We start from the raw sequence: 115343 nt of genomic DNA, 5'->3' as shown, positions 1-115343 counted from the left end.
CGAGGAAGACGGTAAGGAACCATCAGCAGACAGCCCCTTCCTCGTCCGCGACAAGGATGACTGGCGACCCAATCCCTGTATTATCCGCAAAGCCGATGGCGGATTCCTCTACGCCACAACCGACCTCGCCACTCTGGACTACCGCATCAAAACATGGCACGCGGATTCTATCTGGTATGTTGTAGGAGCCCCGCAGGAATTGCACTTCCGCCAAATCTTCGATGTCCAGCGCCGCCGCGGCATGACCGGCGATTTCCGTCACATCGCATTCGGTTCCATCCTTGGGGATGACCGCCGTCCGTTCAAGACGCGCTCCGGCGATACGGTGTCCCTCCAGGACGTTCTGGACGAAGCCATCGAACGAGCCGGCAAAGTCATTGAAGAAAAGAGCCCGGACATGGTCGCTGAAGAAAAATCCCGCGTCTCGACCATCGTCGGTATCGGTGCTGTAAAATTTGCCGAACTTTCCCAGAACCGCATGACGGACTATGTATTCAACTGGGACAAGATGCTGGCCCTGCAGGGCGACACGGCTCCCTACCTCCAGAACTCCTATGTTCGGGTCCGTTCCATCTTCCGTAAACTGGACGGAGAAACGCTCGATTGGTCGATTCCGATAACCTTGACGGAGCCTGCGGAAATCCACCTGTCACGCATGCTGGTCAGATATGCGGAAGTAGTGCCGATGGTTCTGGACGACTGCCGTCCGAACATTCTAGCCGCCTACCTCTTCGATTTGGCTCGCGCCTTCCATTCATTCTATGAAGCCTGTCCGGTCCTCAAATCCGAAGGCGTCACCCGGCACTCTCGCCTGGCTTTGTGCGAGCTGACGGCCCGTGTTCTCCAACATGGATTGGGACTCCTCGGCATTCAGGTACCGGATCGTATGTAACAAACGCCATGATCTCCTTCCTTCGCCCCTTGCTGCCATTGTTCTGCGCGGTGCTCCCCATCTGCCCGGGATGGGCGGAGCAGGAAACACCCCAGCCCCCGGGAGCGGCCAACCTCACAGGGGGCAACATGGGAGTTCCGGCTGCGCCCGCCCCGGGAGAATGGGCTACATATCCTTGCGGAGGGTTGACAATGCTCGTCGCAACCTCATCCTCGGAGGCACAGCGTCATGTTCTCAATGGCATTGCCTGTCTCCTGACATTCTGGGATGACGCCGCCTACCGGGAATTCAGGAAAGCCATCAAACTGGATCCTTCGTGCATGATGGCCCAATGGGGACTGGCGCTTAGTTGCATTACTCCCCATCACGAGCACGAAGCCCGGAAGGAACAGGCATTGCAGAACATCAGGCTTCAGCTGGAATTGGGACAATTGCCTTCCCGTGAATTGGAATACGGGAGAGCCCTCGTAACCTTGTTGAAAAACGGTTCTCCGGATGCCGCCAAGGTTTTTCTGGATATTGCAGACAATTGGAAACGCGACCCATGGGCGCCTCTCTTCGCCGCCATGATGTTGCGCGACGGTTTCACCGACAAAGGTTCCCCCAAGCCCGGGCAGGAACAGGCTCAAACCCTGCTGGATGCCTATCTGACCGCTCACCCATCCACTCCGGCGGCCTGGTTCATGAAAGCCCTTTTACAGGAAACAAACCCCACCATGGGAGAGGATGCCCTGCAGGCAGTACAAAAAGCTCTGGAACTAGTACCCGGCTATCCGCCAGCTCTTCACCTTCTGGGACATATCCAGTTTCGCCGGGGGGACTACAAAGCCTCTGAAGATTCTTTTGCCCGTGCGGCAGATGCTTATACCTTGTGGCAAAATGAAGAGAAACTTTCACCAGCGGACAATGAAGGACTGTTCCGTTCACTAGCCTACAAGGCAATGGCCCGCTTCTGCCGGGGAGATGAAAACGGAGCCATCCGGGAAGCAGCCAAACTCGCCTCCCGCCCCGTCGACACATCCCGTCCCCGTGCAACAGGGTCGCTCATGCAGCTTTGGGAAACCCGCACGCTGCCCATGCGCCTGGCTCTCTCACGATATCCCTGGAAGGGATCCCGGGAAATCGAATCCGTCACACCCCAAACCCTGGACATAAATCCACCTTCTCTCAGCGACGGCATCACAGCAGCCTGTATCCAGGTTGCCCAAGGAAAAACAGCTCTCGTCAACGGTAACAAAAAGGATCTTTCATCCAGATTGGCCAACTTGGAAAAAATTTGTACCACCCTTGTCCAAAGCGGCCCCAAAGCCGATGAAGAAGGCGCCGTTTCTCACTGGGTACGCAGTCTGGAATTAAATGACCGCCTCGGATTGGAATGCAAAGCCCTTCTCTACACGGATTCCGCCCCCATCTGGCTCCAATCCGACGTGGAACAGCAACGATTCTCCTCCCTCCTCATGCCCCCTGTCCTGCCCTATCCGGCCGAATTGCGGCTCGCCCAATGGCACGCCCGTAAACGGGACTGGGTCTCTTGCAAAAATTCCTGTAAGGAAGGCCTCCGGCGTTTTCCCAACCATGCCGCTTTATTGGCTCTCCTGCAAAAAGCAGAGCAAGCAGCAGTAAACCCTGAACAAGTTCTCCCCTCATCATCCTCCCGCCCCGGTAAAAAAACCGGAAAAACAAAATCCTCTTCATCCTCCAGACGAACGTCCACACCATCATCCAAATAGCCATGCAACAAGATCCCCATCCTTTCCTCAACCCGGATTTCCAAGTCCGGTGGTCGCAACTCAAGCCAGAATGCGTCAAACCGGACATCACTCTCGCCATGGAACAAGCCGCCCGGAACATTAAGTCCATTTGCAGCCAGCCCCTTGACCGTCTCACCTACGAATCCACCTTCGGCGCCTTGGAACAGGCCACAGATGCCCTCAATCTTGGCTGGGGACGCCTCATGCACCTGGACTCCGTCATGGATAACCCGGCGCAAAGAGAAGCCATAGCCGACATGTTGCCCGAAGTGTCACGCTTCTCCGCATCCATCCCCCTCAATCCCGCTCTCTGGAACGTCCTGAAAAAAGCAGCCGAATGCCCATGGGTCGAACAACTCTCCCCGACGAAAAAACGCTTCATCGAAGAAACTCTGGCCGACTTCCGTGAAAGCGGAGCCGATCTCCCCGAAGAAGACAAAAACCGCTTTGCCGAAATCCAGGCGGAACTCACCCAGCTCACCAAAAAATTCGCGGAAAACGTGCTGGACTCCACCAACGCCTGGGAACTCATCGTCACCGATGAGGCCGAACTTGCCGGACTTCCGGACTCTGCCCGCGAAGCCGCCCGGCTCGATGCCCTTTCCAAAGGACACGGTACGGAAGAGTCCCCGGCCTGGCGCTTCACCCAGCAATTCACCTCAATGAGCCCCGTCCTCCAATTCGCGGAATCCGATAAGCTGCGACGCCGGCTCTGGGAAGGCTCCACGACAATCGGTACCGGAGAATACGACAATTCCCGACTCATCGACCGCATCCTCCGCCTGCGTCAGGAAAAAGTCGCCATGCTCGGCTTCAACACTTTTGCCGACTACACCACCTCGCGCCGCATGGCCGGATCCGGAGACAATGCCCTCAACTTCATCAACCACCTGCACGATGAAGTCAAGCCCTGTTTCATCCAGGACATGAGCGAACTCCTCGCCTACAGAAACGCTAAAACCGGTGAACAGGCAGACAAACTCAGCCCTTGGGAAACATCGTACTGGGCGGAAAAACGCCGACAGGAACTCTACGCCTTCAACGAAGAAGATCTCCGTCCCTACTACTCTGTCGACAAAGTCATGCAGGGCATGTTTGCCATATACTCCCTCCTCTACGGTATCGAAGTCATCCAGAAACCCACCGTCTGCCTTGAGGGCCGTGAACGCACCCCCGAAGAACAAGACGCCGTGGAAGTATGGCACCCCGAAGTACTCTTCTACGAAATTCGCGACACCGAGACAGGAGAACACCTCGGTTCGTTCTATGCCGACTGGCATCCTCGCGACTCCAAACGCGGGGGCGCCTGGATGAACTGCCTCAGCTACGGGCTGCCCCCCATGGACGGCCAGCCCCGCATCCCTCACCTCGGCCTCATGATCGGTAACATGACCAAGCCCGTCGGCGACAAACCCGCCCTGCTGGCCCATCGGGAAGTAGAAACTATCTTTCACGAATTCGGGCACCTGCTCCATCAGCTCCTCAGCGATGTGGAAGTCAAATCCCTCTCCGGTACCAACGTCGCCTGGGATTTCGTCGAACTTCCCTCCCAAATCAACGAAAACTGGTGCTGGGAAAAAGAATCCGTCAACATGTACGCCTCCCACTACCAGAGCGGCGAAGACATCCCCGACGAACTTTTCGCAAAAATGCGCGCCGCCCGCAATTACATGAGCGCCACAGCTTTCATGCGCCAGCTTACCTTCGGCAAGCTCGACCTTGAACTCCACGTCCATACCGACCGTTACCTGGGCCGCAACATTGAAGAAGTAGACGATGAAATCCTCAGCGACTACCGCGTTCCCATGACAGCTAAAGGCAACTCCGTCGCCCGGCGCCTTACCCACATCTTTGCAGACCCAACCGGATACGCCGCCGGGTACTACTCCTACAAGTGGGCGGAAGTTCTAGAAGCCGATGCCTTCTCCCGCTTCCTCAAGGAAGGTGTCCTCAACAAGCAAACAGGCCGGGATTTCCGCCGCTGCATCCTTTCCAAAGGCAACAGCAAACCAGCCGCCGAACTCTACCGCGACTTCATGGGACGCGACCCCGACGCCGAAGCCCTCCTCATCAAAAGCGGCATCCATCAGGCTTGAACCCCCTTCAGCTTCATTTCAACACTTTAACAAACAATTACTCACTCCACACCATGACCTCTCCACACAGGCTCAGCCTTGCCGGCATCGGCTGCGGCGCACGTACCCGCACCTATACAAAACTGGCAATGGAAACCCCCGAACGCTACAAAATCAACGCAGCGGCCGACCCCGTCCGCGAACGCACCGAAGCCGTCCGCAGCTACGCCCCCGCGGACGAACAGGTTTCCGTCCGTCTCTTTGAAAACGCCGAAGCCCTCCTGGCCGAACCCAAACTCGCCGACGTCGCCATCATCGGCACCCAGGACAACTACCACTATATCCCTTGCCAAAAAGCCCTTCGCCTCGGTTACGACATCCTGCTCGAAAAACCCATCGCCCAAACCCTGAGGGAAGCCCTCCAGCTCCGCGATCTGGCAGAAGAACTCAACCGCCGCGTCCTCGTCTGTCACGTCCTGCGCTACACCCCGTTCTATAACACCATCCGCGACATCATCACCAGCGGAGAACTCGGCGACATCATCACATTCAACGCCAACGAAGGAGTCGGAGCCTGGCACTTCGCCCACTCCTTCACGCGCGGACACTGGGGTAACAGCAATACCTCCACTCCCATGATCGTCGCCAAATGCTGCCATGACATGGACATCCTCTACTGGCTCTTCGGCCGCAAATGCGAATCCATCGCCAGCTTCGGAGAACTCACCTTCTTCCGCAAGGAAACCCTCCGAAGCCCGCGTCCCGAACGCTGTGTCGATTGGACCACCCCCGTCGGCGAAGATCCCTGGGACGCCCGCAAATACGCCACCGACGCCGAAGCCCGCCGCTGGCTCCGGATGGTCTACGACCGAGCCGACGAAGCCACCGAAGAAGAAATCTACGAATGGCTCCGCACCAGTCCCTGGGGCCGCGACTACCTCCAGTGCGACAACAACCAACCGGACCACCAGGTCGGCATCATGCGCTTCGAAGGCGGCATGACCGGTACATTCACCATGACCGCTTTCGAACAAGGCCGCCACATTGAAATCTACGGCACCAAGGGCAAACTCCGCGCAGGTGTCTTTTACAAAAACAACGGACCTGGAGAAATCACCGTCCAGGATCACTTCGGAGGTCCCGTCCGCGTCATTGAAGTCCCGGAAGCCGACGGAGGTTACGCCGGCCACGGAGGTGGCGACTGGGGACTCGTCAACGAACTGTACGACGACATGGTCAATGTCCCCACCCCGGCCGACATGAAAACCTCCATCACCCAGTCCGCCCACTCCCACGTCATGGCCTTCGCCATGGAACACGCACGCCTAACCGGACAAGTCATCAATGTCGCAGATTTTGAACGGCTCGTCCTCGAAGGAACACTGCAATACTAACACAATCAACACCTTAAATAGAAAGCTCCACTCGCATCCCCGTACGTGGGGCTTTCTCGTTCATCCCGCATCCTCCATTCTCATCCATGATCGAAAAAAACGAAGGAAAATACTTGCCAAACATACTCCCTCGTGGTTAACTCCTCACGTCTTACCAACTAAAAGCGCACGTGGCGGAATGGTAGACGCGCTAGATTCAGGTTCTAGTGGGGGCAACCCTGTGAAGGTTCGAGTCCTTTCGTGCGTACCAAATAACCCTCTTTAAGTGAAATACTTGAAGAGGGTTTCTTGTTGTCGGGGATGAGAAGTCAAAAATCTTATTTTTTGACGAACTGGGGGACATTCAGGGGACATGCTTATTGTCGAAAAACATTGTAAAATAAGAAGAAACCGCTCGTTCTTCTAGATGGAAATCTACACTAATTTGTGTCTGTCTACAATGTAATGACGAAGAACCCGATTTCTTGGGTTACCGGGGGATATTCAATTACCTTTGCCCCATGTCCTCACATCGTACGTAGCCCTCTCATGGCGCACGATATCTGATTCAGCAGCAAACTGGTACTCCCCTTGCAGAACAGGATTGGCGGCCACTCCCATAATCAGGGAGACATCGGAATCATACAGCCTGACGATTCCCTGCTTGGTGCGTAAAAATGGATTACGCTTCCTGTCCCTGAAGTAAAGATTGCCGTCATACACTTCGAATATGCGGTGCATGAGCTCCACGTTAGTCGAAACAAAAACATCACCCTCGTAATAACCACCCTGATATTGATCCGTCGAGGGAATCTCAGGAGGGGCACTAGTGAAGGGAATGTCCGTTGCGACTGCGGATTCATTCCTGTGATTCTGCGCGACGCACACGCGCCCCATCAGAATAGCCTGGACAACGTACTCGTCGCCGGCATGCGGCTCCTTGAGGAGCTCGATAATTTGGTTTATTTTATCCATGTTCATTTGTACTTTGGAACCAGGTACGCACTCGTGCCGGGTATTATCCTCAATAAAGTGAGGGTTCAATCTTGTTACTTTAGGCATATTTTCTCCTAAATTTTTTGCTTTCGGCGATAGCCTCAGTCAGTTTTTTCTGAAACTCCCTGTCTACGGCGTCTGCTGCTGTTACCAGAGATTGCACCATCTTCCCGTCCGGGCGAAGAGCAGTCAGAGGTTTGTTTGGCCTTGGATACTCGAAAGTACTGTAAAGCCATGCTGCGTACATTGCCATCATGGGCGCATACTCAATCGGTCTGGATTCGCTGCGAATAATCAGATCCTCATTACGTGCCTTATACACACTGTTAATACGGACTGGAAATACGAGACGGACTTCCGGAGGAATGACAGAAACCACCTCCATCCCGGAAAACGTTTCCTCCCGGTACGTCACCTTGTAATCCTCGAACCAGTGTTGTTGATCCGTGATAATCTCCTTGAGTCGCCTCGCAGAAGGATAGAGTTCATCTTTTCCACTTATAGGGAAAGTCACTGTCTTCCTCTGCCTCCATACCTTCTTGCCCTTCGCGGTTCCCGGGAAAATCTGTACGAATTTTCCTGTATCCTCGACAGGCTTGCCGGTTCCTTTCATACACAGCACAGGTCCTCGCATAGTAAACCTCCACGCCAGCTTACCGATACCGCTTCTGATCTGGCTGCAATTCTCGTAGTAGGGAACCTTCCTTCCGATACTTGCCATAATCCTTTGAAGCGCATCGACGCTTCTGTCGCTGGCCGGGGCATAGGGGCAACACAGAATCTCGTCAGGAGACTCAGCAAAAAACCTCTCTACTTCTTCCAGCTTTCCCTGCATGGCCGGAGAGAATTTCGGCTGCCCCAGCATCACTTTGATGTACGCCTGGTCCCGTTGAATCCGGGAGCCAAGGATAGCTCTTGCGGTGTGCTCATCGCAGTTGTAGCGGTACTTGATTCGTGCCATTATTTGGTCAATTATATCCATAAGTCGTTGAGAAACATGAAGTTTGTGGCTTAGGGGCCATTTTTATGGGTATTTTATACCCTGAGTAACACCCTGCTAAACAGAAAACCATTGAGTATCAATGATCGCGCTTTTTCAAAGCGCAAAAAATCGTCTTCGTAACTCGTTCTTAATCATGGTGTTAGCGTTTGCTATTATTGTGAGACAAGGAGTTACAAAGAAATATTTAAGAAAAGTTAACTACCAGGTAAGGGTCAAATTTGACCCACATAATAAGTATGATTCGTTCCGAATCACCTACGGAAAGCTCCCTCGCGTGAGCTTTCCGTAGGGAAAATAGACGCGCTCCTTCGTCGCGCTATCACACCGTTTGGGCTGCCGCCGGCTGCGCTCCGCGCCGCGCCCCTTCGGGTCGCGCCTCGGAGCTGGCCCGGCGTCATCCAACTTTGCTCGGACTTCGTCCTCGCCCTCGTACGTTGCTAAGAGGATCGGCCCCTCACGCAAACCTCGCGGTCAGGGCTTCCACTCCCATACACCCGGTGCTCACCCATGCGACACGCATACGCGCACACGAGGGACAGAATCGGAAGCAATTCCGCAAACCCGGCGAGAATGGCCCCAGGATGCCCGAGAAAGGGCGTTCAGGGGCTGAGAGGTGTAATCTTGCGTCCCGGAAGGTAAACGGCCCTTGTAGGGCCATTCTGGGGCTAAAAAGAATCGAGGCTCCCGGAGACTGTTTCCCCGGGAGCCTCAATATGGCCGTTTGGTTGGCAGCATAAGAGCCAATACGTTTCAATCCACGTCCCCGGATTATCGAGGACGACAATGTTTCCTGCAGGATACCGGGCAAGACGCCACTCGGCGTCATGATGGACTATGCTAATAGACGAATTGGTATCCTGCAGAAAGCTGAACTGTACACCCGGAACCTAAAGGGCGGGAAGTAGTCGAGAACCATACCATGGGTCCCGGGCGTACAGAAATTATTTATCTCCTGCGAGGCAGAATCCGTTTCCGATCCACTCGAAGAAGTTAGGGCGGTAAAGGTTATTTTCCTTGGCGTATTCATCGTCCATACCCCAGGTCCAGGCAGTAGCCATTGTTGCTCCTATCAGAAGCAGTACGACCATGCGTTTATTCCTTTTCGTTATCAGCAACGCACTTCTTCTTCAGAAGAAGTGCGTGAGGAAAGTTTGCCTGTGCGGTTTTATTCCGGGAGGAATGTTTCGCACGCGTACTCTTTTGAAGACACTGCCGCACCCCGAAAAATCCCCGTAACTCACAAACAAACAACAGACTAATCATAAAGCATTCACGCAGAATGCCCCTCATTATCCTGTTGTGCTTTTGTGAAATCTTCGTTACGATTACCCCTGTTTTATCAAGGGATTTTACATCGAACCGTAACACAACCCGTAACGTGTGGCTATGACAACCTGGGAGGCTCATACAGCCCCGCTTTTCGAAACTGCTTGATCATCTCCTTGTCCTGGTACTCGCTGATCCATTCCAGAATAACATCCTTGATTGTCTCTGGCGAATACGCCTTATACTCGTACCTGTACTTGTCCAGGCTGGGAGAGAACATGTACTTGCAGAAGTAGCCCCAGACATATCCGGGCTCTACATTACCCTCAATACGTATTCATCATTTGGGGCTGGAAACTGGAATCTCCGTACAGCAGCTAAAAAACAGCTCAACTTTATGATGAAGGCGAGCTGCTGAATGGACAGGTTCATTTACATTTGCCTTCCAATGCCCTGACAATAGCCTGGGCTCCCCGTTTATACACGGTCACGGCCAACAGCTCTCCGTCGCGAAAGACGGCCCAGAAGCGAGAGCCTTTGTACTTCTCAATCGTCAGCATCAGGCAACTCCTCCTTTCCGGGATGATGGCGGGACTCGAGCAGATGTCTCAGTACGGCCCCGATATTGGCTTCGTACATGTCCCTTGTATATTTATTACGGGCGACGGCATACAGGCAACGGACATCAAGAATGTCGATGCCTTCACCGCAGAGCCGGATGCAGCTTTCGAGTGCATCCAGTTCCGTCTCCGGAATCGGCGAATCCAGCAGGATACTTTCGTCTTCGTCCAGAGACTTCTGCTGTCCTTCCGTCAGTTCAGGGAGATTCACCAGAACGGACCGTATGGAGAAATCCCAGTCTTCTACTGAGCTTCCGGTTTGAGTGCCTTTCCTGCATCCAGCCAAGTCCCCCAGTGCCACCATCCTTCCAGAACTCCGTAACGATGTCGCTCCAGCCACCAGCGGCAGAAGCATATCTGTCCGGCCATGGCAGCACAACCGATTGCAAAGCTGACCAGATATCCGCAATAAGGGGCCAGCCCTAACGCGTACGGGAAGAAAATCAGGGAGCCTATTATGGACTGGGAGACGTAGTTGGTGAGACTCATGCGCCCATAAGTCAGCAATGGAACCGTCACTTTCCTGAAATATTCCAGCCTGTACAGCAAAACGAACCCGGCTACCCATACTCCGGTAAAGCAGACATTGTGCCACATGGTGAAGACAGTGTGCACCGGAGCAGGTAAATCCGGAAGAGACATCACCACATAAAATGCCACGGTCCCAACCAGGGAAAAAAGCATTCCCCGGGTCCAGAACATGGCGTTTCGGTCATTCTGTAAAAAGAAATCCTGCCGTCCCAGTACGAATCCCAGAAGAAACAATCCCGGAGCCTGCATCAGACGTCCTGCCTCAATACCCCAGGCCAGGCTGGCCCATTGTCCCACCGTCAGGTTTTCCCAGGCCATCAACCAGAAATTGCCCGTATCCACGGCCGTTTTCAGGGAAGCGTATGACTCCGCAACAGCCAGGGAGGGGGGCGCCCAGCCCGGATTCATCCATTGCATCACCGCATAGGCCCACTCCAGAGGCTGGGCCAGGAAGAACACGGATAATACCACCAGCCTGGAAGTCTTCAACCGGCGACAAGGCACTAGGAGCAGCCCCGCGACGGCGAAGGTCAGCAGCACGTCACCGCCTGGAAAAAACACCGCATTCATACAGGCAAACACTGCCAGCAGGCACATGCGCCAGACAAACCTGCCCGCAAAATCCCGCCCCTTCCGGGCCTGATTGCGGTACTGAATGGCAAAAGTAAACCCGAACAGCAAGGCGAAAATTGTATAAGACTTTCCAGCAAACAGGAAGAAAAAGACCTCCTTGAACTGCTGGTTGGCCGCCTCCATTACTGAAGAGGAAGCCACGGGATAGGAATTATAGATGAAATGCTCCAAGAAGTGCAACAGCATAATTGCCATCACGGCAAAACCGCGCAGAGCATCCACCACATAAATACGTTTGCTGTCGGGAGAGAGTAAGGAATTCATTGCTGTAACCAGAGGTAGTACGATACGAGGAACACTTTTGTTTCAACAAAAAACCACGTATATACAACGAAAGAACTGTTCAAGTAAAGATTTTCACTTGCGAGTCATTGTCCAGTCCTGAAATAGTGTTACAAAAACAGAAGATGAATGAAGACTTTACCTATCCTACGGAATGAAACTGCCGGAATGAATGCATGAGCAACACCATATTACGAAACTATCGAATCAAAACCCTTGGCAAGCCGCAACTTGCCAAGGGTTGAAAGCGAAGTTAAATCTCACTCCTAACCTTGTAACGTTTTTTAGAAGGTCACATCTCCGCTCGTGGAGCGCAGTTGCGCGATGATGGGAATCGTCTTCATGTCTCGTTCCTTTCCTGTCAGAGTTACTTGCAGAAGAAGGCGATGACGCCCATGATCAACAGCACGGCGAGCAGATACGGAGCCACGGCCTCCATGGCCGACAGGATGCCGACGACAACCGGCCCCAGCAGACACAGCATAACGAGCGTCACCAGAGCAATGAGGAGGTCTTTCATGTTCATGGCTATGCTGATGCGTGAGCTCTTGTCCGGGATGATCGACGAGTCGGAACGGCAGAGGACACCCATTGTTTAAGTGCCTGCCGTCCGGCATAGGTAATCAGCCAGCAGTCGGACCGAAGCAGGAATTCTTCTTCCTTTGTGCGGATGATGAATTCCTTCCCTGCCAGACCACGGACGGCATGCCTGACGCTTTCTTGTTCGATTTCATGGCATTCCAGCATGATCTCCTCGTCACTGCGTTCAAAGTCGCCGTGAAGGTACAGGAGAATGGACAGTTCCAGCCCGGTCAGGGACAGAGTCCGTCCCATACGTTTCACCCTGAGATGATGTTTTCTTCTCATGATTGTCTCAGGTCAGTTGTTCAGGGTGTAGCTGTCGGCCAGATCCCAGAGTTCCCGGTTCAGGTGTGTATTGCCGTCAATGCCGTTGAGTGCCCGCAGGGAACGGCGGCGATAGACGCCGTCCTTCTGAGGCTTCAAGGGAACGCCTCCCCGAATCAGGTTTTCCTGAACCCGGTTGAAGCACTGCCAGACGGTAGCCGGACCTCCCGCCGTAAAGCCGATGTCGTTCCAGCGCCGGGGAGATAGAAGAGCTTCGGGACGTATCCTGTCTTCGTAGTCGTCTCCCATACGCAACTGTGCCGCTTCATGAACGAAGTCCACCTGACGCCTGTAGGGGAGTTCCACTCCCTGCATCCGGTGAATGTCATCCATGATCCGGGGCGTTTCAGAGGCCAACTGAAGACTGGCTGCAATCACATCCTCTCCGGTATGTCCCATGTGACGGATGTTGATAGCGGCAATACGCGCCCCGACAATCAGACCGTTGGTACACACCAGCCGGAAGATCCCGGCCATGAGCTGGTAGGAGCAGCTGCCGTTGTGGCTGTTGATCATGACCACTTCGATGCGCTGGTCACGGTGGTGTTCCAGCACATCCCGGTGGGCGAAGCGAATCAGGTGCTTGCGAGTGGGAGTGCCGTCCGGTTTCCGGGTACGTTGTTCCTGAGCACCGACGACGAGGAACCCGGCTTCTTCCATCTGGTCGAGCAGGGAGTCGGAGGAGACGAAACGGTACTTCTCCGAACGGCTGTCGTCCTCGCGGTCGGCGAAGACGGAGGGAGCGACACGCCGGATCTGGTTTTTGTCCAGCGGGCTGTTGTCGCGATTGCGATAGAGTTCGTGGGTGGATGTGTGAGTATTCATGTTCATTGATGATTGGTTTGTTGCAACAAAAAGCCCGCCTCCCGGAACAAAGCCGGGAGGCGGGCAAAGGCAGGAAGCAGAGAAACTGCTTCCTCAGGAATATATGACGTGAGAAGAGAGTGATTTTCAGGATGTCAGCAACTCTTTGTAAATATATGAATGCAATGATACATATTTTATATGTACAAGAGCATATCCGTGTGTATAATACTGTTATGAGTATGTGGGAACCTTGGCAAAAAATCTGGATCAGGCTGTTCCATGAGTCCCTTCAGATAGAACTTGTTGATGGAGCAAAGCTGCCTTTGTCCCTCATCAAGCGTTTCCAATATGCCTACGCTTCTTGCCGGGGTAATAGGTTTTTGGCCGCTATGGACATGGATGTTGCAACGCCCAATCTTTACAGGCAGTACCTTCAACAGTTGGAAACTCTTTTCAAGCTTCCTGTTGTTTTTTTCCTGACCCGGACCCCGTCTTACCAGCGTAGCCGTATGATCAAGGCTAATGTCCCGTTCATGACCATGGACGGGTACGCGTATATGCCGCAGTTTTACATTCACTTAAAGACATGGGAACAGCATAAGGGAATTGAAAAGGAGCCTCGTGAATTTCTCTCTCCCGTGGCTCAAGTTCTTGTGTTACGTCATATTCTTTTCCATGATATTCACGACCAGAATCTGCGACAAATAGGTTCCAGATTACCTTATTCGGCCATGTCGCTCAGTAATGCCAAAAATGAACTCGTTACCCATGGTCTGTGTCATTACGACGGGGTAGCCACCAGGGGGCGCTTCAATATGAATCTTCCTGTCAATGTCTTGTGGGAAAAGGTACTTCCCTTGCTGAGAAGCCCTGTTCAAAAACAACTTCACGTTCGTTTGCTTCCATTTCAGAGACGATTGCCTTTGGCGGGAGAGTCGGCGTTGAGCAGGCAGACTCTCCTTGTTGACGGAAACATCCCTACATATGCTGTAGGCAAACAGTCGATTCGGGAACTCTTTCTTCCCGGAGATCATCCGGAATCCGAACACGAGGAGGCTCAGGCCATCATCCAGCAATGGATGTATCCACCGGAAATACTCATGCAGCCGGGTAGCAAGTGGGTGGATCCTCTTTCGCTTTACCTTTCCCTTCGGGATTCATCGGACGATCGCGTCATTCAGGAACTCAATAAACTGCCCCTCTCATGCTTTGAAAAATAGAACATTTCTGCCACTACTTCGCCGAGTACAGTAATGCCTATGCGCTCATCGGAGGCACGGCATGTACAGCATGGTACTCCGATCATATTCCTTCCTTTCGAGGGACGGAGGATTTGGACATTGTCCTGATTCTTGAATGCATGGATATCCAGTTTACGGAAACGTTCCACGACTATATCAATCGGTCAGGATACAAAATACGTGAACGGATTGACCTCGAACAAGATGGAGTTTCCCGTAAAATCCTGTATCGTTTTTCCGAACCGGAAGATACGGGAGCCCCTGCTCAGTTGGAGCTTCTCAGCCGCAAGGGAGATGCGCTACATCTGGTTCCCGGGCAACGGATTGTACCAGTAAAAGCACAGGATCAGTATACGGGGCTCTCCTGCATCGTTCTGGATGATACATACTACCATTTCTTCAGAGAACACATCAGCCGGGACAAAGGCATTCCTCGTCCGACCATTCCGGTTCTCATGATTTTAAAAATAAAAGCCTGCCTGAACCTGCTTCTCCAGTGGCAACAAGGAGGAACTCATGGTTCCGCCAGTAGCCGGAACAACTTCAGAAAGCATCGCAACGATGTCTTCTTCATGCTTTTTGATGTCGTCCAGGAAACGGATTCATTGCATCTTCCGGAAGTAATTCAGGCCGATGTTCGAGAGTTCCTGAGAGAATATCAAGCCACCTCTCCCGAGTGGCAGGGTATCTTTGATCATTTACGTAAGCGACGAGGATCGGGAGCAACGACAGGGCTGACTCCGGAAGATCTTCTTAATGCCTTGATTGGCCTTTTCTATCTTTGACAAGTGGTACGAAATCCAACCATCCGAGAGTCAGGAAGAAGCCGACCTCACGGCAGGTTTCTGAATCGACAGCATCTTCTCCCTTTACCGTCTACACAATCCGGAGCATTCCCTCTTATACTGGCACCAGGAGCATTGCATCCCGGGCGGGGTATGGAAACGCACGTTGACGATGCCTTCGTAGACACCCCCTGTCAAAGCAACGATGCATGACCAGCATGGCTCGTCTATCAGTAAGAGAAGAATTCCACCTGCAAAACAAGATACCCCCAAAAAGCCGGAACTCCATTTCAGCCCGGATCTACTGAAAACCGCTCGTGAAAAATCTGCATCCGAAAAAAATAAACTATAGAAAAGGATAACATCTTATGGAACTGAAAAATAGCGGGGCTTTTGCCGCCTACATCCTCTTTTACTACCATATCTCTGCCTTTCAACAGTATCGGAGGGGCTCGCCATTTTCTCCGGCGCCCATCATTACAAGCATCCAGCCCCGGATGTAATACAAGAACATTTGGGCAAGGGGAGGCTACATTCACAAATTCGATGAAAAAGCGCAACGGAACAAATACTACATTAATTTGGATTCTTCTGCCAGCCTTCTCCTTTACCCCATCTTCCCACAGGGAACGCAAAATTGGCCTCTTTTTTCCCAAGTCCAAGGAATAATTGAGTATGTGGTCAATTCGCTCCACCTTCACGTCTGCCCTCTGTATCATTACAGGGGAGAATCCGGCGTAGTTCCCATATAGTTCCGGTGAGCAACCAAGTATTGATCTGCTTTTCTTGTCGACAATTTCGGGAACAGGTATTAATAGTGAAATAATCCTGTTTCCATTCGGAATCTGAACAATGAAATCCGGGAGAGCGGGGCACGAGAGGCATGGACAACCGAAAGCAAACGAATAACGAGACTATGAGCGAATATTATCTGGAAACCAGAGAGGGGACGAAACTGGGGCCTTTTTCCCATGAAGTGGCGCAAGGCATGATGGACTCCGGTGTTTTGGCCGAAGGTTGCCGTTTGATCGGTCCGGAAGAAACGAACCGGCAAGCCGGGCTTCCCGCCTTGCTGAAAAGTATCGACGAAGGCGATCACGACGTTTTTTTCCGTCTGGTGAATGAGGGAGCAGATGTTTACGAACGGGATGCCAACGGTCATGGCGCTCGCTGGCATGCCCGCCAACGGCAGGATCAGATGATATTGGAGAGCCTGGATTTATTGGAATCCGTTCATGGAAAGAAAATTTCGGAAGAAGATGACGAAAAAACCGTAGGACATGATCCTTCATCAGCTCCTCCCCGGACCGGGGAGGGCATAAATTGTCTGGAAGCTTGCGAGAAAGCAGTCAAAAAATTTTCGGTGAAAACGGATGAGGAGTATGAAGAGAAACAGCATCTTCTGCAACTGTTGCAGCTCGGTGACATGGATGGGGTTGATGATCGGGGGAGAACCCCGTTGATGGTCGCTATTGAGTTGGGCATCATTTCCGTAGCGAAGTGGCTAATCGAGAGTGAAGCGGACGTCAACATAAAAGACGAAGATGGAATGACGGCTCTTATGTATGCTTCAGGGAGAGGTCATGTTGAAACCGTGAAACTGTTGCTGGAATATGGAGCTGTCATTGATATGAAAGAAAAATATAAAAGGACGGCTCTTATGTTTGCTTCAGAGAACGATCATGTTGAAATCGTGAAACTGTTGCTGGAGCATGGCGCGGACATCGACAGAGAATGCTCCCTCGATCAGACGGCTCTTATGTGTGCTTCAATGTTCGGTTATGTTGAAGTCGTGAAGTTGTTGCTGGAATATGGAGCTTTCATTAATATGAAAGACAAAGAAGGAATGACGGCTCTTATGTATGCTTCAAAGCACGGTTATGTTGAAATCGTGAAACTGTTGCTGGAATATGGAGCTGTCATTGATATGAAAGACAAAGATGGAATGACGGCTCTTATGTATGCTTCAGAGAACGGTTATGTTGAAACCGTGAAACTGTTGAAAAGCTACGGTGCCCAATAAGAAGATATGGTGATAGCGGTGATGTACCGGTTTCATTGCGTGAACAAACAGTAGGATCCTATGGAAGAATTGAACCAGTTCCTGAACGCGAATCTGTCCCTGATTCTATTGAATGTCGTGCCTTTCCTGACGTTGATCGTGCTGTTGCTGCCCGTCAGAAACCAGGAATCAGGCCGGTTGAAGTGGCGTTTTTTTGTGTCGGCCGTGGCCGTATGCACCTGGGCCTATGTGTATTTCTCGATGCGGCAGGCGGTGGGAGGGCATTCCGGCGAGATTGAGGAGGCGGTCGTTCACGGAGTAGATGAGGATAATGTTTCCCTGCTGTTCGGCATGGCCGGGATGGCGGTTGTGTCCATGATCGTGGGAGGTGCCGCGACATTGGCGCTCCTGTGGACATTCCGATCGTTCCGCACATTGACCATTATTGCCATTGTGTTCTTTATCGTGGGTTTTCCCGTCGCTCTCGTCTTATCTCTTGCGGGTGCATTTCTGCTGTTGTTTCTGGGCTTTTTGTTGTCTTTGGCGATTTATATCATCACATTGCTGCAACTGCTCTCCGGGGTTCGTTTTCCGTCGTCTTGCGGCGCGTCGAAGGCAACAGGCAAGAAATCCGGCACGGACTCGGACAAAGGGCCTCAATTTATTTTGCCCGGGCCACGCAGCCCCGACATGCCGAAAGAAGAACCTGTCAGAAGGCAGCCGCCCGAAAAACGGGAAGAAGAACCGGTGCCGCCAGTCCCGCCCGCCCCATCCCCAAAGCCCGGGCGAGAGGAGCGTGAGAAGAAGGAGACTGAGAGTATTCTCGTATTGCGTCTCTCGGGGGATTTGGGGGACCAGCTTGTTTATCCGGATCAATCGCCGTACAAGGTTTCACGGGCATTGTATGTCAGGATAGCTTCCGATGGGGAGGGCTCCGATTTGTTCCAGTTTGATATTGTGACGACCAAACAGGGCCGGGGTGCCGTGTGGATGCTGGTCCCGTGCCCGGGGAGATCCAACCGGATCATGGTGGATGGACGCCCTGTGACCGGACAGTGCTTCCTGAAAACCGGGCAGGTAATAGCCCTGTGCAGGATGGAAAACGGCAATGAGCGGGAGAAAATGGAAGAAGAGTTGTTTGCTCACTTGTCCGTATCGTTCAAAATTCAGCAGCGGTCTCGTCCGGTGCAGGAAAACAACGCCAGACGGACGGGACGGGTTCAACAACATTTTCCTGCGTAAAAGATACGTCACCTACATGGTTGACCTCCCCGGACGGGACCGGTCAGCGAGAACGACGGCGGAAACCGCCATCAAGCCTCTTGCCGACGAACTGGTTCGACTCTTCCAGATCGGCGAAATAGCCCGAATTTGATAGCTTCGCCCGCTTTCCGCAGCCTTGTTTTTCAACCTTGCTAGAAGAGATGCTCCCGGATCAGACATTCAACATCACCTCCATCAATGCATTTAACTTTTTGAAGAGTCTCATTTCTTTGGCGTCTTGGACAAGATTGCCCAGATTTTTTTGTCGTCTGCAATATAGGCGCGAATGGCCTTGTTGAAGGTTTCATGATCCAGCTTCGTTCGATACTTGAAACAATCGCAAATCGTACGTTCTCTATCGTAGATGAGAAGTTGGAGGCCATTGATCTTTTCCGTTGTCCTTCCGATTTCATAATACGCTTTGGAAATATAGTAAAACTGAAAACGTACTGCTTCCGTTTTCAGTTTTACGCGAGAAATCGTGCGATGCACGGCAATCGTCCACATTCGAGGAGTAAAGTCACTGTACTCATAGTGGAAAAGGGTTGATCCCATACACACGATTCCTTTGGGAATCAGCGTGGCCAGAAGCAGTTCCTCTGATACAGACGGATCACCGGTCAATTGGTAATAGCCGTGACGAATACGCTCAAGAAACCCCTCGCGACAAAGAAGAGCCACATTCTTTTACTCAGGCCGGCAGAGAGAAAATCCGCCGTTTTCACAATGCCTCTTGATGATGCAAGCACTTGTTCTGCCAATTCCCGTTTTGTCATAGACTCTGTTCATTCCGGATTGGCAAAGAGAATCCGGCTCCCTACGATAATAGGAGGCAATCAAAGCCTGCTAGCAATACTTTCTGCATGCAATTTTGAAAATATGTGTGCAGAAAGTGTAAATTCGCGTCATCTCTAAGCTAAAAAGAAGCCTTACCAAAGTCAGGTTTCTGGATAGATATCATCCTCTCACTTGTTGTACCCTCCGGAGTATTCCTTCCTGTACTGGCACCAAGAGCATTGCATCCCGGGCTGGGGCTGGAAACGCTCGGTGGTGATGCCTTCATAGGCGATTTCGTACAGGTCGGCGACGCGTTGCTTACGCTGTTCGTCAGCAGGCGGAATCTTGACCCGGATCACCTGTGGCGTCTTCGTCTTGACCAGGTAGATCAGATCCAGCGACGGAGGCGTGTCTCCCGTCGCTTCTTCGATCATCATCTGGTAGGTAACCAGTTGAAGTTCGTGGTCAAAGGCTGCATGCCCGGTGTCCGGTTTGGCGGCAGAAGACTTGTAGTCCACTGCCGTCAGGTCGTGCTGGACGAGGTCGATGACGCCTTGCACAGGAACCGGCAGGTTGGGAATGGTGGCAGATAGACCGATTTCCACTCCCAAAGGCATCTGTGAAGCAACCTCGTCGGAGGTCATGTAGGCCTTGACCGTGTTCCAGGCACAGGAACGTACCTTCTGTCTCGTTTCTTCGTCGTCGTAGTCCACAGAACCTTCCGCCTTCTCCAACTTCAGAAAGTGGGCGGAGAAGGCTTTCTCCATGGCCACTTCACTACTATCCTGTCCTCGCCACCGGGCGAGGTTGAAGGATTGGAGTGTTGAGTAGATGGCCTTGCCGACATGCAGGGCAACCGTCGCCGGTTTTCGTATCTGCACTACCCTCTCGAAGAAGAAACGAAGGGAACACGACAGGTACGATTTGACCGAGGAGGGAGACAGGTAGTCCAGACGTATGGCAGAGGGAGAAGAAGCCTCCGAAGGAAACTTCTTCGTCAATGCGATAGCCGGGTTCAGGGAGTATGAGCGTATTGGCCGGGTTACAGGAGCGATCATGGTCAGTACGGATTGGACTTATCGACATAAATTGCAACGGGACGGCGGGTTTAGTTGTTCCTGTTTAATGCCAAGCGTTTGGATGCCAAGCCGGAACGGTTCATAGACATCGTTTCACTCTCCGGCTAAAAACAATACCTCGCCGATCTTCATACGGAACGACGAGGTATTACTAAACACTAATACATTATTACATCTGCCTCTATTGATCAGACGCACCAATATTGTGCTCAATCACCTATCCGTAGAAGCTATTTTACCGTTAATTGAGCCTGTTTCAAATCTTTATCACGAGATGATGAACCGATCATGATCTTAAACGTGCCCGGTTCGACTTCCCACGTTTTCCGTGCAGTATAACATTGAAGAACTTTTGGCGAAATATCAAATGTTACTGCACGCGTTTCACCGGGTTTCAGGGTAACGCGTTCAAATCCCCTAAGTTCCTTGACGGGTCTCGTCACGGAACCGTATTCGTCATTGATGTACAACTGGACGGTTTCCGTCCCTTCCCTCTCTCCCGTGTTCGTCACATTGCAGGAAGCGATAATCGTTTCATCCGGTTTGATGGTTGATTTCGACAATTTGACGTCCCCGTACTTCCAGGTCGTATAACTCAAGCCGTAACCGAAGGGATACAAAGCCCCCGTAGCGGGCGACATCGTAAAATGCCTTGAATACTGAGACTTTTTGTGATTGTAGATTGTAGGAATCTGCCCCACATGCCTGGGAATGCTAATCGGAAGCCTACCGCTGGGATTAACCTGTCCGGCAATGATTTCCGCAATTGCAAGGCCGCCGAACGAACCGGGTTCCCATGCCTCAATAATGGCAGATACCTTCCTGTCGGCCCAAGGCAGACCAATAGGGCGCCCATTGATCAGCACAAGAATGGTAGGCTTGCCCGATGCGTGGACTTTTTCCAGTAATTCCTGCTGAAGACCGGGTAATTCCAAATTGTCGCGATCCCGGTTTTCACCGCATGTCGGCGTGCGGAAGTAGCGTTGCGAGTTTTCGCCCACGACGACGATATTCAGATCGGCCTCCTTCGCCTTTTTTTCGGCGTCAGCGATATCCTTTTCCTTCATGGCAACGATTTGGGGTTCCAGGCAGGCCGTTTCGACCGTCGCGTCAGGAAACACTTTTCTGATCCCATCAACAACGGTGACGAAATTCTCCCTAGGTTGCTCAAATGCCCAGTCTCCCAGCATGCCCTGGCTGTCCGCATTAGGACCGACGACAAGAATGCGCTTGAACACCCCCGGTTTGACCGGTAGAAGATTATCGTTTTTGAGCAGCACGATGGATTGGCGGGCAGCCTCGAGAGCCGTGTCACGGTGTTCCTTGGAAAAAATATCCTTTTTCCCTTTTTCCACGTCGACAAAGGGATTGTCGAACAGGCCCAGAAGGAATTTCAATTCCAGAATTTTGCGGATGGCGGCATCAATCCGTGCTTCGCTAATCCGGCCCTTTTTCACTGAGTCAACGATGGCTTCCATGAAATTAGGGCCATGCATGTGCATATCTACTCCCGCCTCCACAGCCGTGCAAAATGCTTCGTTCTGGGTAGGAAGATAGGCATGCATGTCCTTCAACCGTTCAATATCAAGCCAGTCGCTGATGAAAAAGCCCTTGAACCCGAATTCCTTGCGGGCAACACCCAGCATCAGCTCCGCATTAGCATGGCAAGGAATACCGTTTACCTCATTGTGAGCAGGCATAATGGAGTAGACATGGGCCTCCCTGACCGCCGCTTCGAACGGCGGAAGATACACTTCCCGCATTTTCTGCTCCGACATATCTGCTGGAGCGGCGTTCAAACCTCCCGCCGGCTCGCCACCGCCAAGCATGTGCTTGGCGCAGGCGGCCACCCTGTCCTTTTCAACTCCGTTTTCCCCCTGCAACCCCTTAATCAGGGCCACGCCCATGCGCGTCACAAGGTACGTGTCTTCACCAAATGTTTCACCTGTCCTTCCCCAGCGGGGATCTCGCGTAATTTCGATATTGGGGTTGAAGGTCCAATGCATGCCGGCCGCCCTCATTTCACGGGCCGTCTGTTCCCCGGTCTTTCTGAGCAAATCGGGGTTGAAAGTCGAAGCCATCCCGATCGATGTCGGATAAATCGTCACTCCCTTGTGCAGTCCGTTGCCGTGGATGGCATCAATTCCGATCAGAACAGGTATTTTCAAGCGGCTGAGACGGGCATATTCCTGAATCTGATTCGCCTCTTCGGCGCTGGTCACGTGAAGACAGGACCCCACCTCTCCCAGGGCAAGTCTCTTGGGAAGCCCCTTCAACCCCAGATTATCAGCGGCAATGGCATCAATACCCCCCATCGTCCGAGATGCGTCAGGCATTTTTTTTGCCTTCACTGCGTGGCCGATCCCCACGTATTGACACATCTGGGCCACCTTTTCCTCAAGGGTCATTTTACTCATCAAATCCTTGACTCGTTCCTCGACGGGCAACGAAGCATCCTGATACCGTTCTTTCGCCTGGCAGGGGATGAAGCTCCATAAACCAACGCCAAGAAGAGAAAGAATAAAACGAAGCATAACTTTCATCACGGTAAAGTATACGTTCAGTCATCTGGATTCTTGCAGCAATAATGACTTAAGACGCATTCAAATCTCTGTCGGAGAAGCCAGTAAAGCGGAATTGACGTCTTATAGCCGAGTCAACTCATGGGTATTGCATTTGGTTACCAGTTATAGTAATTTAAAAACCTGTAAATTAGATTTTATTATCAAATTTTTAATTCTTATATCATCATGAACTCAGAACAAAACACAGGTTTTATCTCTTCCAGGAGAAGTTTCATGCAGCGTCTTGTGCTGATGTCCGGAGCTGTCGTTACCATGCCTTTAGGAACAGCCATCAGTTACGCTGCAGACAAGGAGGAAGAAAAACTCATTGGCTCGGGTAACTGGGCTACGCAATATGGTCCCTATCTGCAACAGCCCACGATTACTTCCATCAAAATTCTTTGGACTACGAAAAGTCCGGGTATTGCCTGGGTGGAATACTGGCCTGTGGAGAGCCCCAGGCACCGACAATTCAAGGAAGATTCCCAATTCGGCCTGCGCCGGGTAAGAACTACCAAACACATCGTTACTCTGGAAGACCTGAAGCCCGGCACCAAATATGCCTATAAGGTCTATACCCGTAAACCAACAGATCAATTTTTCGTCAACCCGAATCATAACGACGAGAAACCCGACGGAACCTTTACCACGCTTGATCCTAGGTGTGAAAAAAGCAGTTTCCTCATTATCAATGATCTTCACTGCCCTTTTGATGGTCAGAAGGGTAGAATAAGACACCTTATGGAAAAAGGCAAAGCCAGTGAAAGAACCTTGATTTTCCACAATGGTGATTTGCTGGACTATTTTCCCGGCTCCTACTTTATGCCTAAGCAGGACGACCCTATTTACGTCGGCGCCTTGCAGCCCGTCAAGGACATCGTGTCCAATGTCCCCTTCATATTGATTCGAGGTAACCATGAATACCGAGGACATGCCACTGTGGAGGTGGAAGAAACCTTTCCTCCTTTTGAAGAAACGAGAGCCTTCTACGGCATGATTCACCAGGGGCAAGTCTGTTTTATCCTGTTGGACAGCGGAGAAGACCGCAAAGACGAAGGAGGCGTGACGGACTGGGAAAAGTATTTTACCAAACAGGTTCTCTGGTTAAAAAAAGCCGTCAAGACACAGGAATTTAAAAAGGCTCCTTTCCGGGTTGCCATGATTCACATCCCCCCCATGAGAGATGCCATTCAGTCTGGCTGGTCCGATGAGGAAATTGAAAATCATCACTACTCTGAACGCAGAATCCTGAATGAGATTGTACCCGTGCTATCCGATGCCGGCATTAACATCATGCTCAGTGGACACACCCATTCGGATGAATTCCGCCCCATCAAATCTCAACCGGATCTTAACTTCCCCTTGCTGATCAACGGTCAGACGAGCTATATTACCATTGAGGTGGAACGTCAAAAAATGACGGTGGTTCAGACTAGAGACGAAAAGTCTCAAATCATCTGTACCTTAGAATTTTCCCCTAACAAATTCACTTCTTACATTCACAACGGGAAAATATTCTAATCGTTACATTACCATTCATACGAAATAAACACTGTCAATCCTCCCAATCCCTTCTTGCTATCTTCGGATGTATGCAGGGGGGTAACAAGAGCAGTGACTTTCCTTCTGTAACCTTGAATGATGCTTACTTCCCATACATACTGACAGTGGGGCAGAGTGTCACTGATGTACAGTGCATCTTCTTTCGTTGTTGATGGGTGGATACAGAAAAACCACCATGCTTTTTGGCCAGATGGGCTACCGATACATCCTGCAAGCTTACTTTCCATTCTTTCGCTTGCGCATTAAGAGCAGGAAGATCTGATGCATCAATGGATTCCAAAATCAATTTGTCAGCATCCACATAGGTTTGAAGCAAAGAAAACTGTTCCTCTTCCAGAATCTCCTGATAGACAAGGTGTGTCGTCCGGGTCTCAAACCCCAGCTGAAACCATAAATCAAGGAGATCGCCTTCTATCAAGTCCAGGAGCACGCAGGCGTCATGAATATAGATCCTATCCACGGATAACGGTTAGATAAGAGTTGCAACAAGTCTGCGCAGTTCGGAAAGAGAATGTCCCCATAAGCTCGCACCCTTGGACATGCTGATTTCACCGTCTATAACAGCAGTGGAAATTAATTGCTCAAAACGGCCGCTGCTTTCCGTTCCGCAATAATCTCCGGGTTCTTTTTTCTTGTACCCCATTTTATTATAATAGATGAAAAAGCGCTGTTTGAGATTATTGCCTATCAAATGCAATCGATGAGCCCTCATGACGATTGCCGGCAAAGAGACGCCAAAATACGATTTGATTGGAAGCAGGTTATGAATAAGGATCCTATCCCGTTTGCCGCCAAACATTTCAGAAAACGGAGCTTCAGGCATCAGAAACGTGCTCGCGAAGACATTAGCGCAATCTTCATGTTCCTTTTCCGACATGTCTTCCGGAAGGTCTAAAACCAGATGAGCCAACTCGTGGGCAAGGGTCATTCTCATTCTAGGCAAATTACCTTTTAACCATGAAGCGATGACGACCATGGCAATCTTGGAGTAGACAGCAGAGAATCCGTCAAAAGCTTCATTGTCCGTATTGTAAATGAAGATTTTGATACCCTTGTTCTCCATAAGTTGAAGAAGGTTGACCACGGGATCTTCTCCCATATTCCACATGTTGCGTAATCTGTATGCAGCCTGTTCCGCTTCATCGACAGTTGACGCCTGTATCCGGGTATCAAAGAAAATCGTATTGTTCGTAATATCTTCAATCTCCATGAACCTGGCAAAATAGTCCTTTGCTCGCTCTTCAATCGCTTCACGAGCGGATTTGGACAACTTGGAGCGTTTGCGAAAATGAATACCGTCCAGAGGCACGGAGGAGGTGCTGTAGAAAAAGTCAGGAGATACTTCCAATATATGGGCCAGACGAGCCAGCATTTCAGAATTGGGCGCTGCAATTCCTTTTTCATATCTCGCCAGAATGGTATGTGACGGAGTATTACCCAACTTTTCAGACAAGGCTCTCAATGAGAGCCCTGACATCTTACGTGCCTGGGTCAGGCGCTGGGGAATAAAGGCCATGGTTGCGGACATGTTTACAAAATAGTTCTTTACATTCCGGATGTAAACAGTAAAAGTCGTCTTAGCCAAAAAAAGGATGAGAGTCTGATTCACTCTCATCCTTTCAAACCCGATCACACACCACAGGGGAAGACAATCAGGACATTTGCATAGTTGCTAATGACCTTGTGAGGCAAGGGGCTTCTTTTGTCAAGGCGAAGTGGTGTTTATTCCAAATAGAATGAATAAAAAGAACATACATGTAGTGCCTTCTCCAAGTGGAGGATGGCAGGGCAAGAGAGAAGGAGCAACTCGTCCTTCTTTCACAACTTCGACGAAACAGGAAGCCATTGATAAAGGAAGAGGGTTATCCAAACGTGAAGGAGGAGAGCTCTTCAGTCACGGAAAAGATGGCAAAATCCAATGGAGAGACAGTCATGGAAACGATCCTTATCCACCCAAAGGTTAATTCGTGATTTCATCTCAATCCATCGCCCCTTTGCTTATTGGTGAAGGGGTGTTTTTTTGTCGGAAATTGTGGGAGATCTGTTATTCCAAGTCACTCGCGTTTGTCACAGACCCGGCGAATTTTGGATCATTCTCGATTTGCGGAGTGCGACCAATATATGTCCCGCTCGGATTAGGCGGCGTTACGGCCGCCGCAAGCTTTCTGAAATAATTCATGTCCATATTTTATGAGTGCTCACATGGACACTCAAGAGATAAAAAAAACATGGACGCTCTTATGAGCGCCCATGCTGGGAAGTATACATATCCATAGATCCATATATTAACTCGCGTTCCTCTGACCCATGCCCAGTGTAAAATAAGAAAGCATAGAACGCGGTAACCAGCCATAACCACACCAGAATGAGTACAGTTAGTCTGGCGTTCAGGGGCCAATGTTGTTTGGTTGATTTGTCTTTCATAGTAATCTAATTTCTAAGAGAAAATGAGACTACTCCCGGCCTCACGAAGAGGCCGGGAGCAGTGTTTACTTGTACGGCATGCGCTGAAAGCTGTAGCGCCAAGAACTTATTGTTGCTTCTTTATACCCTTGCAGGTACGCATCCAGAAGGTCGGCTCCGTTTTCTGTAAGGAGCCTTCCGTCGTACAGCATTTTCCCATTCTTGAGAATTTCGATGAACTCTCCGTTAGGCAAGTGTCGAAGACTTACCGGCCATGCTGTACTCGCGTACTCAGGTTTTTCTGCGAATATCTTTTTCTCAAGTTCAGGACTCATGCGGGGCAGGAACGCTACCGGGAATCCGGTAGTGTGCGGTGCTTCCGGCGCCTTCTCGACAGCATCTGCTGGCTTCGCTTCCTCGTTTGCCTCATGACAATCGTGCGGTACGACGATAAAAGCTACGAAAGATGCAACTAGCAGTACTGACAGGAAAATAATAAAACATTGGGCTCGGTTAATTGATTTGTCTTTCATAGTGGTCTCCTTTCTTTGAGTTGTTCAGAAAATCAACACCACAATACAGAAGAATGCACCGTGGTGTTGTACCTTATTCGTTCCAGTATTTCTCCAAGCCATACTGTATCAGGAGCGTTACATAAGCGTCGTCCGAGTAGGAGTTCTTGGACTCTGCTTCCTGTAACGATACAAAGTCCTCTGGGTGTTTGACTGCTTGCTCTCTTAGCTTCTTTGCCATCAGCTCGACTGACTTACGGTTTAAGCGATTCCTCCCTTGCCATGCTTCAGGGAAGTTCTCCTTATATATGTACCGATCATGTATTGGATCAATCGGTTGCAAACCAAAAACAATAGGTATCAATGCTGCACCAAATAAAATAATAATATTCTTTCTCATAATAGAGCTTTCCCCATTCAAGCTTTAGTGTATCAATACCAGAAATCCTCTAAGTCGCAATGAATCATGCGCCTTAGAGAAGCTTCGTCCGGATTCGCGTTGCTATTCTCTTTCATTGCCTCCTGTAACGATACAAAGTCCTCCGGGTGTTTGGCTGCTTGTTCTCTCAGCTTCAGTAAAAGACTCTTCCCAATCCGTCGATTTTCTCTACGCTTCATGTTCCACGGCATAGGGAGGTTCTCCATATCAATGTAACTTGACGAGTCGACATACCGCCGTACGTCCACAACAGGTGCCTCAGACTGTATTTGCCATATGAATGAAACAGCCAGCAGCACGCTAAGTATAACAATAGCGATATTCTTCTTCATAGTTTTCTTTCTGGTCTGGGTTAATTGTTAAAAGCAACACTACTTACAGAGGTTCTGCGCCGGAATGTTGTGACTAATTCATTTTTACTGGATATTTCTCCACCCAGATGCGTCGATAAGTATTTGCTAGGCTGAGTTTACGAGATAGAATCTCTTGCTGCCTGAAATATTCTTCTGTTGGAAATGGAGGATCGGTCAAATTCAGTTGTACCTCGATACCCAGATTACATATATCGTTCTCTTTTTTCAGTCCGACATTTGCGTTTGCCAATTCGTCTGTAATTTGTTCCAGCTTGATGTTACGATGAACCGTCTTTCCCGTGCCGGCAAAAACGGCGCAAAATGCCACCCACAGAACCCATACTGTAATCTTTGCACTGAGAGGCCATTTATTTTCTTTCATTGTATCCTTTCTACAGATTGGTTTCTAAGATCAACACCCCGACACAAAGGCTCTGTACAGGGGTGTTGGGACTAATTCATTTTTTGACTGGATACTTATCTGACCATATATGTTGGTAAGTATCTGCCAGTCCGAGTGTACGGAACCGATCCTCCTGCCTCCTGATATATTCTTCTGTCGGATGTGTAGGATCAGAGGTATTTAACTCTGGCTCGAAAACCCAATTGATTATATCGTTCTCTTTTTTTAGCTCGATATTTGCACTCAACAGTTCAGCTATTATTTGCTCCTGCTTGATATTGCGATGCGTCATCTCTCTCCAACAGGCGAAGCCAGTAATGAGTGAGATACCCAGCGCCCACACCGTGATCTTGGCACTCCGGGGCCACGGCTGTTTGATTGATTTGTTTTTCGTAACAAAGAATCTCCTTTCTTACATGATAATAGAATAGAAGTTATTCCAACGCTAATCTTTGGCCCCTGCTTCCCGTAGCAACTTTTTACAATTTGGCTTGTGAGTTCTCATAAGAGCCGTCCGCCCTTCATTGTCCTTCGCATTCACATTCGCCCCGGCAGTTATCAGTATCTTTACACTTTCAGAGTTCTCTCTGTCAGCAGCTTCCATGAGAGCTGTCACCCCATGCTCATTCTTTTCGTTCACATTCGCTCCTGCATCGAGCAATGCTTTCACACAGTCAGAATACCCGGCAGCCTCCATAAGAGCAGTCTTCCCATCCTCATCCTTCGCGTTAACGTCTGCTCCTGCAGCTATCAATGCTTTCACACGACTAGCATTCCCATCATCAGCAGCCTTCATAAGAACCGTCCATCCATACTTGGTCTTTGCGTTCACATTCGCTCCGGCAGTTATCAATGCTTCCACAATTTCAGAATCCTGGTCCCGGACGGCAATCCAAAGAGCAGTTTCTCCATCCTTATTTTTCGCGTTAACGTCTGCACCCGCATCGATCAATGCTTTCACTCTCTCAGAGTCCCCTTTGTTTGAAGCAAGCATAAGAGCAGTCCTCCCATCTTCATCCTTTGCATTAACGTCTGCACCCACATCAATCAATGCTTTCACTGCCTTTCTGCCAACGAAGTTCTTTCTGTCAACAGCCATCATAAGAGCAGTTCTACCTTCCTTATTTTTCGCGTTAACGTCTGCTCCTGCATCTATCAACGCTTTTATACAGTCGCCATCATTATCATTAATAACAGCTAACATAAGAGCTGTAGTACCGTACTCATTCTTTGCGTTCACTTCCGCTTTGGCTTGCAGCAATGTTTTCACACAGTCAGAATCTTTATTATAAGCAGCTTTCATAAGAGCTGTTTCCCCTTCCTTATATCGCACGTTGACGTCTGCTCCTGCTTCCAACAATGCCTTTACGCATTCCATATGGTCACCCCAATACACAGCATTCCAGAGAGCAGTTTTTCCATCCTTATCTTTCATGTTCACATATGCCCCTGCCTCCAGCAATGCTTTTACGATCTGGATATTCCCGTTAAGAGCTGCCTTCATGAGAGCTGTTTTCCCTTCCTTATCTTTTATGTTGACGTCTGCGCCAGCTTCCAGCAGTGCTTTCACGCAGCCAGCATCGTGTTTACCAACAGCTAACATAAGAGCTGTTTTCCCATCCTCTCCTACCGCATTTATACTCGCTCCTTTTTCGATCAATTCTGTCAGTTGCCAATCAAACCGTGCGATTTCTTTCAAAGCTTTTTCTTTCTTGGACTTTCCACATAAGAAGAAAAGTGCTGCGGAAATCAACACAAGAGCAACAACGAGGCTAATTCGATATATATTTTTTGTATTCATACTACTATGTATTAACTGTGTTTAACAGAAACAAACTACCACTTCATAGAAGAAGGAGACGTTTCGTTATACTTTCTATGATAGTAAACCGGGTTTGCCAGCCACCATATCCCTTGAATGAGAGCAAGGATGAATTCGGAAATCCATAAAATTCCAAGATTCGGATTAGGGTTAACCCACGCAGCAACAATGATCACAATATATATGATCCCCCACCCCCAGCTTCCATTGTAGAATTTATGAGCGCCAACAGGCCACAGGAAGATAGCCAGCAAACCTGCAATGATACTGCTTTTATGTCGCCCATGAGTATGGACGGAACGAACAGGCGTAGCTTTTGTTTTTTCTCCTTTCGCCATGGAATGCTTCCGGAAAGATCCAAAGCCTTTGAATATAAAAACAAATCCCATTATTGCTAAAGGCCCTAGTTTAATTTTAGGCCAAAAAGCAGCGATAGTAAAAATAAGAATAATTATCCCAAATCCTATTGCCATATATAACCATGCATCCTGAAGGAAGGGAGATATTTTCCTTCCCCGACCATTGTTCAGTGCACCGGGCAACGGTGGAGGAGGCGCATACCAGGAGAACGCATCTTCACAAGCTTTCCACGTAGCCCAGCCGGGTGTCCATACCAGAGATCCTTGCGGAAGCTTCCTGTCCCGGTAAAGTTCCTCCAGCTCTTCCTCCGAGAACGGACCTTCCTGGGTGCCGTCTGGTCGTGTTATATGATAATCGTTCATGATTCCTGTCTGATTTACCAGCCGCTTCCCTGATAAGTACCGTCATTGAAACGTCCGATATTCCGGGATCGTGGTACTTCGCCAGCTCCGCCACATTGCGGACAAGGCATGCGGTATTGATTTGATTCCGCTCGATTCCAGAGAGCCCTTCCACTACCCGGCGTCACGACCCCGCTTCCTCCGCATCTTTTGCAGATTTCCATGGCATTGTTTTCATAAAATTTATTGGCCGCATGAACCATTTGTTGCAACTGATAGTCCGAATTGTCGCCTCCGCCCGTATTGTTCTGTATCCACGCATTTGATTCATACTGGGGAACAGCGGTTTTCTCCGAACCAAACGAAAGGATGACGACCATCAGCATCAGGCCAATAACACAGACCGTATAATGGTTTATCCCGTATGTTTGTCCTTTCACCTGTAATGCCCGCAATCCCCACTGATGAATCTGATTCAGAATTTCCTGGTTCTGAATCCAATCTGACAAGGTTCTGTATTCCCTTGTTGTCGATGCCTTCATTTCATCTGAAGAAAAGGCTTTCTCGTGTCTTTCCGCATGAGCAGACGATGTGTCTGAATGGGATGTCGAACCTTCTGAACCGGTCCGTGGAGGAAGTGGCGGCAGCTTGGCACTGGAAATAAACCATTCAAACGTGTCTTCACAGGGGCTCCATTGATCCCATCCTTCTGTCCACACGTAAGATCCGGGAGGCAGAGACCGCTGATGATAGAGTCCTTTTAGTTCATCTTCGGAAAAAGGTCCTTCCTGTGTGCTGCCCGGTCGGACAAGGTAATAGGAAATCATAAGCATCAAAGGCGTAGATTCATGAAGCGAACGAGAGAAAACGCATCAGAAGAATAATGGCAACAGCCCTCCCAGAATGAGTATTGAAACAAGCATGAGGCCCAGAATAATAAAGGAACGTTTCCATGAGCATTGGAAGTTCCGGGCAACTACAAGGATAACCAGAATTTCAACGAAAAGAAAGAGCCATGATTGATTTACCCAGTTGCCAAGCATATCGAAGATGGCCAGGCCAACACACCACGGGATCAATGTTTTCCGATTTATTCTAGCATCCTTGGGAGAAAGCAGCACAATATACCCGTATAACAACAGACCGGATATGATGCTGATCAGGAATGGAAACGAACCCGCAGAAGAAGAGCCTTCCACGGTTTTCATGAATGCATAGTATTCATCCAGCTCTCTCTGTGCTCTTGTATCCCCGGCATTTGCTTTCTGCTGGGTCGAATTAACGTGAGATTGGTTTACATCGGCATAAAACGCATGCTGTTTTCTCAAATAATTTGCACGCGACATATCACCTTTTGCTTCTGCCTTAGCAATATCATTTTCCATTTGCGCAACTCCTACGGCGTATTGCCTAAGTGTACTTGCTCCTCCAAAATATTTACTTCTGGTTTGAGCATCATACTGCCTATCAGCATAATCTTCACTTTTTTTCCATTCTGCTTCCATAGCAGCTGATCTCTTCGGAGGAGCACTGGATTCTTCTTGAGAGAACGCCTCAGGGGTATAAAAAAGGCAGCAAAATCCCATCAACAGAGCAGTAAGAATGCTCCTTTTTATCCCAAGTCTTTGTCTATGGCGTACTGTATTCATTGTTATGTTTGTATTTATGTTAATTTCATCCGGGCAGAATTGTGCCTGCATGATAAGATGCGAAAAGAGTTAGAGCCAAAATACTGAAAAGAGTAACGTAAGAATGTTCCTATATCTCTACACCCAAAATTCCTGCTGCCAGAAGTCCTCCGACAAGAGAAATCCCCATACTGATGCCTAATACCCCGAATGATTTACCCAGTGTGAAATTCAGGACTTTGTGAGCTACCATGACAATTGCTGCCAATTCAAGCAAGACAAGGACATCGGAACCTGTTACGGCAAGGATGAGATCAACCACGGCGAATACAATGGCAATCGTCTTGAAGTCCTTGATTGCAGCCGGTTCTTTATGCTCGGACAACCAATAGAGGGCCAGGAAGATCGAATAACCAAACACTCCGGAGCAAATCAACGTAAACAGTATCTCCCTGCCGGGTTCTGTTTTGCTAAGTGCCCGAACACCCTTACTGACAAGGAAAGGGGCACAGGAGGACAACAGAGAAGTGGTCACAATAGCCAATCCCGTCGCTAAGCCGATTTTATGTATTTCATATCTCTTCATGTGATTACATGTCGTTGGTTATTGATTGCAGGACATGCCTTTTGACCCGCTTCCAGTTGCGGCAGGACAATGTCCGGATACCGGAATCCGACTGGCTGATCAGGATGCCATGCACTGCCTGCTCCCGTTTCAGAACAGTGCGGCGTTCCTTCTCGGTGAGAGTTCCGGGATGAACGACCTCGACGATCACAGGCGTCATCTTCCCGTCGGGGAAACAAATCATGCACCTGTGCTCTACCGTTTCCATCCCGTCCGGCCAGACAATACCCCCGGCGCTTTGCACCTCCTCCAGGGAATGCCATTGAAACCCTTCCGATGAATCATGACCATGGCAATCCGGATGACGGCAGTCCGCGCAGCGATACCCCAGCGGTTCCCCGCACAAATCATCCACCAGAACCTTGTGACCGACAGTCAATTCTCCCTGTCGGTCCGTTTCCAGAGTCTGGACGACATAACGATGCATGGCCCGTTCGACGAGCATCAGTTGATGGCCTCCGCATTGGGGACAGGTGAACTGGATGATACTTTTCATTGCCGGCATCTCGTTTACATTGCCTGTATATCTCCTTTTTACGATTTTAGTCAACATGAAAATCTCAGTTTAATCTCAAAAATAGGGATGTTATATAACCGTATTGCCATTCCTGAGCGATAGTGCTACATTCCGAAACATGGCAGGAGTGAACCAGGATGAGCTGAAAATGAATGTCAAGCTGTGGCTCAAGGCCAACAACTTCGACTACGCATGGCTTGCCGAACGATGTTTCGTGACGGAAGCGACCGTCCGCAACTGGATGGCGAAAAAGCCCATTCCCGCCGCCAAGGAACACATCATCCGGGAACTCATCAAGCAGCTCCCGATGACTCTCCCGAGCCGGGTGCAGGTGGAAGAGGAGACGTTGATTACCCTGAAGCTCGATCCGGACACCCGCAAGGTTCTTGAGAAAAAAGCCTTCGCCCAGGGCAAGACCCTGAAAGAGTTCCTGGCCGACGAAGTGCCGAGGCTCGGCAATCCCCCGCTTGCCTGATCTGATTGTATGGACGCCTCCGGCTTCGCATTGCCTCCGGGAACTCTGCTGGGCAATTACAAGTTGCTCAAGGTACTGGGACAGGGAGGCTTCGGCATCACCTACATCGCCTGGGACAGCCAGCTCAGGCGCAACATTGTTCTCAAGGAATGTTTTCCGCTGGGATTGTGCAGCCGGGACTCGGATACGGGAGAGATCATCCCTCTTCCGCACGCATCACAGCAGGTGTACCAGGCCGCGATGGATACTCTCCGCAAGGAGGCGCAGACGCTGGCTTCCCTGAACCATGAACGCATCGTCCGGGTCTACGACGTCTTCGAGTCCCATGGCAGCATCTTCTATGTGATGCCGTGGTTGGAAGGCGGTTCGCTGCGGGAACGCATGGACGAAGTAGCTTCCGGGGAGAGTACGATGACCACGGAACAAACCGTCGAGTGGCTCCTGCTCCTTCTGGATGGTTTGGACTATCTGCATGGCAAGGGGATCTACCATCGCGACATCAAGCCCGGCAACATCCTTTTTGACGAACGGGGATTACCGGTTCTGATCGACTTCGGGGCGGCGCTCAACAAACCGGAAGTGACCTGTACGATCACTCAGGGAGAGTTCTCGTACGCCTACGCCTCCCCGGAACAAATCACCGGGAAGGGGGAGATCGGTCCATGGACGGACTTCTATGCGTTGGCCGTTACCTGGTACGAGCTGATTACCGGAACACCCGCTGAACCGGCTGACAGGCGGTTGATGCAGGATGATGTCGTCCCACTCTCAGGCATGACATTTTCCCAACCATGGCCTCGGGAATTACTGGCATCTATTGACCGGAACCTGCGGCTCAGTCCTGAAGAGCGTTGCCAGACAGCGGGACAGTGGAAGGAATGGCTGGATCTGGGAAAGCCCAGGGGGCTACGGAAAACAGGAGTTTACAGAAAATCCGTTCCCTTCGCAGTCACTGTTGCTGTAATCATTTTTGTGCTTGCCGGAGTATGGATAGGGGTACAGCCGTTCCGGACTGATACTCCCCCTCCCTCATCCAATACGGACGGTCAATGGGCAACCAAACCATCTCAGGAATTCAAGGACGCTCTGTACAAGAAAATCCGAACCTACTACAAACTGGATGACTACCTTGGCAAAGCGAAGGAATACGAACGGAAGGTCGAGACAGCGCAACGCCAATGTCTCAAGGAGATGGATGAATTGAAACAGGAGCTGGAAAAGGAGATTCTCTCCCTTGCGACCTATAATGATGCCATTGATTACCCTCTCAACATCATCGGGAAGAGATATGATTCACTGATGAAAAAATGGAGGGCGACCTATGATGAACTGGACAAGGGGTATCTCAACGAAGTCCGCCTACCCCTGTCAAATATCACTGATAACGTCATTGCCACATACCCGGCTGCAACCAGAGAGGAGGAACTATTGCTCCCTGCCATGGAAGACAGAATTCAGAAAGAATGCAATGATGTGCAACTCGCAGAATTTTTCTGGAAATTGAATGATGTTATCAGTAAGGACTCCACGGATCAAATGAGCTTCCTGATGAACATGGCCCAGAAACGGGCACAGAAATTACCCGTTTCTCAAGAATGACGATGCGTCAACAATCTTGAAATAACTCCGACCGTTATTTTAGAAAATTGGATAAACTTGAAATAGACAAGTAGACTATTTTAGGTTAATCATAGCCGTATGAAGAGGGGGCATACGGGAGATTATGAAATCACGGCGGTAGCGGGAGAGCGGGTGAAAGCGTTTATTCCTTCTCCCTTGCCGCCCATCCCGGGAATAGACATCAGTCCAAAATTGCAGCAATCGCATGACCAGGCTCTAATTGCGATCGGCGAACTCAATTCCCTGACTTCTCTTTTGCCGGTCTACTATCTTTTGTTGTATTCCTACGTTCGCAAGGAAGCCGTCTTGTCGTCGAGAATCGAAGGAACACAGTCTTCGTTGTCGGACTTGCTGGCATCGGAAATGGACGGAGGTCTCGGCGTCCCCCTGGAAGATGTGCCGGAGATCAGCAATTACGTCGCCGCTTTGCAGTACGGCTTGGACAAACTCCGAGAGGGGCAGCCCCTGTCGTTGCGACTGATCAGGGAGATGCACGAAGTCTTACGAAGAAAGGAGCGAGGAGAAGGAAAGAATCCGGGAAAGTTTCGTATAAGCCAGAACTGGATCGGAGGGACAAGATTTACAGCTATGCCCAATGCATGGAAGAGCTAAACTGGGAGCTTGATTACGATACGGAATAGCAATAATTGTCCAAATCTGTGATACAAACAACCGTTGCTTATGGAAAAAAATTGATTTTTTAAATTTTTCCCGTATGAATATATAAATGATCAAATTGGATATTGAGCATTCCGTGGTTTCCTTTCCTGAATTTGAAGGGATGGAAAATGATTCCCATGCGGTAAAGAACGTCCTGTCGGAAACGGACCCCGAGCTATTCCGCCTCCTCGACTGTATTTCCTGCTCCGCCTTCACTTACGACAAGATGAGGCAAACAGTCGTCTGGGAAGGGCTTGTCAGCCTTGTTCAAGCCGTTCCGCGCATCCGTTTGAGCGTCGCCATCCGCGAGGAGCAGACAGGAAAAATCCTCTCCGTCACGCGTTGCCAGGACAGGGAAAATTCTCATGAGAGGAAAGATTCCATCACCTATCAGCTATCGAACGGCATTGATCCGGAAAAGCTCACCGCCCTGATCTGGGTTGATATCACGGACAGGGAAGGAAACACCCGCACCGTGCGTCTCAGTAGGGAATGCGGCGTCCACCCCCGTTCTCTGGGTCTTTCCTATGATCATATATATCCTAAAAAGGAATCCATCCCGGTCACCTTCCCGCGGAGCAATGCCATCCTCCCCGGCAGTGAGGACGCCGCGGCTCACAAGGAGAGTGCGCCCGACCCGAAAAATATTGTCATCTCCCTGTTCAGAAGTCCGCAGGCGGCATCCGATTGCGATTACATATGCCTTTACGGGAAAAAGCATGAACCTTTCCCCGTACTGGGAGTCCCGGGAAAAGGCACGTTCCATCTGGGTCAGGGCCTTCAATTTTCCTCAGTGGAAAGCGCGCTTTGCACGCTCCGTCTTATCTCCGCGACCGGAGGAGGAAGCATAGCCCTGGCCGCAGCCCGGTATGTTCAGGATTCCATCAAGTGCACCCTGCGGGGAGAAGCCCTTGACTACGAGATGACGACAAACTGGAATCAGGATTTCGATTTCCGCAACCCGTCCGAATTTACCCGCTATCCCTTCCACTACACGCTGCGGATTACGGCGCGTCTTGCCCACGGGGAAAAGGTGGATCTCATCGTCAGCAGCGATCCTGACTTGTCGGAATCAGTCGTCATGAAATCCATCCCGCCTCTCGTTATCATGTACGGCTGCCTGGGAGATAAAACACGGATCACTTTGGTCGATGGCTCCCAACGGCGCATTTCCGAAATCAGGATCGGAGACAGAGTACTGTCCCTGGGCAACAAAGGAATTCTCTGTTCCGCCCGTGTCCGGAATGTCTGGCGGGGCATGGAGGATAAAATGCAGGAGATCACGACCGCCAGCGGCGCCACCCTTCTGGCGACACGGGAACATCCCTTCAAGACGCAGGAGGGAATCAGGATTGCCGGAGAGTTGAACGAGGGGATTTCCCTTCTTTCCGGAGACGGCCGGGAGTGGACGGAAGTCCTCCGCCGGAAGGAAGTGAATTCTCCCACGGAAGTATACAATCTGGACCTGGAAAGAGAGGGCGATAGCTCCGGCCTGTTCCTTGCGGAAAATATCTGGGTGGGAGACAACATCATGCAAAACGGCGAGTTCTGACTCGCAGTTCCTCCACTATCATGCAACAGACAGCTTCCGGCATTTGCCTCACTCGGGTAGAAACCCTCCTTACCTCTTCCGAAAAATTCGATTGCGTTGTCCTCTGGGACGTCCAGCCGAAAAACTACGACGGAAAGGTGCGGCTTGTGCTTTTCCAGGATGGGAAAGAACTCAGGAAGGAGACGACGGAATCCTCCGGCGTCTTCAAAATCAAGGATATTCCCCTGGAAAAAGAATCCATCTATGAGGTTCAGGCCTTCATAGACGGAGATCCCGGTATCTACTCCTCCCTCATCCGTGTGATGACGTGGACCTGTCAAAATATCCAGGGCCGCTGGGATGGCGAGACGCTTTCCTTCTGCTGGGACTCCGCCGGAAGCGATATTCTCCGGGGACATATTCTTTTATCGGACGGAAAAACAGAGCAATCGCTCACGTTCGGCCAGTTTGAGACGGAGGCGGCCCTCTCCCGCAAAGATCTGCTCCTCTCCGCGGACACGCTCTGCACCGCCGTCTGGCATTTGAGTTACGATGACATCTCCTGCCTGACGGATAAAAGTTCCGCTCCTGTTTCCTTCATTCTTTCCGAACTGTCGGCAACCAGGCTTCTCACCCTTTCAGAAGAAACCCTCACGGCCGAAATCGTCACTCCCCTCTCCGCTCCGCCCCTGGTAAAAGCGTGGCTTTACTGGGGAGAGACGGAACTTGCCGTCATAACTCCTGAAACAACGGAAACAACCCCGGAAGGAGCGGCAACGCGCCTCTCGCTCTCCTGTCCCATTCCTTCGGAAATCCGGACGCCGGAACAGATGGAATCCTGTTCCATCCTCTTCGGAATCGGCACCCTGCAAGTGGAGGGACGCCCGAAGGACAGGCAAAAGAGAATCCCCCTGGCGATCCTGCGCCCGGCTCACATCACCACCCATCAGAAAACGGCGGAACTCACGTGGACGCATGATCCCAGCCATCCCCCCCTCTACTATGAAGCGACACTGGGAGAGGAAACGCTGCGCACCTGCGGACATTCCCTCCATCTCTCAAGAAATAACGGTTCCTTTCACAATCTTTCGGTGGACATCGCGCCTGTCTACCTCCATGGACGTGGCCTTCCCGCAAAAAATGTTCCCCTGTTTTCCCCGGGCTACTACATGGTGAAAAAGGACGGACAACTCCTGCTGGGCCTCCGCACCTCCCCGCAGGAGGAAACTCCCCCCGTACTCCTGTTTTCCGGGAAGATGTTTCAGGAGGATCTGAAAAACTCGATCAAATCAGGCGGCTTTTCCCTGGAGCAAAAGACAACCGCCCCCTCAGCCCCGGTAGAATACGTGCTGACGACGGCAGACGGAGCCAAGCCGTCCGACTATCTTGACCTGCTGGCCATCCTCTGCGACCGGGGAATCTCCCCGCAGGGCTTGTACCGGATCATGGACGCCTGCGGACGGGCCCTGCCCTCCGACGCGGAGTCCCTTCATACCTACGCCTGCGCGCTCGATTCCTCATCAGGCAGCGCCTCCCTGATTCCAGGACATATTCTCGAGCTGGAATCGGAGACATACCGCCTGCCTCTGGAGAGGGACAAGCCCTATATGGACGGGCATATTCCGGCGGGCGCCTCCCGGCACCCCCTTTACAGCCATGAGAAAGAAGGTTCCTATCTGCTTTGCTTCGATCCCTTTCTGATGCGCATGCTGGACTATATGACGGTTCCCGACATGGAGATGCAGGAAGGCAGCCGGATACAAAACGGCGCGGGCGGCCTGATAGACGCCCTCTCCAAAGACTTCCTCAACGCCTATTGCAGAATCAAAATGCCGGGAACGTTCCTCAAGTCCGACAGCCCGGGAGACAGCAACTATACAGCCCAGCCCTTCCTTGTGAGCGGCAGCTCGTGCCGGGAAGTGCTGCGCAGCTGCGGAGTACGCCTGACGCCCGCGGCAGCGGAAGAAGTCCGGGACGAAATCCAGGAAGGGGAACCTCTCGTCTCCCGCCTGTACATGAGGGGCAGAACCTCCCTGAGCATCCTGCTGCGCCTGTCTCTGAATGGAAAATCCGTCACGTTGCCGCTGGGTTCCTCTCTGTGGAATTTGATGGAGCGCTACTCGATCCCCTCTTCCGCGCCGGTATCTCTTTTCCGCAGTCCGGGCGAAGCCCGCCCCCTGTCGGACGGAAAGCCCGTCCTTTCTCCCGGCAAATACCTTCCCGTCCATCTGGACTGGGAGGACAACCCGGATTACAGAAACATCGTGCTCCTGCCGGGAGACCGGGTGGAGGTTCCGGCAGAGTAGGCAGACCATCGTTTATGTCGTATGTTTCTTCTCCTTTCAGAACAGGACGGAGCGGCACTGTACCGCTGGGAAAACGCCTGCCTCTACTGCCCGGCCGCGCCTCAAAAAAGCGCGCTGACTCTGGACGAAGCCTGGAATGTCCCGGGGAGTGTTTTCCTGTTCCTGAAAAAGATGCCGGAGGAGACGGAGGGACTTTGTTCTCTGGTGGGGAATTTTCTGTCCCGTCTGCCGAAAGGCCGCCTCTTCCTCTGGCTCCCGGCTCTGGAAAACACCCTGCGGGGCAATGTGCCGCATACCCTCCGTCTGTGGGACGCAAGCGGAAGGGAGAGAAGGGAAGTCGGCGACGGTTCCCTTGATTTGAAAGGCTGCCGCCTTCTGTTTCCCGCCGGAGGAAAAATGCTTCCCGGCACGGAGGAAAACAGCATCCGATTCACGGAAACAAGCGAAAGCGAGCCCTATCTCTTCTCCACGGGACAAAGGGATTTTCCCTTGAGTTCTCCCCCTGTTCTGCATTTTCCCTCGGGAGAACTCCGCTTCTCCTTCCGTATTGAGCAAAAACAAGGAACGGAAAAGTCCGTCCTTCAGGAAATGGGCATTTCCCTCTCCTACGCCTGCCGTGGAGGCAACGGCGTCCCGGGAAGCGGGAAGGGATTTGTCGAACGCCTTTCCTCACCTCTTTTCCGGATGCCGCCCGGTTCCATCCTGGATGTCCTTGCCCTCCTCCATCCCTGCGACCTGCTGGATACGGCTAAAACGAAGTTCACCTTTCAGCCGCATCCTTCGGGCGAGTCCCCTCCTGTTCTGGAGAGCAGCATCGCCACCATCCACGGCAGGAGGCTCCGCTTCCGCCCCGGTGCGGAAGCCGGATTCACCTTCGCCAGGGAAATCGAAGTACATTACCCCCTCGGAGAAGAAACGGATTCTTCCCTGCGGTACGGACTGACCTTTTCCGGCTGTTTTCTGCTACAGCCCGATGACGGCCTTCTCGAAAACGACGACGGACTTCTCCGTATAGCCTGCGGATATTCCGGCACGGAATACATCGGCGTTCTTCCGGAAAAGATACCTGAATTCGGACTCCGCCTTCAGCCCGGATTTCCGTCCTTCTTTCCGAGCTCCGCTCCAAAAGGAACATCCTTTTTCTCAGACCTGTGCACGACGGCCAGGGTGCAAGCCTTCCCGTCCGCATGGTACTACGCTCAGCCCGGAGAAACCTCTCTGTATCAGGCGGAAAATAGCGACCTCATGAGCCTTGTGGAAGCGCCCGTCTGCCCTCTGTCACCCGGAATGTTCATCCCCTTCTTCCCCTACGACGGATATGACGGACCCTCCCCGGGAGCTGTCATGATGGAAACGCAGGCCCTGGCCCCGGAAAGAAGAGCCCTCATTCGCACAGAGGCAATACGCCGGGGCCACCCTCCTTCCAATGAAAAAGCAGTCCGGGCCATGACGCCAGACGGAATCCTTGTCGAACTCGAGGAAAAAGAACCCTTCACCCCCCGCCGCTGGAACTGGATCGGACTCGCCAATACGGGCCCTCCGGAGCGACGCCCCAGCGCGGTCCTCACCTCCATAAGCCCGGCACTCCAATCCGCCTTTCAGGACAGGGGACTCTGGCTCATTCTTTCCGACCCTCGGCAAATATCGGAACATTTCAGCACGCCGTTCCTCATCACAGAACGTGCCTACCTCACCCTTTGCCAGTCGCTGGGAGAAGCAGCGGTTCTTCCTCTGAAGCAGCTAATCAATACGGATTTCGATTCTGAGAACAAGTTCCGGGAAACCGTCACCCGGCTTCTCCCCGGAGCGGGATCTCACCAGCTCGACCTCATCTGCCGCCTTTGCGCCCAGTGCGGGCTCAGCGTGGAGCAATGGCACTTCAACCTCTCGCCCCTGTCCTGGCGCACTCAAACAAACGACTCTACGGATACGGTTATCCTCTTCAAATACAGAACGGATTTCAGCATAACCGACCTCCTCCGGAAAGAGATCCCCGCCAGCCTTCCCCTTGAGGGAAAAGCGGCGGAGAACACCATCCGGAAAACCCTTGAAAGCTGTCTCAGCGAAGACGGAGACATTCGGGAGGAATACCGGGAACTTCACCATCTCGCCCGGAACCCCTTGTGGACCGGAGTCCTGTTTCTCAATGTCCCCGTGGAAGGGAGGGATATTCCCGAGGAACTTTCCTTCATCATGTCGGGCGTCGATCTGTCGCGTTTTTACGCCCACCATCTCGCCGTCCGTTCCAACAACTGCCGGGTGGAGCCCTCCAGCATCCTGATGGAAGACGCCTCTCTCAGCGGCCTTGTCGACTACCGGGCGGAAAGAGACAACACCCCGCTGGAAACCCTCCCCGATTACGACTTCAATACCGTGCGCATTTATTTCCGCGTCGACGGAACCTCCATCACCCATTTCCAGTGTACGGGAGAACTTCTTGTCAACCGGCTATTTCACAGCCCGGTTGCGCGGATCTCTCCGGACGCCGGGAATGCGCTCCTGCTCGAAGGCGTCTGCCAGAAAAATGAACAGGGGCTCAACTGCTACCTGTTTTCCCTCCGAAAAAGGGAAACATACGCCCTCTCCTGCGGAGAAATGGAAAAAGTGCTTGTGCAGGCGGTCGGGCTCTCCGTCTCGAAAGAAGCGGACAAGGGCGCGTTGAAAGGAATCTTTCAGCTTTCCGGCTCTCTGTTTTTCAAACCCATGCCTGCCTGCGACCTTCTCGCCTTCGGCGGCGGTGAAAACGCGGGACTCCGCTTCGGCCAGCTTTCCCTCTGCGTCTCCATCTCCAGGGACGGGGACAAAAAATGGACCGCTCCGGAGGACCGGATCGCCCTCTATCCCGGAGAGAGTGCACCGAGGCGCCACTCCATGGCAGACCGCTTTCCCATGAAGTTGAAACAATTCGACAGCAGCTCCGGCTCTCCCACCTCAAACGGTTTTCAGACCCTGTCCTGCCCCTTGAAACAGGGGAAAATAACGGATCGCTGGTGCGGCCTGGTCTGGGAAATATCACTGGGAGCTCTCGGCGCGCTCTCCTCTCAAAAAATTTCCCTGGAACTCCTGATCGCCTGGGAAAACATGCCCTCGGGAGAAGAATCCCCTCTCTTTGCCGGATACCGTTTTTCGGAGGAAAAAACCGCCAATGCCCTTCTGCCTCTGCAGGGGTTCCTCACGCTGGGCTTCAAGACAGTAGAGATCCTCGTCAACGGGCGGGACGAGCCGGAAGAAGAAACGGACTACCTTGTCCGGTTGAGGAACTTTGGAATCCACGCGTTCACTTTCTCCTTTCCTCCGGGAAACAACGACATATTCCTGTTCGCCAATCCGGAGTCTCCCGCCTCCGGAGAACCCGGCTGGTACGCCGCTTTCTGCCATGAAAAAATGGCAAGCAAGCTCCCGTACTCGCCGCAAAAGGGAGGACTGCGCTGATGGCTCTCTACAGTGCAACCGTTCACGCCCTCGCCGTAGGGCAGGGCATGGGCTACGTCCTTGAGGTAACAGAAGGCTGGGAAACCGTTTTTCTCGGTCTTTTCGACTTCGGCAGCATCAATACGGCAAAGGACGCTCAAGCCATAGAGCAATCCGCTCGTTATCTTGCCTCCCTGATCAGAGGAAACAAAAATCGCCTGAATAGCCTCGTCATTTCTCATCAGGACGAGGACCATCACAATCTACTCTCCTTAATTGACAATGAAGATATTATTATAGATCATTATTTTTACGGAGGAGCCAGCGGCGCCCCCCCTTACACATTTACGCAAGCCAACGTAAAAAAAGGGCCATATGGCCTGTGCAACTGGACGATACCGCTTCCGTTCGTTGGGTACCCGGACAAAGGCATTCGAATCGTCGAGCTCTTCAATATCATTTGCCTGTCCGTTGAAAAATATAACCAGTATTACGACGAGAAGCTGGCCGTTCCGGATCTGATCAATCAATCCTCGTCTGTTGTCCTGGCAAAAGTACTTGTACGCCGCGAGAAAGGAAAGAAGGACATTTACGCCTATTTCCTCTTTCCGGGAGACGCCACCGTCGAAACAATTTATTATATCGTAGATGAACTGCGGTGGTTTCCCTTTCTGAACTACGACAAATGCCATTTCCTCTCCGTTCCGCATCATGGAGCCAGTGCAACGCTTCTCGGCCATTTTACGGAAACAGCCCCCGCCTCGCAACGCGACTTTGAAGTCTTTGAGGCTTTTCTCCGAGATCTGCATCCTTTTTCCGCCCACGTCAGCGCCGGATACGACAACCAGTTTGGCCACCCGCGTTCGGAAATAAAAGACCTGGTCATCAAGCATCTCAACAGAACATCCGGACTTTTGAGAAGAACTCACTCTATTTACTACCAGAAGGGAAGCTCCTTCCAAACATCGGAAATAGACGCTCCTTTCTACACGAGCGTATCGCGCAACGAACATCAAGACGTCTGTTATTTCAACCAGACATATCACGTCGATTTTACTGGGAGAATTACCATATCATCGGAGCAGGCGTGCATCATGGAACCAGCCCTGCAACAAGGAAAAATAGCCGCAAGACGTGAAATCCCCCGTGAATGGAAAGATCGTCAGCTATGAACATTGACCAACTCTACCGCGATTTACAGTCCGCTCTGGAAAACGGTCATATCTGGATCGACTCCGACACCTTTGACAGCGTGTTCTCCTCCCTGCTGAACCGCCTTTGTCAAAATCAACTCGACGGAACCCAGTGCGTTCTGGAACGGGAGGGGGAAACTCTCATCCTGAACGGAATCGTCGCGCTGCGGGCCTCGGCGGACAATCTCCTGTTTTCCTTCTCGCTCGTCTGTTTCCCGGAGGAAGCTGGCATCCGTTCCAAACTCACCCTGCGGTGCCGGGATGACCTTGTCCCGCTGGCAGATCTGTTCGTCAACATCGCCCCTTCCGTCATTTTCACCGGGGGAATCAAAAAAAGCGTCCCTTCCATCTTCCGGGAAATCCTCCTCTCCCGCGCCTGCCTGACTCTGGATACGGAAGAAATCCCTCCCGGCGAGCGAAGCATTGATATGGAAAGCAACGTCTCCATTTCCACCGCTCCGGCACCCTCTCCTCCGGAAGCATCGTGGAGCCGCTATGCCTTCCTTCTGCAATCCCCCGGCGTCATGAAGGGGAAAGTCCGCTTTCTGCCTGCCGAGAAGGAAGACGGACCGCCCGCCGCCGATTTCCTCCTGAAGATACCCCTCGGTTCCCGCTTTGCTCTCCTGTCTCCCCTTTCCTCGAACGAATCCCGCCCCTTCGAGCACACCGGACTCTCCCTGATGCTGGAAAGCCGGGTGCCGGACACACAAAATCCTCCCGTCTATACGAGCCGCGCCTGCCTGAATCTCCGTCTGAACATGGAGGACTGGCATCAGGAATTCATCCTCATGACCGTTCTCTTCCAACACAGCGCCTACTGGAGTTTCATGGCGGAATTTGAACCGGGATTGACCGTCTCCTCCATGACCCGGATTCTCGGCCGCCTGCTCCTGCTCCCCTCCGGCGGTAAAATTCCTCTGCCGGACAATTTCCCCCTTCTCGATGCCTTTGGCCTGTACGGGATGAATATTGTCCTCAAAAACAAAAAAGAGGGCAGCCTGGACATGGAACTGGAAAGCGTGGGAACTCTGATTCGCTCCACCCATCCCTGGAAAACATTCATCCCCGGCGTCTCCCTCGACTGCATCGGCATGAATATCCGCCTTCACCGCAGTGCGAGACTACGGGAAAAAACGGGAAACGGCCTGCTCATGAGCGGAGAGATATTAGGACTTGCCTCCCTCAAACAGGCGCAGGCTCTTCCCCATGCTCCCAACGGCTGGGAGCTGAAACTGGCGATGGCCGCCATCCTGCCCTCCTTCGACATAGAGGGCAGGATGGTTCTCAACAAGACGCCGGACAAGGAAGCAACGCTGGATTCACTACTGCAAAACTGGAAGATAACCCCGGTCCATGAAGATACCCTCCGTATCGCATCCGCCAGGCTCAGCGCCTCGCCGTCCTCTCGCTCCCTGTCCCTCTACGCGGAAATCAATCCCGCCAATGCGGAGAAGGCCTGGAGCATGCAGGTCTGCGGAATTACGATTTCCCTCACGCATCTGTATGTCCAGCTCCTGATTTCCCCGGGTGTAAAAACGGCGGAGATAGGAGGCACTTTTCGTATTGGAAAAACGCATCCCTTCTCCCTCGCCGTATCAGCCGCGTGGAAAAAAAACACATGGTGCTTTTCAGGACGCCTTTCCGAAGGATTTATCAGCCTTGCCCGTATTCTGGAGGACATTCTGGGGATCACTCCTTCCGGGGACCCCCTGTTCGACATCCGCCTCACCCTCTTCTCCCTCCGCTACGAGACGGGCCCGAACGGCAGTCTGAGCGTTAAAGCTGCCCTTCTCACCTGCTGGGACACCCGCCTGCTGGGCAGGGAGATGTCCCTCTACGGAGAAATCGCCCTGCTTAAGAAAAGCGACCGGCTTACACTCGGCCTCTCCGCCCGCTTCACACTCGGCTCCTTTGAGATTTCCGCCTCCCTTGCCGATGCACTGGCGGAACGGAAATCCTATACCTTCGGTCTCCGGCTAGGAAAATTGGACATCAAGGCATCAAACGGCGTCATTACCAAAAACGGGCAAATACACGAAATCCTTTCCCTCAGCATGGCGGCCCTGACTCTGGGAGAACTGGTGAATTCCCTCATCTCGCTCGCCAATCCCAACGCCGAATGCCTTCTGCCTCCGCCGTGGGACTTCCTGAACAAGATACCACTCCCCGCGTTCAAACTCATTTTCGACACCACGGACTCATCCCTGGAAGCCTTTTTCACGGTAAACCTCCATATTCCCGGCATTATCCGGATTGATGAAGTCGGACTGCGACACGAATCCGGCAACGGAGGCAAAACCCTGTTTCTCTGCCGGGGAGCCTTTTGCGGGCAGGAATACGGACCGGGCAAGGAACTGTCCTGGGATGCCGTCAATGAAAATCCCCCCGAAATTCCCGGCAAGGGGCCGGACGCCTTCCGCCTCTGCTATCTGGGACTGGGCCAGCATCTGGAAGTCGACGTCACGGGGAACACCATCGAAGAAGTCCTGCTCGCCCTGAAAAAACAAATCGCCCCGTCATCGGAAAAAACCCCTTCCCTCCGGTACAGCAAAACCTCCCGGTGGCTTTTGGGGGTCGAGTTCCTTCTTCAGGAATCCTTCAAGGCGAGCATCGTCCTCAACGATCCCGATCTCTACGGCATTGTCGTCACAGTCACCAAGGCGAAGGAAAGCTCCTCCTTCGATTCCCTGGCCGGACTTCGCGCCGAACTCCTCTACAGAAAACTGAGTGACAACCTGGGGATGTTCTGTGCAACCCTGACCATCCCCGAACGCTTCCGAACATTCAATCTGGGCTATCTGAGCATTACCTTGGGCACCATGAGCCTGGAACTCTATACCAATGGTGACTTCCTGCTGGATATGGGCTTCCCCCATAACGCCGATTTCTCGGCTTCCTTCGTCATTCAGGCGGGAATCTATACGGGAAGAGGCGGATTCTACCTGGGCATCCTGAGCGGAGCCACATGCAGCAAAGTACCCGCCGTCACCAGCGGAGAATTCACCCCCGTCCTCACTCTGGGGCTCGGACTCTCCCTGGGACTGGGCCGAACCTTCAGCTTCGGCCCAGTCCGGGGAGGACTGACGCTGGAAGTATTCGGCATTTTTGAAGGCGTATTCGCCTTGTACCGCCCCTTTGACCGGGATCGGAAAAAAGAACTCTACTGCCGCGCCTCCGCCATAATCGGACTCTCGGGCCGGCTGTTCCTGTGCGTCGATCTCAAAATCATCAGCATTAATGCAGAAATCAATGTAAGAGCCACCCTGATGCTTGTCTTTGAGACATGCCGGGCGTCACTCGTCGAGCTGGACCTCCGCCTTTCCGTCAAGGCAAGCATCAAAATCCTCTTCATCAAAATAAGCTTCTCCTTCGATTTCCATCTCCACACCAGTTTCACCCTCGGCTCGGACTCCGCGCCGCCGTGGACGCTGGCCTCCCTCCCCTCCCGGACATCCGCCCGCGACAGACAGCTTGTCCGCGACGCTCTGCCCCGGAAAACAATGAGAATATCGGGCAGCGCGCTCTCCTGCCCCATCTCCGGACGGTTCCGGGATAAAATCGGGGCATTCACACTCCCGCTCACACTGATTCCCGTGTATTCCACACAGAATATCTCCTGGGAAAACAAAAGGGAAGCCGCCCCTTCCCATTGCGCCGCATTCCTCCTCTTCATCGGAACAGAACCACGGGCCGGAGGAAAAAGCGACTTCTCTCTCCTCGTTCAGTCATTTGCCTTCTGGCTTCTTTCCCTGGAGGAGGAAACCGAACCTGACCGAAATGACAGCCGGATCGGTTATGCCCAATTCCTGCGCATGAAAGAAGCGGTTCAATCCATGAAACGGGAAAAGGAACTCCATGAATCGCTCCGTCGCTTCTTCCTGAACCACGGCATTCATTTCACAATAGGTCTCGCGCCTGCGGAAGGATTGCAGGGAAGTGTCAAGCAAACATTCTTTCCCGTCTTTCCGGGCCTCCGCTTCGACTGGTCCACGAAAGAAGAAAAAGAATGGAAGACAAGAAACATTGCGTTCGATGCCGAAACAATGATAGGAGCCGACTACATCCGGAAAATGGAGGAACTGTTTTCACGGATGAATTCCAATCCCGATGACCGGGAACTCCGCAGAGAAGCGGAGCCGGAGGAGCGAGACATTTCTCTCGCTACCCTGTTCTTCAACGATTACTTTTCCTTCCTGGCCGACAGCATCATCGGTGATATAGAACCCCTCTTCCGGACGTTGCCACTGGCCATCACCACAGGTTCCCTCAGGGATTTTTGCGAAACCCTCATTGACAGAACCGGAGATAAAAACATTGTCGCCCGCCTTTACCGAGAGGGGGACACCCTTGCCACTATCTGCGACTGGAGCGGACTGACCTCCCCGGAATTGCTGGATTTCAATCCGGATCTGCCAAATCTTTTGGAAAAATCCTCACCCGGGGACATCCTTTCACTGAAAACAGGCATCACGCCCCGCCTCGTCCTGACCGACAATCCCGGACTCGCCCTTCAACGTGACATCACCGTCACGCTGGAAAGCATCCCCTACGTTATCCAGCCGGGGGATACTCTGGAACAAATCAGGCAATTCCTGGGAGCAAACGCCCGGGACATGCTCAACCTTTGCCCAAGCTCTCCCCGCGTCATCCGGCAGGGTGCTTCCTTCTTGATCCCGGAATACCCCTTCCGCAACATCCGCAAATTAACGCTCACCCGCATTGCCGCTCTTTTTTACGTACGGCTCACGGAAGACGCGGAAGAAGGGGATGTGGAAGAACTCTTCCAGACCATCAGCCGGGCCAATCCCGGCCTGCCGCCGGAAGGAACCTGCATCCCCTTTGGCGCCTCCGTACAACTCCCGATAGCGAACCAGCGGGAAACCCTCCTCACCCATGCCGGAGACACCCTGCGCCGCCTCGTCCGGTATGCGGATCTCTGCTCGCGTTATGAACAAGGCCGGGATGTTCCGGAAACCTTCACAAAATTCCTCACCGCCCTCCCAGGATCTCCCCAAAGCGTCCCGGAACAAATCCCCGTTCCCCTTCAGGGAATCATCCGGACCTCCGACGTAACGCTATGCGATCTCTTTCAGAGACTGTTCCCCGACCGTGAACAGGCCTGCGCCGGGAGCAATCCCCTTTGGGAACAGGACATTCTCTCCCCTCTCACACGTATCTCCATCGTTCATCCGCAAATCAAAGCCAAAGCAGGAGAAACAAGCGAAACCATCCTCCGCCGTTATAACCTCGGCCTGGCTGAATGGGCGGAAGCCATCTCCCGCAGAGAGGGCCTGTTCTCCGGAAATATCAAAATAAACACTCCTCTCTGGATACCGGAAACCGCACTCACAGAAGCCGTCAGCAGTACGGAATCAGTAGAAAAAAAAGCGGCCATGATCTCCCGCTTCTTCCTTCAGGGAATGAGAATCCCCATTCCCGACGCGTCCGGAAAAGCTGGAGACGCATTCGAGGGAATGTACGCTCTCAACGGCCAGCAGCAAAAAGTCATGGCTGACGCTGGGGAAGACAAGGAAGAACGCTGCCGCCTCTCCGTCTCCATCAGGGAAGAAGACCGGGACTGGATATCCCCCGCCCTGGGCTCCTTCTCAGCTGATCGAACCATAACCCATGCAGCAACAGCGGAAAAGGAACTTGAACTCGTCATCACCAACGGAGACATCCGGAAATACGCACCCGCCCAAACGCTCTTCCTCGATATACTGAAACCCCTTCGCCCCCTGCCGTTATTCCATGAAATCGAGAAAAAATACGCCCTTTCCCAGGCCGTCCCTCTCCATGACCTGAGCATCCCGGGAGCCTCCCGTCCGCGAAACGCAAAAAACATCTCCGGCATACGGCAGCTTCCCGCCGACTTCCGCCAGGACAGCAGGGGCCATCTCTCCCGGTACAGCCTCTACACGAGGGAAGAAGACAATACCGCTCCAGGCCGGGAGAAACGGGAGTGCGGGAAGGAATTCTCCTGGGTGACTCTGCTCGTCCTCGGCATCCGCAAAGTGCCCGGAGCAGTCGGCCTTTACGAACTATCCGGCATGAATCACCGGGAAAGAGAAACACTCCGGCAGGCCCTTGAGCAGGCAATCGGAGCCCGTCTTCTCCATACCGCTTCTCCTCTGCAGGGAATCGAAGACGGGCTCATCAATCCGGCGTCATCGTCCGAAAACACCTTCCTTGTCCGCACAAACCTCTCTACGGAAACCGAAATGGGAGTTCTCGAAACGAGGAAAAATACCGCAGAGACACATTGCGCCCGCCTGTCAGCCTGCCGGGAATTCCTGCGGCTCCTGTGGGAAATGCTCATCATAGGGGGAAAAGGATGCTACCTGGGCTTTGCAGACCGGGAAACATGCGCCCTGCCTGACGCCATCTTTGACGACCGGGGAGAAGCCAAACTTCACCTGCTCATCGAATACGCCTCCTCTTACGACGACCGGGAGGAATGCGTAAACGCCCTCGTCACCCGGGACACCTCCCTTGATGGAGAAAACACCTGGCTTGCCGCCGACAACAACTGGCCCGATCGGAAAAAAGAATACCGGGAAACCCTTCCGGCAGGATGCGCGGGCTTCTCCCTGACACTCGCGGCGCCGCCGGAAGAACACCCCTCGGACAATCTAAACTACGCTCTCGGCGCGGAAAAAGACCTCCTCGCCAGAAGATTATTCAGCATTGCCTCCTTCCACGTAGAAGGAGAAAACCTCCCCCCCTCGCTGCCCCTCTTTCCCTCCACGCCCGGTGAAGAAGAAAACAAGGAAACCATCTGGGATTTCACCCGCTCCGCGCCTCTTTACAAATGGAGGGGGGATGGACAAAACCCCTATGCCGCCATTGGAGAAACCTTTAACCTGATACTCAATTTCCGCGACATTCTGGGCAATGCCACCTCTTCAGCCTTCCTCCATGCCGTCGCCCTGCGTTCACTCTATACGGATGAACTCATCGATCCGGGAAAAATCCCCCTGTCCGCCATCCGCTACCATGTCGAACTCATCCGGAACGTACCCTCGCTTTGCGTTTCCTTGTGCCCGCAACCTCCGGAAGACCTCAACAACCGGGACGAAATAAAAAAAGCCGTCACGCGTTACAATTCCCTCCTCCGACAGTGGGAGAGAGAAGACATCCAAATGCGCGTCCAGTTTACCCTTCTGCCCGAGGCAGTCAGGAAACAGGGCGGCTTCCCTGTCTCCCGCAATGAATTCCTGCCCTTCCTTCAATCCGTCAGAAACTATCTGGACGCCCTGACCACGCTGCCCGTCTGCACAGCGCCTCTCCACCTCTCCATCCGCGACATCCTTCATACCTACACCCTGTCGCCGGAAGAACTCGCCCGGGCAAACCGGAACGCCCACCCTGCGGAATGGTTCGTCCCCGCCACCGTTAACATCCCCCGCTACACCGTCGTCCGGGATACGGAATCCCCCTCCCGGTTCCCTGACGCCGCCTGGGAGCGAAACGGGGATGCCCCCCTGAAACCCTTCGCCAGACTTAAACATCCGGAACGGACATACACGACAAAAGCGGAAGGAGAAAACCTTCAGGACATCAGCGCCTCTCTTCTGCTGCCGCTGGACTCTCTCATAAAATCCAACCAGGAAAGAGACGCCCTGCTGATACCAGGTTTTGCCTTCCAATACGGAGGCAAAACCGTCTGCGTCGCAGAAGCACAGGGGGACCGGGACATAACCCTCCTGGAAATATGCTATTGCTATTTCATCGAATTCAAAATCTCCCTCACCCCCATCCAGCTCCTGACTCCGGAAGAAAACAGGTCCTGCCTGCGGAAAACAGCCTCGCTCATTTACCAGGAATCCCTGGTCGGAGAAAACGAGCACTTGGGGGCGAACCGTTTCCTGGAACCGGGATTTACCCTGCTCGACCTCATCAGTCTCAACGGAGATACACCCGGCCTCTTCCTGCCGGGAACAGCTCTCCTCTGTCGGAAAACAGCCGCATATGCCCCCGCCGTAGAAGAAACACTCGAACATATCTGCACCCTGCACGCCGTCACGCAGGAACAACTCCTCCTCGCCAACGAGCAACAGCCTCTGCAAGCCCCCCTTCTCCTGCCCCGGCGCGTTGATCTCAGCGCCGCCTCCATCCAGACAGGACTCACACTCCCGGAAAACCCGGAAGGATGGTCCATAAAAGAACTCCTCCAGCAAGAAAACTGGCCCCTCGAATACCTGAATCAATTCCTGGACGAAAACGCGCCTCTCATCGGAATCCTGCAGCCGGGCCAAACCCTGGAAAAAGACGCTGTTCACGTCACCACCCGGGAAGAAGACTGCCTGGCCGCCCTCGTCTCCCATTTTGGTGAAAACCCCAGTCCATCCTCCGTCCTCTCCGAATTCTCCGACATCAAACTCCTCAAGGGAGGAGCGAAACTCCTGAAGCCGCCCGCCGCACTCCTCCTCCGCCACGAAGTCACCACCAGCGGCCTCACACACCCGGTTACTCCCCTGGAGGCAGTAATGACCATTTCCCGCAGCAAGGAACTCTGCGCTGAAGACGCGCCGGAAAAAACAATCTCCACACAATACACCATCCCCCCGGAGGGAGACGAAAACCTGGCGGCATTTGCCGCTGGCCTGGAAAACGCACTTCATGAACTGAAAGTCGCGGGAACGGGCGGCGCCGGGCAACAACTCTACGGAATACTCTTCGGCCCGCGGGGCATTGCAGACGTCCGCATGCCCATGACGGCTTCCGGCCCGGCCTCTCCCCGCTATTACGCCTTCAAGCCGCTAAGCAATCAATGGGTCTCCGTATACGACATCGACCTCCCCGGCAGTGAAGAACAAAAGAAAACAAACTTTCTTAACATCGACATGGAACAATGGGCCGGAGATTTCCTCGGAGACATCGACCACATAATCAGCCCGGCAAACAGCGGAAGACTCTCCCGTCTTTCTCCCGAACTCATGACGAGCCTGATTCAGGCCAAAAAGGCACTCATCGACGCGCTGGCCTGCCAGCTCGTCCCCCTTTCCACGGACAAACCCGATCCCGTCGGGCTCGAAGAAGCGCGCAACGCTTCCAAAAACCAGTTCGGATATTCCCTCCTGCAAGGATACAAAACAGGCGTCATCCAGCAATACCCCTGTACCTCGGAAACAAGTTTCGAAAAACCCGCGCGATTTTCCGGAGACGTCGTCCTGAACGCAGGAACAGAACAAGATCAAACAAAAGGAGAGAAAACAGAAATACCCCGGATCAAACTCCCCCTGAATTCCGCACGGAAATACCTCCATCTGCCCATTACGCCGGAAAACCTCGCGCGCGCCTCAGGCCTCCCCTGCTACAGAAGATACACCATCAGAGAACTCGAATACAACATCCAGACGGAAGAAGCCGGATGGTATACCGGATCATCCTGGCTGAAATTCATCAATCCCCTTATACCGGAAACATGGCCAGCACAACTCAACCTCGATTGGAAAAACGGAGACAAGCTTCCTTTGCCCCTTCGAGCCTGCTCGGAAATGCCCGTCCTGCTCAATCAGGAAAACGCCACCTCCGAAAGCCATACCCTCCGGGAATGCCTGGCGTGGGACTATAAGTTCTCCTTCTCACATTCCCTGGCATCCCAGGACACCCTGCACATATCCCTGACCGGAGCGCCTCCGGCAAAGCTCCTCCGGGAAGAAGACAGTCTTCTCCTCCAGCTGGCCCGATACCAGCTCTTGCGGCCCGGCCTCAGAGAAAAAATTTCGGAACAATCGAAAGACGAGGCTTTCCTCGAAGGAATGAGTGAAGCATCAGCCCTCCTGCAAAAAACAGCCTCACTCTGGTCTCTCTGGGTACGGGAAGCGGAACGAAAATCCCGCCAAACCACTCCCGCCCTGGAATTTACCATTGAACCCACATGGGAAAAGGACGGAGAAACACAAGACATGGTACTTCACCTCAAGCGGAAAACACCCGGCATGGAGGCGCCCGACATCGCACTCTCAAGTCCGCAGGGAGGTGTAACCTCGTTCACAAAAAAGGAAGATCCTCGTGAGCCCGGAACAATCCTTTACCGGACTCCGCTCTCGGGCTGCGAAGAAAAAATCGTCACCCTCATCATCAAAATAAAGGGACTCTCCCTGACCGGCCATCCCGAAACGCGCAGCATCATTTCCGTAAGCCGAAACAAAAACCTCCTCCCGGAAGGAAAAACAAACCCAGCATTTATCTACCGGACGCCTCCTCTGAGCTTCCCGCAAACCGTCCTGTCTGCGCGCAGGCAAAATACCATAGCCCCTCTCGATATAAGGGGAAGCTTCACCAACTGGGAAAAACTCTTCGCCGCCGCTTTCGAGGAAGTATTGAACCATCAGCTGGATCTGCCCGGCCAAAACATCCCCTTCAGCTGTGAAATAGCATTCTCATACCATCTCTCGAACGGCGACTCCCCCCTTGAACGGAAAATCCCCGTATTCTACATTCATAAAAAACACTACAGCGAATCCCTCGTCAAAACAATAGCCGAACGCCTCGATAACTGGCGCACAACAAATCGCGTCAACCTGACCTCGCCAAAACTGCACCTCAATCTGACCCTCCATTCCCGCGACGAAGACCACCACGCCCTGCTCCAGATCACCGACATCCCCATCCTGCTGGAGCCCAAAGATGAATCACAATAAGTACAAAAAACAAGTCTCCCGTCATGAATTCCTGCTGTCCGTCCCGAGCAAACGGTTCAATGATATCCTGACTAACCCTCCCTTCGAGAAAAAGTCATCAATCAGCGTTGAAAATAAGAAGGGAAATAAGGAGTTCGCGATACAATCGCCAAGACTTCCGGGCAATCAGGTCCAACAAACAGCTCAACTTCATGCAGTATATCCATACTTTGCTCAAAGTGGGAGGAACAATATCATCTTCTCCAAGAAACAACTACGGGTGTCGCGTGCAACAACCAGTGAAGTATGGATCTACGACCTGAGGACAAATATGCGCTTCACCCTCAAACAAAGCTATCTTGATGATTTCGTGTCCTGTTACAATCCTGAAGATATCGCCAAACGATCCGAAACGGCGAGCCAAGAAAATCCTGATGGACGATGGCGCAAATGCACGTACGATGAAATCATCGTCCACTACTCTTGAAACATTTGAAAAAATAATATCCACACTCAAAAATAGTGGTTCGTCAGAGATTTCTTTTTTATTTTAACAGATTTGCTCTCTATATTATCTTCGCAACTCCAGCTAAAAGAAAGCCTCCACGAGGAAGACTTTCTGATTTTACCTGTCCTACACCTGCCACACATCCTCCGGGGGAGGAGTCAACGATACCCCGTCGCCCGGCATGGACATGCTGACCGTGTGGACACTCCGGCTCAGCCATGCGAACAGTTCCGGGAACTTCTGCTCATTGACCTGCATGGGAGGACGCCCAGGACTGATGCTGCAAAGCTCCGACAGATCAGCGCGGCCGATACCGAAGACGAACACGCTGAGCTTGCGGGCAGCCGTTAGTTCCTTCAATCGTCCCTCCAGTTCCCGGTGCCGGGCGCTGGTCGGAACCCCGTCCGTCATCACGACGAGCCAGGGCTGGTAGAATTCCACCCCGTGTGCCCGGTAGGTACGCTTGCGGCTGTCGAGTTCAGCTAGAGCCAATTCGACGGCTTCACCAAGGAGCGTTTCATTCTCCTGTGACGTGGAGATCTTCAGGACTGTGTCAGATTCCCGGATCGGACCGAACTCCTTTACTGTTGCTACCGTCCGGGCGAAAGTCATCACTGCTACATCGGCGGCCAGCTTCGCCAGAGGATCGGCGAGAATGTCGCTGACGAACCGCTGAAGCCCGACGTTGAGCTCGTCCATCCGGGTGACGATATTGTCTCCCGTGACGATATTCCAGTTGATCCCGTCGGAGTGCTCCTGACGGAGGATGTGTTGGTTGTCGCCCCGGATAATACCGTTCATACTGCTGCTGGCATCCAGCAGGAAGAGAACGGGAAGCCGGGCGTTGGTGTTGTTGCCGAACTCGCGCATGGCGGCGAGCTGTTCCTGTCTGGTTAGGTGTGTTGATGATGATATAGACATGATGATTCGAGTTAATCGTTGATGGTTGGATTCCGGGTTGCCTGATTCAATGCGCTACGACGCCGTATGCAGAGCCTGCACAGGGGACGGGCATGAGATTGCTGTAAACGCCGTGCTACATCGTCAGGAGCTTCCCGGAAGAGAATCCCGCAGTCCGCACAGATGTTGGATGTCATCTGTACCAGCAGACTGTGGGGCGGACAGGGACGGTCGTACAGAAGATCCCGGTACATGGGATGATCCCTTCCGCCTCCCGGCTCCATATCCCTGAGGTATTGCTGCAAACAACGCGCCAGATACCCCGGCATGACGCGTGGACGCAAATCGCGACGCTGGACACAGGTGAGGTTGTGACCGAGAGCGTCGCGGAGCTTGCGGGGGAGATACGACCAGACATAACGCCCGGGCGTATCAGGTGGGTAGAATCCCGCCGGAGGCTTGTACGAAGCAAACGCATAAGGTAGCGTTCCCTTCCTGGCGGCTTCCCGCATGTCTCCTCCTCCCCCTTGACGGGCGAAGGGAGACAGGCCGAGCGTCAGCGTCATGAAGAGCAGGACGGACAGGGCGTAGGCATCGTGGCTGCGGGTGCGGAGGAAGTCTCCGAAGTTGCCGCGGAGTTTCGGAGCCCGGAACCGTTCCGTGCCGACGGAACAGGGATAGTCCTCGACCTGAAAACTGTCGGCATCAATCCAATGGACGGAGCCATCGGGAGAAACCAGCACATTGCCGGGATGAAGATCCCCAAGGATCACACCGTAACGGTGCAGCGTGTGGACGGATTCCGACAAGTTCAGGCACAGCCTGGTCAGATCGTAACGAGTCCATGACGGGAACTGTTTCTTCAGCAGCTCCGCATGAAACGCGAAAGCCCCGAGCGGAACCCCGTCCGCCCGGGGCATCAGCACGCCGATAAAACACCGCAGTTCATCGTACAGGATCTCGCGCGGCCACGCCACGCACGAAGAACGAATAGGCCGGGAGCACATCAGCCGAAGCTTCTGCTCACGCCAACGTGCCCGTTGGTTCGGATGATAGAGTTTGGCAACGAGTGATGCTTCCGATTCTGAATGGGCAGCAAAGACGGAACCTTCACCGCCTTCCGCAATGAGTTTTCCGAGAACGAATCGTCTTCCCCGGTCTGAGAACAGGATATCTCCAGTCGAGTACTTCCTGCCATTGCCGCAGAGTGTTTCATCCAACAGCCTTACCTGATGATGGAGTGTGTAGATAGACATAAATTAACACAATATGTTGATATTGTATCAATTATATATAACTCGCAAGATTTCCGTTTTACAAAGCGTCTAGATGGGCCGTCCATTGTGTGATCCGTATGACAGAAATACCTTGTCAAATAAGGCTAAAAACACTCTCAAAGTGTACACACTTTGTACACAGATTGGGGCCGTTTCATGAAATTTACCACTTCCACGTCAAAAACAAGAAACCCTCTCCAAGCTAGTTACTTGAAGATGGTTATTGTTGGTGTACCTGAAAGAATTCGACTCTGTACGCCTTTCAGTACAAGAGTTTACTTGGTAGATTTCCGAATTGACCTATCTGCGAGGTGAAGCTGCAGAGGAAACGAATTAAAGAGTATCGCCGAACGCTTCTCTGAAATTTGTTTTCACAGGAGCCTTGATTCCTCCCGGTTTTGGTTGGGTAATCTGGTTGTTGGATGGTGGGGTATAAGTACCTGTATGTTGGGCAATCATATTCTTCAATGTCTTATTCACAGAATGCTGTGAAGCAGCACTCAGCAATGAAAAATCCGGAGTCCATGTTCCGTCAGATTGTTTGGTAAAATGGCCGCGAACAAGGATGCCTCTCCCCACAAGACGAGAATCCAGCATAATGGTTTGAGCGATATCAGCTTCATGTACGATATCCACGAGGCGTTTTTCAGGAATAATTCCGATTTTACCGGGAAGGCCAATGGGATTGACTGTATAGCCTTTGAGTCTGGAGGAAGATATGTGTCTGAGCACATATTGAACAGTGGCTCCTCCCAGGGAATGCCCGACAAGAACAAAATGGTGTTTGGGATATTTTCCCAGAAGTTCGCGAGTAACTCGTAAGGCTACTGTGAATCGCCCCATGTGTTCCAGCTGCTCATCAGAAAAAATCATTTGCCCATCGTCCAGGGCATCGGCAAGAGTCATGCTGCCCCTGAAGAGAATATAGACCGTATTCGTTATTTCAAGGTTGCCGGGATAGGGGGAATTCAGAGAACGATTCGCCTTGGCCATCAAGGCATAGGTCAATCCCCCATCGTTCAGGTTCGGTTTTTCCAGAAGGAAATATCCCTTGTCCTGCAGACGAGTTAAGTCATTGCCCCAAGCGTTCGCATCCAGATAGACAAAGGAAGCCATTTCCGTCATATCAATCAATTCCTGCCGCTCCTCGTAAGGAAGAGTATGAAAGAGGGTCATGGAGTTCCAGGGCGATTTGTCTACTACTTCCTGTTCAAAGAGTTTGATAAAAACTCCAAAGACGACCAACATCATAGGAATGTACAGAAAAAATGCGACAAACGGCCCGAAGATCTTTGATATGATCTGGTAAGGAAGTTTTAAGAGCGTGAATGCGGTTGACCCGAAAAATTTGATTAATCGGGCAAATACAGCAAAAATACCCATAGCGTTCAATTATCTGCTTCGTCCCTCTTGTTCCCGGCTGCGTTCCTTCTCTTCGAAACGTTCCTGCTTTTCTTCACGAAAGCGATCTTGTTGAAACCGTTCACGTTCCTTTTGGCGTTCCTTCTCGGCTTCCTCATGTTGTCTGGCTCTCTCTTTTTCTCGGCATTCCTCCTGCCACTGACGATATTGCTCTTCCTTTGCCTCCTGAGTTTTACGTTGTTCCTCCTCCCATCTCTGTTGTTCCGTGTGGTCGTCTTCCCGGCCCTGGTTCATTTCCTTTCGATTTTCCATGCTCTCTTGCCGGGCTTTTTGCTCCATGGCTTTGGCACGATCCAGTTCCATTTGGGCTTCATGTTCCTCCTGTTTGGCCTTTTCCACCTCATTATTCAGTTCTTCAAGCTTTTTCTGATGTTCTTCGAGGCGTTCGTTGAAGGGACGTCCATCATCCGGAAAATTATCCTGATGTGCATTGCGTTCAGATTCGAGATTTTTGCGTTTTTCTTCGCATTCACGTAAACGATCTTCTGCTTGTTCTCTCATTTCCATGGCTGTCTGTTTATTTTCTTGTGAGATTGTTGCTAAAATAGGGGTTGGAGGAAGCTTTCCCAGAGAACATGTGATCGCTGTAATAAGTAAGGCGTTCCGCCAGAATGGGAGGAATACCCTGGACGAAAGTGAGCACAGCTTCGCGATTCAGGCGACGAACTTCGTCTGGATTGAGAAGGTTTCGTGTAATTTCCGAAAATGATTCGCTTTCACTCTTATTTTTGACAAATTCCGTAAACTTACCGCTTTGACTGTGAGAAACAGATTTGCTGGTTATGGTGGCCGCCCCCAGCATTTCGGAGATATACTTGGCCGTTTCGTGATCGTTAATACCGAAAAACTGCTGAATCTTGGCATTTGCCAGAAAGGTAGGCCAGTCGTGTTCATACAGTGCTTTAAGCTGGGAAAGATCCTGCCATACCATCCAGATACTCATGCCGTATCCGGCCAGCAGACTCACCGCTTGTTTCATCATGGGCAAAGAACCCAGCTGGGCCATTTCGTCCAGCATGAAGAGCACAGGACATCCGTCTGCCGGTTTCCGGCTGCTCCTGGTCATGGCGGACATGGCCATCGTGACCCACAGACGGATAAGGCGCGAGTAGCGTACCAGATGCTGCGGAGGAATAATCATATAAATAGAAACTCCGCCTATGCTTTTGAGATCGGCCAGATCGTACGTTCCAATACCACCATCATTCATATCCCCCAGAGATTTGCAGGCCAGCCCCGAGTCCAGGAATTCCGTGTGCTTGAGGGCATTGGATATGATGCTCTTTAATTCTTCATTACCGGTAGAGAGAATTTCATTACCCGCACGACTCAGCAACCCTCCTACAGCAACCTTGTCCTGACACATGGAATCCAGAATGAAATTCCCAATGACGTGGAAAGGTTGAGCCAGTAACTCCCGTACTTCGGACAGATGACGCAAGCGGTGCGGACCTTTACCGCAGATAACAGCAAGAATAAGTCCTCTGAGCAGGGTGCGAGCCTTGTCATCCCAGTGCGGATCCTTGGCGCCGGCATCGCGCACAATCATGGCATCGGCAATATTGGCGGCGATATCGCCCAATTCCGGATTTTGGGTGAGATAGGTAGACGTTGGTTTCCGATAGTCGACAAGACTGTCAAGCGGGTTAATGCTGTCCGTTTCTTCCGTCATCACATGGAAAGGATCCAGACAAGTGATTTCCTGACGGAACATTTTGCGGCGGAAGTCAGCCGTAATGGCGTAATTTTCCCCTTTCGGGTCAATGACTAGGACAGAACCAGGATAGTGCAACAGATTCGGAACTACCAGACCTACGCCCTTTCCGGAACGCGTAGGGGCCACTGTAATGATATGACCATCACCTGACCAACCCAAAAGCTGATTTTCATGTCCATTGCTGATCAGGCTGAACAAACCAGACATCAGTGAACCCATGGAAGCCTCATAGCCCTGACGTATGCCGGATACCAGTTTTTCAGGATTGACCAAACGTCCCAGCACCATACAACGATTGGCCGGTTCCCGTTCCACAAAGTCCCGTCGAATTCGGCTGTTAATAAAACAATCCGGCGAGTGTTGGAAATTGGGGAAAGTAAACAGGCCTTCCTCTGCCAAATCGTGGGCGCTCGCCCATCGGGCACTCCCGTAACAGTCTGTATTTTTATTGGCCATACATGTATTATTTGCTTTCCGTCACTCTCTTCTGTGAAAGAAGCCACAGAAGAGGATCTTCTACGCGCAAAGCCGGCTCCTTTGTGCTGATGCCGAAGAAAAGCTTTCGGGTGAATGCTTTGCAGGCTTCCATAATGTTCACATCAGCCGCTGCCACCCAACTTTCCATTTCACAACTCACCGTTTCCATTTCTTCCTGATCAAGCGTGCCCCGGTACGAACTATCGCGGCATACCAGACGTTCGGTTGTTTTCAGTCTCCAACGTCCTGTGTAATTGATGTCCGGGCATGCCAATGTATCAAGTTTGGAAACGGCAACAGCCAGCGGTACTGCAGGACATGCACGCCCCAGCTTCAAGAGGATACGATGGGGTTCCGTTCCGTTCAGAGGCGGCAAAACGATGTTGGTTGTTTCCAGTTCATTCCGCAGCGCTTCAACCTGCAAAGGATCCACAAGACAAACAATACCCGAAAGCGCTGTCATGAGGGCGGGAGAAAGCTTTTCTTCGGTGACTTCGGCAAATACGATCAGGCGTCCCTTATCTGACTTTCTTTTACGAATCAGATACATGGAATTTTTGCTTGAGCCAGCATCTTGTTCCATAATCGTCCAGCCGCATATCTCACTAAGCTTGCGAAGTTGATTGATCACAGCGCGGATATAACTGCTTTTTCCTGAACCGGCCGTACCGGCAATGGCTATGATGAGCGGTTTGCCTTCTCTGTTAGCCGATATGCCCCCTTTACAAATCGGGCACGCACGGAATGACAGGATACGATCGCAAATCTTGCAGGTACTTTTGTTATTTCTGGTGCATGAAACGCTTGAAGGCGTACCGCCGATTCCCAGCTTTTGCAGAACGGAAGGGGAGGGAGGAGGCAATTTATCTCCGCAAGAAGGTTTGAAAAACAACAACTCCTTGTCGTTGATTTGTTTGTAACAATGTGGGCAATATAATTCGCCAGCCATATGTTTATTCCATGGAAAGAGATTTGCGATTGAAAATCAAATCGTAGTAAGAGTCTCCAGATACAAAGGGCATGAAGCAATTACCGGCTGCAACCATGTTATCCGGAATGGAGACTGATGCCCGGGATTGTCCGGAGGCTTCAACTGCCAGAGCTTTCTTCCCATCCTGTCTGGAAAGAGGAAATACGCGACGAGCGCACCGTACCTCCATGGCAGGAATACCTTTTTTGCTCTTCACTTCAAATACCCACCCTTGACTGCGTTTAGCTATCCGGCAGTTCACCCTGTTCCCTCCGCCCGGAGCGGGAGAATACACGTTGCGCGGGGTAGACCAGCTTGAAGAGGACGTATGCCCCACTTGCATGAAAACGGAAAAATAATAATCCTTGTCTTCCATGACGGGAATAATGAGCTCATGTGCCTGTTCAGTGCCGTTGCGATTGCAAGTACGTATCTCATTGGCGTTCAAGTCATCCGGATTTTCAACGAATGATTTGTTTCCATAGGCCACGGTCACTTCGCTGCAGCCTTCCGGCCAGGTCCATTGGAGGTATATTCGGCCTGTATTTCTGCGCAGGCGAAGATTTTGCAATCCGCCGTGCCGGCCCGTGCATATGAGAGCGGTATCACCCTTGATCACCAGAGGAATGAGGAACTTCCCGCAGAGATTGATTTCTCGAAGTATGGTAACCTGGGCATCCTTGTCGGTTTCTCCGACTGTTTTGAAACGATTGGCTGTTACTATGCTGCCTGGGATAATCGGCATTTTGTCGGAAACCATCCAGCGCACTTCATCAGCGCCGGAAGGCAGTTCCCAATGAATACGGATATCCGTTCCCAAACATTTGTAATTCCACTGGTCAAGTTCCAGTCTCGGCGGGGGAAGTTGAGGCGTACCGGAACCATGGGCGGTTAATTCGTGTCCGCTGCCATACAATACCAGCAGATATCCGTACTGCCGGCCATTGGTCAATCCGGTATCATGAAAACTGTTACTGCCTCCATCGACCGGCAGGCGTGTGCCATCATTGATGGATTTAGGTTCTCCCCCTTCTTTTCGGATGAGAGCGGCAGACCATCCTGCCGGTAATGCGCACCATGTGAGCCGGGCACTGCCATCCCCCATGGAAACATGGAAATCCGCCTCCGGCAGCACCATGCCCTTGCCGCCCGCAAGGCTCTTTAGAATACGCTTGTTCACTACGGCAAAAACGGCATAGCCATATTCCACGCCAGGTTTTGCCAGCTTGTCCGTACAAGGGGAGGACACACTGCCGCCAAGCTCTTCTCCATCATCCGGACTAACGGGAATCCCATTGCGTTTGCGACGCAGCATGTAATTGATCGGAGTACCGTTGGTATCCGGCAGGCGGTCAAGTTCATTTCCTTGATGGCGAGCCTTGATCCAGGTGATTTCTAGCTCTTTTCCTAATGCCCGCACACTCTTGATGACCGGAGGTTCCAGCGTATCCAGCAATTTGGCTATTCTGGCTTTTCCCAGTTCATCCAGAAGCGCACGGGCCGGCACATAATCCGGGAAGGAACGCAGAATCCCTTGTATTTCTTTCTGAGCCGTATCCAGCTCTTCACTGCTTCCCTTGAGACTATTTCCGCATTTTTCCAGACTTTCATACACTTTCCGGGCAGCATCAAAGCGGGTACCGCAATGACATTTCGGGCTTGGGGCATGAATGAACTTTCCGCATTTCGGGCACATGATACGGATTAATTCACCACATTGAGAACATCGGCCGCTGTTGGCTTCATTTCTGGACTTGCACTTCGGGCACTCCGTGAATTGTTCCTGCCACGGGAAAGGAACCTTGTCCTTGCCCTGACAGCACCGGCGGTATACCAACCACTGCGCGTCTGTGGAATCCAGCCCCTCGGCACATAGGGTATCGTATAACCTGGTGTAGTATATGGGCGATATGGTACCGGGTGAACCCTCCACATAGTTTGGAAAGGCAGCAAACACACGTTCGCAAATTTCCTGCCCCCGCCATGCGTAATCGTAACGTTTCTTTGATTCTTCGTTCTTGAAGTATTTGGCGCCAATAGTCGTAATCTCTACCTTAATAGTATTGACCGGATTATTGGCGGATCCTCCCTTGTTGGGTTCATTGCTCTTATCCGAATTGATTTTGAGCAGTTGCTCGGACAAAAGAGAATTCTTGCAATTCAGATAGTCATAAATACTGGCTTTTCCCGCAGCTTCCAGGCAACATTTCAATTTCTGAATATCGCGAGATGCAGAAATCAGGTGTACGGGATGACTGTTTGCCGGTTTGGGAGGAACACTGAGAGCTTTACATGATTTGTCAACCGCCTGACTGCTGATGACAATGCCCAGTTCATCGGCAAGAGAGGAAACCGAATCTATTTCCAGCTGCACATTATTGCAGATGTTCCGAAAGATTGCCCTGGAAATCTGACCGTCGACAGCGGCGTTTTGCAGGAAATTTTTGACCCGTTTTTGTTCATTTTTCAGGGCTTCTTTTGCCTGCGATAGAAGAGATTGAGGATTTGAAAGAACCTTTTCCATCTCGGGAACGGCTTCCATCCATGTCTTCCGCAAAACATCATCCTGAGGGGCGCTGCTCCACTCGGCAGTACATTGCTTGAGCCTGGCCAATGCGTTGTCAACATTGGTCTCCAGAGGATCGAGGGATAAATCCAGGATTTCAAAGTAATTTCTTTTTTTCATACCCGTTTCAGCAGAAAATAAAGTGAGTGGAAAACTCTCAAAAGAGAAGTTATTCGATGATGGCTCGCTCCAACTCTTTCCGCATGGTGTTCAGCTGTTCCGCCGGAATTGTACAGGCCGTCTGAACTTCTCCTTTGATTTTTTGACCGGAGGCAGGATCCCGTGAGAAGATAGAGAGCAGTCCGTTTTCATCCAGCTTGAAAACGGTTTCTATGGGAGAATCAGCCGGGAGTCCCGGTTGAATAGGCAGATTTCCTTCCCAGATGAGATGACCGTTGTTGGGATCGATTCCTTCTCTATCGAGTTTTCTCTTTTCTTCGGGTGTGGCTGGATATTCAACCAGATTCTCCATTACTTGTATATGTACGCCATGTTGATTGTCCTCGCGAGTGTAACTGGTCAGGTTTGCCTCGACAGGCAGGTTGGTATTGCGGTAAATGAGATTATGAATGCGCAGTGCCTCATTGGGTTGATCGGAGTGATAAGTTAAAATTTGACCGAAACTACGGCTGCATACATTGGAGCATGGAGTCAGTATATTGCTAACTGCTTCCAAGGTAAACCCGCTGTCATCCGCCAATTCCTGAAGCTTCCCTTCCGTTTCCAGCGTCAATTCACCGGCATCGTCTGTTTCCAGAGTGAATCCATCTCCAATCTGTTCGCGCATCAGATGGGCCATTGCGGAGATAGCTGCTCCCTTGGCTACCGATTCGTCCGGATCATAGGAAATGGGAGTAATCCCCAATTCTCTTTCAACTGCAATGGAAACCTGAGGCATATAGGTGCTGCCTCCCACCAGAATGATTTCATCGATTCTGTTTACTCCCTTTCCCCGGGCAATATCCAGGGCGCGTTTCGTCCCACTGATTGTACTTTGAAGAAGGGATTCCGTCTCTGAATCAAATTCTTCACGTGTGATATGGGCGTACAGTTTTTCGCCTTCGAATTTGTAAGATACCTGTGCCTCAGTACGAGACGTAATTGTTTTCTTGGTCTTTTCAGCCAATAACTGCATATCCTGGCTGACGGCCGGGTCGGACAGAAGATCTATTGCGCTTTCTGATGACATCTGCAAACGGTCCACCAGCATTCCTTGCATGACTTCATCCCAGTTTTTTCCACCCAAGTGATGATTGCCATCGGTACAGACTACATTCAGTCCCTTGGGGGAAACATTAATAATGGTCACGTCGAAGGTTCCGCCGCCCAGATCGTAGACCAGGATATTGCGTTCTTCGGCATGGTGGTTTTGGGTAAGTCCATAGGCCATCGCGGCGGCAGTGGGTTCATTAAGTATTTCCAGAACATTGAGGCCGGCAATCTCCCCAGCCGCCTTGGTGGCTTCGCGCTCCTGATGGGAAAAGTAGGCCGGACAAGTGATGACTACATCCCTAATTTCCTGGCCCAGACGCTCGGAGGCGTCGTTCACCAGTTTACGCAGAATGCAGGCCGAGACCTGCTCCGGCCTGTAAGAACCCTTTGAACAAGAAAAGCGATAGTTTTCCGCCCCCATTTCGCGTTTAATGAAGGTACACACTTCTTCTGGATTCATGGAAGCCTCCTGCTTGGCTTCATCGCCCACGACAATTCGATCGTCATCGAACCATACAACGGAAGGCGTCGTGCGTTCACCTTCACTGTTCAGCAAAACCTGGGGTCGGCCATCCCTGCCCACATATGCCACACAGCTGTATGTAGTGCCCAGATCAATTCCTACGGCTATCCTGTTCATGATTTATGTTGGTTAATCGGCCATCTCCAGATCGGCTACAACTTCCTCCAGTTTTTTCCGTTCTTCTTCACTGAGGACTCCTTCTACCTGGAAGGGCACAACAATTTTCTTGTCATTGGTAACATCCCGGGCAGTCAATTCGAGCCGGCCTTCAGGATCCAGAGCGAATGTTACTTCAATAGGAGCCCCTGCGGGCAAGCCGGGAGTCAATTCCATGGTTGCTTTGCCAAGTTCCAGGCAACAGTCCAGATCCGCCTGTTTTCCTACAATGTTATTGGAATAGACGATGAGAGGCAGAGTGGCCGCATTAGCGGCAGAAACAGGGAAAGTTTGAGTATTGTTGCAAGGAACTTCATTCTGTTTTTCGATCAGGTTGTAACAGACAAATTTACCTTCCTTGTTCTTCACCCGAATACCGATACTTTTGGAAGCCACCGTAATCATCTCGGTGTTAACGGCAGTTTCAATCGTTTCAGGTGCCAACGAAAATTCGTCTGCGACTTTCTTATTTGCCTCTTCTTCGAGTTCTCCAGTCGGGGTATCGGGATTTGCTTCTTTCAGGTCTTTAAGAACCTTTTCATAAAGATCCCTGATAGCCTTATTATTCCCATAGAGGGCAGCGCCCTTGGAAACAGCATGATTGGGCTCATACAGTTTGGGCTCTACCCTCAAAGTGTCCTTGTAGCGGCTATTAACCATCTCCATCACCTGCGGCATATAGGTAGAACCGCCGACCAGCAGGAATTCATCTATTTTTTCCACACCTGTTTTTTCACGAGCCATGGCAATCATGGCATCCGTGAATTCTATCGTACGGTTAAGCAGAGGCTGAGTCGCTTCATTGAATTCCTCCCGAGTCACACTCACCTTGCTCTTGCTGCCGTCGCAGCAGGTAATGCGGGCGGTAGCTGTTTCTTTCTGGCTGAGACTCATTTTTGTCTTTTCCACTGTCGTGATCAAGGCAGCCCTGGTTTCCGGGTCGGCCATCAGGTCGCCTGCCTCGGGGTTTTCAATGAGAAGCTTTTCGAGCAATAGGTCACGCAGAGCGGCATCCCAGTCAGCCCCCCCCAGCTTGTGGTCTCCATCGGAGCAAATGACCTTTACTCCCTTGGGAGAAATCTCCACGACGGTCACGTCGAACGTACCGCCGCCCAAGTCATAGACAATGATCTGCCTTGTCTCCTGTGTTTCTCCCTGATCGTTTCCGGCTATCCCCATTCCGTAGGAAATAGCTGCGGCAATGGGCTCGTCCACAACGGCCAGTACATTGAGTTTTGCCAGTTCGCCGGCTGCTTTCGTAGCCATGCGTTCGGCTTCATTGAAATAGGCTGGGCACGTAATGACGACATCCTTTACTTCGTGGCCGCTCATTTCAGCGCCTTTCACCATGTATTTAAGAATGAGGGAAGAAATGGATTCGGGAGAATGTTCCTTATCCAGGAAAGTTTTACGCCAGGCTGTTCCCATTTCACGCTTGATCAGGTGGATAAAGTTATCCGGATCGGTATAGGCGGATTCCTTGGCTCCTTCCCCGACGACAATACTGCCATCTTCAAAGAAGACGGCGGAAGCTGTAATGGAACCGCCGTCCGGGTTATTGATGATTTCAACATTGCCGCTATCGCCCACATGGGAAATAGCGGAATACGTGGTACCCAGATCGATACCGTATACTTTGATTTTAGTGTTTTCGCTCATAATGAAAATAGTTATGATGTCATGGAATAGATGACAGAGGAAAAAGTGATTATTCCGTTGCCAGTACGTAGACGGCTACTTTTTCGGGGCGGATGACTCTTCCGTCTTTTTCGAATCCCCAGCGCAAAGAGGCCTGGATGGTTTTGGCCAGGGAAGGATCGTCGGTCGCAACGGTTTTGAGTACGCTGTGGCGTTTGTGATTGAAAGCGACCCCTGCCTCGGTGCGATAGGAATTAATGTCGTTGTTTTCGAGCAAGTCGCGCAGGTCTTCGGCATGGGCCAGAACTAGTTTCTTGAGTTTAGCATAGTTTTCCGGGGTGGCTTCCAGAGCGCTGTAATGTTCGGCGCTTCGTTCCGCACCATCGATCTCAGCAATAAGATCCATCACGATAGCCTTACTGAGTTTTTCATGTATTTCACGGTGGTAGGCATCGAGTTCCTGATATTGTCTGTCAATGATTTCCTTTTTGGAGGCGTCATAGCGCATTTTGCTGTTGAACTCTTCCTGAAGGCTGGATATTTGAGTTTGCAGGGTGGTCAGGATATTCAGTATGGGAGTCTGGTCAGCTGTCGCCTGGTGAGGGGTTGGCTCTTCAATGACGGACTGAGAAGAAGAATCCGGGGCAGCTTCCGGAGAGGATTCCAATTCAGGGTTTGTCTCCGAATGAGTATCTGACGCAATTTCCTTCGGCACGGCTACAGGAGCAGACTCTGGTGAGGATTCCACTTCAGCATCTAATCCGGTTTTGCTCTCCGGCGTGAATTCCTGCCGCAGCTCGACTTCGGAGACGGGGCCTTCTTCCGGCTCCATTTCCTGTGGAGATTCCGGTTGATCCTTCTGCTCCGGAGCGGTTTCCGGAACGGAAGAACCTTCCGTACCGGAATTTTCTATTATGATATTTTCTTCAGCTGATTCAAATATGCATTCGCTGATGCGGTCTTCTGGATTATCCTGATTAGTCATGATGGTGGTGTGTATGAATTGAGGGAGAAGGAAAGATAAGTGCGGGATCAGCCGGGAATATTTTGTAACAGCCATTTGGCGAGAGCGTAAACGCCGGGACATTCGTTCAATTCCTGATCGCTGGAGGAGATGGAAAAAAATGCCGTATTTCGAAAAAGAGCGGCTTTTCCGAGAACATCAGCCCATTGGAGGTCATGAAGGAAATGACGGCAGGCGGCTTGATCCGCACCGGCATCAAGCTCACATGCTCCATCAAAGGGCAGAGTCTTGCCATTCGACCGGATGACCACGGCGCATTTAAGCTTTTGCAATCTTGCTTTGTAGGCCGTGCTCATCAGTTCATGCCACTTATCGAAGGCTTGCGCAAATGAGGTACTGCCAGCCGTTTCTTCCACCACAAGAACGGTCCCTTGCAGAAGAGAGTAGAAAGGCATGGCATCCAACGAGTTAATAGAGGCAGCATTGCTTCCTTCGAAATCGCAAATTTGCAGGCAGAGTGCAGGTTGTTTATCATTTCTCTTGCGGCTGAGTAACAATTCGCCGTAGTTGTATCTGGGTTGAGTGCGGGTGGAATTGATACGAGGAGTATCGTACGTGTACCACCGGGGTACGGATACGCTGCCCAGAGCTGAAACAAGGGCCCGCAAAAGGGAAGTCCTTGTTGTATCCGAGCCGGCTACACAGGCGACAGGCAGCATGCGGACCCCATTTTCATTCGTTTCTTCGCCGGAAAAACGGGAAGTTTGCAGTTTGAAGAAAGACAGAGGAAGAATGAAGAGTGCGGACAGGAGAGCATATGCAGCCAGAACAGCCAGAGAAACGATCGGGCGCATGATGTAGACTTCCACCATAGATACCAGCCTGATCAGCAGGCTCCCCTGACCAGATATGGCCCGGTAAACGATGACAGGGGCAATGATGCTGGCTTTACCGGCTCCCAGAAGTGTTTGCGACCAGATTTGCAGAGCAGCGTTCAGCCCCTTGCTTCCGGCATATTTGCGGCGTGTAATACGGTTGATCGAGAGAATATTGGACAGAACCATTCCCAGTACCCACAGACTGTATCCTGCGTAGAAACCGTACTCGATCGAGATATCTACCACTCTGCGCGTCTCCTCCTCCAGATAACCGGAGATGATAAAACTATACAGCAACGAACCGCCGATAAGAAGAACAAAGGCGAGACGGCCAAAGCTGATGTTGGACGGTTTATTCATGTACCGTTATCACGTAGGAGACAAACGCAATGAGGAAGCTGGCTACATATTTCCCAGTTCAGCCTCAATATCTTTGATTGCTGCGTTAATTGATTCCTTATCCTGCAGTGAGGAAGAGGCTTCCTTACGGGCTTGCAACTCGTTACGTTTTTTCAGAAGATCGTCTCGAGTATTAGCGTAACCACTTGTCGTCTTTTTTATCTTATTGTATGCCGCTTGTTTGACCGACTGTTCCGACAGTAGACTTTGACGGCGCTCCATGGCCTTATCGGGAGACCAGAAAATACCTCCTTGGGTGGGATCTCCGGTAGTGCTGCAGGAGGATAGCAAGGTACAAGTGACAACAAAAACGCTTGTTAGACAGAGGTGATTGTTCGTGTTCATAAGAAAGGTAGGTTAATTAGATGGAAATTTTTTCGGAAATATAAGATTCGTGTCTTTACCGGGCCTGGTGGAGTCAAGCCCGGTAAATAATTTTTGGCTTTTATGCAGAAAGGGTAGAAAGAGCTTTCTTGTGTTTTGCCAGAGACTTGATTTCTTTATTAAGTGTGCTGATCTTACCTTGCAGAGCAATTCTTTGGTTACGGTCGGCATTATTGGCTGCTTTTCGGGCCAAGGTCACCTCCTCATTGAGAATAGAAATGCGGCCATCTACTTCCTTGGCCATTTTCTGTGATTTGGTTTTGACATCAGAAGAGGCAATATTTTTGTTTTCTTTCTTCAGATTGGCAATAGCCTGAGCCAATTCCGCATTTCTGGCTTTCGTCTGTGTAATGAGCTTATCCATTACCTGATTGCTGTGTCTTATCTGCTCTTCTACACTGGCGTATTCTTTTTTCTGTTGAACGACGGAATCCCCCCAGAACCAGCCGGCGATTGCGCCAATAACCCCCCCAATGGCGGCTCCGGTAACAGTAGATTTGGTATCGCCTCCTATAGCCTGACCTGCCAGAGCTCCCACGCCAGCTCCACTGGCCGCCCCTATTCCCGTAGCCTGAGCATATGTCGTTGTTGTATCTGACATGTTGGCACAGGAACTCACACCGGAGGTTAGTACACTGGCTTCCATGAGTAATACGAATGCTTTCTTGAAGTAATGTTTGTTATTCATGTTTATTGGTTGTTGCTGATAGTTTTCTGTCGAGAGTATTCAATGGGAGTGAAACCTTTGCTTAGTTCGGCAGGAGTATCCTGAATGTCATCAGACAATCCTGTGATTTGACCCTCCGCATCCAGCATGACAACGGTTTTGCCATACACATCCAGCCGCGCTCCGTCTGCATCCAGAAAGATTCGTCTGGTATTTATTTCCAACATCCGGTCTTTTCTTCCTAAGGAGGTTAGCCTGACAACGCGTACGGGAAATCTGGCAAGGAACCTGTTCATACTTTCCAGAATATCGTCACGGGATGTTTTGATATCCAATGACATATTAAGGATTTCTTCCGAAAACATGGTAGAAATGGATTCTCCCTCAGGATACCTACCGACCAGAAGGTACAGCATATGATAGGCCTTCTTTTCCAGTAATTCGGGGGGTAGTGGTTTCGGTTCTGGTTTCGGATCTGGTTTCGGATCTGGTTTCGGATCTGGTTTCGGATCTGGTTTAGAGGAAAGTGGAGTTGCCGGGCTAAGAATTATGGGAATGAACTCCTGAGTTTCCTCGATCTGCCTGTTCAGTCGATCTGCAATATTGTAGTGGTTAAAACAGAAGACAGCAGCCATGCCGGCCAGAATGAAGAACGGCAGCAGAGGACCGGTTCGTGAGAGATAACGAGCTGTAGAATGGGGCAAGCCGCAATGGCTGCACACATCGCCTCCATGCGTTTGATTGCAAATACATTTAACCAGTTGACCCGATCCCATAAATTTTCTTACTGAAGAACACGATACAGCATTCATAATGCTGATTCCGTGTTTGTACTTTGATAACCAAACATTAACAGGAATAATCCATGACAATTTCATCCATAATTCACGGAAGAATCAGAGAAAAAAAATCCCCTTAAATCCTTCCCAATTATTTCAAAAATATCATTTTGATTTTTTTTTTTGACATCAGCATTATGAATGAAGAACTCACTGAAAATCTCATTGCAAAAGAATTACTGAAGAAGGTTGACCTTACACAGTGCGATTTGGCTCGTCTTATACTAGAAGCTATTGAAAATCTGGGTAATTTGGCTCGGGGGCTCAACCGGGTAGAACTGATTGTTCTTCTCCGCAACACGTTGCAAAAAGGAGTGTCCGTTGTAAAATCTGCCTCTCATACAGTCACTTTGGAAGTAGCAGCCTGGGCAAGTGTCGATGCCCGGAAGGATCTGAGACCGTCATCGAAAAGAGACTTGCGCCATTTCGTCCGTCGGATTCTACGTGTCGAGGGCGTTGCCCAATTGCCTTTGCGTTCCATGACTCCTGTTCAATGCAAAAAGATTTTAGAGACGGCATTCGGTTCAAGTCCAAGCAGTTATACGAAGGGGCGCGTCATTCTTCACAGCATATTTACTTACGGTATTCGCCAGGAATGGTGTGATGTAAACCCGGTAGTCCGCATTGAAGTGCCCAAGATAAAAGAAAGATACATTAAGCCGCTTTCCCTGGAGGATGTGGAAAAACTGAAGGAAGCAGCTACACGCCCCGAATTCAGGAATATGCGTTTTTCCTTGAATTTGATGCTTTACGCCGGAATCAGGCCGACTGAGGTAAGCCGTTTGCAGAAAACTGACTTCCAGTGGGATGAGCGTCTGGTAATCGTGCGGTCTACCGTCAGTAAGACTGGCGGCGGCAGAGCCGTACCTCTAAGAGGGATTCACAATATCAGGAAGAAAGACCGCTATATTCCTCAAAATTGGAAACGCAAATGGAAAGCTTTGCGCAGAGCTGCCGGTTTCCAGAGTAACTGGGTGCCTGATATTTGTCGCCACACGTTTGCAAGTTATCACGCTGCTTATTTCCGAAACCTGTCGGAGTTACAGATGGAAATGGGACACCGTGATACCTCATTACTGAGAAGCCGCTATATGGCTCCTGTTCTGCGAAAAGATGCTGCTGCGTTCTGGCGAGAAGCTAAATAGTAAGGCAAGGGACTCGGTATGCGAAACCAGAACGCAAGTGCTTTTCCTGGTACCTTACCTGATGGTGAAGAGCATATAGTGGAGTCATGAGTACATGACGGCAGATAATGAAACCGTCACATATAGATGATGCGAAGATGGGAAATATTTCAATTATGGTTGATAAAATTATTTGACTGGACTATTTTATCAATCGTAAGGAGAAAAAAATGACAACTCTTATTCCGCGGCCCCAATATACCGAGCGCATTGCTCCGTTTATCGACAAGAACATCATCAAGGTTCTTACCGGGCAGCGTCGTATCGGCAAGAGTTTTATCCTGCGACAGGTAATGGAGGAAATTCGCAGGAAAGATCCGGAGGCGCACATCATTTCCATCAACAAGGAGCTGGAGCAATTCCGGGATATTCGTACCCATGAGGATTTGTCACATCATCTGAAACTTTTTCTGAACAAGCCGGGGTCCCATTACCTGTTCATTGATGAGGTGCAGGAGATTGAGGGTTTCCAGTTCTGCCTGCGCAGTCTGCTGGCCGAGGAGAAGTGCGATATTTTCTGCACCGGCAGCAATGCTCAAATGCTTTCGGGGGAACTGGCGACTCACCTGGCCGGACGTTCCGTAAGTTTCGATGTTCACAGCTTGAGTTACCGGGAATTCCTGACCTTCCATCGTCTGGAAGCCGGACAGGAGAGCCTGAGGAAGTATCTGACGTTTGGCGGTATGCCTTATCTGGCTCATATCGGGTTGGAAGCCGATGTTCCTTTCGAGTATCTGCGTTCCGTCTACTCCACCATTCTTTTGAAGGATACGGTAGCCCGGGAGAAGATACGCAATGTGCATTTTCTGGAAGATCTCGTGGCCTATCTGGCCGACAATATCGGCAATCTGTTTTCAGCCAATAATATCAGCAAGTTTCTGAAGTCGCAGAGGGTGGATCTGTCTCCCCAGGTGACGCTGAATTACCTGCGGGCCTTGAGCAATGCCTATCTGATTCACCGGGTTTCCCGTGCCGAGGTGGGGGGCTTGAAGATTTTCGAAACGGGAGAAAAGTTTTACTTCGAGGATATCGGCATCAGTCATGCCATCCGGGGCTTCAATTTCCGCCGGGATATTCACAAGGTAATGGAGAATGCGGTTTACCTGCATCTGATTCAGCAGGGCTACTCCGTCCATGTCGGGCAGCTGAAGGAGCAGGAGATTGATTTTGTTGCCGACAAGTCGGGAGACAAACTTTATGTCCAGGTGAGTCTGAGTGTTGCTGATGAGAAGACGGCCACCCGGGAGTTCGGGAATCTGCTGGCTGTTCAAGACAATTATCCCAAGTATGTGGTAACGCTCAACGATATAATTCTGGGCGATAATCAGGAGGGCATCCGCCACATGAATCTGGAAGAATTTCTTTTGAATGAATTATAGAGACAAATATCAGTTGTCCCTATCCGGCATAATGGAGAAGTATGCTTCCGCATCTTTGCCGGGAACTCCTTGCCTGTAGTGAGATTCCGTCATTTGTGTTCCACTATGTCCCATCCAGCGGGCAACATCCGGCAAGGGATGAAGAGCGGCCTGATAAGACGCGAATGAGTGTCGCAACGCATTCTTTGGTATCGTGATGCCGGCTTTGAGCGCCAGCTGGTCCAGGCGATAGCCATATCTGAGTTCGTCATCCCGGGTCATTGGCTCCCATTCGCCAACGGCCAGCCATGCCTTGATTTGCGGAGAGGTGGGTATGTAACGATCCTTCGTTTTCCCCTTGGGACCTTTCGCGATTTCACGAGAAACAAAGATATCGTCATGTCCATCCGGTTTGCCCTTGTACTGAACCACCTCTGAACGTCTTAGCCCGCACAATCCCTGTAGAACAATACGGGAAAGCATGGGACGGTCATATTTCAATGCTGACTCAAGCAATTTACGGAATTCATCCGGGGCAAGAATTCCAATGGAGATGTGGTTCTTGGAAGGAGCTACAGTCAAAGCGACTGGGTTTTTCTGAATCAAATCGTGCTGAATGGCCCAGAGGAAAAAGGCATTCAGCGTACCCCGGTACCTGTATTTACTGGTATTCGAGAGGGGCTTTCCCTGATACCGAAACGAATCCAGTCTGTCATTGATTTCGGCAGCGGTAATTGATGACAACTCCCGGTTGGCCCAGCCTTGCTGCCATTTATCGAGTTCATGAAGTACGTTCTTATGGTGAGCCGGCTGGCATTGTCCCCGATCCAGCATCAGCTGCCTCTCCTTTCGATACTGCGCCATGGCTTCTTCCAAGGAAACGCCCACAGGGAACGGTTGTGGGGTAGTAATGTCAACATTGTCAGCAATGACGCTTAATTGCGATCCGAGTAAATCCTTGATTTCCTGCTCTTTGGTATCCGTGAGCGCATCTTTCCACCACGAAAGGAGGTCAGTTGCAAATGCCTTTACCTCTTCAGGATCTTCATGTTGGTACAAATATTGAAGTGTATGTTGCAGAAGGTTGTTATCCCTTCCAAATTTTCTCCACAGGCGGATAGCGAACATTTCGACTATAGATTCACTTTCTGCGACCATATTGAATATTGTCAGGGCATCGTCGATATGCCCCTTGTCATGCATATCGTAGAGAGCCCGGGCTTCATCGTAATCACGGAAGGTGCGTTCTTTCCATTCCCCGGTATCCTTGTCAACGAAACGGAGCCGCCAGACTGGAGGGCGACCTGCCTTCTGAACTTTGGTGAGTTTGACTTTGCCGCCATATTGTCCTTTGGCATGTTTCCTCTTCATGTAACAAAGATAGTAGTTTAGAGAAAAAATCTCAAGACGAATTAGGGGACAAACTGGGGGACATATTCATAAATTACTTACAATGAATGAAAGTGTTTAGATTCAGGTTCTAGTGGGGGCAACCCTGTGAAGGTTCGAGTCCTTTCGTGCGTACCAAATAACCCTCTTTAAGTGAAATACTTGAAGAGGGTTTCTTGTAAGGGCTCCCGGGAGATGGAAAGCTTCAACGATTTTGACAAAGATCTCCTTTTTCTGATCCTTCAACATTGATCTTTGTTCTTTCTGGTATTCATTCTCACTTTTTATAAAGCGCCTCCCGTCTTAGTGGCTTCGCAACCGTCGTAGTACTCCTCTCAGCAGGCATCCGGCCCTTCATCAGCAAATTCTCCTCTCAAAACGGAAAATTTTTATGGACAAGACCGCCCCCTGCAAGTAATGATGCAGTATATGATAACCGCCTGTGAGAGGTTGTTGCGTTTTTGCGTAGCAAAAACTCCATCTGGCAGGCGCCCTGTCATTGACCTTACCCCCAACCAAGACATAAGAACCAGCTAATTTGCCGTCCTTGACATTCCGTTCTTTTCGGCAACTGGGCGATACCTCAGGTTGTGACAGGTCAATCACCATAACGAGACACCCTCTCCAGAAAAACACTACTAACCAGACAACGAAATGAATACCATGTCATTCCTCCGTTACTCCTCCCTTGCCCTCGCACTGGGATTCGTTCCGGCACAGGCTGCCGTTCCCGTCCCCAAGTACACCGACTCCGGAACCGGAGTTTCCTGCGGTCAGTACACCCAAAAGTACGATTCCACCTTCGGCATGACCATTAAAGGCGCTTACGGTTGGGCTTCCGATGACGAACTTCCCAACATCGCAGGTGGTTTCATCGGCCTTCAGAACTACATCGAAGGCGACCAGATCATTCATGAAATTTCGTTGACGACGGGTATGCTTGGAGGTTCTGAAAACGTCTCTACCAAAAACTTCCCCGGCATTGACTCCCTGAAATCCCGCCTGACCGCCATCCCGGTTCTGCTCGGATACAACATCAATGTCTCCCTTTCCGATTCTACCTTGTTCTACATCGGAGCCAAAGGCGGCGTATCCTTCACCGATAATAAACTTACTTTCAAGTCGCCTGGTTCCAGCCACAGCAACACGGACTCCGACACCAAGTTTACTTGGACTGCCAACGCCGGTTTCAAATTCTCCATCAGCGATTCCGCCGACTTCGTAATCGGCTACGAAATGCTGAAGATTCAGGATGCCGATCCCTATCATGTAATCGAAGCCGGGTTCTCCTGGAACTTCTAAGGCTTTCCTTATCCAATCTGACTTCGAAAGGGCTACCATAATGGTAGCCCTTTCTTTTTGATAATAAAAGGTATTCAGAAGGATTTACACCCTTTGTCTCAAAAAAAACGTCTCTCATACAAAATTATTCTTGGCAAAAAACACGAATACGTATATAAACGCTCCGCGTTCAAGGACGTAACTCCCCTGTAGCTCAGCGGTAGAGCGGGTGACTGTTAATCACTAGGTCGTTGGTTCGAGCCCAACCGGGGGAGCCACTAATAAGAGCCTCATTCCGAAAGGATCGAGGCTCTTTTCTTTTGCCTGTTTCAGCCTTTTTCCATATCTGGAACATCACTATCGAGATCCTCCTGAACCACTGCACGCGCTTTGACGGTCGCTGAACAGGGATGTGCTGACGACGTTTGAACGCCTGCTGGATTTCTATTTCGAGGGAAGCAGATCACAGGAACTGGAGTTCAAGTACCCTCACTATCTGAACCGCATGTTCGAGAAAAATACAGGATGTTCCCCGAATGAATTCAGATTGTCGGCATAACGCCCTCTCCTGCCGCCGGGAGGCTTGCGCTGCATGACTTTTGACGTTCTGCTGCTCCATATCCGGATGCGGCCACAGATGGTCCGAATGAAAGCATTACGACTGGAGATCTGGAGGAGGAGCTGCAGAAGGGACGATTACCCCCGCCCGTTTTTATTTATAGCAGGAAAGCCTGTATTTCAAGAAAATGCAAAAATTGTATCCATTTACAATGAATACTACGACATCCAATTTACTCTAAACACATCCCGGCAACAATGTATGTTGCCGGGATGATTCTGTCCGGACATCAAAAGATTAAGCTCATATTATATATCGGTTGTTCAAGGAAAGAAACAATCTTAAAATGCCCAGGATACTCCGGCATGAACTTGATGCAAGGTAGAACGATCCCGAAGTTCCAATCCGTATCCGGCGTATAAATTCCAACGCTCATTCCACTGGAGCAGAGTATCGTATTCAACACGCATAGCGTGCCGGGAAGGTTTCACGGCTCGGGCTGTCCAGGAAAAATCACTATAGAAGCTATAAACGCCGGCTTCCGGAATATCTCGAACGACATCTCCTGCGTAAGATAATCTCAGAGTATGATGCCAGGGCTTGTCATAACAAGTCACAGCCTTGCTAACAGACACGCCGACGGGAATCGTGAAACGCTGGAGGCGAGCACTTCCGAAACACCGGGCATAACTTCCGTCTTCTGAAAAGCCGTCTTCCTTGCCACGCGTCAATTCCAGACGTACGAACGGAGATATGATCCACTGCCCGGAAAGCACCGAACTTCTGGAAATTTCCGTTTGTACAAGCCATGTTCTGTTATTCCAGTCTCCATGGGCATTCAGACCACCGGTAAAGACAGACTTCATGCAGTTGTCCGTAAATCCCCAGGAAACATCTGCCTTCGCTGTCCACCATGTCTTTTCATCAACCGGAAAGAGCTTGCCCCAATACAAGGTCCCCATCATGGTACGCTGGTCGGTTTTAGACTGGTAGTCTCTGCTCCTGCTATGACCGTAAATCTGCCCGAAGGCAATACCCCAAACTCCCTTGTCACTGCCAAAATCGGAATCCATGCCGACAGAGTATCCTCCCCCGTCGTAGTCATAACCATCTACCCCGCTTCTGGAATGACGCCGGGCAAAATCTCCCAGACCCATGGCCCAGATCCGAGAAGACAACTTATTGCTCAACCGAATATCCGAAAGCTGCCCCAGAGCGGTATTGCCCAAGGCCGCAATATTCGAGGCGGAACTCCAGAGGGAATTGAGTGCCAGTTCTCCACGCCTGTCCGGAAAAGCCTTGCTCGGTTTCGCCGGATCTACCGGATCTACCGGATCTACCGGATCTACCGGATCAATCGGATCAACTGGATCCTCACCTTCCCTGGGGCTCCAGACGGCAACGAGTTCATCTGGAGTACCATCGCTATCCGTATCCTGCCATTCGTAGTTCCAGATTCCCTTGTACGTATATTCAGAATCAATTTCCGATGTGCCGGTCGTATTGGAAACCAGACTCTCCGGATCGCCGTCTTTACGTTTCCAGGTGTCCCCATCGAAACTAAACAAGGAGAATTCTCTCTGTTCCGACCAGTATTTATCGGCATAGCCATCCAGAGTATCCATGATTCCTATGGTTCCGCCCAGTTTGAAGGATGAGCCAACCTGAATCTCCATGCCACTGTCCCCTGTCGCCAGGAAAGGCATAAGATCCCAGTTAAACCCCCGGGAAATATCGAATGTAGAAACTTTCAGGGAAGGACGTTCAAAAATTCCTTCAGGAGCTGAAACGGGAGTTCCTCCAATACGCAGAATAGATCCGGCATCCCGGCCGGAAACGACTACTTTATTGCTATTCAAGGCCGCACCCGAAGTCATTTCCAGTATACCGGATTTCAAGGTAAAGGAAGGCTTCAATGTCCGGCTTGAGGAATTATCCAGAACCATGCCGTATTCGATGGCAAGCGTACCACCTTCCACGGAAACATGAGCATCCACATCGACTTTCCGGGATTTTTCAACCATCTCCTTCAAAGAAACGGAATCTCCATTTCCCAGTCTTTCCTTTAAAATTTCTTCCGTTTTGATCCCGGTAAAGCGAATGCTCCCTCCGAAATGTCCCCCCTCTGCGTAATATTTTTCCCGTTCTTCCTGATTCGGAATCCTGTTGATATAAAGCGTAGGAGATCCGCTGAGCAAGCCCGTCCCTCCTCCATTAATATCGATGCCATCGTAAAAGGTAATTTCCCTGCCTGTCTGTGCACGGAAGTTGATTTCATTACTCGCCGCACAATCAAGCCGCACCGCCCTGAGCCAGACATCCTGCTGGTCCAGGATTGCATTGCCTATGAACGTAATATTTCCCCTGTCTGCCGACATGGTGAATGAACGGGAGTTTCCATCTCTCAAATCTCCATAAATCGCTCCCGCCGAAACCACGTCGGTCGTATTGCCCTCAAACAGAACTTCCCCCGCATTTAAAAGCAGAAAAGAACCTCTCGCCAGAATAGCTCCGACACCCTTGACTACTGCCGGACTCGATGTGCTCTTCCCCGCATTATTTCTGAAAACAATGGAGCCATTGATGTTAGTAAATGATAGCATTCCTCCGCGTCCATACATATCATACACATTGATCCCCCCTGCCCCCTGCAGAGCTTCATTATTTTCAAACAGAATGTCTCCCGTATTATTGAACGATACACTGCCTTCACCTGTGTAAATACCGGCGGCGGCAATATAGCTGGACGTCTTACGCAAATTCTTAAATGTAATATTTCCCGTCGTATCAAAGAAAATATCTCCCTTTCCGGTTGCTCCGGAAAATGTTTCCCCCTGATTGATGAAAATGGCCCCCTTGTAATCGTTCGAACCATTCATATCCGTAAAGGAGATATCCCCTGTATTAGTAAAGGACACATGGTTTGAACTCATGATGTAAATTCCCCCGGAGCTCAAACCCTGGAAGCTGATATTTCCTACATCCTCGAACGAAACGATCCGAATATAGTCTCCCGCATTCTTACCGGAAGTAATACCCATCATATTCAAGTCATCGGAACGAAATGTCAGATCCCCTAAATTCTGGAAAGCAACCTGTGCATTCTGTCGTTCCTGTACATAGACAAAAGACCTGCATGCCGTAGGATTTTTCAAAGCTTCCGGATCAAAACCGGTACAGTAGAAATTCAGGGAAGTTTTATCCTCACTGGTAAAATGAACGCTTTCCGCGCCAAAGACACCCTGTCTATCTCCATTTATTGGCGGCTGAAAATAACGATCCAGAGTAAATACGCCTTCATAAGATACCGTCCCATCTCCGGTGAGGAGATAGGTGACATCTTCTTCCCTAAAAAATTCTACGTGTTCATTACCGTAAACACCTGCCGAAATCTCTTCCCGTGCTTCGCCTCCCCGGGCGGACAAAGGCAGAAGACTGGAAAAAAGAAATAGCCTCTTGAGAAAAAGTTTTAATTTCATCGAAATTCCCTTCTTTGATTATTACTGATAAAATGAAAAGGCCTTCATAGCGGATTTGGAATCCGTTTCCAATATAATACGTTTACATATAAAGTATTATAAATTAATCAAACTTAACTGCATGAAGAAATTCATTGGGGAAATCAGTCAATAACGGGGTAAATCAAACGAAGCATCAAAAAATGGCAGTTCAGTCTTGACAAACGGATTCCAAATCCGCTAATTCGGCCCTTTGCCTCACACACAAGCAATTAACAATCAATACAAAAAAAGCCCCTCCGCTCGATGATATTCGGCAAAGTAAAAGGGAATGAATACTCGTCCATCCACACGCGAACTCTATCGCAAGTCCGCAGGACTTCGTTCAGGATGCATTTCGGGCAAGCGCATGCATGAAGTACACCCGTTGAGTTTTTGCCGGTCTCTTCCAGCGTTTTCTTTTCCATCCTGTCTTCCATGCAAAAAAAGGCGCGGTTCCTTGCGGAGCCGCGCCTTGATTGTTATGAGGAGGGGTGTTCTTTACATTAGAACGTGTATCTCACACCGACGTTTGCCGTGAAGTCCCTCGTGCCACTGCGGAATTCGAAGTTCGTTCCTCCGAAGGCGGAGAGGCGTTCATTGAACGGGACGGTGACTCCGGCTCCGATCAGGGCTCCGATGCGGTTGTTGGCCGCGGGGTTCACGGTGAAGTTCCTGCCGGGGGCTCCCATGAAGGACGCGGTGAGCGGGGCTCCCTGGTCGCCGACGTCGAAGGTCATGAGGGCCATGGCTTCGAAGCGGGCCGAGGGGGCGCTGCTTATCACGCTGAAGTCGCGGGTGTAGCGGCCGCCGAGGCCGAGGATGGTGGCCCAGGCGTCCTGGCGGTCGAGGTGGAGGGCGGCGTTGCCGATGTCACCCTTTTCCGAGTAGCTTCCGATCCAGCCCAGGCTGCTCTCGACGGTGAAGAGCGGGGCGATGGTGGACTTGGCGTCCAGCTGGAAGGTGTAGGAGAGCTCGTAGGCGAAGTTCAACGACGTACCGGAAGCGGCGCCGCGGGACATGTGGGCGAAGCGGTCGCCGACTGTTACGAAGCGGTCGTTGGTGAAGTCGTGGAACCCGATGCCGAGGCTGGCGCGGTTCTGCCAGGCTCCGTTGCGGTAGGTGCCGTAGAGGTCGATGTTGTAGGTATCGGTCTCGTCGGTGGCTCCCAGGACTTCGGTACGGGCGTAGTCGTAGCCCAGGGAGATGCCGAGCATGGTGTTGGCATCGAGGCTGCGTTCGGCTCCCATCATGGCTCCCCACGAGCTGCGGCTGAAGCCGGGGGCGTTGCTGTCTCCGTTGGCTTTGTTGTAGCCGGCCGTCGGGGTGACCCAGACTTCGGTGTTGCTGCGTCCGTGGCTGATCATGCCGCCCTTGGCGTCCGGAGTGACGGAGATGGCGTAGCTGCCGGTGCCCATCGAGTTGCGCAGGTTGCGCAGGTGGTTGACGTTGCCGGCGAGCATGGAGCTCATCATGGTGCTCAGGCGGGTGCCTCCGACCGAGTCGAGGGCAGCCTTGGCTTCCGCTTCGCTCCTGGTGTGCTTGAAGGCGTTGATCATGTCGAGCAGTTCGCCGGTGGCGATGCCGTCGTTGTCAATGCTTTCAATGACGCCCGAGATGCCGCTCTGGTTCTGGTGCTTGTCGGCTCCCTTGTGGTTGACGGAGAGGACGAGGTCGGTTCCGGTAGCGGTGTTTTCGAGGTGCGCGTTGAGCAGGTAGAGGTCGTGCTGGACTTCGTCATGGAAGGTGCCGGTGAGTTCGCCCGCATCGACGATGTGGAAGCGAGTGCCGTCGGCTACGCTGCGTTCCTGGGTCGGGGTGTAGGCTCCCTTGCGGATTTCCACGAGCGAGTTGTTCAGGTCGGCCTTGCCGGTGACGACGAGTTTGTCGCTGGCGTTGTTGGCCAGGTCGAGGTCGACGATGGTCTTGGTGCCGGTCTTGTAGACGCCCATGCAGTCGGCTTCGGAGCGTTCGAAGGCGGCGGAGCCGAGGGTGAGGGTTTCTACGCCTCCGGTGTGTCCGTTCCACATCTTGCCGGCTTCTCCGATTTCGATGACGGTGTCATCGTTGCGGGCGTCGACGTGGCCTGTGGTGGAACCGTTGCCGGAGAGCATCGTTCCCCGGGCGAGGGTGACGTTGCTGCCGATATTGCCGTTGAGGGCGAGGTCGCCTTCATTGACTTTGATGGCGGTAACGAAGCCCTGGCTGTTGGCGTTGTTGATGGCCAGCGTGGCGTTTCCGGTCTTGGTCATGGCGCCCTTGGCTCCGGCGAGCTGTCCGTTCCAGGCGGTGTCGGCGAGGGTGTTGACGGTGAAGGCGTGGTCGCCGTCGACCGTGAGGGCCGAATCGAACCGGACGGGGTCTCCGTCCCGGACTCCGGTTTGGAGGGTGACTCCGCTGCCGGCGATGTTGAGGGTGGAGGAGCTGCCGTAGGCGTTGGAGGCCGTGGCGTCAATGGTTCCTTCCTTGAGGTTGACGGTGCCCGTGTAGGCGGCGTCGGCCTTGTTGAAGGCGAGGGTGCCGTTTCCTGTCTTGTGGAGTTCTCCGTTTCCGTCGAATCCTCCGTTGACGTTCATGGTCTTGTCCGCGTCCACCATGACGGTGCCGTCGCTGGTCATGCGGACGGTGCCTTCCATGGTGAAGTTTTCATGGACGTTGACGAGGCGGTCTCCCGCGCTCCGCAGCATGCCTTCGTTGAAGTCGAGCGTGCTGTCCGCCGTGATGACGGAGGAGGAGCCTTCGAGGATGTTGACGGTGCCGTTGGAGAGGACGATGTCGCTGTCGATGACGCTGGCGCCGTCCAGGTTGAGGATGCCTCCGTCCTGGACGTAGATAGCTTCGTCCAAGGTCAGTTCCGTGTCCGTGACGTTGGTCGTGCCGGAGGTGGCGAGGCTCGTTCCTTCGATCGCGCTGTCGATGAGGGTAAGTTCCGAACCGGTTTCGACCGTCGTGCTGGTAATGGTACCGGCGGAGTTGGCCAGAGTCGCGCTGGAACCGACGCCGTTGGCGCTGGTACCCACCTTCAGGGTGTCGAGGCCGACGATGGTGCCGTTCGTTTCCAGCGTGGCTCCGTCGAGTTCGACGGCGCCTTCATTGGTTTCGGAGTTTCCGAGGATGTCGGCGGAGGATCCGTTGGTGGCGGCATTGGCGCCCGTGAGCGTGATGCTGGAACCTTCGCCGGCGGTCACGTTGTGGATGGTGTTGCCGCCCAGCGAGGTGAAGTTCAGGTCCCCGGCGTCAATATGGAGGTTGCCGATGGTGTAGTCGGTTCCGTCGATGGTGACGTCGCCGGCCGTCTGGTCCAGGGTGCCGATGATGGAGGGAGCATCGTTGAGGATCGGGTCGTGGGAGAGGACGAGGTCGGCGTCTCCGCTCTTGACGATGGTGTCTCCGGCGGCGTCGAGCTGTCCGGCCAGGATGAAGTCCTGGTCCGTCTGGATGGTCAGGCCGTTGTCGTTGGTGGCGATGTCCTTGCTGACGGTGGCTCCGTCGGCGGTGTTCTTCAGCGTGACGCCTTCTCCGGTGACGGAGAGGGTGCCGTCCTTGCCGATCGCTTCATTGGCGTTGACCACGAGCGTGCCGCCGCCGATGGCGATGTCGTCTTCGAATCCTTCGTTGGTGGAATTGATGACGATTTCGCCGGTTTCACCGTTGGCGTTGAGGGAGAGCGTATCGTCTCCGTTGGAACCGGAACTGAGCGTACCGTTGATGTTCAGCGTGCCGTTGACGTTGATCGAGGCGTCCGCGTCCACTGTGATTCCCATGTTCTGGTTGTGCGTGCCGTTGATGGTGACGACGGGGCTGGAGGCACCCGGATAGGTCAAGTCGTCGTTGGGCTTGAAGGAAATAGCTCCGTTGAAGTTGTTGCCTTCGGCGTTTCCGTTGACGGTGAAGCTGCCTCCGGTCATGGTGACGTTGGAAGTGAAGTTGCTCTTCTCGTCGATGGTGAGACTGGCATTCGGATCAATCAGCGTTCCTTCCTTGACGACCAGGGTGCCCGGATTGCCGTTCTCGTCATTGACCGTCACGTTGACCGTGTCGGAGATGTTGAGGGAACCGGAGACGGTGTTGTCGTTGGAAAGGACGAGGTCGCCGCCGACGACGGTCAGGTCACCGTTGATGTCGACCGTGTCGAGTCCCAGGTGGGTGGAGTCGGTGGACGAGGTATTGGTGGTGCTGATGCTGCCGTTGACGGTTGTATTGGCGATGTCGAGGCTGGAAGCGTCGTTGAGGGTAATCTCACCCCGGCCGCCGTTGAGGTTGAGCACAGTGTCGGAGATGGACCCGGAGGCATTGCCGTTCATCGTGATGTTGTCAGCGTTGACGCTGTTCCCATTGCCGTTGACGGCCAGACTGCCATCGTCATTGACGGTGACGTTGCCCAGATCGCCGGCTCCGGTGGAGTCGAGCGTCAGGGAACCGTTGCCGTTGACGGTGGTCTTGTCCGTGACATTGGCGGTGCCGTTCAGGGTGACGTCGCCGTCGGTGACGGTGAGGCTGCCGCCGACCGTGGTGTTGCCGTTGACGGTGACGGTTCCCTCAAGGGTGGTTCCGTCGCCGGTGACATTCAGGTTGTTGCCTGCCGCAAGCGAACCGTCTACGGAGACGAGTCCTTCCAGGTTCATGTCGTTGCCTGCACTGACGGAGGAATTGCCGTTCATGACCAGGTCGGAGCCGCTGCCTGCATTCAGGTTTCTGTCCGCCTCGATCCTGCCGTCATGACCGCTGACGACCGCGTCGCTGCCATTCAGGGCAATGTCCTTGCCGGACAGGGCGCCGTTGACTGTCGTTTGGCCGGTGACGGTAACCGTCTGTCCGGCCGCGAGGGATGAACCGCTGCCGATGGTCGTGGTTCCGGACAGGGCGGCGTCGCGGACGATGCCGACCTTGGTGGCATCCGTTCCGTCTCCGATGTTCAGGTCGCCGCTGGAGACGAGTTCTCCGGCGTTGACGGTAGAGTTGCCCTTCAGGGTCATAGCTCCCATGTTGTGGAGGCCGTTAGTGACGTTGAGGATCGTTCCGGTCGTTTCGAAGGTGCCTTCGTTCTTCACCGAGTTGACGCTCAAATCGCTTTCATTCACGGTGATGGCGCCATTGTCCAAGGTGAGGACGTTTCCGACGGATGTGCCGAGGACGTTGTTCAGACGGATCGTGCCGTTTGTATCGGCCTGGATGAGCGATCCGCCCATCAGCGTGGCGTATCCCAGATTGAGAGTAGAGTTTCCGTCTTCGCTACCTCCGACTAACAGGTTGCCGAACTTGTTGATAACCTGGACCGTACCGTCGGATCCCGGCGCATTGACGATGCCTTCATAAACACCGAGGTTATGAACCGTATTGGCGATTCCTTCCAGATTCAGCGTCCCGCTTCCGATCTTGACGATCATGTCTCCGTCTCCCGTCGTGACAGTGCCGTACAGCGTGGCTTCGTCTTCATTGTTGACGTTGACGATCAGGGAATCGGTGCCGTCGCCGGACAACTGGATCTTCTTGTCCTGATTGGCTCCGTCGGCAAGGACAAGCCTGTTGTCGCCGATGACTTTCAGGGCTCCGTCCGTACCGAGGGCGTTAGCCGCGTTGAGCGTCAAGAGCATCACGCTCTTGAAAGAGGAAGCTCCGGCCGACTTGATATAATCGCTGGAACTGTTGAGGACGATATCGCCCGTATGTTCCCCTGTCTCATTCAGCGTCAGAAAACGCGGGCGATCGGTGGGATTGACGGTGATGGTGCCGCTTCCGGAGGCGATGGAGCCCAGCGTCAGGTTCGACGCGAGGTTGATGACGCCGTCGGCATTGGCGACGAGACTGTTGCCGGAGGCATCCCAGTCGGCGTTGACATTGATATTGCGGGCGAAGCCGGATTCTCCGGTCAGCGTGATGGCGTTGCCGGCGGAGATCGCGGAATCCGCGTTGTTGTAGTTCAACGTGCCGTAGGCCAAAGCCAGGGCTCCGTCCAGCGTGCCGGCGTAATCTTCCGAACCGAGGTCAACCGTACCGTTGGCGATGCGGATGTTGCCCGTGTGGGTTCCTTCGATGCGGTAGAGGCCGTTCTTGTCGATGACGGTTTCCTTGCCGACAGCGTTCAACGTGGCTCCGTCGTGCAGGGTCAGGTTGATGTTGGTCGTGTTGAGCAGGAGCTCGCCGACGGTATTGGCGCCGTACAGGTCGAACTGGCCGCCGTCCATCGTCAGGGTCTGTCCGATGGTGGAATCCGTCATGGTCAGTCTGTTGGTTGTTCCCAGCAGGGTGACGTTGCCTGTGACGGAGGTTTGGGCCAGCGTCAGCGTGTTGGCGTCGGCACTGACGAGGATGCTGCCTGCCAGTGCCGTATTGGCGAGGCTTGCCGTGGAGTTGTTGCTGACGCTGATGTCGGCGCTCAGGGATGATGCCGTACCGGCAGTTGTCCCGGTCAGTGTCAGTGTGCCGTGGTCGGCTACAGTGACGTTGCCGAGTTTGCCGAAGGCTCCGGTGTTGGAGACGGTCAGGCTGGAGCCGCTGCCGGTGATGTCCGTGCGGGCCACATTCAGCGTGACATTGGCCAGCGTGGCCGCCGCGTTGACGTCCATCGTCCCGGCGACGGTGATTTCACCGCGTCCGGCGTAGTCGCCCGCCGTGGTCAGGGCCGCGTCGATGACGAGATCCTGGGCAGTCACGTTGAGTCCGTCTCCGGAGATGGCGGCGTTGATATCGACCGTGCCGTTGGCGGCGGAGATCGTGTTGTCGGTGCCGGTCATGGAGGCGTTCAGCGTGATGTTGCCCTCGGAAGAGGTCAGCGTGTTATGGCCGCCGTCCGTCAGCGTTCCGGCGATGCTCATGTCCGTCACGGAGGAGAGCGTCGTGCGGCCCAGCGTGGCGTTCGTGATGGTCATGGAACTGAGGGATTTGAGCGTTCCCCCGTCGACAGTACCGTATCCTGAGAGGTCATTGGCATTTCCGGAGAGAACGATTGTCCCGGCAGTGACGGAACCGACAATGGAAGTCGATCCCGTGGACGTCAGGGAGTGGCGTACCGTGAGGGAACTGCCCGTATTTACAGTCAGCGTACCGTCAATTTGCCGTCCCTTTGCATCGAACGAGTAACCGATGCTCATGGATTCGGCCGTGACTGTCGCGGCGTTGGCAGCTTCATTGTTTCCACCCAGGTTCAAATCGCCGGTGATACTCGTTATTCCGAGGGAATATTTGTTGCCGGCCATGAGTCTCAGCATTTTGCCGGCGTCGACAATTGTGTTAGCTGCCGTCAGGGAAACGTCCGTCATGTTCGTCCCGTTTCCATTTTTGACAAGGTGCAATGTGCCGGTTTCAACCGTGGTGTGTTCCAGATTACCCGAACCGGAGATGGCAAGTGTTCCTCCCGTCGTGATGGAAGAACCTTCTCCCGTCATCGTGATGTTGTTCAGGGAAATCTCGCCGATTGCTTCAATGGAAGCATTGGCCCCGTTCATGGTCAAATCTCCGTCAACGGAAATGGTTTCTCCCGCAAGGAGGCTATCGTCTCCATTGATCGTGGAGGAATCTCCCTGGAGCGTCAGTGTTCCGCCTGCGATGAGAGACAACGTGTCGGAAGTCGTGATGTCGTTGTCTATGGTCAAGTCTCCGTCCGATACAATCGATCCGTTGGCTTCGTCTTCCAGAGTCGTAATTTCCAGGTCGCCTGCCGTCTCCAGCGAAGAGTCTCCTGCCAGAGTCAAGCTTCCGATGGCACTGTCCGCCCCCGTCGTTGTCGTGAGGGAGGATGCGTCCAGCGTGATGCTGCCATCGGCAAACCGGATGTCCTTAGCTTCCGCAGTCGCTCCGCCTGCCAGACCAAGCACACTGCCAGCACCACCGGTGAGCATACCGAAGCTTTGAGTACCTCCGGTCAGGCTCAGGGTCTTACCAGCATCAATCGTGGTGGAATCCGAAACGGTTATGGTGGAGCCTGCCATGGCAACATCCGTGTTGACGAGCAGCGAACCGGCGGTAACCGTGTTATCCGCCCCACCGTTAACGGCACCATCAAAGCTCACGGTCATACCGCTGAGAGTCGTTCCGCCCAGAATCGCCTGAGCGATGCTGAGATTACCGGAAGCCCGAATCGTGCCGCCGAGCAAGTCATTGGCTTCGTCCGTGGCGCCGGACAAGGCGATATCGGTACCCGTCAGCGTGCCGGACAAGGCAAGCTCTCCGGTAGAAGTGACAGCTCCCGAGGAGTTCAGCGTGCCACCGATCGTCAAGCTGCCAGTGTTGGTCACCGTGGTGGCCTGGGCCGTTGCTCCGGCGGACAGAATCATGGAACCGGCATTTGTGAGATTGCCGAAGCTGTATCCGTCGCCCCCCGTCAAGGTCAGCCTAACGCTTTCAGCAAGCGTGGTCGAGTCGTGCACGTCTACTGTGGAGTTGGTCCAAATGTAGGTGCCGCTGTTGAGGAGCAGTTTGTGCCCGGCTGTCAGTGACAAGTTATTCGAGGTTAACTCGGCTGTGGAGGACAGCGAGACATTGCCTCCGGCGAGGGAGACGCCGTTGCCGATATTCGTGATGCCGGAGAGGGTGAGATCTTCCGTAGCCGTCAACTTGGAATTGTTGCCCAGTGAAGTTGCGTTTGCCTGGATGCTCCGGGCAGATACGGTCGTTCCTTCCAGATCGATGGAGTTGGCCGTCAATCCGTTGGTGAGAGTCAGCTTACTTCCATCCAGTCCCGTCAAAGCGCCTTCCAGCGTCATGCTGTCGGCTGTCAGGGAAGACTTCTGCAACTTGAAGGTAGTACCGGCATTGCTGGTTATATCACGGGCTTTCATATCCAGCAAAGGAGTGGAATTCCAGTGGCTCAGAGCAACTTCTCCCTGCGTCAGATTCAGGTCACCGAGGTCGGACCCGGAGTATGTCAAATAGAGGGGAGATACCCCTACCTCAACATTCAAGATTCCCCGGTTATTAATCAATCCTTGCCACTCCAGGTCACGGGTAGTAACCAGATTGACAGTAGATCCCTTGTTAATAACCAGTCCCTTGCTCTGATCTTTTCCAATTGTGATAGTATGTTCTCCGGATTCGGCAATGAGGGAACCGCTTGTTCCCATACCATAGTTTTCACCCAAAGCAGTAATGGAAACTGAGTCCTTCAAGACGATATTGCCGGTATGTGTGCCGGTTTTGTCAAACGTGAAGGTACCGGAACCGGTAAGAGTCAGGTCGCCGTTTCCGGTGAGACCGTGGCTCGTCATGGAGTTGGAACCCATGTTGATCGTTCCGTCTCCGTTGACGGCAAGAGCCTTGCCGTTGCCGAGCGACCAGGAACTTTCCAGGTTGATCACGGAGTTGCCGACCGGGTCGGCGAGGAAGGAGAGGTCTCCGTCTACCCTGCCGCCCTGGTAGGTCAGCGTGCCACCCTGGATGCCCAGGTTACCGGTCAAGATACCTGTGGAGCCCAGTGTGGCGGTACCGCCCATCAGAGTGACGTTGCCTGTAACCGTACCGTTGATCCGCATGTCGGAACCGGTGCCGATGCCCGTGGTGTCCACGTTCAGGATTGCTCCCTGATTGATGTTCACCCGGGCGTCGTAGGCCAGCGTCAGCGTATTGATGGAGTTCTCGCCGGTAGCGAGGACGTTCAGCGTCGATCCGTTGAGGAGGACGGTGCCCTTCACGGTGGAAGTCGTCATGTTCATGACGTCGCCGCCGTTGACGGTGATGTTGCCCGTCACCGTGGCGTCCGTCAGGTTGACCGTGTCAAGCTGTTCATCGGCTACGGTTGAGATGCCGCCGTTGAGAGTCAGGTTGTTCAATGAGGCTGTCGAACCTCCGCCTGCCGTGATGCCGTTGACCGTAAGTTCCGTTCCCTCAACGCCGGTTGCCGAGAAGGCACCTTCGGAGACCGTGACGGTCCCGAGGGAATCGGTCGTCCGGGCGGTCGTCCAGATCAGGTTCAAGGCTCCGGCCCGGTCGATCGTCGTCGTGCCGGAGATGGAGAAGGAAGTATTGGTTGCCGTCAGGGCGTCCGCACCGTGAACGGCCAGGTTGACCGCTTCCAGGCTGGAACCGGCAACGAGCTTATCGCCGTTGGTGATGTCGATCGTTCTGCCGGCCTTCAGGTTCAGGACTCCATCGACATCGTGCAGGTAGATGTCCGTGCCGGATTCAATGCCCATGTCGCCCGTCACCGAACCGTTGAAGGTTACCGTATGGGCCTTGATGATGCTGCCGTCGTAGAAGGCGACCGCTCCGTTGGCCGTGAAGTCGCCCGTCAGGTCGATCAGGCTCGTATTCTTCATGGTTGTGTCTTTCGTACCCAATGTCAGCGTCGTGCCCGCGGCCGTCGTCATGGACTGGCCGGAGAGGGACATGCCGACGAGGTCGAGCGTACCGCTGTTCAGGGCGGCCACTCCGGCCGTACCGAGATCCATGTTCATCGATTCCAGCCTCACGGAAGCGCCGCCCAGAGTGAGGCCGGTGGCCGTCACCGTGCCGCCTTCTCCCTTGAGGGAGAGCGCGGAATCTCCGGATGTTACTACATTGCCGAGGGAGGAATCGTTGGCGAGCCGGCCGATGGTCAGGTTTTCGTCGACGGAGAGGGTACCCCCGACTTCCAGATCCGTCAGGGCGGAGGTCAGCGTCGTCGCTCCGAGGTCGACGTCCATCCCCTCAAGGGAGACGGAAGCGGTGGCGTCGCTGTCGGTCAAGCCTTCATTGACAACCAGATTCCTGCCTGCTGTCAGAACCAGACGTCCTTCTCCGAGTTCGGCATTGCTGCCGAGGATAAGCAGGTCTCCGGCAGCGTTCACCGTTGCTCCGGTGAGATTCTTGTTGTCACCCCCGAGACCTACGGAACCGTTGGAGGAGGTTACACGTCCGGAGATGGATGCGACCTGTGAGAGGAGGATGTCTCCGGCGGCAGTCAGATCGCCGGCGATTGCCGCCGTTCCGCCAACCATGGCTCCTTCCCTCAGATTGAGTTCACCTTCAACCGTCAAGTCTCCGTCTCCGGAAAGCGTGCCGCCTGCGGCGCTGCCATCTTTTCCGACGGTCAAGCTGCCCGAGTTGTCGATCGTCGTCCCGAGTTCGTGCGTACCCCTTCCTCCGTTGAGAGTCAGGGCGGCTTCGATCCCGGTGGCCCCGGAAACGTTCAGCAGCGAGTCGGCGTCAACCGTCGTTGCGCCGTTGACCGCCAGCGTGCCGGCATGGACCGTTGTCCCGGCAAGAGAGGAAGCTGCACCCAGCGTCAAGGTATGGCCGACCGCATTCAGGACGTTACCGAGACCGGTTGTAGAAAGCCCCCCGGCGAACGTCATGTCGCCGCCGGACGTCACCGTGCCGTTCATGCCGGCGACCTGGCTGTTCACCTTCAAGGCGCCGCCCGTCGTCAGGAGGGACCCGCCGTTCAATTCCAGCGTGCCGTCGATTGTTCCTGCCCCTGAGATGGCAAGGGAGGATGCGTTGTTCAGGGTCAGTGTCGTGCCGATTTCTGTTGTGAGCAACGAGCCGTTCTGCATGGATGTGCCGTCCAGTGTCAGAGTTCCGGCTGTCAGGACAAGATTGCCGCCACCCAAGTCAACATTGAGGTTGGTCAGGGCATTGCTCCCGCTTCCTATCGTCAGACCGGACATGCCAAGCGTTCCTCCATCCCCCGTCAGCTTCAGGGAACCATTGCCGCTGACATTGACCGCTCCCATCACGGAACCGTTTGCCAGATGGGAGACCGTCAAAGCCGCCGTGAGGGAAGAACCGCTAACGAAGTTGATCAGCGTCGAGCTGCCGGACAGCGTTGTTCCTGTTTGGCCTGTGACAGACAGCGTTTTCCCGCTCAGGCTTACCTGATGATTTTTTCCTCCGGTCACTCCGTCAAGAGTCACGGCATTGCCCGCGGAAGCCGTCAGATCGTCAAAGACGGCATTGGACAAGCTGATGTCCCTTCCGGCGGAAAGACTTGCATTGGCCTGGGAGCTTGCGTTGTAGCTGTCCACTCCGACCATTACGATATCGCGGTTTGCCATGAACGTACTTGTCTCGGTACCGGCAAGCTTAATGGTTTTGATGTTGCCGGAACTCTTCAGGACGATATCGCCTGCTGTTGCTAGGACCGTTGCATGATCAAATATCGTGCGCCGACTCTGTGCAGTTATGTTTGCCGCATTTAACGTGGAATCGTCCAGCTTGACATAGCCGGCATTCAGCTGAGCCTCACCGCTCAGGGTAAGAACCGAACTGCTCATCTCCAGCCGGGTATCGGTTATGCTTGTTCCGCTTGCTTGCGCGCCGGTGATATACAACACCTTTTCTTCGTTTCCTGTGTTGGAAATCACGCCAAGCTTGTAGGTTCCTGTTCCCGACAAGGTAAGGGTACTTAGGCCACTGGTGCCTTGGAAGGTCAGGGCATTGACGTCGATGGTGGATGTTCCGGAGAACGTGTGTCGTCCCGAGCTATCCAGGACCAGTTCTTGGGCCTGGATCGTGGAACCCGACCAGGCAATTGTACCCGAGGAATCCAGGAGCACATCTCCCTGCAAGGCCTGCAAGGTAACGTTCCCTACCGAAGAAACGAGAGAACCATGAATGGAAATATTGCCCATTTCGGCCGTTACAGCGGCTCCGGTCAGATTGATGGAGGAATCCCTACCTTCGCCTGGTGCCAGTTCGACGTTCTTCCCGGCCCGAACGATCGCGTTCTGCAGATTGAGAGCAGAGCCTTTCAAGGAAGTATCCGTGACGACAATATCGCCCGTTGCTTTCAATGTGGAAGCGCTGGCGTCCTTCAATCCATTGCTGAATGTCAGGTCTCCTCCCGCGGTAATCGAAGAACCCTGGAGGGTCTCTACGACATCCGTCACCGTCAGCCCTGCCTTGGCATTCAGGACGGAACCGTTGCTCATGGTCAGTCCCTGGAGCGTAACGAGGCGGGCGTCGTTGAGGAACAGCGTCCCGTTGTCCATGGCGAGGGAAGCATCTGTCGCCGTCCAGCCGCTGGCCGTAACCTGGGCGTTGTTCAACCTCAGCGTGCCACTGCCACCCACGATGGTTCCGAGCGTGTTGCCCAGACTCGGCTGATTCGTACCGGTGAGGGTCAGGCTGGCATTCAGGGTTGTCTCGGAAGCGACATTCAGCAGGGAATCCGTCAAGGTCGTAGCGGCTTTGACATCAAGGGCTCCGACATTGACCATGGAATCAGTGAGGTCGGTTGTCCCGTTGAAGGTCAGGACACCATGGTTGGCCGTCAACTTGAGATATTGAGCCGTGACCGCTCCAAGATCCATGTCTCCTCCGGACTCCAGCATGCCGCCGTCATCGGAGACTGTCAGCGTCGCATTCGTCAGGTCGATGTCACTCGTAGCGGTAATTCCCGCATTGTCCAGTTCCAGATTTCCTTCGAAATCGACAGAACCGACATGGGCTGCGAGATCCGTCAAAACAACGGAACCATTACCGGTGAGATCCCCGCCCGTCGACAGAGTTCCCCCGTCGATGGACAATTCTCCGTTCTCGCTGACCGTGATATCATTGAATCCAAGATTCGCCGCCGTATTCGTCAGGGCGATGGTTCCTGTATCAGCGTTGATGGCTCCCTTGACCGCCGCATCATGCAGGGTAATGGAAGAACCTCCTGTGACAGTCAGACTGCCGTAGGAACCGTAGTATCCCTTGCCGATTGCCGATCCATTGGAGATGGAACCTCCGTTGGCGGAGACAAGGCTGTCGATGTCGTTGGCGTTCAGGGCATCGGCGCCAATGTTCGTCAATTGGACTGCTATTCCGTCGGCGGTTAGCGTTGAGAGCTTCACCGGACCGGCCAGGGTTGTCGCGCTTCCCGTGACATTCAAATGTCCGCCCGTGACGTTCTTCGTCCATGTCACAGTTCCATTGGAGGCCAGATTCAACGTCTTGCCGATGAAGGAGAGCGTGTTGGACTGGCTGCCGGATACGATCATGTCCGTCGTGTCATTGGTCAGCGTCAGCATGCCCGTGCCGAGGGCATTGTTCGCGCCCAGCGTCAGCGTGCCCGCGCCATAGTTCACATTGGAGGAGAAGGCGGACTGAGTCCCATTCACCGTCAGGGCTCCTTGGCCCGTAACAGTCAGCGTACCGGAACCGGTCAGGCTGTCTGCTTCCAGAGCCAGCTTCTGGCCATCGGCGATGGAAACCGTACCGTTTCCACCGATACCGGTATTCAGCAAAAGCCCGGAGCTATCGCCCAGATTGGCGATGAACAGCGTACCTCCATGGAAGTCAACCTGTCCGATCAATTCTCCGGAGTCTACCCCGCCGATTGTCAAGCCGGAACCTCCCGCCAAAGCAAATGAACCGGTCGTCCGCCCGGTGATGGAAGCGGAGCCGGACGTCATGGTTACGACGGCCGTATCCAGATCGTTGGTGCCGGTGAATGCCAGGGTACCGGTGGAATTCATGTTGATTCCTCCGACATGATCCAGCGTCACGTTATTCAAGCTCGCGGAGGATGCGCCCGCAAGGGACAGCACGTCATAACCCGCGAGAGTCGCTCCATTCAGAGTTAATTCGGAAGCTCCCCGGAGAATAACGGAAACACTGGCATTAGCCGCGTTCAGAGCAAGATGCTCGACGTTCATCGACGAGTCGGTCAGGGTGATCGTCTTCGTCGTGAAGAAATCGTCGGAATTTGCCTGGCCTGTCAGGGAAACGTTCGAATTTCCATTGACCGCCAGAATGCCGAGCGTTCCGAGATCAATCCCCTTGGAGTCATTGGCGATGTCAAGGTCGGCACCGTTGGTCAGCGACAGCGTATCCCTGATTTCCATCTTGGACCATGTGGCGCCGCCCTGGTCGGAAATGGCGATCTTAAGCTTCGTCGCATCGTCGTGCAGGTTCAGGTTGTGCGTCGAGACGCCCGTGGCATAGATCTGGGCTCCGTTGATCAGTTCGACGTCGAAGTTGCCTTCCGTGACGATTTCGCCGCGGACGGGGGCACCTTCGAAGTCATCTACCACTCCGTTGAAAACGATGTTTCCGGCTTCCGTCCTGATTTCGGAGGAAGCGTCCCACTTGATCTTGTCCTTATTGGCTTCCGTGATGGTGATATTGCCTGTCTTGAAGACCAGGTGACCGTTGTTCGCCACGCTGATGCCGGAGAATGTGGACTGGGTAAGTACCTCGGAGGTCTCAAGCGTCAGCGTCGTGTTGAGTTTGCCGTCCGTGCCGTCGATGGACAGGAAGGAGTTGCCCGTCATCGCCAGGGAGGAACCGTGAGCCTGCGTGCCGCCGGTGATGGAGAGTGTCGTCAGGTCAGTCTCTCCATTGACATGGATAGAGCCGAGTTCGACGACGGAGCCGGACGTTCCGTCCAGAGTGACGTTGTCCAACTGGAGCATGGCTCCGTTATTGATGGTCGTCGTGACGGCGTTACCCGTAAGATTCAGCGAACCTTCGGAAAGCTGAGTCGCCTTGTTGACAGTCAGGTTCGTTCCGGAGAGAGCGTTCTTAGTGCCCGCGACCGTATCACTATACGAAGCGGTAAGTCCGTCGATGAGGCTCTTGACAGTGACTGTCGCGTTTCCGGTCGAAGAGAACACAATGTTCTGCGCATCGATGGAGTTTCCGGCGAGCTGGTTCGTCTTGCCCGCGAGCTTGAACGTCTTGTTGTCCGCCTTGTTTCCGGCGGACAGGGCGGCGTCGCTGATATCATTGGTATGGCCTTCAGATCCGACGGTCAGGTCACCCTTGGTGGAAACGAGGGCTTTCTCGCCACCTTCTACGCCAGTGATGGTGTTGTCCCCGGCCAGGGTCAGACTGTCCGTCGTGGTGAGAGACGCCTGGAGATTATTAGCCGTATTGGTGATGGTCGTCGCTCCATTGACCGTGATACCGCTGCCGGACGTTGCCGTCTGGGTCAGTGTGGAGTCGGAGATCGTCAACGCGCTAGTGTCTTGGTCGCTGTACGACTTGAAGTTGGCCCGCGCGCCGTTGATGAGGGCGAGTTCATTGTCTCCTTCCGCGGAGAGGGTGATCTCACCCAGTTCGGATGTTCCGTCCGCAATATCCCGGGTAAGCGAATTGGCGGCGTAGGAACCGGAGAGCGTCAGCTTCTGCCCGTCCGCAATGGTCGTCTTCGCGGTGTTGATGTAACTGCCGGCAAGCTTTGCCGACGTGGAAACCGTCAGAGATGTGCTCTTACCCTCTTCGGCGTTCTTCATCAGCTTCAGTCCGGTCCCGAACAAATCTGTAGAATCGAGGACAATTGTGTCGCCCAGCAAGCTGGAACCGGAGAGCGTCGTATAGCTGCCTTGGAGCGTCAGCGTCTTGGCGGACTGAACGGTGTCGCCATCCAGTTCGTTGCCGGTGCCGGCAAGAGTCAGATTGCCGTTGACCGCCAGCATCGCGCTACCACCGCTCACTGTGGAATTGATCGTAATGTTGCCGTCTGTGCCGAAGGCCTGGGAGAGCGAACCATCAAAAAGATCGACTGTTCCGGTATTGCCGCCATCACTCCAGGTCGTGAAGGTAAGCTGGCTGCCATTCACGACCAGGTTACCGCCGTTTTGCAACGTCACGGCTTTGAGGTCGTAGGAGGTTTGCTTTCCAACCGCAGCGGATTTAGAGAAAGCAAGAGTCGCCTGATTGACCGTCGTTCCCGTCGTCAACGTGAGGACGGAATCCATGATCTGAACGTAATCTTTTGCCGCTGCCCCATTGACCAGAAGAGTGGCGGCGGAAATCGTCGATTCGGAAACATCCACCTTGCTCGTGTTCAGGAAGAATGTCAGCGTATCCGTTGCCTCGGCGTCGACATACTGGAATCCCGTGCTCTTGGAAGTCGGTTTCAAGACGATATCCTTGGCCTTCATCGTCAGGCGCTCTTTCTCGGAAAGCCCCGTCGTAATGCCACTCACCGTCAGCGTATGCCCGGATGCGTCGAGAGTTCCATAGGCGCCATCATCCAGCTTATTGACCGTCAGATCGCCATTGGTTACCTTCAGAGTACCCTGCGTATCACTGGACGGATTGGAACCGTAAACTCCGAGGCCGAGCATGCCGTTGAGAATTGTCTCCGCATTGCCGGAGACGGTCAGAGTCGCGTCGTTCCCGATGAACAGGAAACCATTGATAAAGGTAGGCTCGCCGTCAACGGTCAGTTGGGCTGTCTTAATATCCGTGGCGACATCCATCCATCCTCCGTTGATGTCGATGGCGGCCAGAGGCCCGAATGAGGATGACCCTGACGATCCCGCGGTAATATGAATCGTGCCGGCGTTCTGAGTGAGCGTACCGGCAAAGCCGCCCGCAGCAGTCAGCTTCAGAGTGCCTCCTTTGGCGTTCATCTCCAGCATGCCGCTTCCCGCGAGAGAGCCGATCGTGCTCGTGGAGTCGGTCAAGTCGATGGCGAAGGTCTTTCCATCATCGATCGTCAGCGTCTTGTCGACCGTATCGATCTGCGGCGCGCGGCCTTCGGCTGTCGTGTCGCCTATCAGGACGACCGTTCCGGAGAAATCATTGTTAAGCCCGGCAAGCATCTTGTACGTCTGGGCGACTTGGAGATTCCCGGTTCCGTGGAAGTTGGCGGCATTCGTAGATTCAAAGCCTCCTTGTGCCACCAGATCGCCGTTGAGGTTGACGATTCCATTGGCGTCGAGCGTGACCTTGTCCGTTACGGTGAGCACACCGTTGAGAGAAGTCTCGGGGGCATCTTTGGCGTTGATCGTCAGCGTGCCGGCTCCGCCAATACTCGTAGCCTGCGCGGCGACGTCGTGGTCGATGGTCAGCAGGCCGTTGTTGGTGATGGCGTCAAGGTTGATGGTTGATACGGAGGGAGACGTATCACCGTCGGTGATGAAGAGTTCTCCGTACTGGTTGATCGTCGTCGAAGTTGAAGTTCCCGCCAGCTTCAGGACATCCGTATCCTTGAGTTTCGTTGTGTGGATGGCCGTACCGGGACTTCCTCCCGCGATAACGAGAGCGTTCGTATTCAAGGTGTTGGTGCCGTCGGACGCGACCTTGTCCAGATACAGCGTGCCGGAGGAGCCATCCGTTCCCGTCGTCAAGACAGAGTGGGACAAACTGTCGTTGCCGGAGACAGTCAGCGAGTCCGTTCCCTTGAGATTCAGCTTGTTGTCTGCATCCACACCGGCGGTTTTGCCGGATACCGTCAGGTCTTTCGCCTGGATCGTACCGTTGGATCGGACGACGGTTCCCGACGTGTTATCAATGGAAAGCGTACCCTGGGCTATGAAAGAAGCCCCGCCGGTTACCGACAATTGGTCGGCGGTCAGGGCCGTACTCTTGTCATCGCCCTGGTTCAGTGTCATGGAGACGCCGTTCCCGCTGACGTTCAGCTTGGAAGTGCCCTCCATGGACAAGGCTTTCGTCGTCAGGTTCGCGTTGACGTTGACCGCGCCGTCCCCGGACAGATTCATCCCGACCAGTTCGCCCAGTGTCGTGGTCGTGGAGCCATTGTCGCCGATGTTCAGGATGCCGTTGGAGACATTCACGGTTCCGGCGAAATCGCCTGATCCGGTGTAGTTTACGGTTCCTTCGCCAGTCAGGGCGAGAGTACCTCTTCCGTCAAGGCCGCCGTTGATCGTGCTCGCTTCGGCTCCCGTCAGGGTCATGGTCTTGGAATCGCCGATCGTCAGTTTATGGCTCGCCGTATTAATCGTACCGAGGGAACCGTCGACTGAGGTATCGGAAGAAAGTACGACATAGCCGCCGAACGAACCCGAGCCCAGGGACAAGTGATTGCCCACAGTCAGCGTGCCGGTTCCTCCGATTGTCTTGTCGGTAGCCGTCAGGCCGTTGGCGGAAACGAGGTTTCCACCGACAGACAGGTTACCGATCACGGTCATGGCATTGGTGACGGTCAGCGTGCCGCCCACGGTCGTGGAACTGCCGGCAGTATCCGTCAAGGATGTTGCCGTGGCGGCCACATTCGCTTGAATATCCAGCGTTCCCCATTGCGAGACTGCCATAAGAGCCAATGTGTTGCTGCTCGACCCAGAGTCAGCGAGGGTCAGTAAAGCGCCGCTGTTAATCGTCGTACCGGTTGTGAGAGTCAACGCGTCGGCATTCGTCAGCGTTGTCGTACCGTCGACGATCAGGGCGGCGGCTGTAACGGAGTTGGCCCCCTGTGAGACGACATCGTTCAACGTAACCGTGCCTTGTTGACCGGTAGCAGTCAGGGCGATTCCCCTGAAAGTCTTGCTGTCCGCACTACTGACGTCAACAGTAACATTGGCACCCTTGAAGGTAGCAACGGAAGAATCGGTAGAAGCGATCTTGTTGACGATCAGGTCTCCGTCTGCCTCGATCAGGTTTCCGACTGCCTTTCCAACCGAAACCGATTTCAACGTCAGATTACCGGCGGCCTTCAGCGTGCCGCCTGCTCCTTTCAGACTGACGAGACCATTGATCGTCTGCGCCTCCTTCGAGGTCAGGGTCAAATTGCCGAAATACAAATTACCAGCTCCCAATTCCAGAGTGCCGGCTCCACTCCAGGATACCGCCGTTGCGTCGGTATTGACAATGCGCAGGTTGCCGGCGTTGACGATGGCTCCCAGAGAATCGGGATTGCTGGCGGTCTTGTGGTTGTGCAGGGACAATTCCGCGTTGGCGTTAATCGTCGTCGTACCGGCAATGGTTATTTGACCGGTTTCTTTCGCCGTGGCCCCCTTATCTCCGAAGTTCACCGTTCCGGCGGCGATCGTCAAGTTTTGCGCTTTCAGAGTAACATTCTTGTCGTCCGCGTCTCCCGTAAACGTGACCGTGCCGCTGGTTGCATCGGCAGCCGTGATGGTCGCATTGTCCATCGAGGAAACGTCCGACAGGGTGATGCCTCCGGCGGAGGACGTCAGCGAGCCTCCATTCAGAGAAACACTACCGGAGAGGGCAATGTCATTGACGGCGGAGACCGCCCCCCCAATCGCGGCCGTTCCCGTCGAAGTTAAAGCGCTTACAGTCAATATTTTACCGCCTTCAACACTCAGACTACCCGCGTTGGTGACGCTCTTGTCATTGGCACCCAGATTCATTCCGACGACGAGCTGACCGGACTTGTTGATCGTGATATCGCCAAGGGACATCGTGCCGGCAGCAAGTTCGACCTTCGCATCCGCTTCCGCCGCATCAGTCCCGATGATGACACTGCCGGCCGTGATGGAAGAACCGGCGGTATCAAGGGTGACTTCTCCCTTGCCGATTTGCAGGACACCCGTTCCAGCGTTCAGAGAGGTTGTACCATCAACACCATCTGTGACGGTGGCGTCCGCCAGTGTGATGGACGATCCTTGCAGCGAGGAATCCGTGATCGTCGTTTGCCCGGACAGATTGACGGCTCCTGTCGAATTAACGCTCGATCCGCCCGTGATGGAGGCAGTTCCGGACAGTTCCACGGAGGCGGCAGCCAGTTCGGCCTTGCCGTCCAGCGTGATGCCTCCCGAACCCGTGATGTTGCCGGCAGTCAGTTTGGTGCTTTGCCCCGCCAGGTTGATCTGGCCGGCATTGGTGACATTTTGCGGATTGGTTGAAGCTGTCGAAATCCCCGTTGCCGTCGTCGCTTGCGCCCCGTCGGTCATCGCCAGAGTACCGTTCGCAGCGATGTCAAGGGCACCGAGCTTGTTGTCGGTCGATGCGGCGATGCTCAGGGTTTCTCCCGCCCGGATGTTCGTAGCGTCCGCCTTGATGGTTGATGTACCCGACAAAGTCAGAGCCGTCCGGTTGCCGGCGTCATCTGTGCCGACATTCAGCGTTCCGGCTTGCAACGTCGCGGCGCTCAACGTGCCGCCCTTGGTCAAATTAAGCTCACCGTTAGCCTTCAGAGCCAAATTGTTAATTGAGATGACGGCCTCGTTCGCGGTGATGTTTCCTCCCGTGGATTGAATGGTGCCCCGACCATCGTTTCCCCAGCCATCGAAGGTGATGTTTCCCGTAGCTTCGACCGTTCCGCCACCGGCATTGGCCATCGTGAGGGTACCTGCCGCAATGGAAGCCGCCGTGATCTTGTTGCTATTAGTATTGTTGTTGTCTAGTAACAAATATTTGACATTAACTGCATTAGACACATTGAATGTGGAGTTGCCCCAGATGGTCAGTCTACTATTCGTAGTATCTCCACTTACGCTGGACGCGGACAATGTTTGACCGCCCGTACCAATGCGTGCCTCCGTTACCAGAACAAGGTCTCCCAGAGAGGAGTCATTTCCGTAAAGAAAGGCCGCCTTTGAGTCTCCTGAGGCAATTGTCAGGATTCCTCCCTCGTTGGTAATCTTCGCCCCCCAGCCGTGATTGCCGGTTCTGACGTCCAGCGTCAGGTTGGCTCCCTGGACCATGGAGATGGAAGAGGTTGTCTGGTTCGTCTTGAAAATGATCGTATGATTTCCTTCCGCAACGTTAATCGCATTACCAGAGCTTCCGAAATTCGCTCTCAGTTCCAAATTGGCAGCCCCCCCCAAGTTAACGCCGCCGGAATAATCGCCACTTCCGTTCACGAAAACGGCAGTACCCGTTCCGATAAGATTCAATGCCCCAGCGCCGGAAACAGCTCCATTGACGGTGAGAGTATGAGAATCCAGATTGATCGTACCGCCGTTGGCTGAGACCGTTAGGGCTCCGCTGTTCGTCAGGTCGCCTCCCGTCAAATTCAGCGTAGCGGCTCCCTCCTGCCCCATGGCGATGGATTCAACTCCCGGTGCGGCGTAATTAACCGTACCATTCTGAATATCCAGTGCCTTGACGTTGCCATTCCCATTGCTGTTGGAGAGCGTCAGAATATCCTCACCGACTTTCGTAATGTTGATGTTGGAGAACTGTCCCGAATATGCACCGGAAGAAACGGTCAAGGTGCGGACTGCCGTCGCATCGGCAGATACATTGCTGTTGCTTCCACCCGTCAGGCTTGCAATCGTCGCATCCGTGTTTTCCAGGCGGAGCTTGGCCACTGCCCGATTTCCTTCCAGAATAATATGCGCATATTGGGCAGCATTGGCATGTTCAAGCCACAGTCCGGCGGAACGTTCTCCGTCTGTATCTCCGGAAACACGGATCGTTCCGGAGAAGTCATTGGCGCTGTTCAGTTTCAACCACCTGTCACCTCCGCCTTGTTTTCCCGCTTGCCAATTCAACGTTCCGTCACCCGCCAGAGACTTCATTCGGATTACTTTATCCCAGTCGGAGATCAGAGAGACGGAATCATTGACCGTAACCGTCTTCTCAAATACCAGAGCCTCGCCGACGTCAGAATTGCAACCGTCCAGCACTCTGACGGTGGATCCACCATTCAGGGTAACAGGAGCCATTATGGTAACGACTGTTTTGTCATTATCACCATTATTGGGAGAAATTCGCAGCGTAGCTCCGTCATTGAGGACCAGACTGGAAACATTGGTGTCTCCAGTTCCGAAAACCTGCGTTTTGCCCCCGTTGACCGTATAAACATTCAGGATCCCTCCATTGACGGTGACCGTTCCGGTCAGATTCGCGAATACATTGGCGTCCGTGTACAAAGTCAACGAACCGGAGCCATCCTTGACGACATTTCCCGAGCCGGAGACATCGCCTTTCTGAGCGAGGGTATTACCACCGGAAATGTTGAACGTGGCGGTCGTATTGTCGGCAAGAACAATTTTGCCATCCTGTACGAGCGACTTGTTCGAGGCAGTAAAACCGGGGTCGACGAACAGAAGGCTGCCCTTTTCAATATTGTAAGTACCCGTAAATCCGGACTGGTCGTTAATCAGCATGGCCGTTCCGTCACCGTCATTCTTGGTCAGGTAGCTATTGCCGGTGAAAGGCATCGTGTAGACCATGGAGGCCAGTACCGACGGCATCGTCGTGTCCAGAGACGCTCCCATGGTCTCAATCTGATGAATCAAGCCAAGAACCTGGTCCTTGGTAATATTGCCCGTAGGAGCAAGAGCGATCGTTTTTCCATCCCAGGAATAAGTGGAATCGAACAGATCGGACAAGCCCGAGGCCGCATAGTTGACAAGGGCCGATCCACCCAGGTTCAGCACCATCATGTCGTTGGACAGTCCGAGACGCGGGGATGAAGTATTTAAAGAGGAATTCAAAATCAGTGAAGAAAGTCCACTTGGGGATGTCAGGTTGATTTTGGATACATCTTTGATGGCATCCGTATTGCCGATCACCAAAGAATTGATGTTGAGGGTAATTCCTGTCGAAGAAATCGCAGCATCCAGTGAGGCATGAGTCACACTTATGCTGCCTTTGCCGGAAAGGGCAAGGCCCCCCTCCGAGGAAACACTCAAATCCTTGATCGAGAGATTGCCGGCGCCGGTGCCTTCGCCCAGCGTGATATTAGCCGTACCCTTAACGGACAAGTCGGCTATGGAATTGCTGGTGCCAGCCACGGTCAAAGACGAACCGGAGGCTCCGGCCGCGACAACTACATGCCCCAGAGAGTTTGAACCTCCGGTCATCGTCAATGAGGAACCGTCCTGCAACGTCAGTATGCCATCTCCGCCGATTGTGGAATTGCCGGACATAGAGGCATCCCCGGACAAGGACAGGGAGTCGCCGCTTCCCGTCAAGGTCAGGACGGTATTGCTCCGCATGGTCAACCCGGAGGCCGTCAGAGATGTTCCGTTGAGGAAGACGAGCGTTCCGTTATTCTGCTGGGACGAGTTCACACCGATCTGGATCTTGACAGCGTTGTCACTACCTCCCCGAACATTGGAGAGGCTCATTGAACCGCCGTCGACCCGATAGGTACCGACGAATTCGTTCCAGCCCGATTCAATGTTCTGAATCCAGGCGTTCCCGTTGGCCGTATTCCGGATAATGGCGTCGCTGCCGCCCTTAAAATGGTTGTTTGCATCGGCCGTGTAGGCCTTCCCGGTCGTACCGTCGCCGGAATCAAGCGTTTTTTCGCCTTCGACTGCTCCCAGATATACAGTTTCAGTAGTAGTCGTCGTGACTGAGCGGACATTGTAGGAAGCATCCGCGCCGGGAGGCGTCACGGAAGCGGTGGACGCGGAGGCGGCGGAAGTCGACACCACAAAGGCAGTGGCGGAGACGAATGTAGCAAGAAGAGCCTTGCGAAGCGTGGGGGGGAGGTGGAGTTTCATAACGTTGGTTGATTAAAAATGGTTGAAGGAAGATTAAAAAGCAGGGGAGAGGATAAGGGTTCCGAAAACGGAACGACGACTTCCCGGACGCCGGAAAGAAGGAAATCGCATGGAAGAAGCCGCACGGCCATGTCCGCGCGCGCCGTTGGAAACAAAAGTTTTACGACGCATTTCATCAAATTGAAAATCAAACGATTGCGCAAGATTCGAGAAGTCGGACAGAATCCCGCAAGAAGATTCCAAAAGAGAGTTCGGACAGTCGCTATGTGGAAAAATGTCCGGTATCTGGTGTACATTCTCCACTCCAATACAATCGGTCATAGTTGCAAAATAGCGGATTTAGCATCCACTTGTTTTTTGCACAACGCATTCGAAGCCATCGTGATAAGAAATCAATCATACAATGCCAATTCCTTCGGCTTCTTGTGTGTCAAATTTTTTATATTCTTTTTGCAAAAGAAAAAAGAAAACACTTGATGACGGATGCTAAATCCGCATGTCTCTTAAGGGGAAAAAGAAAAGATCCGATTGAATGTTTGGAACGGCAGAAACAAACAAATGCGGAATCATAACCCGACGCGACCGGACTTCCCGATCTGGAACGCGGACTGCTCGAATTTTTCCTCCGGATCAAGCGGAACCTAGAAATCAAGCCTCTTACGGGACGTGCGGCCATGCCGTCAAAACGCCAATTCGAACAGTTCCCGCAACCGGTATACCCTGATAGTCACCGTCCGCAAATAATACCGATTATCAGCAGATCTGCACAGTGTTTTGCAAATGCCGGAATTCCCCCCCTATCTGGAAATACCGCCCTTGAGGAGTTCCCTCCGGCTTGCGCTCCAGCGGGAAAACTAGGCGACTGATTTCAATCAATTACAATATATCGACAGTATCGCGGCATCGAATAATCGCTAGCGACAATCACGATGCACCGATCAAGACCTTGCGTATTTTGTCCAATCCTCTCAACAGGATCCGCCGGGGACAGGCTATATTGAGCCTGATGAAGTTCGTACCGGCCTCTCCGTACATACTCCCGGCATTCACCATGAGCCTTTCCCTTTCTAATAGTGTCCGTGCTATGAAGTCTCCCGTCCGACCTGACGCGGAGCAGTCAATCCACACAAGATAGGTTCCTTCCAGAGGCAGAACGGAAAACTGTGGAAGCTGGAGACGGAAGAATTCTTTTAACGTTTCGTAGTTGCCGTACAAATAATTTCCCAGTTCTTCCAGCCATTCTTCCCCTTCGGTGTACGCAGCAATCAATGCATTGACAGCAAAGGCATTGACGTCGCAAACCTCATTGATATTAATGGCCCTGTCGATTTTCTTCCGGATATTTTCATCGGCTGCGACAATATTGGCGATCTGGATACCGGCAAGGTTGAACGCTTTGCTGGGAGAAATGCATGTAACCGAATGCATCCGTATCTCTTCGGATAGAGAGGCAACCGGAGTATACCGGAATCCCGGGCATACCAGTTCGCAGTGGATTTCATCAGACACAAGAAAGACATCGTTTTTCAAACAAATCCGGGCAATTTTCCCAAGTTCTTCCCGACTCCACACACGCCCGGCCGGGTTGTGCGGGTTGCACAAAAGCATGAGTTTAACCGCAGGATCGGATGCCTTTTGTTCCAGATGGTCAAAATCAATCGAATATCTCCCGTTTCGATAAAGAAGGGGACTATCAACCATAACACATTGATTATTATGGATAGATGAGAAAAAACAATTATAGACGGGAGTTTGAACGAGAACCTTGTCTCCAGGGGCGGCCAGCGCTTTGATGATGGCTGAGAGAGCCGGAACTACGCCCGTCGTATAGATAATCCATTCACGGAGGATCCGCAAACCGTGGCGACGGTCAAACCAGTCGACGATCGCATCGTAATATTCCTGGGGAACCTTCGTGTAACCGAAGATGCCATGGTCCACTCTTTCGCGCAACGCTTCAATCACGGAAGGAGCCGTGCGAAAATCCATATCGGCCACCCACATGGGGAGGATATCCGAATCGGACGGAGTATCCCACTTGTAGGAATTGGTTCCGCGGCGCGTAATGATTTCATCGAAGTTGTATTTCATGCTGTTTATTCTGTGATGGTCGTGGGATGACGGCATCGGAGTGATTCCGTCAATGTCTATTTCAGTTTAAAAGTGACAGTCGCACTCCCGGAACCGAGAGCCGCGGCAAGGCCGGAGGCGTTGTCGATGCGTCCAAGCCGTGCATAGGAGTATGATGTGGCAAAAGCCTTGTAGAAAAGAACCAATCCATCAGTTCTCCATAACATCAAGTCACCAGAATGAATGGCCTTAGGATTGACGAGTTCAACAGGCAAAGATTTGAGGATCCGGCAATATTTTTCATTTCCGTTGACGTCATCCATTATCACTGACAGAGGAAGCAGTGTCTTGAACGCGCTGGCGGTTACGTTGTCCGCAAGCGTAGCCGTAAAGGTTGATGTTCCGACTATGATTTCAATCGCGTTACTCATGGACTCGTTCTTTTGCCGTTGATGTTTCGTTGTTTTATCGCCACTTCCATGAAGGAGACTTATTCCGGAGATACCGGTACTTTCTCCGACCCGGCTCCATACCGGGAAAGCAAGAAAGGCCAGGACAAGAGAACAAAAAACCGTTCTGAAAGTTTTACCAAGGAAAAATGTTTTTTTCATCTTCGTTCATTTAAAAAGCGGGAGCCGTTTACAATAAGTCAGCATGCGCCATATCCATTCCAGAGGACCGAACAGGCAATAGCGCAACCAGATGCGGCTTAGGGCGGTTTCAACCAGATATACGCCGGCAGCTATCAACATGACGCAGGCGAGTCCGGTATCCGCTCCGAGCCCGAACCCGATCCCATAGAAAATTATCATGCCCAATACGGACTGTCCTATATAATTGCTCAAAGCCATTTGCCCCGGAGCTGCGAGTATTCCAAAAAAACGGCTTTCCCTGTGGCGAAGATATAACAGACAGAGAACCGACATGTAGGTCAATCCCAGAGGAAAGACACCGAACGTATAGAGGATCGAATGAGGGACCAGTCCCCAAGGATGCCCGTTCAACGAACTCCAGGCATAGAATACGGCAGCAGGAAGACCGATGAGGGTCCCGTACACGGCTACTTTTTTCAACAGTTCCTTGTTATCATCCAGATTGGCATACAGACGATTCCTGCCCATGTAAAAACCGAGCAGGAACAACCCCATTACTTTAAAGAAGCGATTGCCGTCGATAAACTCCTGCATTCTGACAAAAGCTCCCTGAACGAGAAATTTGAAGACGTCCGCGTAATTGCCGGCGTCCCTCAGCCAGAAAGCGAAGTTGTCATCTGTAATGCCGAATTCCGTACAGAAATGCTGCTGCATCCGGACGACAGGAGCGGACGGCACCAAGCCGGTGATTTCTCGCGCCACATCCGCTCCGACGGGAAAAATCAACAGAATCCCCGACAGGATGAGCAAAGTCCTGTTCGAAACATTCCGGAACAGAGGCAGTAGCAGGCCGAGCAAAGCATAGAGCATCAGAATATCTCCGCTCCAGATAAACATTAAATGCAAAAAACCGATGATCAGGAGAATTCCCATCCTGCGATAAAAAACGCGGAGCCCGTTTGCATGTCTACGCATGGCGTTTGCGATAATGATCGAAAAACCTATTCCGAACAACACGGAAAACATCGTATAGAATTTCCCGTCTATCAGAATGTATTGAATATAGCGGATGATCCGGTCAATACCGGCGGTAGGCATTGCTGCAGTCACATCGCTTTTTAAAAACGTGTAGAGAGAAAATTCGGGGAAGTTCGCCAAGCAGATTCCGAAGAGAGCCAGGCCTCTCAAACTATCGAGAATAATATAGCGTTCTTTTGCCCGAACCGGATGCACGGTGTCTGGATAGAGGTGTGTCATGAAGTTTTTCAAGATGTGAAAGTGATCACGGAACGATTCCGCAGGAAAATAAATACGATGCCCGCAGCAAGGAACAACAATGAGCCAAGCAGGGCATAACGCGTATTGAAAAAAGAGATGAAGAGCCCGCAAACAGATGTTCCTATCGTCGTTCCGAGATTGGCGGAGGTCAGGAACAAGCCGTTGGCAAAGTCTGGAGCCTCATGTGCGGCATCCATGATCATGTACTGCATGCTATTGCTTGCAATACCTGCCAGAATCCCCAGCACAAAGACAATAGCCGCCGCCGGACCAGGCATGTTACCCAGTACGAACAGCAACGTATAAGACGCCAGCAGAATAAAGGGGATGGAGGCCGCGCACCTTGCGGCATTCATCGTGAGCAGCCTTCCCGCCAAAATATTACCGATGATGTTCGCCAGTCCATAAACCAGCAGGACAACGCTGATCACCTCATAGGATACTCCCGTGACAACTCCCAGATAATCCGACATGTAACTGAAAAAACCGAACATGGCAGCGTTGATCATTGTAACGGCCAAGATGGACTGCCATATCATCTTCTTTTTCAGAACGCCAAGCTGGGCTCCGTAGGAAAAGCCTTCCCGAACGGGCAATGATGGCACGAACAGAACGGTTGCCGTCAACACGAGGACATTCACGGCGGCAAAAAACAACATGGCTGAGGAAAAAGAGGCAGCACCCGCAATGAAACTGGTAACCGGCACGCCGAGAACCATTCCGGCAGATACGCCGATGAATATTTTGGCGACTGCTTTCGGTGCTTCCGGTCTGGACACAGACTCAGCCGACACCGTAAAAGCCATGGAGACATAGACGGGGTGGAGGAAAGCCGGGATAGCCCGCGCAATCAATATGATCGTAAAACTGTCGGTAAACGCCGAGACAAGATTGCTGAGGGTAAAAATCCCCAATGAAAGCAGCATGACCGCTTTACGGTTGATCCGGGAAAACAGCACCGGCATAACAGGGGCGGACAAGGCCACGATCAGTGCGAACAGACTGACAGTCCAGCCGGCGAACGGAACGCTTACGTGAAATGTCTTTGCTATCCGGGGCAGAATCCCCACGACACCCATTTCCGTGTTGATGATTCCGAAGACTCCGACCGCAAGGATAAAGACCAGCAGGCGGCTTGGTCCGCCTTTGTTTTGATTATTCCCCTGTTTCATCGTTTGTCCTAAAGAATTCCGCAAGATCCGCTTTGTCCTGGGATCTTGCGGAATTGATGAGGGTTCTTGGCAATTGCAGCAGGTATACGGTCATTTCCCGGAGAAAGGTCATGCCACGTGCCCAGACTGTATGCCGCGCGTATCTATGGAGCAATTGCCAGGAGCCTTGCAATGGTCGTCCAGAACAATTTTCCCATAGCCGTCGGCTACAATGCGGCCGCTGCGCGGATTTTTGACGCTGTGGACCAATCCATTAATTTCAGCCTGGAGGCTGGTACATTCAAAAGCCAGGTCGGCATCTTCCGCCATGGCGCAGTTTTCCATGACCAGATTCGTAGCATAACACAGAGGCTGGGTCCCCGATATCCTGCAATTGACAAGGCGCAAGTTTCTGGAATGCCAACCCAGATATTCCCCATCCAATACGGAATCGTAGATCGTTACGTTTTCCGTGTTCCAAAAGGCATCCTTGGACTGGATTTCGGCATGATGGATTTCAACATTCTTGCAATACTGGAAGGAATAGTTCCCTTGCAGCCGAAACCGGTCAATCCGTATATCGGAACCGTGCATGAAAAGATAATCTCCATGGTCGACTTCCACATGGTCCAAATCGACATGGCAACAATGCCAAAACGTTTCCTGGGCATTGGACAACTGGACTCGCTCCAGCTTCAAGCCGTCCATGTCCCGGAACATTTTAGGAGCTTCAACCAGCGTATCCAGCATGAGCAAATTTCTGGAATACCAGATGGCCGCTCTGGCTCCCTCCCTGAAAATACAATCTCTCACAAGGAAATTTTCATTATGCCAGAAGGGATATTTACCCGTAAACTCACAATGGATGGCTTCAATGCCGGAACATTCTTTCAAGGCCGATTCTCCGGGAAGAATCGTTACATTGTCCAGCCTCAGGTTATGGGAGGCAAACAAGGGGCGTTCTCCGCCGTACGATGTATCTTTGATATGTTGTTTATTCATGATGATGGTGTTATTAATGTAAGAAGGATAACAGTGTGATTACAGAAGAGGAGGGAACGTATCTTTCCGGCTCCGTCGCAACATTAGAGTTAGAGTAACTATAATGATAAAAATTTCATGCCTCTTTTGTTTTGGGATAAATGAGTTTTACAATCGGTTGTCTCCTGTTTTCGGAGGACTGATCCGTCGAATTACGGAATAGCTTTTCCCGATTTTCGGGCAGAGGGTCTTCGAATCAGGAAGATGCTGAGAAGAACGATGCAAAGTCCTGTCATTTGGATCCAACTTATCGTCTCTGCTCCCAGCAAGGTACCCAATACAACGGCAACAAGCGGATTGACGTAGGCGTGTGTGCCTACTTCCATCGCAGGACGAACCTTGAGGAGCCAGATGTAACTCGTATAAGCAAGTACGGAACCAAACAAAATGAGATAGACAAGGGAAAGCCATGCCGAGGAGGATATAGCTTCCCACCGGACAGTATTCCCTTCACAAATGGCAAAGGAACACAACCAGAACATTCCTCCTGCAAGGAGCATCTGCCATGCTGCTCCGGCAAACTCGTTGACCTTTTCTTCCGAGGACGATTTATATTTTGCATACAGAGTCCCGAGAGCCCATGAGATACAACCCAGTACGAGGAGGGCGACGCCATATTCTGCGTGAATGTTTTCTTCAGTGTAGAATAATTGTTCGATGAATAGAAGAACTACTCCCAGAAATCCCGTGACGATACCGAGAGAAACAGCAGGAATTTTGAAATTTGTTTTCCACATGGGTATATCCAGGGCCATGATCCAAATAACGGTAGAAGATGCAATGATAGCCACGAGGCTGCTGCTCAGGTATTTCTGTGCCAGCATAATCACGGACATATCGATAAAGAGCAGGATAATTCCGCTGATTGCCGATTTCCGGATCAATCCGCCCTTAAACACATTCTCTCCCCGGATGCGGCTATATGACAGCAACAGAATCCCCGCCGTAGTAAACCGCAAGCCTCCCAGTAAAAACGGAGGAAATCCTTCGAGGGCGACACCTATGAAATAATAGGTAGATCCCCAAACGACATAGATCAGAAAATACCCAATCATGATCGCCAGCCATTCAGGCTTTCTTGCTGTGAGATCTTCCGTCATAAATTTTGTACGATCGTATAATGGGGAGGGGATATCAACTTCGGAAGTTCGGAATCAATCCCCGCCCAGGAGGATTATTTCAGCTTTTCCGTGAAGAATTCCGTCAATTTGTCGAACGGAATCAGATTCACCCGGTCATAGAGGTCGACATGCCCTGCCTTGGGAACCCGGTAAAGTTCCTTGGGTTCGGCGGCACGCTTGTAGGCATCTTCGCTGAACTCCCTGGAATGCGCTTCTTCTCCCGCGATGAAAAGCAGGGCACGCGGAGAAATCGTCTCAATATCCTCGAATGGATAGAAATTCATGAACTTCACGTTGCTGGTCAGCGTCGGATGGGTTGTCAGCCCGGGCGACTGGCCTTCCGGCGTGAACGCCCCCCTCGGCGTACGGTAGAAATCATAGAATTCGCGTTCGACGGGGCTGGAGTTCTCATGGATTTCATGCACGGTTCCACCGGTGTACTTCGTCTCGCCTCCCGTGAACTCGACGTAGCGTTGTTCCGCTGCGTCGGAAAGGATTTTCTTCCTTTGTTCAAGCGTCTGGGATTTTCCGAGGCCGTTGCGGTTGGCCGCCCCCATATCATACATGCTGACCGTGGCAACGGCTCTCAATCTCGGATCAATTTTGGCGGCACTGACGGCGAAGCTTCCGCTTCCGCATATTCCGATGACGCCGATCCGGTTCCGGTCGACAAACGGGCGGGTGCCCAGGAAATCCGCAGCAGCGCTGAATGCTTCGGCATACATATCCGGAGATACGGCATTCCGCGGTTTCCCGCCGCTTTCGCCCCAGAAAGGGAGATCAAGCGCCAGCGTTACGAATCCGCGCTCGGCCATTTTCGCGGCGTACAGATTCGCGCTCTGTTCCTTGACCGCCCCCATGGGGTGGCCGACGATGATCGCGGGGTATTTGGCACTCCCGTCCATCCGGTCGGGCAGGAAAAGGTTGCCCGCAACCTTCATTTCATACTGGTTGTTGAACGCCACTTTCTGCGGGGAGACTTTGGGACTCTTGTAGAAATTGTCCGCGTCTTCCGGCTTGTCCGCCGGGCAGGCTATGCCGCTTGACAGGACGAGAGCCCCCAGCACTGTCGAACCGATGGTTTGGGAACCCCGGGCGATGATGGATTTCATGTTCATGGTTTCTTTTTGGTTTTTGGCTATTCCGGTTCTTTTAACCGGATGATGGCAATATATCAGGGATTCCCGGAAACAGTTAGCCCGATCCTTTCGCATTCTTGCACAATCCTCCAAAACGAAGGTAAACGTGTTTGCCTTCTTCCGTCCTTTGCATAGAATCCGTCCATGATGAAACAGGAAAGGGAGACAACCGGTTCATCGTCCGGTACGGAACAGGAACGGCCCTCAGGCAAACCGCTCCGGCTCGCAGCCATGATTGAAAAATGGACGAGAGGGGAACATCAAGTTACGACGGCCATCCCCGGGCTGGCGCTTCACCGCAGGGAATCCCCTACGGAGCCGAGCTGCTATATGTTCTCCCCGCATCTTTGCCTCATTGCACAAGGAGTCAAGCGTATCCTGCTGGGGGAAGAAGCTTATGTCTACGATGAACGCAGTTTCGTCGTTTCTTCCGTGGAACTTCCCCTGGTTTCCTACGTTACCGAGGCAAGCCCGGAGAAGCCCTATCTGGGATTGACGCTGGAACTCGATGTCAAGGAGATCTCCAAACTCA

At 52.4% G+C, this 115343-nt stretch carries 72 protein-coding genes and 2 tRNA genes (2 of these 74 running past the window's edge); 26 read left to right on the top strand and 48 right to left on the bottom strand.

Features of this window, described 5'->3' with window-relative positions; all coding sequences use genetic code 11:
• The 5 genes from argS to QET93_RS03745 all read left to right on the top strand — a co-directional run.
• Positions 1-892: the 3' portion of an arginine--tRNA ligase gene (gene argS, locus QET93_RS03765; RefSeq protein ID WP_280132053.1), read on the top strand. It extends 869 nt beyond the left edge of the window; the window shows 892 of its 1761 coding nt (coding positions 870-1761); its start codon lies beyond the left edge, outside the window; its stop codon occupies positions 890-892.
• An 8-nt stretch (positions 893-900) separates the two neighbouring features.
• Positions 901-2622, top strand: a complete 1722-nt coding sequence (locus tag QET93_RS03760; RefSeq protein WP_280132054.1) for a tetratricopeptide repeat protein — start codon at positions 901-903, stop codon at positions 2620-2622.
• Positions 2623-2624: 2 nt separating this feature from the next.
• On the top strand, positions 2625-4739 hold the full coding sequence (locus tag QET93_RS03755) for a M3 family metallopeptidase (protein WP_280132055.1): 2115 nt from the start codon (positions 2625-2627) through the stop codon (positions 4737-4739).
• A 53-nt stretch (positions 4740-4792) separates the two neighbouring features.
• Positions 4793-6112, top strand: coding sequence for a Gfo/Idh/MocA family oxidoreductase (locus QET93_RS03750; RefSeq protein ID WP_280132056.1), 1320 nt, complete (start codon positions 4793-4795; stop codon positions 6110-6112).
• A gap of 164 nt (positions 6113-6276) precedes the next feature.
• Positions 6277-6362: transfer RNA gene (locus QET93_RS03745), tRNA-Leu, on the top strand.
• A gap of 233 nt (positions 6363-6595) precedes the next feature.
• Here the strand turns inward: QET93_RS03745 and QET93_RS03740 are convergent.
• The 9 genes from QET93_RS03740 to QET93_RS03700 all read right to left on the bottom strand — a co-directional run bounded on the left by QET93_RS03740 (position 6596) and on the right by QET93_RS03700 (position 13153).
• Positions 6596-7066: a hypothetical protein gene (locus QET93_RS03740; RefSeq protein WP_280132057.1), complete on the bottom strand. Its 471-nt coding sequence runs from the start codon at positions 7064-7066 to the stop codon at positions 6596-6598.
• Between the two features lie 79 nt (positions 7067-7145).
• The gene (locus QET93_RS03735) at positions 7146-8048 is read right to left on the bottom strand and encodes a hypothetical protein (RefSeq protein WP_280132058.1); all 903 of its coding nucleotides are present in this window, start codon (positions 8046-8048) and stop codon (positions 7146-7148) included.
• A 983-nt stretch (positions 8049-9031) separates the two neighbouring features.
• Complete coding sequence (locus QET93_RS03730; protein ID WP_280132059.1) at positions 9032-9178, bottom strand: hypothetical protein; 147 nt, start codon at positions 9176-9178, stop codon at positions 9032-9034.
• A 606-nt stretch (positions 9179-9784) separates the two neighbouring features.
• Positions 9785-9916, bottom strand: a complete 132-nt coding sequence (locus QET93_RS03725) for a hypothetical protein (RefSeq protein WP_280132061.1) — start codon at positions 9914-9916, stop codon at positions 9785-9787.
• Positions 9903-10187 (bottom strand): hypothetical protein, encoded by a 285-nt coding sequence (locus QET93_RS03720; protein ID WP_280132062.1) that lies wholly within the window; start codon positions 10185-10187, stop codon positions 9903-9905. The genes QET93_RS03725 and QET93_RS03720 overlap by 14 nt, the downstream gene beginning before the upstream one ends.
• A 32-nt stretch (positions 10188-10219) precedes the next feature.
• The gene (locus tag QET93_RS03715) at positions 10220-11404 is read right to left on the bottom strand and encodes a DUF418 domain-containing protein (RefSeq protein ID WP_280132063.1); all 1185 of its coding nucleotides are present in this window, start codon (positions 11402-11404) and stop codon (positions 10220-10222) included.
• 385 nt (positions 11405-11789) lie between these two features.
• Positions 11790-11942, bottom strand: coding sequence for a hypothetical protein (locus tag QET93_RS03710; protein WP_322190112.1), 153 nt, complete (start codon positions 11940-11942; stop codon positions 11790-11792).
• 8 nt (positions 11943-11950) lie between these two features.
• Positions 11951-12256: a hypothetical protein gene (locus QET93_RS03705; protein ID WP_322190111.1), complete on the bottom strand. Its 306-nt coding sequence runs from the start codon at positions 12254-12256 to the stop codon at positions 11951-11953.
• A gap of 45 nt (positions 12257-12301) precedes the next feature.
• A complete protein-coding gene (locus tag QET93_RS03700; protein WP_280132066.1) occupies positions 12302-13153 on the bottom strand; it encodes a DUF932 domain-containing protein in 852 nt (283 codons plus the stop codon).
• Between the two features lie 215 nt (positions 13154-13368).
• Between QET93_RS03700 and QET93_RS03695 the strand changes: the two genes are divergently transcribed.
• The 4 genes from QET93_RS03695 (at position 13369) to QET93_RS03680 (ending at position 18405) form a co-directional block, all read left to right on the top strand.
• Complete coding sequence (locus tag QET93_RS03695) at positions 13369-14355, top strand: hypothetical protein (protein ID WP_280132067.1); 987 nt, start codon at positions 13369-13371, stop codon at positions 14353-14355.
• Positions 14356-14495: 140 nt separating this feature from the next.
• On the top strand, positions 14496-15161 hold the full coding sequence (locus QET93_RS03690) for a hypothetical protein (RefSeq protein ID WP_280132068.1): 666 nt from the start codon (positions 14496-14498) through the stop codon (positions 15159-15161).
• Between the two features lie 1024 nt (positions 15162-16185).
• The gene (locus QET93_RS03685; protein WP_280132069.1) at positions 16186-17184 is read left to right on the top strand and encodes an ankyrin repeat domain-containing protein; all 999 of its coding nucleotides are present in this window, start codon (positions 16186-16188) and stop codon (positions 17182-17184) included.
• 60 nt (positions 17185-17244) lie between these two features.
• Positions 17245-18405, top strand: a complete 1161-nt coding sequence (locus tag QET93_RS03680) for a hypothetical protein (protein WP_280132070.1) — start codon at positions 17245-17247, stop codon at positions 18403-18405.
• Positions 18406-18648: 243 nt separating this feature from the next.
• On the opposite strand, the gene QET93_RS03675 is transcribed toward QET93_RS03680, so the two are convergent.
• From QET93_RS03675 to QET93_RS03665, 3 genes are all read right to left on the bottom strand, one after another.
• Positions 18649-19107 (bottom strand): hypothetical protein, encoded by a 459-nt coding sequence (locus QET93_RS03675; protein ID WP_280132071.1) that lies wholly within the window; start codon positions 19105-19107, stop codon positions 18649-18651.
• Positions 19108-19391: 284 nt separating this feature from the next.
• Complete coding sequence (locus QET93_RS03670; RefSeq protein ID WP_280132072.1) at positions 19392-20261, bottom strand: PD-(D/E)XK nuclease family protein; 870 nt, start codon at positions 20259-20261, stop codon at positions 19392-19394.
• Between the two features lie 251 nt (positions 20262-20512).
• The gene (locus QET93_RS03665) at positions 20513-22816 is read right to left on the bottom strand and encodes a glycoside hydrolase family 3 N-terminal domain-containing protein (protein ID WP_345786069.1); all 2304 of its coding nucleotides are present in this window, start codon (positions 22814-22816) and stop codon (positions 20513-20515) included.
• A gap of 264 nt (positions 22817-23080) precedes the next feature.
• Here QET93_RS03665 and QET93_RS03660 point away from each other — a divergent pair, with 264 nt between their 5' ends.
• A complete protein-coding gene (locus tag QET93_RS03660) occupies positions 23081-24367 on the top strand; it encodes an FN3 domain-containing metallophosphoesterase family protein (RefSeq protein WP_322190110.1) in 1287 nt (428 codons plus the stop codon).
• Between the two features lie 124 nt (positions 24368-24491).
• On the opposite strand, the gene QET93_RS03655 is transcribed toward QET93_RS03660, so the two are convergent.
• Together QET93_RS03655 and QET93_RS03650 are read right to left on the bottom strand one after the other, a co-directional pair.
• Positions 24492-24869, bottom strand: coding sequence for a hypothetical protein (locus tag QET93_RS03655; protein ID WP_280132075.1), 378 nt, complete (start codon positions 24867-24869; stop codon positions 24492-24494).
• 9 nt (positions 24870-24878) lie between these two features.
• On the bottom strand, positions 24879-25925 hold the full coding sequence (locus tag QET93_RS03650) for an XRE family transcriptional regulator (protein ID WP_280132076.1): 1047 nt from the start codon (positions 25923-25925) through the stop codon (positions 24879-24881).
• Between the two features lie 220 nt (positions 25926-26145).
• Here QET93_RS03650 and QET93_RS03645 point away from each other — a divergent pair, with 220 nt between their 5' ends.
• Positions 26146-26373, top strand: a complete 228-nt coding sequence (locus QET93_RS03645; RefSeq protein WP_280132077.1) for a DUF2188 domain-containing protein — start codon at positions 26146-26148, stop codon at positions 26371-26373.
• A gap of 525 nt (positions 26374-26898) precedes the next feature.
• Here QET93_RS03645 and QET93_RS03640 read toward each other — a convergent pair.
• From QET93_RS03640 to QET93_RS03595, 10 genes are all read right to left on the bottom strand, one after another.
• On the bottom strand, positions 26899-27345 hold the full coding sequence (locus QET93_RS03640) for a hypothetical protein (protein WP_280132078.1): 447 nt from the start codon (positions 27343-27345) through the stop codon (positions 26899-26901).
• A gap of 73 nt (positions 27346-27418) precedes the next feature.
• The gene (locus QET93_RS03635; protein ID WP_280132079.1) at positions 27419-27724 is read right to left on the bottom strand and encodes a hypothetical protein; all 306 of its coding nucleotides are present in this window, start codon (positions 27722-27724) and stop codon (positions 27419-27421) included.
• Positions 27725-27756: 32 nt separating this feature from the next.
• Positions 27757-28095, bottom strand: a complete 339-nt coding sequence (locus tag QET93_RS03630; protein ID WP_280132080.1) for a hypothetical protein — start codon at positions 28093-28095, stop codon at positions 27757-27759.
• Between the two features lie 73 nt (positions 28096-28168).
• Positions 28169-28498, bottom strand: coding sequence for a hypothetical protein (locus QET93_RS03625; protein WP_280132081.1), 330 nt, complete (start codon positions 28496-28498; stop codon positions 28169-28171).
• A 466-nt stretch (positions 28499-28964) separates the two neighbouring features.
• Positions 28965-30320, bottom strand: coding sequence for an ankyrin repeat domain-containing protein (locus QET93_RS03620; RefSeq protein ID WP_280132082.1), 1356 nt, complete (start codon positions 30318-30320; stop codon positions 28965-28967).
• Positions 30321-30355: 35 nt separating this feature from the next.
• On the bottom strand, positions 30356-31063 hold the full coding sequence (locus tag QET93_RS03615) for a GYF domain-containing protein (protein WP_322190109.1): 708 nt from the start codon (positions 31061-31063) through the stop codon (positions 30356-30358).
• A 14-nt stretch (positions 31064-31077) separates the two neighbouring features.
• The gene (locus QET93_RS03610) at positions 31078-31869 is read right to left on the bottom strand and encodes a GYF domain-containing protein (protein ID WP_322190108.1); all 792 of its coding nucleotides are present in this window, start codon (positions 31867-31869) and stop codon (positions 31078-31080) included.
• 45 nt (positions 31870-31914) lie between these two features.
• Positions 31915-32691 (bottom strand): hypothetical protein, encoded by a 777-nt coding sequence (locus tag QET93_RS03605; protein WP_280131451.1) that lies wholly within the window; start codon positions 32689-32691, stop codon positions 31915-31917.
• 109 nt (positions 32692-32800) lie between these two features.
• Positions 32801-33256, bottom strand: coding sequence for a hypothetical protein (locus QET93_RS03600; RefSeq protein WP_280131450.1), 456 nt, complete (start codon positions 33254-33256; stop codon positions 32801-32803).
• A 4-nt stretch (positions 33257-33260) separates the two neighbouring features.
• Entirely contained in the window at positions 33261-33791 is a 531-nt protein-coding gene (locus tag QET93_RS03595; RefSeq protein WP_280131449.1) for a hypothetical protein, read from the bottom strand.
• 139 nt (positions 33792-33930) lie between these two features.
• Here QET93_RS03595 and QET93_RS03590 point away from each other — a divergent pair, with 139 nt between their 5' ends.
• From QET93_RS03590 to QET93_RS03550, 9 genes are all read left to right on the top strand, one after another.
• Positions 33931-34287 (top strand): hypothetical protein, encoded by a 357-nt coding sequence (locus QET93_RS03590; RefSeq protein WP_280131448.1) that lies wholly within the window; start codon positions 33931-33933, stop codon positions 34285-34287.
• A gap of 9 nt (positions 34288-34296) precedes the next feature.
• The gene (locus QET93_RS03585; RefSeq protein ID WP_280131447.1) at positions 34297-35886 is read left to right on the top strand and encodes a serine/threonine-protein kinase; all 1590 of its coding nucleotides are present in this window, start codon (positions 34297-34299) and stop codon (positions 35884-35886) included.
• Positions 35887-35985: 99 nt separating this feature from the next.
• Positions 35986-36519, top strand: coding sequence for a Fic/DOC family N-terminal domain-containing protein (locus tag QET93_RS03580; RefSeq protein WP_280131446.1), 534 nt, complete (start codon positions 35986-35988; stop codon positions 36517-36519).
• Between the two features lie 115 nt (positions 36520-36634).
• Complete coding sequence (locus QET93_RS03575; RefSeq protein ID WP_322190107.1) at positions 36635-38119, top strand: Hint domain-containing protein; 1485 nt, start codon at positions 36635-36637, stop codon at positions 38117-38119.
• A gap of 20 nt (positions 38120-38139) precedes the next feature.
• Entirely contained in the window at positions 38140-40404 is a 2265-nt protein-coding gene (locus QET93_RS03570) for a hypothetical protein (RefSeq protein ID WP_280131444.1), read from the top strand.
• Positions 40405-40425: 21 nt separating this feature from the next.
• Entirely contained in the window at positions 40426-43836 is a 3411-nt protein-coding gene (locus QET93_RS03565) for a hypothetical protein (RefSeq protein ID WP_280131443.1), read from the top strand.
• Positions 43836-44987: a hypothetical protein gene (locus tag QET93_RS03560; protein WP_280131442.1), complete on the top strand. Its 1152-nt coding sequence runs from the start codon at positions 43836-43838 to the stop codon at positions 44985-44987. The genes QET93_RS03565 and QET93_RS03560 overlap by 1 nt, the downstream gene beginning before the upstream one ends.
• A complete protein-coding gene (locus QET93_RS03555; protein WP_280131441.1) occupies positions 44984-55657 on the top strand; it encodes a hypothetical protein in 10674 nt (3557 codons plus the stop codon). Before QET93_RS03560 ends, QET93_RS03555 begins: the two co-directional genes overlap by 4 nt.
• Positions 55644-56123 carry a hypothetical protein gene (locus tag QET93_RS03550; protein ID WP_280131440.1) on the top strand — a complete coding sequence of 160 codons (480 nt, stop codon included), beginning with the start codon at positions 55644-55646 and terminating at the stop codon, positions 56121-56123. The genes QET93_RS03555 and QET93_RS03550 overlap by 14 nt, the downstream gene beginning before the upstream one ends.
• A 147-nt stretch (positions 56124-56270) precedes the next feature.
• Here the strand turns inward: QET93_RS03550 and QET93_RS03545 are convergent, their stop codons facing one another.
• From QET93_RS03545 to QET93_RS03480, 14 genes are all read right to left on the bottom strand, one after another.
• Positions 56271-57065 (bottom strand): VWA domain-containing protein, encoded by a 795-nt coding sequence (locus QET93_RS03545; protein WP_280131439.1) that lies wholly within the window; start codon positions 57063-57065, stop codon positions 56271-56273.
• An 11-nt stretch (positions 57066-57076) separates the two neighbouring features.
• Positions 57077-58300 (bottom strand): hypothetical protein, encoded by a 1224-nt coding sequence (locus QET93_RS03540; protein WP_280131438.1) that lies wholly within the window; start codon positions 58298-58300, stop codon positions 57077-57079.
• Between the two features lie 354 nt (positions 58301-58654).
• Complete coding sequence (locus tag QET93_RS03535; RefSeq protein ID WP_280131437.1) at positions 58655-59572, bottom strand: hypothetical protein; 918 nt, start codon at positions 59570-59572, stop codon at positions 58655-58657.
• 141 nt (positions 59573-59713) lie between these two features.
• The gene (locus tag QET93_RS03530) at positions 59714-60244 is read right to left on the bottom strand and encodes a hypothetical protein (RefSeq protein ID WP_322190106.1); all 531 of its coding nucleotides are present in this window, start codon (positions 60242-60244) and stop codon (positions 59714-59716) included.
• Positions 60245-60260: 16 nt separating this feature from the next.
• Complete coding sequence (locus QET93_RS03525; protein ID WP_280131435.1) at positions 60261-61916, bottom strand: type IV secretory system conjugative DNA transfer family protein; 1656 nt, start codon at positions 61914-61916, stop codon at positions 60261-60263.
• Between the two features lie 7 nt (positions 61917-61923).
• Positions 61924-62886, bottom strand: a complete 963-nt coding sequence (locus QET93_RS03520; RefSeq protein WP_280131434.1) for a hypothetical protein — start codon at positions 62884-62886, stop codon at positions 61924-61926.
• A gap of 4 nt (positions 62887-62890) precedes the next feature.
• Positions 62891-65593 carry a zinc ribbon domain-containing protein gene (locus QET93_RS03515; RefSeq protein ID WP_280131433.1) on the bottom strand — a complete coding sequence of 901 codons (2703 nt, stop codon included), beginning with the start codon at positions 65591-65593 and terminating at the stop codon, positions 62891-62893.
• 49 nt (positions 65594-65642) lie between these two features.
• On the bottom strand, positions 65643-67325 hold the full coding sequence (locus QET93_RS03510) for an Hsp70 family protein (RefSeq protein ID WP_280131432.1): 1683 nt from the start codon (positions 67323-67325) through the stop codon (positions 65643-65645).
• A 12-nt stretch (positions 67326-67337) separates the two neighbouring features.
• Positions 67338-69023 carry an Hsp70 family protein gene (locus tag QET93_RS03505; protein WP_280131431.1) on the bottom strand — a complete coding sequence of 562 codons (1686 nt, stop codon included), beginning with the start codon at positions 69021-69023 and terminating at the stop codon, positions 67338-67340.
• 49 nt (positions 69024-69072) lie between these two features.
• Entirely contained in the window at positions 69073-69987 is a 915-nt protein-coding gene (grpE, locus tag QET93_RS03500) for a nucleotide exchange factor GrpE (RefSeq protein WP_280131430.1), read from the bottom strand.
• A gap of 47 nt (positions 69988-70034) precedes the next feature.
• On the bottom strand, positions 70035-71204 hold the full coding sequence (locus QET93_RS03495; RefSeq protein WP_280131429.1) for a hypothetical protein: 1170 nt from the start codon (positions 71202-71204) through the stop codon (positions 70035-70037).
• A 42-nt stretch (positions 71205-71246) separates the two neighbouring features.
• On the bottom strand, positions 71247-71588 hold the full coding sequence (locus tag QET93_RS03490; RefSeq protein WP_280131428.1) for a hypothetical protein: 342 nt from the start codon (positions 71586-71588) through the stop codon (positions 71247-71249).
• Positions 71589-71688: 100 nt separating this feature from the next.
• Positions 71689-72315: a glycine zipper domain-containing protein gene (locus QET93_RS03485; protein WP_280131427.1), complete on the bottom strand. Its 627-nt coding sequence runs from the start codon at positions 72313-72315 to the stop codon at positions 71689-71691.
• Between the two features lie 2 nt (positions 72316-72317).
• Entirely contained in the window at positions 72318-73172 is an 855-nt protein-coding gene (locus QET93_RS03480; protein WP_280131426.1) for a hypothetical protein, read from the bottom strand.
• Between the two features lie 98 nt (positions 73173-73270).
• On the opposite strand from QET93_RS03480, the gene QET93_RS03475 reads away from it, so the two are divergent.
• Together QET93_RS03475 and QET93_RS03470 are read left to right on the top strand one after the other, a co-directional pair.
• Positions 73271-74278, top strand: coding sequence for a hypothetical protein (locus QET93_RS03475; protein ID WP_280131425.1), 1008 nt, complete (start codon positions 73271-73273; stop codon positions 74276-74278).
• A gap of 209 nt (positions 74279-74487) precedes the next feature.
• Positions 74488-75696, top strand: a complete 1209-nt coding sequence (locus QET93_RS03470; RefSeq protein WP_280131424.1) for an ATP-binding protein — start codon at positions 74488-74490, stop codon at positions 75694-75696.
• A gap of 9 nt (positions 75697-75705) precedes the next feature.
• Here the strand turns inward: QET93_RS03470 and QET93_RS03465 are convergent, their stop codons facing one another.
• Positions 75706-77046, bottom strand: coding sequence for a hypothetical protein (locus QET93_RS03465; protein ID WP_280131423.1), 1341 nt, complete (start codon positions 77044-77046; stop codon positions 75706-75708).
• A 672-nt stretch (positions 77047-77718) separates the two neighbouring features.
• Between QET93_RS03465 and QET93_RS03460 the strand changes: the two genes are divergently transcribed.
• From QET93_RS03460 to QET93_RS03450, 3 genes are all read left to right on the top strand, one after another.
• On the top strand, positions 77719-78366 hold the full coding sequence (locus QET93_RS03460) for an outer membrane beta-barrel protein (RefSeq protein ID WP_280131422.1): 648 nt from the start codon (positions 77719-77721) through the stop codon (positions 78364-78366).
• Positions 78367-78548: 182 nt separating this feature from the next.
• Positions 78549-78623, top strand: a tRNA-Asn gene (locus QET93_RS03455).
• 134 nt (positions 78624-78757) lie between these two features.
• Positions 78758-78904: a hypothetical protein gene (locus QET93_RS03450; protein WP_280131421.1), complete on the top strand. Its 147-nt coding sequence runs from the start codon at positions 78758-78760 to the stop codon at positions 78902-78904.
• A gap of 341 nt (positions 78905-79245) precedes the next feature.
• Here the strand turns inward: QET93_RS03450 and QET93_RS03445 are convergent, their stop codons facing one another.
• The 9 genes from QET93_RS03445 to QET93_RS03405 form a co-directional block, all read right to left on the bottom strand.
• Positions 79246-82383, bottom strand: coding sequence for an autotransporter outer membrane beta-barrel domain-containing protein (locus tag QET93_RS03445; RefSeq protein WP_280131420.1), 3138 nt, complete (start codon positions 82381-82383; stop codon positions 79246-79248).
• Positions 82384-82907: 524 nt separating this feature from the next.
• Entirely contained in the window at positions 82908-106418 is a 23511-nt protein-coding gene (locus tag QET93_RS03440) for a hypothetical protein (protein WP_322190105.1), read from the bottom strand.
• 924 nt (positions 106419-107342) lie between these two features.
• The gene (locus QET93_RS03435) at positions 107343-108509 is read right to left on the bottom strand and encodes a MalY/PatB family protein (RefSeq protein WP_280131404.1); all 1167 of its coding nucleotides are present in this window, start codon (positions 108507-108509) and stop codon (positions 107343-107345) included.
• A gap of 56 nt (positions 108510-108565) precedes the next feature.
• Entirely contained in the window at positions 108566-108919 is a 354-nt protein-coding gene (locus QET93_RS03430) for a cyclophilin-like fold protein (protein ID WP_280131405.1), read from the bottom strand.
• A 186-nt stretch (positions 108920-109105) separates the two neighbouring features.
• Positions 109106-110338, bottom strand: coding sequence for a DUF418 domain-containing protein (locus tag QET93_RS03425; protein ID WP_280131406.1), 1233 nt, complete (start codon positions 110336-110338; stop codon positions 109106-109108).
• An 8-nt stretch (positions 110339-110346) separates the two neighbouring features.
• Positions 110347-111531, bottom strand: a complete 1185-nt coding sequence (locus tag QET93_RS03420; RefSeq protein ID WP_280131407.1) for an MFS transporter — start codon at positions 111529-111531, stop codon at positions 110347-110349.
• 108 nt (positions 111532-111639) lie between these two features.
• Positions 111640-112512, bottom strand: a complete 873-nt coding sequence (locus QET93_RS03415) for a DUF3737 family protein (RefSeq protein WP_280131408.1) — start codon at positions 112510-112512, stop codon at positions 111640-111642.
• A 191-nt stretch (positions 112513-112703) separates the two neighbouring features.
• A complete protein-coding gene (locus QET93_RS03410) occupies positions 112704-113651 on the bottom strand; it encodes an EamA family transporter (protein WP_280131409.1) in 948 nt (315 codons plus the stop codon).
• Between the two features lie 74 nt (positions 113652-113725).
• Positions 113726-114790, bottom strand: coding sequence for an alpha/beta hydrolase (locus QET93_RS03405; protein ID WP_322190104.1), 1065 nt, complete (start codon positions 114788-114790; stop codon positions 113726-113728).
• A gap of 165 nt (positions 114791-114955) precedes the next feature.
• Between QET93_RS03405 and QET93_RS03400 the strand changes: the two genes are divergently transcribed.
• Positions 114956-115343, top strand: the 5' end (the start) of a protein-coding gene (locus QET93_RS03400) for an AraC family transcriptional regulator (RefSeq protein WP_280131411.1). The gene runs 557 nt beyond the window's last position; the window shows 388 of its 945 coding nt (coding positions 1-388); the start codon lies at positions 114956-114958; its stop codon lies beyond the right edge, outside the window.

This window comes from Akkermansia sp. N21116 (genome assembly GCF_029854705.2).
Classification (GTDB): domain Bacteria; phylum Verrucomicrobiota; class Verrucomicrobiia; order Verrucomicrobiales; family Akkermansiaceae; genus Akkermansia.
This window is presented reverse-complemented; position numbering and strand designations above follow the sequence as displayed.

Excerpts from the sequence above, each read along its gene's own strand:
- QET93_RS03665 (WP_345786069.1), bottom strand. The coding sequence starts at position 22,816 with ATGCTTCGTTTTATTCTTTCTCTTCTTGGCGTTGGTTTATGGAGCTTC.
- QET93_RS03535 (WP_280131437.1), bottom strand. The coding sequence starts at position 59,572 with ATGATGTTGGTCGTCTTTGGAGTTTTTATCAAACTCTTTGAACAGGAA.
- QET93_RS03660 (WP_322190110.1), top strand. The coding sequence starts at position 23,081 with ATGCAGCGTCTTGTGCTGATGTCCGGAGCTGTCGTTACCATGCCTTTA.
- QET93_RS03730 (WP_280132059.1), bottom strand. The coding sequence starts at position 9,178 with ATGGTCGTACTGCTTCTGATAGGAGCAACAATGGCTACTGCCTGGACC.
- QET93_RS03560 (WP_280131442.1), top strand. The coding sequence starts at position 43,836 with ATGGCTCTCTACAGTGCAACCGTTCACGCCCTCGCCGTAGGGCAGGGC.
- QET93_RS03430 (WP_280131405.1), bottom strand. The coding sequence starts at position 108,919 with ATGAGTAACGCGATTGAAATCATAGTCGGAACATCAACCTTTACGGCT.
- QET93_RS03740 (WP_280132057.1), bottom strand. The coding sequence starts at position 7,066 with ATGGATAAAATAAACCAAATTATCGAGCTCCTCAAGGAGCCGCATGCC.
- QET93_RS03445 (WP_280131420.1), bottom strand. The coding sequence starts at position 82,383 with ATGAAATTAAAACTTTTTCTCAAGAGGCTATTTCTTTTTTCCAGTCTT.
- QET93_RS03470 (WP_280131424.1), top strand. The coding sequence starts at position 74,488 with ATGACAACTCTTATTCCGCGGCCCCAATATACCGAGCGCATTGCTCCG.
- QET93_RS03575 (WP_322190107.1), top strand. The coding sequence starts at position 36,635 with ATGATCAAATTGGATATTGAGCATTCCGTGGTTTCCTTTCCTGAATTT.
- QET93_RS03530 (WP_322190106.1), bottom strand. The coding sequence starts at position 60,244 with ATGAGAGAACAAGCAGAAGATCGTTTACGTGAATGCGAAGAAAAACGC.
- QET93_RS03410 (WP_280131409.1), bottom strand. The coding sequence starts at position 113,651 with ATGACGGAAGATCTCACAGCAAGAAAGCCTGAATGGCTGGCGATCATG.
- QET93_RS03620 (WP_280132082.1), bottom strand. The coding sequence starts at position 30,320 with ATGAATACAAAAAATATATATCGAATTAGCCTCGTTGTTGCTCTTGTG.
- QET93_RS03555 (WP_280131441.1), top strand. The coding sequence starts at position 44,984 with ATGAACATTGACCAACTCTACCGCGATTTACAGTCCGCTCTGGAAAAC.
- QET93_RS03615 (WP_322190109.1), bottom strand. The coding sequence starts at position 31,063 with ATGAACGATTATCATATAACACGACCAGACGGCACCCAGGAAGGTCCG.
- QET93_RS03435 (WP_280131404.1), bottom strand. The coding sequence starts at position 108,509 with ATGAAATACAACTTCGATGAAATCATTACGCGCCGCGGAACCAATTCC.
- QET93_RS03480 (WP_280131426.1), bottom strand. The coding sequence starts at position 73,172 with ATGAAATTGTCATGGATTATTCCTGTTAATGTTTGGTTATCAAAGTAC.
- QET93_RS03610 (WP_322190108.1), bottom strand. The coding sequence starts at position 31,869 with ATGATTTCCTATTACCTTGTCCGACCGGGCAGCACACAGGAAGGACCT.
- QET93_RS03570 (WP_280131444.1), top strand. The coding sequence starts at position 38,140 with ATGCAACAGACAGCTTCCGGCATTTGCCTCACTCGGGTAGAAACCCTC.
- QET93_RS03595 (WP_280131449.1), bottom strand. The coding sequence starts at position 33,791 with ATGAAAAGTATCATCCAGTTCACCTGTCCCCAATGCGGAGGCCATCAA.
- QET93_RS03700 (WP_280132066.1), bottom strand. The coding sequence starts at position 13,153 with ATGAATACTCACACATCCACCCACGAACTCTATCGCAATCGCGACAAC.
- QET93_RS03690 (WP_280132068.1), top strand. The coding sequence starts at position 14,496 with ATGGATATCCAGTTTACGGAAACGTTCCACGACTATATCAATCGGTCA.
- QET93_RS03715 (WP_280132063.1), bottom strand. The coding sequence starts at position 11,404 with ATGAATTCCTTACTCTCTCCCGACAGCAAACGTATTTATGTGGTGGAT.
- grpE (WP_280131430.1), bottom strand. The coding sequence starts at position 69,987 with ATGACTAATCAGGATAATCCAGAAGACCGCATCAGCGAATGCATATTT.
- QET93_RS03525 (WP_280131435.1), bottom strand. The coding sequence starts at position 61,916 with ATGGCCAATAAAAATACAGACTGTTACGGGAGTGCCCGATGGGCGAGC.
- QET93_RS03605 (WP_280131451.1), bottom strand. The coding sequence starts at position 32,691 with ATGAATACAGTACGCCATAGACAAAGACTTGGGATAAAAAGGAGCATT.
- QET93_RS03760 (WP_280132054.1), top strand. The coding sequence starts at position 901 with ATGATCTCCTTCCTTCGCCCCTTGCTGCCATTGTTCTGCGCGGTGCTC.
- QET93_RS03695 (WP_280132067.1), top strand. The coding sequence starts at position 13,369 with ATGAGTATGTGGGAACCTTGGCAAAAAATCTGGATCAGGCTGTTCCAT.
- QET93_RS03505 (WP_280131431.1), bottom strand. The coding sequence starts at position 69,023 with ATGAGCGAAAACACTAAAATCAAAGTATACGGTATCGATCTGGGTACC.
- QET93_RS03635 (WP_280132079.1), bottom strand. The coding sequence starts at position 27,724 with ATGAGAAAGAATATTATTATTTTATTTGGTGCAGCATTGATACCTATT.
- QET93_RS03495 (WP_280131429.1), bottom strand. The coding sequence starts at position 71,204 with ATGAATAAACCGTCCAACATCAGCTTTGGCCGTCTCGCCTTTGTTCTT.
- QET93_RS03490 (WP_280131428.1), bottom strand. The coding sequence starts at position 71,588 with ATGAACACGAACAATCACCTCTGTCTAACAAGCGTTTTTGTTGTCACT.
- QET93_RS03725 (WP_280132061.1), bottom strand. The coding sequence starts at position 9,916 with ATGCTGACGATTGAGAAGTACAAAGGCTCTCGCTTCTGGGCCGTCTTT.
- QET93_RS03510 (WP_280131432.1), bottom strand. The coding sequence starts at position 67,325 with ATGAACAGGATAGCCGTAGGAATTGATCTGGGCACTACATACAGCTGT.
- QET93_RS03475 (WP_280131425.1), top strand. The coding sequence starts at position 73,271 with ATGAATGAAGAACTCACTGAAAATCTCATTGCAAAAGAATTACTGAAG.
- QET93_RS03485 (WP_280131427.1), bottom strand. The coding sequence starts at position 72,315 with ATGAATAACAAACATTACTTCAAGAAAGCATTCGTATTACTCATGGAA.
- QET93_RS03550 (WP_280131440.1), top strand. The coding sequence starts at position 55,644 with ATGAATCACAATAAGTACAAAAAACAAGTCTCCCGTCATGAATTCCTG.
- QET93_RS03425 (WP_280131406.1), bottom strand. The coding sequence starts at position 110,338 with ATGACACACCTCTATCCAGACACCGTGCATCCGGTTCGGGCAAAAGAA.
- QET93_RS03600 (WP_280131450.1), bottom strand. The coding sequence starts at position 33,256 with ATGAAGAGATATGAAATACATAAAATCGGCTTAGCGACGGGATTGGCT.
- QET93_RS03705 (WP_322190111.1), bottom strand. The coding sequence starts at position 12,256 with ATGGGACGGACTCTGTCCCTGACCGGGCTGGAACTGTCCATTCTCCTG.
- QET93_RS03630 (WP_280132080.1), bottom strand. The coding sequence starts at position 28,095 with ATGAAGAAGAATATCGCTATTGTTATACTTAGCGTGCTGCTGGCTGTT.
- QET93_RS03465 (WP_280131423.1), bottom strand. The coding sequence starts at position 77,046 with ATGAAGAGGAAACATGCCAAAGGACAATATGGCGGCAAAGTCAAACTC.
- QET93_RS03625 (WP_280132081.1), bottom strand. The coding sequence starts at position 28,498 with ATGAAAGAAAATAAATGGCCTCTCAGTGCAAAGATTACAGTATGGGTT.
- QET93_RS03460 (WP_280131422.1), top strand. The coding sequence starts at position 77,719 with ATGAATACCATGTCATTCCTCCGTTACTCCTCCCTTGCCCTCGCACTG.
- QET93_RS03585 (WP_280131447.1), top strand. The coding sequence starts at position 34,297 with ATGGACGCCTCCGGCTTCGCATTGCCTCCGGGAACTCTGCTGGGCAAT.
- QET93_RS03515 (WP_280131433.1), bottom strand. The coding sequence starts at position 65,593 with ATGAAAAAAAGAAATTACTTTGAAATCCTGGATTTATCCCTCGATCCT.
- QET93_RS03580 (WP_280131446.1), top strand. The coding sequence starts at position 35,986 with ATGAAGAGGGGGCATACGGGAGATTATGAAATCACGGCGGTAGCGGGA.
- QET93_RS03670 (WP_280132072.1), bottom strand. The coding sequence starts at position 20,261 with ATGATCGCTCCTGTAACCCGGCCAATACGCTCATACTCCCTGAACCCG.
- QET93_RS03750 (WP_280132056.1), top strand. The coding sequence starts at position 4,793 with ATGACCTCTCCACACAGGCTCAGCCTTGCCGGCATCGGCTGCGGCGCA.
- QET93_RS03735 (WP_280132058.1), bottom strand. The coding sequence starts at position 8,048 with ATGGCACGAATCAAGTACCGCTACAACTGCGATGAGCACACCGCAAGA.
- QET93_RS03680 (WP_280132070.1), top strand. The coding sequence starts at position 17,245 with ATGGAAGAATTGAACCAGTTCCTGAACGCGAATCTGTCCCTGATTCTA.
- QET93_RS03710 (WP_322190112.1), bottom strand. The coding sequence starts at position 11,942 with ATGAAAGACCTCCTCATTGCTCTGGTGACGCTCGTTATGCTGTGTCTG.
- QET93_RS03545 (WP_280131439.1), bottom strand. The coding sequence starts at position 57,065 with ATGTCTATATCATCATCAACACACCTAACCAGACAGGAACAGCTCGCC.
- QET93_RS03650 (WP_280132076.1), bottom strand. The coding sequence starts at position 25,925 with ATGGCCTTTATTCCCCAGCGCCTGACCCAGGCACGTAAGATGTCAGGG.
- QET93_RS03640 (WP_280132078.1), bottom strand. The coding sequence starts at position 27,345 with ATGAAAGACAAATCAATTAACCGAGCCCAATGTTTTATTATTTTCCTG.
- QET93_RS03420 (WP_280131407.1), bottom strand. The coding sequence starts at position 111,531 with ATGAAACAGGGGAATAATCAAAACAAAGGCGGACCAAGCCGCCTGCTG.
- QET93_RS03565 (WP_280131443.1), top strand. The coding sequence starts at position 40,426 with ATGTTTCTTCTCCTTTCAGAACAGGACGGAGCGGCACTGTACCGCTGG.
- QET93_RS03590 (WP_280131448.1), top strand. The coding sequence starts at position 33,931 with ATGGCAGGAGTGAACCAGGATGAGCTGAAAATGAATGTCAAGCTGTGG.
- QET93_RS03405 (WP_322190104.1), bottom strand. The coding sequence starts at position 114,790 with ATGAACATGAAATCCATCATCGCCCGGGGTTCCCAAACCATCGGTTCG.
- QET93_RS03540 (WP_280131438.1), bottom strand. The coding sequence starts at position 58,300 with ATGTCTATCTACACACTCCATCATCAGGTAAGGCTGTTGGATGAAACA.
- QET93_RS03755 (WP_280132055.1), top strand. The coding sequence starts at position 2,625 with ATGCAACAAGATCCCCATCCTTTCCTCAACCCGGATTTCCAAGTCCGG.
- QET93_RS03645 (WP_280132077.1), top strand. The coding sequence starts at position 26,146 with ATGAATAAAAAGAACATACATGTAGTGCCTTCTCCAAGTGGAGGATGG.
- QET93_RS03415 (WP_280131408.1), bottom strand. The coding sequence starts at position 112,512 with ATGAATAAACAACATATCAAAGATACATCGTACGGCGGAGAACGCCCC.
- QET93_RS03520 (WP_280131434.1), bottom strand. The coding sequence starts at position 62,886 with ATGGCTGGCGAATTATATTGCCCACATTGTTACAAACAAATCAACGAC.
- QET93_RS03440 (WP_322190105.1), bottom strand. The coding sequence starts at position 106,418 with ATGAAACTCCACCTCCCCCCCACGCTTCGCAAGGCTCTTCTTGCTACA.